109 protein-coding genes and 1 pseudogene (1 of these 110 cut by a window edge) are annotated in these 114,901 nt (G+C 59.5%); 50 read left to right on the forward strand and 60 right to left on the reverse strand.

Annotated elements, in window-relative coordinates:
• Positions 1–429 precede the first annotated feature (429 nt).
• The gene (locus WA225_RS03200) at positions 430–1,404 is read left to right on the forward strand and encodes a 2-hydroxyacid dehydrogenase (protein WP_422606845.1); all 975 of its coding nucleotides are present in this window, start codon (positions 430–432) and stop codon (positions 1,402–1,404) included.
• A gap of 147 nt (positions 1,405–1,551) precedes the next feature.
• A complete protein-coding gene (locus WA225_RS03205; RefSeq protein WP_422606846.1) occupies positions 1,552–2,061 on the forward strand; it encodes a DUF2165 family protein in 510 nt (169 codons plus the stop codon).
• Between the two features lie 19 nt (positions 2,062–2,080).
• Here WA225_RS03205 and WA225_RS03210 read toward each other — a convergent pair whose 3' ends face one another.
• The gene (locus tag WA225_RS03210) at positions 2,081–2,983 is read right to left on the reverse strand and encodes a DMT family transporter (RefSeq protein WP_422606847.1); all 903 of its coding nucleotides are present in this window, start codon (positions 2,981–2,983) and stop codon (positions 2,081–2,083) included.
• A gap of 139 nt (positions 2,984–3,122) precedes the next feature.
• Between WA225_RS03210 and WA225_RS03215 the strand changes: the two genes are divergently transcribed.
• Positions 3,123–3,998, forward strand: coding sequence for a helix-turn-helix domain-containing protein (locus tag WA225_RS03215; protein ID WP_422606848.1), 876 nt, complete (start codon positions 3,123–3,125; stop codon positions 3,996–3,998).
• Between the two features lie 200 nt (positions 3,999–4,198).
• Here WA225_RS03215 and WA225_RS03220 read toward each other — a convergent pair whose 3' ends face one another.
• The 6 genes from WA225_RS03220 to WA225_RS03245 all read right to left on the reverse strand — a co-directional run bounded on the left by WA225_RS03220 (position 4,199) and on the right by WA225_RS03245 (position 10,609).
• Positions 4,199–6,628 carry a TonB-dependent siderophore receptor gene (locus WA225_RS03220; RefSeq protein WP_422606849.1) on the reverse strand — a complete coding sequence of 810 codons (2,430 nt, stop codon included), beginning with the start codon at positions 6,626–6,628 and terminating at the stop codon, positions 4,199–4,201.
• Positions 6,629–6,840: 212 nt separating this feature from the next.
• On the reverse strand, positions 6,841–7,830 hold the full coding sequence (locus WA225_RS03225) for a FecR family protein (RefSeq protein WP_422606850.1): 990 nt from the start codon (positions 7,828–7,830) through the stop codon (positions 6,841–6,843).
• Positions 7,827–8,393 carry an RNA polymerase sigma factor gene (locus tag WA225_RS03230; protein ID WP_422606851.1) on the reverse strand — a complete coding sequence of 189 codons (567 nt, stop codon included), beginning with the start codon at positions 8,391–8,393 and terminating at the stop codon, positions 7,827–7,829. Before WA225_RS03230 ends, WA225_RS03225 begins: the two co-directional genes overlap by 4 nt.
• 1 nt (position 8,394) lies before the next feature.
• On the reverse strand, positions 8,395–8,721 hold the full coding sequence (locus WA225_RS03235) for a DUF3325 domain-containing protein (RefSeq protein ID WP_422606852.1): 327 nt from the start codon (positions 8,719–8,721) through the stop codon (positions 8,395–8,397).
• Positions 8,721–10,307 (reverse strand): PepSY-associated TM helix domain-containing protein, encoded by a 1,587-nt coding sequence (locus WA225_RS03240; protein WP_422606853.1) that lies wholly within the window; start codon positions 10,305–10,307, stop codon positions 8,721–8,723. Before WA225_RS03240 ends, WA225_RS03235 begins: the two co-directional genes overlap by 1 nt.
• Positions 10,304–10,609: a DUF3649 domain-containing protein gene (locus tag WA225_RS03245; RefSeq protein ID WP_016986986.1), complete on the reverse strand. Its 306-nt coding sequence runs from the start codon at positions 10,607–10,609 to the stop codon at positions 10,304–10,306. Before WA225_RS03245 ends, WA225_RS03240 begins: the two co-directional genes overlap by 4 nt.
• 190 nt (positions 10,610–10,799) lie before the next feature.
• Here WA225_RS03245 and WA225_RS03250 point away from each other — a divergent pair, with 190 nt between their 5' ends.
• The 4 genes from WA225_RS03250 to WA225_RS03265 all read left to right on the forward strand — a co-directional run bounded on the left by WA225_RS03250 (position 10,800) and on the right by WA225_RS03265 (position 15,311).
• Positions 10,800–11,288 carry a sigma-70 family RNA polymerase sigma factor gene (locus WA225_RS03250; protein ID WP_422606854.1) on the forward strand — a complete coding sequence of 163 codons (489 nt, stop codon included), beginning with the start codon at positions 10,800–10,802 and terminating at the stop codon, positions 11,286–11,288.
• A complete protein-coding gene (locus tag WA225_RS03255; RefSeq protein ID WP_422606855.1) occupies positions 11,285–12,217 on the forward strand; it encodes a FecR domain-containing protein in 933 nt (310 codons plus the stop codon). The genes WA225_RS03250 and WA225_RS03255 overlap by 4 nt, the downstream gene beginning before the upstream one ends.
• A 90-nt stretch (positions 12,218–12,307) precedes the next feature.
• Complete coding sequence (gene fecA, locus WA225_RS03260) at positions 12,308–14,641, forward strand: TonB-dependent Fe(3+) dicitrate receptor FecA (RefSeq protein ID WP_422606856.1); 2,334 nt, start codon at positions 12,308–12,310, stop codon at positions 14,639–14,641.
• A gap of 301 nt (positions 14,642–14,942) precedes the next feature.
• Entirely contained in the window at positions 14,943–15,311 is a 369-nt protein-coding gene (locus WA225_RS03265) for an endonuclease domain-containing protein (protein WP_422606857.1), read from the forward strand.
• A 616-nt stretch (positions 15,312–15,927) separates the two neighbouring features.
• Here WA225_RS03265 and WA225_RS03270 read toward each other — a convergent pair.
• A complete protein-coding gene (locus WA225_RS03270) occupies positions 15,928–16,332 on the reverse strand; it encodes an HPF/RaiA family ribosome-associated protein (protein WP_422606858.1) in 405 nt (134 codons plus the stop codon).
• 200 nt (positions 16,333–16,532) lie between these two features.
• Positions 16,533–17,480: a LysR substrate-binding domain-containing protein gene (locus tag WA225_RS03275; protein ID WP_422606859.1), complete on the reverse strand. Its 948-nt coding sequence runs from the start codon at positions 17,478–17,480 to the stop codon at positions 16,533–16,535.
• 135 nt (positions 17,481–17,615) lie between these two features.
• On the opposite strand from WA225_RS03275, the gene WA225_RS03280 reads away from it, so the two are divergent.
• The 3 genes from WA225_RS03280 to WA225_RS03290 all read left to right on the forward strand — a co-directional run bounded on the left by WA225_RS03280 (position 17,616) and on the right by WA225_RS03290 (position 20,913).
• Positions 17,616–18,992, forward strand: coding sequence for an L-serine ammonia-lyase (locus tag WA225_RS03280; protein ID WP_422606860.1), 1,377 nt, complete (start codon positions 17,616–17,618; stop codon positions 18,990–18,992).
• A gap of 86 nt (positions 18,993–19,078) precedes the next feature.
• On the forward strand, positions 19,079–20,380 hold the full coding sequence (locus WA225_RS03285; RefSeq protein WP_422606861.1) for a serine/threonine transporter: 1,302 nt from the start codon (positions 19,079–19,081) through the stop codon (positions 20,378–20,380).
• A gap of 215 nt (positions 20,381–20,595) precedes the next feature.
• Positions 20,596–20,913, forward strand: coding sequence for a DUF3509 domain-containing protein (locus WA225_RS03290; RefSeq protein WP_422606862.1), 318 nt, complete (start codon positions 20,596–20,598; stop codon positions 20,911–20,913).
• Here WA225_RS03290 and WA225_RS03295 read toward each other — a convergent pair.
• Entirely contained in the window at positions 20,910–21,410 is a 501-nt protein-coding gene (locus WA225_RS03295) for a phosphate-starvation-inducible protein PsiE (protein ID WP_026000737.1), read from the reverse strand. The two genes, WA225_RS03290 and WA225_RS03295, sit on opposite strands and share 4 nt — an antisense overlap.
• A 338-nt stretch (positions 21,411–21,748) precedes the next feature.
• Between WA225_RS03295 and WA225_RS03300 the strand changes: the two are divergent.
• Positions 21,749–22,003, forward strand: a pseudogene (locus tag WA225_RS03300) (YebG family protein); the annotation flags it as partial.
• 144 nt (positions 22,004–22,147) lie between these two features.
• On the opposite strand, the gene WA225_RS03305 reads toward WA225_RS03300, so the two are convergent.
• Positions 22,148–23,167 (reverse strand): Glu/Leu/Phe/Val dehydrogenase dimerization domain-containing protein, encoded by a 1,020-nt coding sequence (locus tag WA225_RS03305; protein WP_422606863.1) that lies wholly within the window; start codon positions 23,165–23,167, stop codon positions 22,148–22,150.
• 185 nt (positions 23,168–23,352) lie between these two features.
• Here WA225_RS03305 and WA225_RS03310 point away from each other — a divergent pair, with 185 nt between their 5' ends.
• On the forward strand, positions 23,353–24,156 hold the full coding sequence (locus WA225_RS03310) for a SirB1 family protein (protein ID WP_422606864.1): 804 nt from the start codon (positions 23,353–23,355) through the stop codon (positions 24,154–24,156).
• Positions 24,157–24,207: 51 nt separating this feature from the next.
• On the opposite strand, the gene WA225_RS03315 is transcribed toward WA225_RS03310, so the two are convergent.
• The 4 genes from WA225_RS03315 to hmgA all read right to left on the reverse strand — a co-directional run bounded on the left by WA225_RS03315 (position 24,208) and on the right by hmgA (position 28,984).
• The gene (locus WA225_RS03315) at positions 24,208–25,578 is read right to left on the reverse strand and encodes an MFS transporter (RefSeq protein ID WP_422606865.1); all 1,371 of its coding nucleotides are present in this window, start codon (positions 25,576–25,578) and stop codon (positions 24,208–24,210) included.
• Between the two features lie 145 nt (positions 25,579–25,723).
• Positions 25,724–26,359 carry a maleylacetoacetate isomerase gene (gene maiA, locus WA225_RS03320; protein ID WP_422606866.1) on the reverse strand — a complete coding sequence of 212 codons (636 nt, stop codon included), beginning with the start codon at positions 26,357–26,359 and terminating at the stop codon, positions 25,724–25,726.
• A gap of 12 nt (positions 26,360–26,371) precedes the next feature.
• Complete coding sequence (gene fahA / locus WA225_RS03325; RefSeq protein ID WP_422606867.1) at positions 26,372–27,676, reverse strand: fumarylacetoacetase; 1,305 nt, start codon at positions 27,674–27,676, stop codon at positions 26,372–26,374.
• A gap of 3 nt (positions 27,677–27,679) precedes the next feature.
• Entirely contained in the window at positions 27,680–28,984 is a 1,305-nt protein-coding gene (gene hmgA, locus WA225_RS03330) for a homogentisate 1,2-dioxygenase (RefSeq protein ID WP_422606868.1), read from the reverse strand.
• A 165-nt stretch (positions 28,985–29,149) separates the two neighbouring features.
• On the opposite strand from hmgA, the gene WA225_RS03335 reads away from it, so the two are divergent.
• Complete coding sequence (locus tag WA225_RS03335) at positions 29,150–29,938, forward strand: IclR family transcriptional regulator (RefSeq protein ID WP_422606869.1); 789 nt, start codon at positions 29,150–29,152, stop codon at positions 29,936–29,938.
• Positions 29,939–29,969: 31 nt separating this feature from the next.
• Here WA225_RS03335 and WA225_RS03340 read toward each other — a convergent pair whose 3' ends face one another.
• The 4 genes from WA225_RS03340 to WA225_RS03355 form a co-directional block, all read right to left on the reverse strand.
• Positions 29,970–33,422, reverse strand: a complete 3,453-nt coding sequence (locus WA225_RS03340; protein WP_422606870.1) for a hypothetical protein — start codon at positions 33,420–33,422, stop codon at positions 29,970–29,972.
• A 159-nt stretch (positions 33,423–33,581) separates the two neighbouring features.
• Positions 33,582–36,134, reverse strand: coding sequence for a LuxR C-terminal-related transcriptional regulator (locus tag WA225_RS03345; RefSeq protein WP_422606871.1), 2,553 nt, complete (start codon positions 36,132–36,134; stop codon positions 33,582–33,584).
• A 139-nt stretch (positions 36,135–36,273) separates the two neighbouring features.
• Positions 36,274–37,641: a DUF1329 domain-containing protein gene (locus WA225_RS03350; RefSeq protein ID WP_422606872.1), complete on the reverse strand. Its 1,368-nt coding sequence runs from the start codon at positions 37,639–37,641 to the stop codon at positions 36,274–36,276.
• Positions 37,642–37,664: 23 nt separating this feature from the next.
• Positions 37,665–39,458, reverse strand: a complete 1,794-nt coding sequence (locus WA225_RS03355) for a DUF1302 domain-containing protein (protein WP_422606873.1) — start codon at positions 39,456–39,458, stop codon at positions 37,665–37,667.
• A gap of 721 nt (positions 39,459–40,179) precedes the next feature.
• Between WA225_RS03355 and WA225_RS03360 the strand changes: the two genes are divergently transcribed.
• Positions 40,180–42,621, forward strand: a complete 2,442-nt coding sequence (locus WA225_RS03360) for an S-type pyocin domain-containing protein (RefSeq protein ID WP_422606874.1) — start codon at positions 40,180–40,182, stop codon at positions 42,619–42,621.
• Entirely contained in the window at positions 42,618–42,875 is a 258-nt protein-coding gene (locus WA225_RS03365; RefSeq protein ID WP_422606875.1) for an immunity protein, read from the forward strand. Before WA225_RS03360 ends, WA225_RS03365 begins: the two co-directional genes overlap by 4 nt.
• Positions 42,876–42,918: 43 nt before the next feature.
• Here the strand turns inward: WA225_RS03365 and WA225_RS03370 are convergent, their stop codons facing one another.
• The 5 genes from WA225_RS03370 to WA225_RS03390 all read right to left on the reverse strand — a co-directional run bounded on the left by WA225_RS03370 (position 42,919) and on the right by WA225_RS03390 (position 46,865).
• Entirely contained in the window at positions 42,919–43,830 is a 912-nt protein-coding gene (locus WA225_RS03370) for an SDR family oxidoreductase (protein WP_422606876.1), read from the reverse strand.
• Between the two features lie 156 nt (positions 43,831–43,986).
• Entirely contained in the window at positions 43,987–44,889 is a 903-nt protein-coding gene (locus WA225_RS03375) for an alpha/beta fold hydrolase (protein WP_422606877.1), read from the reverse strand.
• A complete protein-coding gene (locus tag WA225_RS03380; protein ID WP_422606878.1) occupies positions 44,889–45,671 on the reverse strand; it encodes a class II aldolase/adducin family protein in 783 nt (260 codons plus the stop codon). Before WA225_RS03380 ends, WA225_RS03375 begins: the two co-directional genes overlap by 1 nt.
• A gap of 131 nt (positions 45,672–45,802) precedes the next feature.
• The gene (locus WA225_RS03385) at positions 45,803–46,489 is read right to left on the reverse strand and encodes an LrgB family protein (protein WP_422606879.1); all 687 of its coding nucleotides are present in this window, start codon (positions 46,487–46,489) and stop codon (positions 45,803–45,805) included.
• The gene (locus tag WA225_RS03390) at positions 46,479–46,865 is read right to left on the reverse strand and encodes a CidA/LrgA family protein (RefSeq protein ID WP_422606880.1); all 387 of its coding nucleotides are present in this window, start codon (positions 46,863–46,865) and stop codon (positions 46,479–46,481) included. The genes WA225_RS03385 and WA225_RS03390 overlap by 11 nt, the downstream gene beginning before the upstream one ends.
• 97 nt (positions 46,866–46,962) lie before the next feature.
• Between WA225_RS03390 and WA225_RS03395 the strand changes: the two genes are divergently transcribed.
• The gene (locus tag WA225_RS03395) at positions 46,963–47,850 is read left to right on the forward strand and encodes a LysR family transcriptional regulator (protein ID WP_422606881.1); all 888 of its coding nucleotides are present in this window, start codon (positions 46,963–46,965) and stop codon (positions 47,848–47,850) included.
• On the opposite strand, the gene WA225_RS03400 is transcribed toward WA225_RS03395, so the two are convergent.
• Positions 47,840–48,295: a flavodoxin gene (locus WA225_RS03400; protein WP_422606882.1), complete on the reverse strand. Its 456-nt coding sequence runs from the start codon at positions 48,293–48,295 to the stop codon at positions 47,840–47,842. The two genes, WA225_RS03395 and WA225_RS03400, sit on opposite strands and share 11 nt — an antisense overlap.
• Positions 48,296–48,448: 153 nt before the next feature.
• Between WA225_RS03400 and WA225_RS03405 the strand changes: the two genes are divergently transcribed.
• On the forward strand, positions 48,449–48,925 hold the full coding sequence (locus tag WA225_RS03405) for a PAS domain-containing protein (RefSeq protein WP_422606883.1): 477 nt from the start codon (positions 48,449–48,451) through the stop codon (positions 48,923–48,925).
• 54 nt (positions 48,926–48,979) lie between these two features.
• A complete protein-coding gene (locus WA225_RS03410) occupies positions 48,980–49,585 on the forward strand; it encodes a hypothetical protein (RefSeq protein WP_422606884.1) in 606 nt (201 codons plus the stop codon).
• Between the two features lie 2 nt (positions 49,586–49,587).
• On the opposite strand, the gene WA225_RS03415 is transcribed toward WA225_RS03410, so the two are convergent.
• A complete protein-coding gene (locus WA225_RS03415; RefSeq protein ID WP_422606885.1) occupies positions 49,588–50,547 on the reverse strand; it encodes a MerR family transcriptional regulator in 960 nt (319 codons plus the stop codon).
• Between the two features lie 212 nt (positions 50,548–50,759).
• Between WA225_RS03415 and WA225_RS03420 the strand changes: the two genes are divergently transcribed.
• From WA225_RS03420 to WA225_RS03445, 6 genes are all read left to right on the forward strand, one after another.
• Positions 50,760–51,326, forward strand: coding sequence for an antibiotic biosynthesis monooxygenase (locus tag WA225_RS03420; RefSeq protein ID WP_422606886.1), 567 nt, complete (start codon positions 50,760–50,762; stop codon positions 51,324–51,326).
• 133 nt (positions 51,327–51,459) lie between these two features.
• Positions 51,460–52,170, forward strand: a complete 711-nt coding sequence (gene folM, locus WA225_RS03425) for a dihydromonapterin reductase (protein WP_422606887.1) — start codon at positions 51,460–51,462, stop codon at positions 52,168–52,170.
• Between the two features lie 20 nt (positions 52,171–52,190).
• Positions 52,191–52,751 carry a GTP cyclohydrolase I FolE gene (gene folE / locus WA225_RS03430; protein ID WP_422606888.1) on the forward strand — a complete coding sequence of 187 codons (561 nt, stop codon included), beginning with the start codon at positions 52,191–52,193 and terminating at the stop codon, positions 52,749–52,751.
• Positions 52,752–53,123 (forward strand): dihydroneopterin triphosphate 2'-epimerase, encoded by a 372-nt coding sequence (folX, locus tag WA225_RS03435; RefSeq protein WP_007914273.1) that lies wholly within the window; start codon positions 52,752–52,754, stop codon positions 53,121–53,123.
• Positions 53,124–53,191: 68 nt separating this feature from the next.
• On the forward strand, positions 53,192–53,488 hold the full coding sequence (locus WA225_RS03440; protein WP_422606889.1) for a DUF1244 domain-containing protein: 297 nt from the start codon (positions 53,192–53,194) through the stop codon (positions 53,486–53,488).
• Positions 53,481–53,819: a HopJ type III effector protein gene (locus tag WA225_RS03445; RefSeq protein WP_422606890.1), complete on the forward strand. Its 339-nt coding sequence runs from the start codon at positions 53,481–53,483 to the stop codon at positions 53,817–53,819. The genes WA225_RS03440 and WA225_RS03445 overlap by 8 nt, the downstream gene beginning before the upstream one ends.
• A gap of 186 nt (positions 53,820–54,005) precedes the next feature.
• On the opposite strand, the gene trxB is transcribed toward WA225_RS03445, so the two are convergent.
• Positions 54,006–54,968, reverse strand: a complete 963-nt coding sequence (gene trxB, locus WA225_RS03450) for a thioredoxin-disulfide reductase (protein WP_129389238.1) — start codon at positions 54,966–54,968, stop codon at positions 54,006–54,008.
• A 311-nt stretch (positions 54,969–55,279) separates the two neighbouring features.
• Between trxB and cysZ the strand changes: the two genes are divergently transcribed.
• From cysZ to WA225_RS03465, 3 genes are all read left to right on the forward strand, one after another.
• On the forward strand, positions 55,280–56,038 hold the full coding sequence (cysZ, locus tag WA225_RS03455) for a sulfate transporter CysZ (protein WP_422606891.1): 759 nt from the start codon (positions 55,280–55,282) through the stop codon (positions 56,036–56,038).
• Between the two features lie 153 nt (positions 56,039–56,191).
• Positions 56,192–57,784, forward strand: a complete 1,593-nt coding sequence (locus WA225_RS03460) for a family 20 glycosylhydrolase (protein ID WP_422606892.1) — start codon at positions 56,192–56,194, stop codon at positions 57,782–57,784.
• An 83-nt stretch (positions 57,785–57,867) separates the two neighbouring features.
• Complete coding sequence (locus WA225_RS03465) at positions 57,868–59,067, forward strand: glycosyltransferase family 4 protein (RefSeq protein ID WP_422606893.1); 1,200 nt, start codon at positions 57,868–57,870, stop codon at positions 59,065–59,067.
• A gap of 135 nt (positions 59,068–59,202) precedes the next feature.
• Here the strand turns inward: WA225_RS03465 and WA225_RS03470 are convergent, their stop codons facing one another.
• The 3 genes from WA225_RS03470 to WA225_RS03480 all read right to left on the reverse strand — a co-directional run bounded on the left by WA225_RS03470 (position 59,203) and on the right by WA225_RS03480 (position 61,556).
• Positions 59,203–60,306, reverse strand: coding sequence for an NADH:flavin oxidoreductase (locus WA225_RS03470; RefSeq protein ID WP_422606894.1), 1,104 nt, complete (start codon positions 60,304–60,306; stop codon positions 59,203–59,205).
• Between the two features lie 158 nt (positions 60,307–60,464).
• Positions 60,465–60,947, reverse strand: coding sequence for a glutathione peroxidase (locus WA225_RS03475; protein WP_422606895.1), 483 nt, complete (start codon positions 60,945–60,947; stop codon positions 60,465–60,467).
• A 123-nt stretch (positions 60,948–61,070) separates the two neighbouring features.
• Positions 61,071–61,556: an FKBP-type peptidyl-prolyl cis-trans isomerase gene (locus WA225_RS03480; protein ID WP_422606896.1), complete on the reverse strand. Its 486-nt coding sequence runs from the start codon at positions 61,554–61,556 to the stop codon at positions 61,071–61,073.
• Here WA225_RS03480 and WA225_RS03485 point away from each other — a divergent pair.
• The 3 genes from WA225_RS03485 to WA225_RS03495 are packed head-to-tail and all read left to right on the forward strand — an operon-like array spanning position 61,525 to position 64,917.
• Positions 61,525–61,851: a DUF3565 domain-containing protein gene (locus WA225_RS03485; protein ID WP_081265220.1), complete on the forward strand. Its 327-nt coding sequence runs from the start codon at positions 61,525–61,527 to the stop codon at positions 61,849–61,851. The two genes, WA225_RS03480 and WA225_RS03485, sit on opposite strands and share 32 nt — an antisense overlap.
• A gap of 60 nt (positions 61,852–61,911) precedes the next feature.
• Positions 61,912–64,011 carry a phosphate acetyltransferase gene (gene pta, locus WA225_RS03490; protein ID WP_150730088.1) on the forward strand — a complete coding sequence of 700 codons (2,100 nt, stop codon included), beginning with the start codon at positions 61,912–61,914 and terminating at the stop codon, positions 64,009–64,011.
• Positions 64,012–64,917, forward strand: a complete 906-nt coding sequence (locus WA225_RS03495) for an acyltransferase (protein ID WP_422606897.1) — start codon at positions 64,012–64,014, stop codon at positions 64,915–64,917.
• A 179-nt stretch (positions 64,918–65,096) separates the two neighbouring features.
• On the opposite strand, the gene cysN is transcribed toward WA225_RS03495, so the two are convergent.
• From cysN to WA225_RS03510, 3 genes are all read right to left on the reverse strand, one after another.
• The gene (gene cysN, locus WA225_RS03500; protein ID WP_422606898.1) at positions 65,097–66,995 is read right to left on the reverse strand and encodes a sulfate adenylyltransferase subunit CysN; all 1,899 of its coding nucleotides are present in this window, start codon (positions 66,993–66,995) and stop codon (positions 65,097–65,099) included.
• A gap of 9 nt (positions 66,996–67,004) precedes the next feature.
• Positions 67,005–67,922 carry a sulfate adenylyltransferase subunit CysD gene (gene cysD, locus WA225_RS03505; protein WP_008085033.1) on the reverse strand — a complete coding sequence of 306 codons (918 nt, stop codon included), beginning with the start codon at positions 67,920–67,922 and terminating at the stop codon, positions 67,005–67,007.
• Between the two features lie 249 nt (positions 67,923–68,171).
• Positions 68,172–68,930, reverse strand: a complete 759-nt coding sequence (locus tag WA225_RS03510; protein ID WP_422606899.1) for a Nif3-like dinuclear metal center hexameric protein — start codon at positions 68,928–68,930, stop codon at positions 68,172–68,174.
• Between the two features lie 103 nt (positions 68,931–69,033).
• Here WA225_RS03510 and algW point away from each other — a divergent pair, with 103 nt between their 5' ends.
• The 3 genes from algW to WA225_RS03525 all read left to right on the forward strand — a co-directional run bounded on the left by algW (position 69,034) and on the right by WA225_RS03525 (position 73,117).
• Positions 69,034–70,191, forward strand: a complete 1,158-nt coding sequence (algW, locus tag WA225_RS03515; protein ID WP_064119375.1) for a Do family serine endopeptidase AlgW — start codon at positions 69,034–69,036, stop codon at positions 70,189–70,191.
• An 88-nt stretch (positions 70,192–70,279) separates the two neighbouring features.
• Complete coding sequence (locus tag WA225_RS03520; protein WP_422606900.1) at positions 70,280–72,385, forward strand: TonB-dependent siderophore receptor; 2,106 nt, start codon at positions 70,280–70,282, stop codon at positions 72,383–72,385.
• A 12-nt stretch (positions 72,386–72,397) separates the two neighbouring features.
• Positions 72,398–73,117, forward strand: a complete 720-nt coding sequence (locus WA225_RS03525) for a DUF4198 domain-containing protein (RefSeq protein ID WP_422606901.1) — start codon at positions 72,398–72,400, stop codon at positions 73,115–73,117.
• Between the two features lie 193 nt (positions 73,118–73,310).
• Here WA225_RS03525 and hisC read toward each other — a convergent pair whose 3' ends face one another.
• From hisC to WA225_RS03575, 10 genes are all read right to left on the reverse strand, one after another.
• A complete protein-coding gene (gene hisC / locus WA225_RS03530) occupies positions 73,311–74,363 on the reverse strand; it encodes a histidinol-phosphate transaminase (protein WP_422606902.1) in 1,053 nt (350 codons plus the stop codon).
• A gap of 3 nt (positions 74,364–74,366) precedes the next feature.
• Positions 74,367–75,704, reverse strand: coding sequence for a histidinol dehydrogenase (hisD, locus tag WA225_RS03535; RefSeq protein ID WP_422606903.1), 1,338 nt, complete (start codon positions 75,702–75,704; stop codon positions 74,367–74,369).
• A 124-nt stretch (positions 75,705–75,828) separates the two neighbouring features.
• Positions 75,829–76,464, reverse strand: a complete 636-nt coding sequence (hisG, locus tag WA225_RS03540) for an ATP phosphoribosyltransferase (protein WP_007912384.1) — start codon at positions 76,462–76,464, stop codon at positions 75,829–75,831.
• 127 nt (positions 76,465–76,591) lie between these two features.
• Positions 76,592–77,857, reverse strand: coding sequence for a UDP-N-acetylglucosamine 1-carboxyvinyltransferase (gene murA, locus WA225_RS03545; RefSeq protein ID WP_016984147.1), 1,266 nt, complete (start codon positions 77,855–77,857; stop codon positions 76,592–76,594).
• A 22-nt stretch (positions 77,858–77,879) separates the two neighbouring features.
• The gene (locus WA225_RS03550) at positions 77,880–78,119 is read right to left on the reverse strand and encodes a BolA family protein (RefSeq protein ID WP_007912386.1); all 240 of its coding nucleotides are present in this window, start codon (positions 78,117–78,119) and stop codon (positions 77,880–77,882) included.
• Between the two features lie 115 nt (positions 78,120–78,234).
• Positions 78,235–78,540 carry an STAS domain-containing protein gene (locus WA225_RS03555; RefSeq protein ID WP_422606904.1) on the reverse strand — a complete coding sequence of 102 codons (306 nt, stop codon included), beginning with the start codon at positions 78,538–78,540 and terminating at the stop codon, positions 78,235–78,237.
• Positions 78,537–79,190: an MlaC/ttg2D family ABC transporter substrate-binding protein gene (locus tag WA225_RS03560; protein WP_422606905.1), complete on the reverse strand. Its 654-nt coding sequence runs from the start codon at positions 79,188–79,190 to the stop codon at positions 78,537–78,539. Before WA225_RS03560 ends, WA225_RS03555 begins: the two co-directional genes overlap by 4 nt.
• An 11-nt stretch (positions 79,191–79,201) precedes the next feature.
• Entirely contained in the window at positions 79,202–79,669 is a 468-nt protein-coding gene (mlaD, locus tag WA225_RS03565) for an outer membrane lipid asymmetry maintenance protein MlaD (RefSeq protein WP_007912400.1), read from the reverse strand.
• Positions 79,669–80,466, reverse strand: a complete 798-nt coding sequence (mlaE, locus tag WA225_RS03570; RefSeq protein WP_064119368.1) for a lipid asymmetry maintenance ABC transporter permease subunit MlaE — start codon at positions 80,464–80,466, stop codon at positions 79,669–79,671. Before mlaE ends, mlaD begins: the two co-directional genes overlap by 1 nt.
• Complete coding sequence (locus WA225_RS03575; protein ID WP_064119367.1) at positions 80,466–81,275, reverse strand: ATP-binding cassette domain-containing protein; 810 nt, start codon at positions 81,273–81,275, stop codon at positions 80,466–80,468. Before WA225_RS03575 ends, mlaE begins: the two co-directional genes overlap by 1 nt.
• Positions 81,276–81,550: 275 nt before the next feature.
• Here WA225_RS03575 and WA225_RS03580 point away from each other — a divergent pair, with 275 nt between their 5' ends.
• The 10 genes from WA225_RS03580 to WA225_RS03625 all read left to right on the forward strand — a co-directional run bounded on the left by WA225_RS03580 (position 81,551) and on the right by WA225_RS03625 (position 88,578).
• Positions 81,551–82,525 (forward strand): KpsF/GutQ family sugar-phosphate isomerase, encoded by a 975-nt coding sequence (locus tag WA225_RS03580; protein ID WP_007912405.1) that lies wholly within the window; start codon positions 81,551–81,553, stop codon positions 82,523–82,525.
• Positions 82,525–83,049: a KdsC family phosphatase gene (locus tag WA225_RS03585; protein ID WP_007912407.1), complete on the forward strand. Its 525-nt coding sequence runs from the start codon at positions 82,525–82,527 to the stop codon at positions 83,047–83,049. The genes WA225_RS03580 and WA225_RS03585 overlap by 1 nt, the downstream gene beginning before the upstream one ends.
• A gap of 8 nt (positions 83,050–83,057) precedes the next feature.
• Entirely contained in the window at positions 83,058–83,630 is a 573-nt protein-coding gene (gene lptC / locus WA225_RS03590; protein WP_422606906.1) for an LPS export ABC transporter periplasmic protein LptC, read from the forward strand.
• On the forward strand, positions 83,617–84,162 hold the full coding sequence (lptA, locus tag WA225_RS03595) for a lipopolysaccharide transport periplasmic protein LptA (RefSeq protein ID WP_422606907.1): 546 nt from the start codon (positions 83,617–83,619) through the stop codon (positions 84,160–84,162). Before lptC ends, lptA begins: the two co-directional genes overlap by 14 nt.
• Positions 84,162–84,887: an LPS export ABC transporter ATP-binding protein gene (gene lptB / locus WA225_RS03600; RefSeq protein ID WP_008085069.1), complete on the forward strand. Its 726-nt coding sequence runs from the start codon at positions 84,162–84,164 to the stop codon at positions 84,885–84,887. Before lptA ends, lptB begins: the two co-directional genes overlap by 1 nt.
• A gap of 187 nt (positions 84,888–85,074) precedes the next feature.
• Positions 85,075–86,568 (forward strand): RNA polymerase factor sigma-54, encoded by a 1,494-nt coding sequence (locus WA225_RS03605; protein WP_422606908.1) that lies wholly within the window; start codon positions 85,075–85,077, stop codon positions 86,566–86,568.
• A gap of 73 nt (positions 86,569–86,641) precedes the next feature.
• Positions 86,642–86,950, forward strand: a complete 309-nt coding sequence (gene hpf, locus WA225_RS03610) for a ribosome hibernation-promoting factor, HPF/YfiA family (RefSeq protein WP_007912419.1) — start codon at positions 86,642–86,644, stop codon at positions 86,948–86,950.
• Between the two features lie 12 nt (positions 86,951–86,962).
• Positions 86,963–87,427, forward strand: a complete 465-nt coding sequence (gene ptsN / locus WA225_RS03615; protein ID WP_422606909.1) for a PTS IIA-like nitrogen regulatory protein PtsN — start codon at positions 86,963–86,965, stop codon at positions 87,425–87,427.
• 2 nt (positions 87,428–87,429) lie between these two features.
• Positions 87,430–88,287, forward strand: coding sequence for an RNase adapter RapZ (rapZ, locus tag WA225_RS03620; protein WP_422606910.1), 858 nt, complete (start codon positions 87,430–87,432; stop codon positions 88,285–88,287).
• 15 nt (positions 88,288–88,302) lie between these two features.
• Positions 88,303–88,578, forward strand: coding sequence for an HPr family phosphocarrier protein (locus tag WA225_RS03625; RefSeq protein WP_008085079.1), 276 nt, complete (start codon positions 88,303–88,305; stop codon positions 88,576–88,578).
• A 33-nt stretch (positions 88,579–88,611) separates the two neighbouring features.
• Here WA225_RS03625 and WA225_RS03630 read toward each other — a convergent pair whose 3' ends face one another.
• From WA225_RS03630 to pmbA, 6 genes are all read right to left on the reverse strand, one after another.
• Positions 88,612–89,505: a ZIP family metal transporter gene (locus WA225_RS03630; RefSeq protein WP_422606911.1), complete on the reverse strand. Its 894-nt coding sequence runs from the start codon at positions 89,503–89,505 to the stop codon at positions 88,612–88,614.
• Positions 89,506–89,535: 30 nt separating this feature from the next.
• Complete coding sequence (locus WA225_RS03635) at positions 89,536–90,147, reverse strand: superoxide dismutase (RefSeq protein WP_422606912.1); 612 nt, start codon at positions 90,145–90,147, stop codon at positions 89,536–89,538.
• 1 nt (position 90,148) lies between these two features.
• Positions 90,149–90,589 carry a hypothetical protein gene (locus WA225_RS03640; RefSeq protein ID WP_008085084.1) on the reverse strand — a complete coding sequence of 147 codons (441 nt, stop codon included), beginning with the start codon at positions 90,587–90,589 and terminating at the stop codon, positions 90,149–90,151.
• Between the two features lie 27 nt (positions 90,590–90,616).
• Positions 90,617–91,993, reverse strand: a complete 1,377-nt coding sequence (locus WA225_RS03645; RefSeq protein WP_422606913.1) for a class II fumarate hydratase — start codon at positions 91,991–91,993, stop codon at positions 90,617–90,619.
• Positions 91,974–92,381, reverse strand: a complete 408-nt coding sequence (locus tag WA225_RS03650) for a FagA protein (protein ID WP_422606914.1) — start codon at positions 92,379–92,381, stop codon at positions 91,974–91,976. The genes WA225_RS03645 and WA225_RS03650 overlap by 20 nt, the downstream gene beginning before the upstream one ends.
• Positions 92,382–92,624: 243 nt before the next feature.
• Positions 92,625–93,971 (reverse strand): metalloprotease PmbA, encoded by a 1,347-nt coding sequence (gene pmbA, locus WA225_RS03655; RefSeq protein ID WP_034154475.1) that lies wholly within the window; start codon positions 93,969–93,971, stop codon positions 92,625–92,627.
• A gap of 108 nt (positions 93,972–94,079) precedes the next feature.
• Here pmbA and yjgA point away from each other — a divergent pair, with 108 nt between their 5' ends.
• Positions 94,080–94,604, forward strand: coding sequence for a ribosome biogenesis factor YjgA (gene yjgA, locus WA225_RS03660; protein ID WP_025109468.1), 525 nt, complete (start codon positions 94,080–94,082; stop codon positions 94,602–94,604).
• 51 nt (positions 94,605–94,655) lie between these two features.
• On the opposite strand, the gene tldD is transcribed toward yjgA, so the two are convergent.
• The 8 genes from tldD to mreB all read right to left on the reverse strand — a co-directional run bounded on the left by tldD (position 94,656) and on the right by mreB (position 105,871).
• A complete protein-coding gene (gene tldD, locus WA225_RS03665) occupies positions 94,656–96,098 on the reverse strand; it encodes a metalloprotease TldD (protein ID WP_016771693.1) in 1,443 nt (480 codons plus the stop codon).
• 4 nt (positions 96,099–96,102) lie between these two features.
• A complete protein-coding gene (locus WA225_RS03670) occupies positions 96,103–96,963 on the reverse strand; it encodes a carbon-nitrogen hydrolase family protein (RefSeq protein WP_422606915.1) in 861 nt (286 codons plus the stop codon).
• Positions 96,964–97,021: 58 nt separating this feature from the next.
• On the reverse strand, positions 97,022–100,828 hold the full coding sequence (locus tag WA225_RS03675; protein WP_422606916.1) for a YhdP family protein: 3,807 nt from the start codon (positions 100,826–100,828) through the stop codon (positions 97,022–97,024).
• Between the two features lie 75 nt (positions 100,829–100,903).
• Complete coding sequence (gene rng / locus WA225_RS03680; RefSeq protein WP_422606917.1) at positions 100,904–102,361, reverse strand: ribonuclease G; 1,458 nt, start codon at positions 102,359–102,361, stop codon at positions 100,904–100,906.
• Between the two features lie 57 nt (positions 102,362–102,418).
• On the reverse strand, positions 102,419–103,015 hold the full coding sequence (locus WA225_RS03685) for a Maf family protein (protein WP_422606918.1): 597 nt from the start codon (positions 103,013–103,015) through the stop codon (positions 102,419–102,421).
• Positions 103,016–103,052: 37 nt separating this feature from the next.
• Positions 103,053–103,544: a rod shape-determining protein MreD gene (gene mreD / locus WA225_RS03690; RefSeq protein ID WP_422606919.1), complete on the reverse strand. Its 492-nt coding sequence runs from the start codon at positions 103,542–103,544 to the stop codon at positions 103,053–103,055.
• On the reverse strand, positions 103,544–104,692 hold the full coding sequence (mreC, locus tag WA225_RS03695; RefSeq protein WP_422606944.1) for a rod shape-determining protein MreC: 1,149 nt from the start codon (positions 104,690–104,692) through the stop codon (positions 103,544–103,546). The genes mreD and mreC overlap by 1 nt, the downstream gene beginning before the upstream one ends.
• A 141-nt stretch (positions 104,693–104,833) precedes the next feature.
• A complete protein-coding gene (gene mreB / locus WA225_RS03700; RefSeq protein ID WP_002555108.1) occupies positions 104,834–105,871 on the reverse strand; it encodes a rod shape-determining protein MreB in 1,038 nt (345 codons plus the stop codon).
• Between the two features lie 211 nt (positions 105,872–106,082).
• Here mreB and gatC point away from each other — a divergent pair, with 211 nt between their 5' ends.
• The 6 genes from gatC to WA225_RS03730 all read left to right on the forward strand — a co-directional run bounded on the left by gatC (position 106,083) and on the right by WA225_RS03730 (position 111,299).
• A complete protein-coding gene (gene gatC, locus WA225_RS03705) occupies positions 106,083–106,370 on the forward strand; it encodes an Asp-tRNA(Asn)/Glu-tRNA(Gln) amidotransferase subunit GatC (protein ID WP_007901429.1) in 288 nt (95 codons plus the stop codon).
• A gap of 16 nt (positions 106,371–106,386) precedes the next feature.
• Positions 106,387–107,838 (forward strand): Asp-tRNA(Asn)/Glu-tRNA(Gln) amidotransferase subunit GatA, encoded by a 1,452-nt coding sequence (gatA, locus tag WA225_RS03710; RefSeq protein WP_422606920.1) that lies wholly within the window; start codon positions 106,387–106,389, stop codon positions 107,836–107,838.
• Between the two features lie 10 nt (positions 107,839–107,848).
• Positions 107,849–109,294 carry an Asp-tRNA(Asn)/Glu-tRNA(Gln) amidotransferase subunit GatB gene (gene gatB, locus WA225_RS03715; RefSeq protein ID WP_150774071.1) on the forward strand — a complete coding sequence of 482 codons (1,446 nt, stop codon included), beginning with the start codon at positions 107,849–107,851 and terminating at the stop codon, positions 109,292–109,294.
• A 145-nt stretch (positions 109,295–109,439) separates the two neighbouring features.
• Positions 109,440–109,814, forward strand: coding sequence for a septal ring lytic transglycosylase RlpA family protein (locus WA225_RS03720; protein WP_242205301.1), 375 nt, complete (start codon positions 109,440–109,442; stop codon positions 109,812–109,814).
• 46 nt (positions 109,815–109,860) lie between these two features.
• On the forward strand, positions 109,861–110,922 hold the full coding sequence (locus WA225_RS03725) for a calcium/sodium antiporter (RefSeq protein WP_422606921.1): 1,062 nt from the start codon (positions 109,861–109,863) through the stop codon (positions 110,920–110,922).
• Positions 110,919–111,299, forward strand: a complete 381-nt coding sequence (locus WA225_RS03730; protein ID WP_422606922.1) for a carboxymuconolactone decarboxylase family protein — start codon at positions 110,919–110,921, stop codon at positions 111,297–111,299. The genes WA225_RS03725 and WA225_RS03730 overlap by 4 nt, the downstream gene beginning before the upstream one ends.
• 108 nt (positions 111,300–111,407) lie before the next feature.
• Here the strand turns inward: WA225_RS03730 and WA225_RS03735 are convergent, their stop codons facing one another.
• From WA225_RS03735 to WA225_RS03745, 3 genes are all read right to left on the reverse strand, one after another.
• A complete protein-coding gene (locus tag WA225_RS03735) occupies positions 111,408–112,349 on the reverse strand; it encodes an AEC family transporter (protein ID WP_422606923.1) in 942 nt (313 codons plus the stop codon).
• 414 nt (positions 112,350–112,763) lie between these two features.
• Positions 112,764–114,317: a galactarate dehydratase gene (garD, locus tag WA225_RS03740; RefSeq protein WP_322845897.1), complete on the reverse strand. Its 1,554-nt coding sequence runs from the start codon at positions 114,315–114,317 to the stop codon at positions 112,764–112,766.
• 11 nt (positions 114,318–114,328) lie between these two features.
• Positions 114,329–114,901 carry the 3' portion of an MFS transporter gene (locus WA225_RS03745; RefSeq protein ID WP_123594943.1) on the reverse strand. Its footprint extends 792 nt past the window's final position, so only the last 573 of its 1,365 coding nucleotides appear in the window; the start codon falls outside the window, past its right edge; it ends in the stop codon at positions 114,329–114,331.

Genomic DNA, 114,901 nt, shown 5'->3' on the forward strand with positions numbered 1-114,901 from the left:
CACCACTCAATAGGCCGAGTGTCAGCTCGCCTGCTCTTGATCTTGATCCACGGGCGACATCGGAAGGCTGAGCGCAGGGATTGATCCGGGCGTGGGAGCGCAGCGACCGTTTGGCGCAGCCAAACACAGCGAGAGGAGGTGCAGCGCAGCAAACCGTAGGCGCTGCGCCCGGATCGATCCCGCAGCGAAAGAACCCCGAGCCCCAGCGAGCGGGCCGCACGTAGGAGCAAGCGTTTTTTTGCTTACTTTTTTTAGGCGTTTGTAAAAAAAGTGAGTCGCCGTCAGGGCGAAACCCTAAGCCGCCGTTACCGAAGAAACGGATATACACACCGAACAACCACAACATGGTCGGCCCAGAGGCCGCCAAGACAACCCCAAGCCAGAAATGTTAGCGTGCTTAGCATCAAGCCCGAACAAGAGCCAAAACCAATGAAAAAAACCGTCCTGGCCTTCAGCCGCATCACCCCGCCCATGATCGAACGCCTGCAACAAGAGTTCGACGTCATCGTCCCCAACCCAAAAGCCGGCGACATCAACGCCCAATTCAACGAAGCCCTGCCCCACGCCCACGGCCTCATTGGCGTCGGCCGCAAACTCGGCCAGGCCCAACTCGAAACCGCAACCAAACTCGAAGTGGTCTCCAGCGTCTCCGTCGGCTACGACAACTACGACCTCGACTACTTCAACCAACGCGGGATCATGCTCACCAACACCCCGGACGTGCTCACCGAAAGCACTGCTGATCTGGCCTTCGCGTTGATCATGAGCAGCGCCCGCCGCGTCGCCGAACTCGACGCCTGGACCAAGGCCGGCCAATGGCAAGCCAGCGTCGGCGCCCCGCTGTTCGGCTGCGACGTCCACGGCAAAACCCTCGGCATCGTCGGCATGGGCAACATCGGCGCCGCCATCGCCCGCCGTGGCCACCTCGGCTTCAACATGCCGATTCTCTACAGCGGCAACAGCCGCAAGCCCGAACTCGAACAACAACTCGGCGCACAATTTCGCAGCCTCGACCAACTGCTCGCCGAAGCCGATTTTGTCTGCCTGGTGGTGCCGCTCAGCGACAAGACCCGCCACCTGATCAGCCATCGCGAATTGGCCCTGATGAAACCGAGCGCGATCCTGGTCAACATCTCGCGTGGCCCGGTGGTCGATGAACCGGCCCTGATCGATGCCCTGCAAAACCAGCGCATCCGTGGCGCCGGCCTCGACGTCTACGAAAAAGAACCGCTGGCCGAATCGCCTTTGTTCCAGCTGAAAAACGCCGTGACCTTGCCGCACATCGGCTCGGCCACTCACGAAACCCGCGAGGCCATGGCCAATCGCGCACTCGCCAACCTGCGCAGCGCCTTGCTCGGTGAACGCCCGCAGGATCTGGTCAACCCGCAAGTCTGGCGCGGTTGATAAAACGGGTAAGTGCCACTTCGCACTTACCCGTTAGTTAGACCCATACATAAATTGAAACCCAACCAGACGCAAAGCTCAACAGCAGCACTATATGCTCTGCCTATCTGCCGATTTAACGGTAACTAATGATAGAGAGAGCCCACCTTGAACACCTTGAGCACTGACAAACTTATTCGTTACAGCAAAGTTATATTAATGGCTTACATCAGTTTCTTTGGCCTGCTGGTGATGATCCATAACTTCACTGACTATGAATCGAACTACACCTATGTCGCGCACATCCTGAGCATGGACACCACCACGGCCAATCAAAACATCCTGTACCGGGCGATCGAGTCGCCGCTGCTGCACCACCGGATCTACTGGTTCATTATCACCATGGAGGTTATTTACACGGTGCTGTGCATGATGGGCACTTATCAGCTCTATCGCCAGGTGCACGCATCAGCCGACGAGTTCCATGAGGCAAAAAAACTGTCGATCATGGGCATCATGGTCGCGATATTTATCTATTACGTGTGCCTGCAAACCGTGGGGGTTGAATGGTTCGACATGGACACTTCGCAAACATGGAACGCCAAAGACTGGGCGCGACATATCGTTGATTTCATATTTCCGGTGATGATCTACATTACATTGAAAGTCGAGCGCTGATATTCAGCGCCCGTAAATTTCAAGCCAACTTACCTTGTGGTGGCAGTAGCACTGCCTTGGGTTTGCGAAACACCAGCACGTTACCCAGCATCACCAAGACCAGACCAAAGAGTGCTGGCGCGGTCCACTGGTAACCTTCGGCAAACGCCGAGACGTTCAAGGCCACCACCGGGAACAACACGGTGCAGTAAGCCGCGCGTTCCGGGCCCATGCGCCCGACCAGCGTCAGGTACGCGGTGAAACCGATCACCGAACCGGGAATCACCAGATACAGCAGCGCACCGACGTAACGCGGCGACCAGTCCATGTCGAACGTAATGCCTTTGACCAGGCACCACACCGACAACATCGCCGCGCCGTAGGCCATGCCCCAGGCATTGGTGGTCAGCGGCTTGAGGCCGGCCTTCTGCTGCAGGCTCGACAGCATGTTGCCTGCCGAGAAACACAGCGTGCCGCACAGCGCCAGACCCAAGCCGAGCAGGGTTTGCGGGCTGGCGTGATGCCCCGCCAGTTCCGGCCAGAACAACATACCCAGACCGAACAGACCGAGCGCACCGCCCATCAGCACATTGCGCGCGATGCGCTGGCCGAAGAACACCCGCGCGTTCAGCGCGTTCCACAACGTTGCGGTGGAAAACACCACTGCCACCAGACCGCTGGGAATCCACTGACTGGCCGTCAGGAAGCACATGAAGTTGACGCAGAACAAACACAAACCCTGCGCCACACAGATCAGATGGCCGCGCCGATTCATCGGCTGCAACCGACGGCTGAGCAACAACAACGCAAACAGCACCAGCGCAGCGAGGCCGAAGCGATAGACGATCGACACCGGTATCGCCACCACGCCCAGTTGCCATTTCAAGGCAATCCAGGTGGTGCCCCAGATCAGCACGGTCAGCAAATACAACGACAGGTTCATGGCACACACTCCTCGATAGGCCTTGAGTGTCTGCCCGGAGCTGGTGAGTGCGCTTGCAGATTCTTGCGCTTTTGTCTGGCGACAGGCTGGCAGCGCGACGGCTACGGAGTAGGATGCAAGGCGTTGAAGAGAACCGATCATGGCCGCCATCGATACCCTGCAAGTCTTTCAAGCACTCAACAGCTCGCCGAACGCACGCCTGGTGCACAGCGCCGAGCTCGGTGACGGCTTGTCTGCCGCTTTGTGGACCAATCACCACGATGCGCAGGAGTACGAAGCGCCGAGTCACCACACCCTCTCCTGCTACATCGCCGGCGGCACCGGTACGTTCCGACGCGATCAACCCGGCCAAAAGGGCGGGCCGGACAAGCTCTGCATCCTGCCGGCCGATCATGAATCGGGCTGGGTGATCAATGGCGATATCCGTCTGGCGCACCTGTATTTCAGCGCCGAACAATTCGCCCTCGGTTGCGTCACGTTGCTGGATCGCGAACCGCGGGAAATGCAGCTGCGCGAGCAGACCTTTCTCGAAGACCCGCAACAGGCGCAGCGCTTCCGGCAGTTGCTGACCCTGAACTGGGACGAACCCGCCGAACGCTTGCTGACCAGCAGTCTGGCCCATGAACTGATCAGCCATACCTTGCTCAGCCAGGTCGGCGCGCGTCAGGGCTTGCGTTTGAAGGGCGGGCTGGCGCCGCATCAGCGTCGGCAACTGGTGGAATTCATCGACAGTCAGTTGGCCGAGCCGATCAGCCTCGGTCAGTTGGCCGGATTGTGTGCGCTGTCGGAGTACCACTTTGCGCGGATGTTCCGTACGAGCTTCGGCCTGCCGCCGCATCAATACGTGCTGGCGCGGCGCTTGAGCCGGGCACGGGAGTTGTTGCGCGGGACGGCGTTGCCGTTGGGTGAGATTGCGCTGGCGTGCGGGTTTGCCAGCGCGAGTCATTTCACCAATCGGTTCAAGCAGGTTTTGGGCGGGACGCCGGGGGAGTATCGGCAGGCGTTTTTGCGTTGAACCCTTCTCCCCTCACCCCAGCCCTCTCCCGGAGGGAGAGGGGGCCGACTGAGTTATCTGGCGCTATACGTCGACCTGAAACACCGAATCGATTATGGATTCAAAGCATCACGTTCAAGTCGGTGTACATCTGAAATATCCCACGGTCAGTCCCCTCTCCCTCAGGGAGAGGGTTAGGGTGAGGGGCTTTTGACTTTGCCTTAAAATTCCAGCGTGCTGGACAACGATACCTGCCGCGCATCCCCCATCGACACAAAGAACCGGCTCGCCGCCGAGGTGTAATACGTGCGGTCAAACAGGTTCTTCACATTCAGCTGAAACTTGACCTTCTGCCCCTCGACTTTGGTGTCGTAAGTGGCAAACGCATCAGCCACGGTATAACTCGGCAGATCAAAATCATTCACCGCGTTACCGGCACGCTCACCGACATAACGCGCCCCGGCACCGACACGCAGCTGGTCGCCACCGATCACGCTGCCAAAGTCATACACCGCCGACAACGAAGCGGAATTCTTCGCCACGTTTTGCAGACGCTTGCCTTTGTAGTCCGGGTCTTCAGTCACTTCGGCATCGGTGTAGGCGTAGCTGCCGATCATGCTCCAGCGGTCACTCAACTGACCGGTCAGGTCCATCTCCAGACCGCGCGAGCGCACCTCACCGGCGGCGCTGTAAATCGTCGTCGGGCCTTCAGAGTTGGCCACCAGCACGTTGCGTTTCTTGATGTCGAACAACGCGATGTTGCCGGTGACACGCCCCGGCATGTCGAGGCGCGCACCCAGTTCCCACGACTTGGCTTCTTCCGGGGCGATGCTGCCGTCGAGCACGGTGCTGCTGCCACTCAGCGGGGCGATCGTCGAGTTGGGTTTGAACGATTCGGTGTAGCTGCCGTAGAACGACAAGGCGTCGGTGTAGCGATACACCAGACCGGCGCGCGGGACGAACTTCTGCCCATTGCTGTCGGTGTTGGCCTTGAACGGCACGCCTTTGCCGGCGTACTGGTCGTATTCCTGAAAGCGTCCGCCAGCGACCAGAATCCACTGGTCGTTGAGGTGAATCGAGTCCTGCATGAACACCGAATCGCTGCGCAGCTCATCGGTCTGTGCGCTGTCGGGAGCGCTGACCGTGGTGCCGGCGACTTCACGGCCATACACCGGATTGAGGTAGCTGAAGGTGGTCAGGCTTTTCTGCCGGATCAGGTCGGCGCGGTAGATCTTGCGGTACTCGTCATCGACGCCGAACACCAGGTCATGCTGCATGCCCAGCACGTTGACCTTGCCTTCGAGGCTGGCGGTGGTGAAACGGTCGGTGCTGATCGCATTCTGCGTACCGTCCATGCTGCGGGTCAGCGTGCCTTTTTTGGTGTCGATGGCGGTTACGCGGACTTGGCTGGCGTCGTAGGTTTCGCGGTTCCAGCTGTAGCCGAAGTGCGCTTTCCAGTCGTCGTTGAGCTCGTGATCGGCTTCGAAGTGATACAGATCCGAGCGGCCTTCCATGTTGTTGAACGGCTCATCGAGACGCTCTTTGCGCGAGATGTCCAGCGGATGATTGGTGCGCGGATCGATCAGCGTGCCACGGTCGAACGGTGTGAGAAATTCGCGGTGCTCGTAGGCGAACAACAGTTTGGTGCTTTCACCGAACCAGGCCAGCGACGGCGCGATCAGGGTTTCGCGGTGTGTGCCGAAGTTGCGCCAGTAATCTTCGTCTTCGTGATCAAGCACCATGCGATAGGCCAGCCCGGAATCGCCCAACGGACCGGTGCTGTCGAGCGTACCGCCGCTGCCGTTCTTGCCGTCGCCGTAGCTCGAGCCGCGCAAGGTAAGGGCGTTGTACTGCGTCAGTTCAGGCTTCTTGCTGACCATGTTGACCACGCCGCCCGGGTCTTGAATGCCATACAGCAACGAGGCCGGGCCTTTGAGCACTTCGACGCGATCAACCGTGGCGTTCATGCCACGGCCCTGCACGATCGGCATGCCGTCACGCATGATCGAGCCGTTGCGGTTGTCACCGAAACCGCGGGTCATCACCGAATCCTGCGTGCTGCCCAAGGTGTTGCCCTGGGTGATACCGCTGACGTTGGCCAGAGCATCATCAAGATTGCGCGGTGCCTGATCGCGGATGACCTGCGCCGGGATGACGTTGACGGTCTGCGGGGTTTCCTGCAGCGAGGCCGAAGAGCGCATCACCGAACTGGTTTGCGGCGGCTGGTAGCTCATCGATTCGTCACGCATCGAGGTGATGGTGGTGGCGCCGAGGTTCAGTGCGCCAGCGCTAGGCTGCGGTTCCAGCGCCAGGGTATGGCTGTCGGTGCGACGAAAGCTCAAACCGGAACCGGTGAGCAAGCGTTGCAATGCTTGTTCAGCGCTCATCTGGCCGGTCACGGCGGGGGCGGTGAGCCCGTAGGGCGCTTCATCGGTGTAGACCACGCTTTGCCCGGTGACGCGACTGAAGTCACTCAAGGCTTGCGGCAGCGGTTTGGCGACCAAGGCGAAATTGAACTGCTTTTGTGCCGGGCTGCTGACGGTTTCAGCGCCGAGCGCGACGCTCATCGGCAACAGCGCCAACGCCGAAATACTCAATGCCGAAACGCCTAACCACTGTTTGACCGAACCCGATTTTGCCCTGGACTTCATTGCTCAATGACCTGTGTAGAACCGCAACGGATGCGAATGACTCGCAGTTTCAGTCACTACACGGATGGGGCTCGGGTTTACCTCACCACAAATCTGAAAATATTTTTGCAAGTGTGTGGTCCGGGCCGACGCCTTCGCGAGCAAGCTCGCTCCCACAGGAGACCGCATTTCAAAATGTGGGAGCGAGCTTGCTCGCGAAGAGGCCTGTGGCATCAACGCAAAATAATCAGATGCCCCAACACCTGATGCTGCTCAAACCCCAACACCCCTTGCAGGGAACTCAACACCGCTTGCGGATCCTTGCTCGGAAAACTGCCACTGACCTTGCGCGCCGCCAGCTCTTCGTTGAGCAACACGATCCGCCCCGGGTAATAGCGCCGCAGATCCTGCACCACATCTCCCAGTGTCGACTTGTAATACGTCAGCCAGCCCTGCCGCCAGGCCAACTGCGCCTCAGCGTCCGCCACATGCAGTGTTTCTGCCGAGCCTTGCGCGTAAGCAACCTGCTGGCCGGCGGTGAGAATCTGCTGCACGGCGCCACGCTCTGCCGTCACCCCGACGCGGCCGGACAACACCGTCACCTGCGCGCCATGCGGTTGCAGACGCACTTCGAATTGCGTGCCGAGCACCCGCGCCTCGCCCTTCTCGGCCGCGACCACAAACGGATCACCGGTATGGGTGACGCTGAAAAATCCGGCGCCGCGACGCAATTGCACGTGTCGTTCGCCCTGACTGAAATCCACGGCAATCGCGCTGTCAGCATCCAGCGTGACTTGCGATTGATCGGCCAGGGTCACGCTGCGAATTTCACCGGGCGCGGAAACGTAATCGGCGCCCAGATCATCGATCCAGCGCTGCGGCTGCCAACCGCTGCCGAGGCTGACCATCAGCAACAGGCACGCGGCCATCGCCAGCGCACCCGACCAACGCACGAGCGGCGAACGTCGCGGACGATCCATTGCATCGAGATACCCCTGCAATGCCAAAGCCTCTTCAGCGGCCAGTGTTCGCGCCGGGCTTTCGCTCAATTCCCAGATCACCTGAGCCTGTGCATAAGCTTCGGCGTGCGCCGGATCGGCGTGCAGCCATTGACTGAACGTCAGTTGATCGCCCGCGCTTGGGCGATCATGCAACAGGCTCAGCCAAGCAAAAGCCTCCTGCTCCTGAGCAAGCGTCGGGGTGACGGAATCGAAAGGGTTCACGGTGCTTTCCCTGGCAGGCGTGGCGCGGGTTCGCGCAGGCTGGCCTTGCAGGCCTCGAGGGCGCGCATCATATGTTTTTCCACGGCACTTTGGGACAAGCCCATGGCCTTGGCGATGTCCGCGTATTTGCGGCCGTGGATGCGATTGAGCAAAAAAATCTGCCGGGTACGCTCGGGCAAGGCGCGCAACGCCGCTTCGACATGGCGCAAATCATTCCCCGCCTCCAGCGCCGCTTGCGGCTCGCTGCCGTGGCTGTCCGGTGCGTCCGGTTGCCAGCCTTCGTTGACGCGCGTGCGGGTACCTTCGCTGCGCAAATGGTCGATGGCGATGTTGCCGGCGCAACGCAACAGATAGGTACTGAGTTCTTCGACCTGCACCAATGGCCGGCGCCAGAAACGCAAAAACAGATCCTGCACCAGATCGGCCGCTGTCGCCCGGCAGCCGACGCGCCGGTTCACCAGCGCTTCCATTTGCGAACGCTGGGACAGGAACACCTGAAGAAAATGCGCACGGGCGCCACGCGGCTCGTCGTCGCGCGATTCCGGTGGCACGCCGATCAGCACTTCAGCACTGCGCCCAGGCGGCGACCGGGCTGGCCAACAGGCTGACCCCGGCCAGCGCCAACGCGAAACGCGGGCGATACGGCAGCAATAACACCAAGGCCAACGCACTGAGCATCAGCACGGCGAACCAGTCGACCAGGCCGAAGCTCCAGCCGTTGGCCTTCACCGCCGCCCACAGCGACAAACACAGCAATAACCATCCGCTGACTTTCAGGCCCTCACGGCGACGCGTAGATGGTTTGTGACCGAGCAATTCATCGTGGTGGCGAGGCATCGACAGGCACAACGCGGTGAATCCGGCGTAAGTGAGCAGCAAAGGCAAAAGCATCAGTTCGCCCCTTGCTCAAGGGTAATCGGCCGGGTCTTTTCGCGAGGGGGTCTTTTAACGCTGACGGTGCTGCCGGCACGCTGCATTTTCCACGCGGCCCACGCCAGAAACACCCCGGTTGCAAGGCACGTCAGATCAAAACCGGCCAACGCCCAGGCACCCTGCATCAGGCTGACGGCGAGATTCCAAGGGGTGGTCAGTGCATTGATCAGCGGCACCGCAACAAACAATGCGGCGCTCAGGGTGAGTTGCTCAACCCAGGCCTTTCGTCCCGGACGCAGCAGCGCGTGCAGCACACTCAACCCCCAAGCGATAAAGAACGCATTCACTTCCCAATCTGCGCGACCGGCGAGATTCACCGGCAACAGACGATTGGCCAGGAAGAAGACAGCCACCGCCGCTACCAACCCGGCCATGCTGGCGATGTTCAGTACTTCAACCAGACGCAACTCAAACGGCATCACGCCGCTTTTGGCATGTTTGAGCTGACGCTTGCCGAGCCAGATCACCAGCCCGGTGCCGATCATCGCCGTACCCGCAAGCCCGCAAATGAAGTACAACCAGCGCAACAGCGGCCCGGCAAAGTGGCCCATGTGCAAACCATAGAACGCGCCACCCACCGCCATCGCCAGCGGTTGCTCCGGTGTGCTGCCGAGCATCTGCCCGGTCACCCCGTTGAAGGTCACAGCCCTACCGAAATCGTGCACCACACGATCACCCGCCCGCGACAGCACCACCGTGGCATTGGCATCCCCCGGATTGCTCACCGACAGACGCGCGGTGTGGCCGCCCGACCATTGTTCGCTGGCCTTGCTCAACAGCGGCGCCATGGCCGCCATCGGCGCTGCGATATTGGCGCGCTCCGGGGTTTTCGAGGCTGGAAATACTTCGTCATAGAACGTGCGCACGTCACTGCCATACGACGCGACGATACTCGCCGGCATGACCATCGACATGAAAATCACCAGGCTGCTGTAGGTGATCATCAAGTGAAACGGCAGCACCAATACGCCCACCGCGTTATGCCCGTCGAGCCAGGAACGCTGGCCCTTGCGCGGGCGAAAGGTGAAGAAGTCCTTGAAGATTTTCTTGTGGGTGATGATCCCGCTGATCAGCGCGACGAACATCACCATCGCGGCAATGGTCGCCAGCCAGCGCCCCCACGGATAAGGCATTTGCAACTGGAAGTGGAAGCGGTAAAAGAACTCGCCGCCCATGCTTTCACGGCCCTGCACTTCGGCGCCGGTTTGCGCATCGAGGGTTTTCGATTCGAAGCGCCCACGTTCGCCGGGATTGGCCGGCGCTGGCTGCCAGCGCACGGTCAGGCCGGGATCTCGGGCATCAGGCAAATCGATCAGCCAGCGTGAGGCGCCAGCGGCGTGTTGCTGCAGATAATCCTGAGCCAGCGTCAGGCTCGCCTCGGCACTCACCGAACGCGCGGGGATTTCCGGCTGCATCCAGTGGCTGATCTCATCCTTGAAATACGCCAGCGTCCCGGTCAGAAAAATCGCGAACAACAGCCAGCCGAACACCAGTCCAGCCCACGTGTGCAGCCACGCCATCGCCTGACGAAAACCCTCTTTCATGCCAGGCCCAAGCCGCGCGCTGCGCCGGAGATGGTTGCCAGAATCACACTCGGCACCAGCAAACCGACCCAGGCCGACCACGCCGTACGGCAGGCAAAGCACCAGAGCACGGCCACCAGATAGACCAGAAAGGAAATGGTCATGCCGGTCACCACCGCTTCGGCGCGGCTCAGCGGCAGCCACAGCGTCAGCGTGACACTGGCCAGCGCCGCGACCAGATAGCCGCCAAACACCGCAGCCAGCACCCGCGAGGTGACAGCCAGACGATAGGACATGGGAAGTGTGGCGAGTTTGCCTTTCATGTTTCGACCCTGAAACGAAAAACGTCCGGCCGATCAGCCGAACCTACAGGCGAGCAATATTAATGATAAATATTCTCATACGCAAAAGCATCTGATTGCCGGCTGAGGTCTTCGCCCCCTACAATGCGAACAGTTCTTGTTCTCTAACGCATACTCTCTACCGCGCCATCTAGCGCCCGGAGTAATCCCGTTGTCCTCCGCCCATCCCGTCGAATCGCTCTATCAGGCTCATCACAGCTGGCTGACTGGCTGGCTGCGGCGCAAACTCGGCTGCCCGGACAGCGCGGCGGATCTGGCCCAGGACACCTTCATCAAGGTGCTGACCGCCCGCGAACCACCGATCATCATTGAGCCGCGTGCCTTTCTGACGACGTTGGCCAAGCGTGTTCTGTTCAATCATTACCGCCGTCAGGATCTGGAGCGCGCTTACCTCGACACCTTGGCGCAGATGCCGGAAATGGTCGCGCCGTCGGAAGAACACAAAGCGATCATCCTGCAAACCCTGATGGAGCTGGACGAGTTGCTCGATGGCTTGCCGCGCCCGGTCAAACGCGCCTTTCTGCTGGCGCAGGTCGATGGCCTGACGTATCCACAGATCGCCGCTGAACTCGACATCTCCGTGGCCACGGTCAAACGTCATTTGAACAAAGCGGCGATGCGCTGCTATTTCGCCCTATGAACCGCGTCGCGGATTTTTCCTCGCAGGTCGCCGAACAGGCGGTGCACTGGTTGCTGGAAATGCAACAAGGCCCGCTCAATCCGCGTCAGCAACAGGCCTGGCAACAATGGCTGGACGCGCACAGCGAGCATCGGCGTGCGTGGGAGCATATTCAGCGGGTCAACCAACGTTTGCGCGGTGTGTCTTCGCCACTGGCGCATGCGGCGTTGAACGGGCCGAAGTCCGGCAGTCGTCGTCAGGCATTGAAACTGTTGTTGATGCTTGGCGCCGGTTCGGCGGTGACCTGGGGCATGCGCGAACACACACCGCTGCCGTCGCTGTTCGCCGATTACCGCAGCCCGATCGGACAACGGCGCAAGGTGGCGCTCGGTGCCGGCGATCAGTTGCAACTCAACACCGCCAGCGCAGCGGATGTCGACACCTCGGCGCGACTGATCCGTCTGCTCGAAGGCGAAATGCTCCTGACCGCGGCGCAATCGTTCGAAGTGCGCACGGCCCAAGGCACCCTGAAAACCCAAGGCGCACGCTTCAATGTGCGCCAGTTTGCCGACCGCACGCAGGTTGCGCTGTTTGAGGGTCGGGTCGAACTGAGCAGCACTGGACGCGCGCCGATACTGCTGCCGGTCGCTCGTCAACTGAGTTTCAGTTCGACATCCGTCGGTGAAGCCAAGCCGCTGGACGCCAACAGCGGCGCCTGGGCCGACGGCATGCTGGTGGCTGCGCACATGCGCCTCGGTGACTTCCTCGATGAACTTGGCCGCTACCGTCGCGGCCAACTCAATTGCGCCAAGAACGCCGCCGATCTGCTGATCTCCGGGACCTATCCACTGGACGACAGCGAGCGGATTCTCGATCTGCTGGAAATCAGTTTGCCGGTGAGAGTGAAGCGCTTTACCCGCTACTGGGTGACCGTCGAAGCGCGGGTTTGAAAAAACTCAACAATAAATGAGCCGTTTTTCAGATCTGGCGTGACAGAGAAGGAAAGCCCCCTTGATTCAACCTTCTCAGGATCATCCACCATGCACCCCACCCGCCTCACGCCACTGGCCCGCAGCCTGCGCAATCTCATCCTCGGCGCCAGCCTGAGTCTCAGCGCCCTGCCCGCCGCCGTGGCTGCCGATGCCAAGGCTTACCACATCGCGCCGTCGTCACTGGAAAACGCCCTCAATCAGTTTGGCCGTGAGGCGGGTGTGTTGATCTCCTTCGGTTCGCAAGTCACCCGCGGTGTGCAAAGTCGTGGCCTGGAAGGCAGCTACACACCAGAGCAAGGATTGAATGCATTGCTCGAAGGCAGCGGCCTGCAAGCACGCGCCGAGGGCAACAACGCCTTCAGCCTGCAACCGGCGGCTGACACCGCGCTGGAACTGGACACCTCGAAAGTCGTCGGCGACTGGCTGGGCGATGCGGCGCAGATCAACGTCTTCGAACATCCCGGTGCGCGTGATGTGATCCGCCGCGAAGAGTTCGAGCGCCAAGGCGCAACGCAAGCGCGTGATGTGCTCAACCGCATCCCCGGCGTCAACGCCCCGGAAAACAACGGCACCGGCAGCCACGACATGGCGCTGAACTTCGGCATTCGTGGTTTGAATCCACGCCTGGCCGCGCGCTCGACCGTGTTGATGGACGGCATTCCGGTGCCGTTCGCACCTTATGGCCAACCCCAGTTGTCGTTCGCGCCGATCAGCATGGGCAACATGGATGCCGTGGACGTCGTGCGCGGCGGCGGCGCCGTGCGTTACGGCCCGCAAAACGTCGGTGGTGTGGTCAACTTCGTGACCCGGGCGATTCCCGACGAGCCAACGGTCAAGGGCGGCTTCCAGACTGAAACCAGCCCATCGTCCAGCCACGACGGCTTCAAGACCAGCGCCAACCTGCTGGCCGGCGGCACCAACGCCAATGGCCTCGGCGGCGCGCTGCTCTACTCCGGCACGCGCGGCGGCGACTGGCGCGAGCACAGCGACACTGAAATCGACGACCTGATCCTCAAGGGCAAATACCAACTCGACGAGGCCAACAGCTTCAACGCCATGGCCCAGTATTACGAAGGCAAGGCCGACATGCCCGGCGGTTTGAACGTCGCCGATTACGACGCCGATCCGTATCAGTCGACGCGGCCGAAAGACCAGTTCTGGGGCCGTCGCACGATGTTCAACTTCGGCTATCGCTATCAGGAAGATCGCCGCGAATTCACCGCCAACACGTTCTTCACCAAGACCTTGCGCAGCGGTTATCTGGATCAGGGCACCTTCCTCTCGCTGTCACCGCGCGAGTATTGGGTACGCGGCCTGGAAACCCGTTTCGCCCAAGGCTTCGACCTCGGCCCGACCAGCCATGAGGTCGGCGTCGGCTACCGCTACATCAACGAAGCCGGCCACGAACTGCGCTATCGCACACCGATCAGCAGCAACGAATACCCGACCACCGCCAGCCGCAACGACCGCGACACCCGTGGCGGCACCGAAGCCAATGCGTTCTTCGTCGACGACCGCATCGACATCGGCAAATGGACGATCACCCCGGGCGTGCGTTACGAGATGATCGAATCGCAGCAGACCAACAACCTGACCAACGTCAAATACAAGGGCGACTACAACACCGCACTGCCGGCGTTGAACGTGCTCTATCACCTGACCGACAGCTGGAACCTGTACGCCAACACCGAAGGCTCGTTCGGCAGCGTGCAATACAGCCAGATGCCTAACCGCGTGAGCAGCGGCGAAGTGAAACCGGAGAAGGCCCGCACCTGGGAGCTCGGCACGCGCTATGACAACGGCGCGTTGCGCGCGGAGATCGGCGCGTTCCTGATCAACTTCGACAACCAGTACGAAAGCAACCAGACCAACGACTCGGTCATCGCCCGTGGCGAAACCCGTCATCAAGGCATCGAAACCAGCGTCAACTACGCGCTGGATGACTTGAGCCCGGCATTGGCCGGTTTTGATGTCTACGCCACTTACGCCTATGTTGACGCGACCATCCGCGAAGACGGGCCGAACAAAGGCAATCGCGTGCCGTTCTCCTCGAAACACAAAGGCACGATTGGCGTCGGTTACACCGAAGGGCCTTGGAAATTGAATCTGGACAGCAGCTTCCAGAGCGACCAGTTCGCCGACAACGCCAACACCTCGAAGGAAAGTGCCGATGGCAGCACCGGCAAGATCCCCGGCTACATGCTGTTCAGCAGCCGCGCGGGGTATGACTTCGGGCCGCAGTTGTCGGACTTGAATGTGGCGGTGGGGGTGAAGAACATCTTCAACACGCAGTACTTCACGCGCTCGTTTGATGACAACAACAAGGGCAAGTATGTCGGGGAGCCGCGGACGGTTTATGTGCAGACATCCGTTGCGTTCTGAGGATTGAGAAGCCCTCATCGGAACGCCGCCCGCCTAGCCCTCCCGAAACGTCGGACCGCCCTGAGGTAGAGGGGACTGATTGGGGGATGCTTGCGAGGTACGCCGACCTGAACGTGTGGTGCCGAATCCATAATCGACTCGATTTGAAACCGCTTTGCCGAATCCATAATCGACTCGGTTTTTCAGGTCGATATAGCTCACCAGACACCTCGGTCGGCCCCCTCTCCCTCTGGGAGAGGGCTGGGGTGAGGGTTCTCAGCTACAGTGAAATATCAAACCAACTTCACAAGGATCGTGAAGCATGCAAACTCGCCCCACCCTCGCCCAATTCGCCCGCCAGTTACGCGTCAATCAAACCGACTGCGAACACCTGCTCTGGCAAAAACTCCGCTCCCGCCAGATCGCCAATCTGAAATTTCGCCGGCAATTTCCGTGTCTGCCTTACGTGCTGGATTTTTACTGCGCCGAGCTGAAATTGGCGATTGAGCTGGATGGCGGTCAGCACTTTGAAACGTCGGGAGTGATTCATGACCAACGTCGGACACGCTATCTGCATCAAAAGGGCATTGAAGTCGTGCGTTTCAGTAATCTTGAGGTGATCCAGCAGATGGACGATGTGCTGGAGCAGATCATAAGAATGGCGGTGATTCGAAAAATGCCCTCACCCTAACCCTCTCCCGGAGGGAGAGGGGACTGATTGTGGGATGCTTCAGAAATACATCGACCTGAAATTATTGGGCTGAATCCATAACCGACTCGGTCAGCGCTCTCCTGGATAGAGGAGGAACTGATTGGCAGATGCTTGCGAGGCACGCCGACCTGATTCTGCTTTGCCGAATCCATAATCGACTCGGTTTTTCAGGTCGATGTAGCTCACCAGACACCTCGGTCGGCCCCCTCTCCCGGAGGGAGGGAGACTGATTGGGGATGCTTGCGAGCTACACCGACCTGATTCTGCTTTGCCGAATCCATAATCGACCCGGTCTTTCAGATCGATGTACCTCACCAGACACCTCGGTCTACCCTCTCTCCCGGAGGGAAGGAGACTGATTGGGGATGCTTGCGAGGTACGCCGACGACCTGATTCTGTTTTGCCGAATCCATAATCGACCCGGTTTTTCAGGTCGATGTAGCTCACCAGACACCTCGGTCGGCCCCCTCTCCCGGAGGGAGAGGGCTGGGGTGAGGGGCCGCGCTCTTGTGCCTTGCGCAAAATTCCGCCACAAACAAAAACGGGCCTGCTTTCGCAGGCCCGTTCTCATTGGTTGGCTTATCAAATCAGCGCATCAACTGTTGATCGCTGCCTGTTCGTTCTCCAGAAATTCTTCCTCCAGCAGAGCGTCATTCGCCTTGCTAAATGGCACCACAGCGGCACGTGGCTTACCTCGCAGTTTGCCGAAAAGGTGCTCCAGTGCGTGCTCGAGTTTTTCGGCAGCGCCGTCGATTGCCTGTTCCAGCGAATCGGCTTTATGGGTCACGGAAATCGGTTGATGGCCTTTTGGCCGCGCTTCCAGTTGGCAGCGCAAGTCATGGGGACCTGGTTTGTCACCGTTCTCGTCGCTCAGGTGGACTTCGACACGGGTCAGGTCTTCTTCATAACGGTCGAGCGTGCTCTCAATGGTTGTACGTACCCACTCCTCCAGTCGTTTACTGCTTTGAATATGGTTATCACTGTTGACTTGGATTTGCATAGTTCATCCCTTATTTCAGCTAGCTCGCGAGGGGCCTTGAATTGAATTTCCTGACCCCTTGGTTACAACAATCGGCCCGAGCGCCGAACATTTCAACCCCTGAAAAAAGATAAATATTCATTCGCAAAAAAAGCCGGACAACCGAGCAAAGCACTGGTAAGGTCGGGAGTTGGGTCGCCTCGCAACCCTGCAAAATTTGCTCACAATTGCCCGTCGTTCAACGGGTGCAAACCGCGAAAAATCCCCGCCTCCTCCACCAGCCAATCATGCACCGCACGCACGCCCGGATGGCTCAACGCCCCCGGCGCATAGAGCAACACGTAGCGTTTGTGATTGGGCACCGACAGGCCGAATGGCACGATCAACGTGCCCCGCTCCAGCTCATCGTTGAGCAAGGTGCGCCGGGCAATCGCCACACCCATGCCGGCAATCGCCGCTTCGATGGTCAGGTGATTGCGATTGAAGGTATGCCCGCGCCGCACGTCGGCGCCGTGGAAGCCGATTGCGTTTAAATAGAATTCCCACTCCGCGTATTCATAACTGCCACGCCAGGCGGTGATGTCGTGCAACAGCGGAAAATGCACCAGATCCGCCGGCCCATGCAATGGCGGGCGCCCACGCAACAGGCTCGGCGCGCACACCGGGAAAATCTGCTCGTCGAGCAAGGCTGTGGATAACAAGCCCGGGTAACTGCCGTCATTCAAATCGATTGCCAAGTCAAAATCGCCTTCGTGCAACGGCACGCTGCTGTCCTCGGCAACCAGCCTCAGTTGAATGTCCGGATAGCGCTGCTGCAGGCGCGGCAGACGCGGCGTCAGCCACTTGCTGAGGAACGACGGAATCGAGCGTAGGCGCAAAATCCCGCTGATCATTCCGGCGTCGAGCCGACGTAATTCGGCATCGATGCTGCCGTATGCCTCGTTGACGGTAATCGCCAGGCGCTGCCCTTCGGCGCTCAGTTCAACACCGCGCGCGCGCCGATGAAACAGACGGAAACCGAGGCGTTCTTCCAGTTGGCGAATCTGCTGACTGACCGCCCCCGGGGTGATGTGCAGTTCTTCGGCACAACGGGTGAACGACAGGTGCCGTGCGGCACAGGAAAACACCTGCAGCCAGACATAGGTCTGGGCATGCAATTGACGACTCATCGTTTAGTCCTGCTAAAGGCTTACTTAGGAAATTTCGTTAGTCACGTAGGACCGAGGTAGGCAGTATCGCCGACATTGCGCTTGTCCTACAAAAAATGGCAGCGATTCCTACTCCATTGCTTGTAAGGGTTTAGCATGGCTATCAGTGTTTTCGATCTATTCAAAGTCGGCATCGGTCCGTCCAGCTCCCACACCGTCGGCCCGATGCGCGCCGCCGCGACCTTCGCTCAGGCGCTGATTGATCAGCATCTGTTGAACGATGTGCGGCGTGTGGAAATCCGTTTATACGGTTCGCTGTCGGCCACCGGCGTCGGTCATGCCACGGACCGTGCAACGGTCATGGGCCTGATGGGTGAATGGCCGGACAGCATTGATCCGTCGACCATCGATCCACGTATCCAGCAATTGCGCGAGACAGGCCAACTGTCGCTCGCCGGGCAAAGAGACATTGCCTTCGACTGGCAGCGCGATCTCCTGCTGCTGGACGAGAGCCTGCCTTACCACCCCAACGCCATGTCGCTGACAGCCTTTGGCGAAACCGCCGAGCTGTTTGAGCAAACGTACTACTCGGTCGGCGGCGGTTTCATCATCGAAGCGGCAGAAGCCGAATCCGGTGTGGCCCCGGCCGGCGACGTGGTGTTGCCGTACGATTTCTCCAGCGCCGGCCAATTGCTGGCGCTGTGCAAGAAGCACAACTTGCGCGTGTCCGAACTGATGATGGCCAATGAGCGCGCGTGGCGCACCGACGCGGAAATCCGTCAGGGCTTGCTGCACATCTGGTCGGTGATGCGTGAATGCGTCGAGCAGGGTTTGCGCCATGAAGGCATTCTGCCCGGTGGTTTGAATGTGCCGCGCCGCGCGGCGAAACTGCACCGCAGCCTGTTGGAAATCGGCAAGCCGAATGTCATCAGTTCAACGCTGTCAGCGATGGAATGGGTCAACCTGTTCGCCCTCGCCGTCAACGAAGAGAACGCCGCCGGCGGGCGTATGGTCACCGCGCCGACCAACGGGGCCGCGGGGATCATTCCGGCGGTGCTGCACTACTACATGAAATTCAACCCGGATGCGTCTGACGATGATGTGGTCGCTTTCTTTTTGGGCGCAGCCGCCGTCGGCATTCTCTGTAAGAAAAATGCCTCGATCTCCGGCGCCGAAGTCGGCTGCCAAGGTGAAGTCGGATCGGCCTGCGCGATGGCTGCCGCCGGCCTGGCCGACGTGCTCGGCGCCACCCCGGAGCAATTGGAAAACGCCGCCGAAATTGGCCTGGAACACAACCTCGGCCTGACCTGCGATCCGGTCGGTGGCCTGGTGCAAGTGCCGTGCATCGAGCGCAACGCGATCGCCGCCGTGAAGGCGATCAACGCCACGCAAATGGCCCTGCGCGGTGACGGCAACCACTTCATTTCCCTCGACCGGGTCATCCGCACCATGCGCGATACCGGCGCCGACATGCACGACAAATACAAAGAGACTTCACGGGGCGGCCTGGCTGTGAACTGGGTGGAGTGCTGACGCGCATTCCCTGACTGCCCCGGCAGACCGCCTTCGACGGTCTGCCAACCGTGAGCCCGAGCAAAAATAATAACGAGGCGATACCGATGACTGATGTACGTACACCTGCTGCCGAAAATCCCGCTGTAGATCGCACACGCAATACAGAAACGGCCCACACGGGTTGGAGCAAATTCGACACCACCTGGATGCTTGGCCTTTACGGCACGGCCATCGGTGCCGGGACCTTGTTCCTGCCGATCAACGCCGGTGTCGGTGGTTTCTGGCCGTTGCTGATTCTGGCTGTACTGGCTTTCCCGATGACGTTTTTTGCCCACCGCGGCCTGACCCGTTTCGTCTTGTCCGGACGTTCCGGGGACATCACCGAAGTGGTTGAAGAACACTTCGGTATCGGTGCCGGCAAGCTGATCACGCTGCTGTATTTCTTCGCGATCTTCCCGATCCTGCTGGTGTACAGCGTGGCGCTGACCAACACCTTGAGCAGTTTTCTCGAACATCAATTGCACATTGCCCCGCCGCCACGGGCGATCCTTTCGCTGGGCCTGATTCTCGGTTTGATGGCGATAGTTCGCTGCGGTCAGAGCGTGATCGTCAAAGCCATGAGCGTGCTGGTTTATCCGTTTGTTGCCGCGTTGCTGCTGCTCGCGCTCAGCCTGATTCCAAACTGGAACGGCGCGTTTTTCGCCAGCGCCAAAGACGCCATGCCGATGTCTGATTTTCTCAAGACGCTGTGGCTGGCAATCCCGGTGATGGTGTTCTCGTTTAACCATTCGCCGATCATCTCCGCGTTTGCCGTTGATCAAAAACAGCGTTACGGCGATCAGGCCGAACGCAAGAGCAGCGGCATCCTCGCCATGGCGCACGGCATGATGGTCGTCACGGTGATGTTCTTCTGCTTCAGCTGCGTGCTGGCGTTGTCGCCGGCGGATCTGGCGGCCGCCAAGGCGCAGAACATTTCGATCCTGTCGTACCTGGCCAACCACTTCCAGACGCCGGTCATCGCCTACGCAGCACCGCTGATCGCGCTGGTGGCAATCACCAAATCCTTCCTCGGCCACTACATCGGCGCCAGCGAAGGTTTTCAGGGCATGATCGTGAAAAGCCTACGCAGTCGTGGCCGGGTGATGTCGGCGAGCTGGTTGAACCGCGCAACCGCCGTGTTCATGATTCTCAGCTGTTGGGCCGTGGCAACGTTCAATCCAAGCATCCTCGGGATGATCGAGGCGTTCGGTGGGCCGGTGATTGCCTGCCTGCTGTTCTTGATGCCGATGTACGCCATCCGCCGCGTGCCAGCCTTGCGCCAGTATTCGGGGCAGGCGTCCAACGTATTTGTAGTGTTGATTGGCCTGATTGCACTGTCAGCGATCATCTACCTGGTTCTGCCCTGAAAACGGGCCATTAAAAAAGGCGAGCCCCGTGGCTCGCCTTGTTTATCCCCGTGTTCATTGTTCGACAATTTTCCCGGCATGGCCCTTGCTACATGCCTGATGAGGCAAACGGAAATTGCATACCTCAGCGAACGAGATGCCAGTGATCCGGTTGGGCGAACCAACCCGATTAAGGCCGGTCAACAACTGCACGTTCAATCAGGCGGTGACGCATCATGGACAATCCTTTTCAGATCATTACCGATGCCTTCGCGCCGGACTATCAGATCAACCTGAGCATCCAGGGCCTGGACGGCAGCATCATGCTGACCCTGTCCAACAGCGGCCACATCGTGGCCAAACGCATGATCAGCGCCGAACAGCGCAATGACCCCGCGCGTCTCAAGCGCCTGGTGCAAAGTATTCAATTCGGCATCGCCATCGAACAAGGCCACAGCGCCATGGCGATCCTCGAAGCGATGACCAGCGGCAACGGGATCACCCCGCCACCGCCGCGCGTCAGCGGCCAGTCACGACCCGCGGCCGGACTTTAAAGCTCGCCCTTCTCGACCTCGGGATGCTCGCTGGAACCCGCACCAAGTTTGCGCTGCGGTTTCTCGATCTTCACCGAAGGAAATTGTGACGAGGCGTAACGCACCACCAGAATCGAGAACGCCAGCAGCAGAATCCCGCCGCACAGGTAGATGATGCCCATGTCCGGCGGGTTGTGGTGCGAGACGTTGGAGATCAGCAAGCGGGTCAGCGCGGTGATCGCCACGTAGATCAGGAAGCGCACCGGCATGTGGTTGGTCTTGAAGTAAATCCCGACCATCGCCCCCAGTTCGAGATAGATGAACAGCAACAAAATGTCATCGATCTTGATGTGGCCTTCCTCGAGCATCCCGAGAAACTCCATCACCGCCGCCCACGCCGTCACCGCACCGATGGCGAACAGCGCCAGATAGTGGAAGGTTTCGACGAACAGGTTGCCCAAGGACTCGGCCAGTTGATGCACGTTTTGCCGCAGTTTCTCGGCCCAGTTGATTTTCACGATGATGTTCCTTAGCCCGAATGCGAGCGGATGATGCGTGTTGGACGTGACGGTTTTCTGCACGTAACGGTTTTCATGCAGAAAAGAGGCCACGCCATCATGGCGAACCGCCGCCAGACCCGCGCCGTGGCGTTTGGTCGCATGCCCAGGGTTTACACCATCGCTGTGGGAGCGAGCTTGCTCGCGAATGGCCTTCACACGATCCAACTGACAAACCGAAAATCCGGTCTACATTAAAAAGCCACTACCCATGGCGCAGGGATTCGCTTATCCTTTTCGCTGTATATGGATACAGTAGTCGTCAAGACAACTTAATGTGAAGGCATGTGAGGTGGTGAATGGCCGTCGAAGTGGTATACCGCAGCAGCCGAGATCTGGAGCGCTTGTTCATGGATAAAGCCGAAGCTGACCGTCATGACAAAATGCTCGAACTGGCCGAATATCTGGCCGATGTGCTGCAAAAAGCCGTTCCGTCCCTGACTGAACAGCAAGTGGAAGAAGCCGGGATCTACATGGCGAAGAATCGCGATGTGTTCGCCCGGGCGTTCAAGAGCCAGCCTGATGCACTGTCAGAGCTGCTCAATGCACCGGCCGAGCCAGTCGAAAAAGCTGAAGCCGAGGAAGCGGTTGACACGCCGGCGAAACCGGCCAAAGCGGCAAAGGCTGCAAAGTAATCTCGCCCGAATTGAATAGGCCCTGAGTCGAATGGCTCAGGGCCTTTTTCATGCCTGCGAAACTCAGCGATACAAAACTTTCTCCGCCAACTCATCCGCGACCCGCGCCGGTGATCGTTTTTCTGCCTGTGCGTGGGCGAAGACTTCGGTCAAGCGCGAACTGATCTTCGACAGATGCGCGGTAATCGTCGGCAACGCTTCACCGCGATGTTTCAGCGAAACGTAGATCAAACCACCGGCATTGATCACATAATCCGGCGCATACAGAATCCCGCGCCGTTCCAGTTGATCGGCGACGTCCAGATGGCTCAGTTGATTGTTCGCCGAGCCCGCCACCGCCGAGCAACGCAATTGCGTGACGGTGTGACTGTTGAGCACTCCGCCCAGGCCACACGGCGCCAGGATGTCGCACGGTGTGCTGAGCAATGCGTCGTTGGCAATCGGATGCGCGTTGAGTTGTTCCATCGCCAGTTGCACCTTGCCGTGGTCGATGTCACTGACCAGCAGTTCCGCTCCGGCCGCGTGCAGTTGCTCGGCCAAGGCAAAACCGACATTGCCCAAGCCCTGAATCGCGATGCGCAAACCCTCGAGGTTGTCGCTGCCCAGCCGCGCCATCGCGGTCGCGCGAATGCCGGTGAACACGCCCATTGCCGCGTGCGGCGCAGGGTCGCCGGCCGAGGTGGTACTGGTGACATGCTGGGTCTGCTGGGCGATGCAATCCATGTCGGCCACCGAGGTGCCGCTGTCGATCGCGGTGATGTAGCGGCCATCGAGCTGATCGATGCAACGGCCAAAGGCCTCGAACAGTGCCCCGCGATTTTCCACATGCGCGGGGCGCACGATCACTGCAACGCCGCCGCCCTGCGCCAGACCCGCCAGCGCGGCTTTGTAGCTCATGCCCTGGGCGAGGCGTATGGCGTCTTCGACTGCGGTTTCGTCGTTGGGATAGGCAAGGTAACGACATCCGCCCAAGGCCGGCCCCAGGCGACTGTTATGAATGGCAATGACCGCCTTCAACCCGGTGACCGGGTCAACGCTAAGGTGCAGCGATTCCAGGCGAGTGCTTTGCATGAGAGCAAACATCGTTGGGCTCCCGAATCACTTCTTGTAGAACGCCAGTATAGGCTTGCGCGCGAAAATTGCTGGAGCGCACCGGAATAAGCGCCCGCGCCGACAGCGGCTTTGCGGCATAACCGCGGCAGTGCTCAGTCAGGCACTGGACGAATGGCACGGACGGGGCTAAAACGAGGCATTCCCCGGAGATATCGATGAGTCCGCGCCAACGTTTTTTCGAGTGTCTGCACCGTTCACCGCCCGCGCTGTTGGAAGCCGCGCTGTGGATGGCGGCCGAACACGAAAAAGAAGTGGACCCGGCGGCGCTCCTGCAAGACTTCAAAGAGCTGCAGCAACGCGTCAGCTACGGTTTGCCGATGCTGCCGGTCAACGAACTGGCGCAACCGTTGTTGCGGCGCATGATCGAGTTGGGATTCGCCCAGGATGACTTCTTGCCGCTACGCCCTCAGGCGGCGTTGCTGCACAAGGTTTTGCAGACCCGGCGCGGTCAGCCTTTGGCACTGGCGCTGATTGCCCTGGAGCTGGCACGCGGGCTGGAGATTCCGCTGGTCGGCGTCAATTTCCCCGGGCATTTCCTGTTACGCGTGCCTGGCGCCGATCACTTGCTTGATCCGTGTGGTGGTCGACGTTTGTACCCGAATGATTGTCGCGAGTTGTTGCAGCGTCAGTACGGACCAAACATGAAACTCAACGCCGAGCACCTGTTGACCGCCTCGCCGGTGCAGATGCTGCAGCGCCTGTCGCGCAACCTGCGGCAGTTGTACCTGACGCACGATGACTTCATTGCCTCGCTGATCGACGCCGAGCGCGTGCTCGAACTGGGCGACGCCGGGGCCGCCGATTACCTGGCGCGGGCGAGTTTGTATCAGCGGCTGGATTGCCCGAACGCTGAGCGCTTCGATCTGGAACGTGCGCTGTTGCTGAGTGACGACCCGATCCAGCGCCTGCGCCTGACCGAACGACTCAGCCATCTGCCGCCCAACGCCGTCGTCCACTGAGTTCCCTGTGGGAGCGAGCTTGCTCGCGAAGCAGACGGCGCGATCTTTCAGTTAAACCGCATTATCGTTCTTCGCGAGCCGGCTCTCTCCCGCATTGGATAGGCGTGTGTCATTGGGTGAGCGCACCTGGATGATCAGCAACGCAGCGATGACCGCGGGTATCGCGCAGAAGAAGAAAATCTGCTCCACCGGAATGTGCATCGCCAGCAGCAGACTGCCGAACAGCGGCCCGAGAATCGAACCGAATCGGCCCACGCCCAATGCCCAGCCAGTGCCCGTAGCGCGCACGTGTGCCGGGTAGAAATTACTGGCGAAGGCATTCAGCGTCAGTTGCCCGCCGATGATGCAGAACCCGGCAGCGAATACGCAGGCCACCAGATAGCGCGGGTTGTCGTGGTTGAGCCCGAGCAGAATCGTGCACAACGCCGCGCCCGCCAGCACGCCGGACAGCAAGCGCACTTTGCGCTTCAAGCGGTCGGCGAACCAGGCCATGCAGATCGCGCCCAACGTGCCGGCAAACAGGAACATCGACGTCACGAGGTTGGCCTCGTTGAGTTTCAGCCCACTTTCCAGCAGCAATGACGGCAACCAACTGATCATGAAGTACAACAAAATCAGGCTGACGAAAAACGTTGCCCAGAGTAGTAACGTTGGCCGTGCGTAGCCATTGCGAAACAACTCGACCACGGTCAGTTTGCTGCCCTGCTCGCGCTCGTTCTGCTCGACGCTGGCAACGGGTGGCTGCCAGTCCGGCAGCATCCGCGCCGTGACTTTGCGCAAACGCGCATAGGGCGGTTCATCACGCAACAGGCGCGGCAGCGATTCCGGCAACATCCACCACAGAAACGGAAACAGCAGCAACGGCGTCACACCGCCGGCGAGAAACACCGCTTGCCAGCCGAACTGGTCAATGAACCCGGCGGCGACAAAACCACCGGCCGCGCCACCGAACGAGAAACCGCACGCGGCCAGCGTCACCATCAACGTGCGCAGACGCGGCGGCGAATATTCCGACATCAGCGCCATGGCACTGGGCATCGCACCGCCCATGCCGATGCCGCAGATGAAGCGCGCGATCATCAGCGTATTGAGCGAATCGGCGAACACCATCAACACCGTCAGGCTGGCGTAGATCAGTACGCAGGCGAGCAAAATCCGCCGCACACCGAAACGGTCAGCCAGTGGCGTGACCGCCAGCGAGCCGAGGGTCAGGCCCAGCAGGTTGGCGCTGAACACCGGGCCGAACGCAGATTTTTCCAGCCCCCAATCCTGCGCCAGCGCGGGGACCACATAACCGAGCACCTGGGCGTCGTAACCGTCGGTGACCAGCAGCAAGGCGAGCAGGATCAAGAGCAACCACTGATAGCGGGACACAGGACGGGCGTCGAGTGCCGCGCGAAAGCTGGCAATCTGGTTATGCATCGCAAGGTACCTGTTTTGTTTTTATGATTTTTCGGTAGTTCAACGCCGAACCTTGTGGGAGCGAGCTTGCTCGCGAAAGCGGTGTATCAGTTACATAAATGCTGACTGACAGACCGTCTTCGCGAGCAAGCTCGCTCCCACAGGGTTATGGGGTATCTGGCTGGTTGGCCGGATGCGCCTTGATGAACGCCGGATGTTCAGCTGCCAGCGCCGCAACCCGGCGGATTTTCGGATACGCCTCAAGACTGACGTTAAACCGCTCAGCCGCATACAACTGCGGAATCAGGTAAACATCCGCCACACACGGCCACTCGCCGAAACAGAAACCGCTGTCGCCGATCAACTGCTCCACCGTCGCCAGCCCCTGGCTGATCCAGTGGCTGATCCACTCGACCACCTGCGGCTCGTCATGCCCCGACTGCCGCAGGCGGTTGAGCACGCTGACGTTGTGCAGCGGATGCACATCGCAACCGATCACCGCCGCCACGCCGCGCACATGGGCGCGGGCAGCGAGATCGGCGGGCAACAGCGGCGGCTGTGGATAACGTTCTTCGAGGTACTCGATGATCGCCGGTGACTGAATCAGCAACTCATCCTGATCGGTGCGCAGGGCCGGCACGCGCCCCTGCGGATTGATCGCCAGATACGCCGCTTGCCGATGCTCGCCACCGGGCGGTGCGATCAGATTGACCGGCAACGCCTGATAGTCGAGACCCTTCAACGCCAGCGCGATTCGCACCCGATACGACGAGGTCGAACGGTAGTAGGTATAGAGATCCATGAGCCGCTCCTGTCAGCGCGCCGGCAGCACTTTGCCGCGGCATTCGCCGAAGCCGATCGAGGCAAAACCGTCGCGGGCGCAACGTGCGCGCAGGATGATTTCGTCACCGTCCTCAAGGAATTTACGCACTTCGCCGGAGGCCAGTTCGATCGGCTTTTTGCCGCCCTCGGTGATTTCCAGCAGACTGCCGAACTGACCGCTTTGCGGACCGGACAAGGTGCCCGAACCGAACAGGTCGCCGGCCTGCAACTGGCAACCGTTGACGCTGTGATGCGCAACCATTTGCGCGACGGTCCAGTACATGTAGCGCGTGTTGCTCAGGGTCAGGCGATGGGCCGGCAGGTTCTGCTCGCGCATGGCTTCGGTGAGCAGCAGCACCTCCAGCTCGATGTCGAAGGCTCCACCGTCCTGATCACGTTTATCGAACAGGTACGGCAGCGGTTGCGGATCACCTTCAGGACGCGCCGGTTGCGCGGTGCGGAATGGCTCCAGCGCTTCCGCCGTGACCACCCACGGCGAGACGCTGGTGATGAAGCTCTTCGACAGGAACGGACCCAGCGGCTGGTATTCCCAAGCCTGAATATCGCGCGCCGACCAGTCGTTGAGCAGGCAGAAACCAGCGATGTGCTCGGCGGCGTCAGCGATAGCGATCGAGTCGCCCATCTCGTTGCCCTGGCCGATCCAGATGCCCAGTTCCAGCTCATAGTCCAGGCGCGCGCATGGGCCGAACGTCGGCTCGGTCTGACCGGCCGGCAAGGTCTGACCTTTCGGACGGCGCACATCAGTGCCGGAGGCGCGCACGGTGGAAGCGCGACCGTGATAACCGATCGGCACGTGCTTGTAGTTCGGCAGCAGCGGATTATCCGGACGGAACAGTTTGCCGACGTTTTGCGCATGCTCGATGCCGACGTAGAAGTCGGTGTAATCGCTGATGCGCGCCGGCAGGTGCAGTTGGCAATCGGCGGCCAGTGGCAGCAGTTTCGCGCCCTGGGCTTCGATGTTGCCGCGCAGGGTGCTGCCCTCGCTGAACAGTTCCAGCAGACGCGTGCGCAGTGCCACACGGGCCTCACGACCGAGGTCGAAGAACGCGTTCAATTGGCCACCGTGCATGGCTTCAACGGCACTGCGCGCGACGCCGTCGAACAGTCCGGCTTCCAGCGCCACTTGCAGATCAAAGATGTGTTCGCCAATCGCCACGCCTGCGCGCGGCGTCGAACCGTTGGTGCTGAATACACCCAACGGCAGGTTCTGCAACGGGAAATCGGTGTGGCCGTTGGCCGAAGCGACCCAACTGCGGGTGATGGAATTCTGCGTCATGGGTTATCTCCGGGTCGGATCGAACGTGGCGGGCAACGTGGCCCAGCAGGCGTCGTAACTAGGTTGCAATTGTGGGCAGTCGAGGGCGAAACGGCTTGGGCGCAACACCTGGCTGGTCTCGAACATGAAGGCCATGGTGTTGTCGATTTTCGACGGTTTGAGCTCGGCGTTGATCGCTTTGGTGCAAGTCTCGCCATCCGGGCCATGAGCGCTCATGCAGCTGTGCAGCGAGGCACCGCCGGGCACGAAGCCTTCAGCCTTGGCGTCATATTCGCCCTGGATCAAACCCATGAATTCGTTCATCAGGTTGCGGTGGAACCACGGCGGACGGAAGGTGTTTTCGGCAACCATCCAGCGTGGCGGGAAGATCACGAAGTCGAGGTTGGCCAAGCCGTGCACGCTGGTCGGCGAAGTCAGCACGGTGAAGATCGACGGATCCGGGTGATCAAAACTCACCGTGCCGATGGTGTTGAAGCGGCGCAGATCATATTTGTACGGCACGTTATTACCGTGCCAGGCGACCACGTTCAGCGGCGAGTGATTGAGTTCGCAAGCCCACAACTGACCGAGGAATTTCTGCACCAGCGTGGTCGGCTGCTGGAGGTTTTCATAAGCGGCGACCGGCGTCAGGAAATCGCGCGGATTGGCCAGACCGTTGCTGCCAATCGGCCCCAGATCCGGCAGACGCAGCGGCGCACCGTGGTTCTCGGCGATGTAACCGCGCGCTTGCGGGTCGAGCAGTTCAACGCGAAATTTCAGCCCGCGTGGCAGTACGACGATTTCCAGCGGCGCCACTTCCAGCACACCCAGTTCGGTGGCGATGCGCAGACGCCCGAGTTGTGGCACCAGCAGCAATTCGCCGTCGGCGTTGAAGAATACGCGCTCCATCGAACGGTTGGCGGCGTAGTTGTAGATGCTGATGCCGGCCGGTTTTTCCGCGCCGGCGTTAGCGGCCATGCTCACCAGTCCATCGATGAAATCGGTTGGTTCGGCCGGGATCTCCAGCGGGTTCCAGCGCAGGCGATTGGGCGTCACTTCGCCCAGCGGCCCACCGGCCAGCTGCCGTTCCAGTTTGACGAAGGCCGGGTGATTGGCCGACGGCTGAATGCGGTACATCCAGGTGCGCCGCGCTTCACTGCGGGCCATGGTGAACGCGGTCCCGGAGAACAATTCGGTGTAGAGGCCGTAGGGGGCTTTTTGCGGGGAGTTCTGGCCGACGGGCAGCGCGCCGGGCAACGCTTCAGAGCTGAATTCGTTGCCGAAACCGGACTGATACGCCAGCGCCTGAGCGGTTGAATCGAGGTTCATGGAGCCTCCTGAACAGGGAGTCGGCAGTGGCCCATCGCTCTGGCTCAGAGGTTTCGGCACGCCGGGGTTGTTATTGTCGTAATTCGATTACGCATAACGTAATTTGCTCGCTATCCAGCGTCAAGTTATAAAGACGCCCATTCGTTTTCGGATCCCGGCCGCACCATGGAAAAAACCAGCGACAGTAACGGCAAACAGAAAGTCCGCTCCGCCGAAGTCGGCACCGACATCCTCAAGGCTTTGGCCGAGTTGTCGCCCTCCACTTCGCTGTCGCGCCTGGCCGAACACGTGCAGATGCCGGCGAGCAAGGTCCATCGCTATTTGCAGGCGTTGATCGCCTCGGGGTTTGCCGAGCAAAACACCGCCACCAACCATTACGGCCTCGGCCGTGAAGCGCTGCGCGTGGGCTTGGCTGCACTGAACAGTATGGACGTGCTGAAAGTTGCCGCCCTGCCGTTGGCGGAACTGCGCGACGAACTCAACGAAACCTGCTTTCTGGCGGTGTGGGGCAATCAGGGCGCAACCGTGGTGCACATCGAACCGGCGGTGCGCGCGGTGACGGTGGTGACGCAATTGGGTTCGGTTTTGCCGCTGCTCAGTTCATCGACCGGACTGGTGTTCAGCGCCTATCTGCCGCATCGGGAAACCGATGAGTTGCGCGATCAGGAAATCGCCACAGCCGATCATCCACTGAAAGATCAAAAGACTTATACGACGCTGTGTGAACAGATCCGCGCACGCGGTCTGCATCATGTGCATGGTTTGCTGATGCCGGGCGTGGATGCCCTGTCTGCGCCAGTGTTCAACGCCGTCGGCCAGGTCGCAGCCGTACTGACCATCGTCGGCCCGACCTCGCTGTTCCACGCCGACGAAAACGGCCCGGCGGCGCAGCGGTTGTTGGCTGCGACGCGGGCCGTGAGTTGGCGCATGGGCTATGAAAAGCCAGCCTATTGAGTCACTGAAAAAGCATCTGACGGCTCGAAGATCAATGAACCGTTGTTTTACTCAGTGCCGAATCGGCGTTTTCCATCAATGTCTTGAAATATCCGACCAGGGTTTCTATCGGCGTTTCCTGATCCGTGTAATAAGTTACCAGCTCCGCGACCGTCCGCGCATCCTTGAATAAACTCAGGAACGACCGTTGCGCATGAGTGATTTCCTTGGTGGGGGCGCCCGCCGCTGCGGCTTTGCCCAACGTCAGCAGCCCGGTCACTGTGTCTTTTATGTGCCCCAGCGCGGCGGAGTAGTCACCACTCTTGTGAGCCTGCGAGCCGTCATAAATGCTTTTCATCATCTGGACGGCCACGACCACGGTCCCGACCGGAGGTACCAGCAGACTCACGATGTTCGCGGCTTTCAAAAAGTTATCGTAGATGAGATTGGCGATCACCTCATTCAAACTGGTGGTGCGTGCGTCGATATCACTGAGTACACGCCGAATTCGCTCATCATGAAAAGTGTAAAGATCAGGCAATTTGGCGCGCTGCTGTGTGCCGATCACCGCTTTGGAAACAGTAGTCGCGACAAGTTTGTCAAAGTAATCGTTGATCACCTTTTGATCAACGAGCAATACCCGCTTGCTGTAATACTCGCGGAACGGCCCCTGGCGAAAACGAATCGAGTGAATAAACTCGTCAATGGGTCGAAAGCTGACAAGATCGGGGGCATCAGGTGTATAAAGCATGTCGAAGAATCCCGACAATAACTTCAGGCGGAATATATAGACACCGCCCACCGCACGGTCCCAAGACCCCGTCAAACTCAAGTCTCCAATATTGAATTTATATAACCCCTGATCCCCTGGATTGATACTGTCCGGAATCGACGAATAACGCCCACCTTCTTTAAGACTATCAATAACTGCCTGAATACCCGCAAAAACTTCACTTGACAGTCTGCCACTGGTGAAATCGGATAGCGCATTGCAATACATTTCACAACGAACTTTTCGGGCGTGTACAGCACGCTTGAATGCGTAGTCTGGATTCGCCTTATTCTGGAATTTTTCTTTCAGCAACGTGGTATATCGATCGCCGGGACGAAACGTTTTCGACAACGATGAAAGATGGCGAATATCCAGTTTATCAATGGCCGGGTGGCCATTCAGCAAATAATACTTCGGGCTGAATTTGGTTTCATAGCCGGGATGCACCGCGTCAAACTTGAGCCCTTCAAGAAGCAATTCAGTAACGCTCTTGCGAAAATCTTCGGTCTGCACAATGATCCGGTCAGGATCAACTGCGACCTTGCTTCCGCTGGCGTGCAAGATGCCTTCAATTTCACTTTTTACCGAGTCATAGGTGAATTGCTCGAATGAAGGAAAGCCATTGTCTCGCGTATCAACGGTTGAGAGTGCTTTCAACTCGGTCTGTAAGCGGGTATAGCGCTTGCGGCCCTCGACGCCCAGTGCTCGATAGCCTGTCGGCGCAATTGCCTTGTGCAGGGCAACCTCGGCACGGTAAGCGACATGGACATAATCAGCCAGTGGCGCTTTGGCATTCAGGTTCAAATCGGCCTGTGCCGGGTCCAGTTCGTAACGATATCCAGCACCGCTTAGCGAGACACCCGCCTCATGCAGATAGTCGGGATGGATCAACAGTGCCGCATATTCACGGTTAGCAGCCAGAGCGGACTCAAACCAGCTTTTCATGGCGAAGCCATCGGTAAACTTGCGGAAACTGAACGCACCTTCAGGGTTTCGCAAAAACACCAGATGGCCTGAATATCCTGGCGCAGTAAAAACCAGAACATCTTTCAAGGCTGGCGCTTGTCGCCAGATTTTCAAGCCGCGAATCGTAACCGAGGCATCGTTCGCCATCGCGCGGGTAATGACATTCGCATCCGTGTCGTTAAACACACCTGACTGACGAGCAGCAAACAATTCAAACTCTATCTGACTGAAAAGATGGTCACGATAGGCCGCCTGATAAGCATCCGAAGGATTACCTGGAACATCGTCGACAAACTGCATGCGCAAGTTTCGATGCTCTAACCACTGCTCAAGCTTATCGACCGTAAGACGGCTGCCGCCTGGCGTGCCGATGATACTGAGTTTGGCTTTATGGGCGGAGTCATGCAGACCGACCACGAGGAATTCGGTGAGCGTTCGGAGTTCTTCCTGTTCAATGGTGCGACCTGCAATTTGCAGGGTGTACGCGCTATGTACGCTAATTGCTTGCGGATCAATCTGCTCGCCAAGCACCCGGTCTGCCCACTCGGTGAACGTACGCAGTACATAATCCCTGAACGAGAAGCACGCGTTGAAGGCTTTTTGATAATCGCCCCGGTATTGATCCCTCGAGTCCTCGAGCACGCTGTAGCGTTCCTGAATGGCGTTGCTCGCTTTCTTCAGCCAAAGCGGCCACTCGGTACGTTTCAAGGCGGCCCGTAACAGTTTGAAGCGGGTGTTCAAGCCATCACGCAGCGCGTGCATGCGCTGATTATCCTGCAGCAGCGATGTCAGCGCAGGTTTCATCTGATCACGGTTTACAAGAAGGGACGATACATTGTCCAGCTGCCCCTTGAGGTGCACCTCAACGCAATAGACATACGAACTGCGCATGCCTTTCAGATACTTTATCTGGCTGCTGCTCAGGGACAATCGAGCTTGTAACTTGCTATGCAGATCGGTGTTTTTTTCAAAGAACTCAAAACCTTTTTCGGGTGTATGCAGCAGGTAAGAGGTTGATTCATTGACCAGCTTCATTTCTGCATCCGGACGCTCGGCATTGTCCAGGATGAAACATGGCTGAAGCGATCCGAGATTACCCTGACCTGCCTGCAGGTTGACTTCAATCGCTCCTTGGCCATTTTCCAGATCGAGCAGATGAGCGAATCGTTCGCCCCAATAGATATCAAAATTGTTGGCCATGACCGACAACGACAACTCTGCACTTGTGACCAACGCGTAAGCCTGAATGAACGCCTGTTTATTGGACAACGAGGCATTTTCAGAACGGCGGGATTGCACCGGCGCCGCCCAGAACTTTGCAAGTTCGGCCCGCAGTCTTTTTTCCAGTCCGGCAGAGACAACTTCAATCAGATCCGTAACAATCAAAACATTCAGTGCATTGACTTTGAATTGGTTACTCAGCGTGTCCGGCAACAAGAACACTCCGTCACCGCCGAGAATGTAGCCAGGGCTTACATTGTTATCAATGCAATAAAAAACCACCTCACTCAGCGTGCCTGTCGGGCGGTCTTTGCTGGCAGGAAAAGCATTGTCCGTATTGACGTAGACCTTATCGATGTCAACGTTTTTCCCTAAACGCTTCAATTCGCTTTCAATCATATTCCGCAGAATATCCCGAACAGTCGGCACGGCATCGATTATTGAAAAAAGCTCGTCTTTTGCAAGAGTCGCCTTGTTCCACTCTTCTATCCAGGAGACGGGCTCAGCAGATGAATTGCGCATCAAACTTTTGAATAGCTTACTCACATTATATCCTTGCTTTATGATCCAGAGCTGCCTGCCGCAGCCACTGTAGACACTTGCAAGGTAGATCTTTTCTCAAATAACAAAAAGCGCCAATACTTTACAAAGCATGCACAACAAAAAGAAATAACAGCCCGCAACCCTCATATAAACCAAACATTCCTAGTCCAATATACCCATTGTTTTGGCCTTTGCTACAGCCTGGGTCCTGCGCTCTACACCCAACTTACCGTTAATTCGTCGAGCATGCGTCTTTACCGTATGTAACGAAATAAAAAGCTTCTCGGCAACTTGCTGATTTGAGGCACCTTGTGCAATTAGCAGAAGTACTTCGCACTCACGACGACTAAGGCCTGGCGAATGGCCGGCGCTCTCAGGCTGCGAGGCAGGGATTGCCAAGAGTGGGCCGGTATCGACATCGCCCCGGCGTAACTTCCACTCCCGCATGGCTTGATGCAGAAAACAGCGTTCCACCAGCATCCGCGCCCGCCGCAAGGCTTGTTGCGCCAGTGCACTGCTGCCACGGGTTTCCGCCAGTTGCGCGACCACCAGCAGTAATTCCGTCTCCATCGTCAGCATGCCTGCGGCCTGGGCCCGGTCTAATAATCTTTCTACCGTCACCAGGCCGTTATCATCTGGATTCAATTGCGCGTTCGCGCAGGCCAGCAGGTATTCGATACGGGTAATCAGCTCGAAGGTCGCGGGAGGCGCTTGCAGAGCAGACGGCCCGCGGTAATGCCGTAGCAGCCGGCCCAACGTTTCTTGCACCCGTTGCGGTCGGCCCTGTTGCAACCACAATTGGCTGCTGATCTGCAGCACCACGCCGCGATAGACCGTTTCGGGAATCTGCCGCTGCTGCATGACCCTCTCGGCCTCGCGCAAGCGTTCAAACGCGCACGCGTAATCTCGACGATTGCCGGCCAGCTGGGCCTGCCCCAGATAACCGTACAACACACGTTTGTCTTCACTGCGCAGGCAATCTTCAAGACCTTGCCTGAACAGATCCGCCGCCTGTTCTTCACGCCCCATGCACAGCGCCAGCCGTCCTCGGCGCAATGCAATTCGACCCAGCAGCGGCGTCGGCGCCACTGTGCGCTGGCGCAGTAAATGCTCGATATTCACGAGCAGGTTTTCAGCACGCGCTGGCGCTCCTCGCTGCTCGAGCCATTGCGCATGGTCAAGTTCAAGCAACCCCTCGAACAGCAACGAGTCATGAGCGCGCGCCAGGCATAGCGCCTCACGATTGATGGCATGGGCCTGATCAAGCTCACCGCACAGTAATGCTTGCTGAGTCAGCCCCGACAAGCACATCAAACGGGCTTGCCAGGCATCGGCAGCCAGCGTCGCTAACGCCTCTTGAAAGCACTCGCGCGCCAATTCCATGCGCCCTTGCAGATGTGCAAGCCAACCCTGTTGCACCTGCCAGTGCGCGAGCAGTTGCTGCATCTGTTGCGCGCAAGGCGGCATGAAGCGGGAGAGATGGGCCATGCATTGCTCAGCCTGTTCGAATCGTCCCGCAAACAGCAAGGCACCCGTGACCAGCCCGATCATCTGCGGGGTCAACAGGGTCAGCTCCTGGCTCTGTTGTTCATGCAATCGCAACAACAGGACAACCGTCTGGTCCTCGAACAAGTCTTCGAAGCTCAAATGTCGCAACAGGCTCACGGCGGTCTCGTAGAGTTCGGCCAACAAGGCCTGCTCGAATGCCGCTCGCCATTGCTGCGCCGCGGTAAACCACTGACAGGCTCGCCGATGCCACGAGCGCGCGGCCGGCCAAGGTGATTCACGAATGATTCGCGACAATGGCGGGAATACCCGCAGCCAATCAGCGGACGAGTGCCACGGTTCGATAAAGCAACCCAGCACTTGCAGCTCAAGCAGAAGCTGCGCGCCCTCTCTCGCGCCAAATAAATGCTCACAGAGTTGCACGTTGAATCGCGGCAGATGAGCCAGCACGCGCCATGTCTCGGCTTGCTCAGGCGTCAGATTGCTGAAAAGTTCGTGCTGCAGATAATCCAACACTGTGTCGGCATGCTGCTGTGGCTGAAGGTTTTGCGACCAGTCGCACTTTTGCAAGAGCACCATACGCGCACCGGCGCACCAGCCACCGGTGCGCTGGATAATGCGGGCAGCGACAGAGTCAGCCTGGTCCGGCGGCAAATGGCGCAACCCCGAGGCCACTTCATCGCAGGTCAGCGCAAGACTGGCGCGCTCACATTCGAACAGTTCGTCATCCAGCAACAGACGCGGCCAGTTGCACTGCGGCCGACGGCGAGTGTTGATCCACCAACCGAGCGCGGGACTACTGATCGCCAGCAAACGATCGAGCAAAGCATCCAGTGCCGGATCCGGCAAACGACTGTAATCATCGATAAACAGCCAAGTGGGCCTGGACCAACTCGCCAGTGCCGCCATCAGCCCGGTGTCGCCGAGGCCTTCGACCAGTCCAAGCGCCCGGCTCACGCGCAGACAGAATTCTTCACGGCTGAGCGTTGCGCCCACCAGCGCAAGCCAGACCGTTTCGCACTCTGTGGGTGCCCGCAGCAGACATTCGGTGAATAGCGCGGTTTTGCCGCTGCCAGCCGGTGCGCACACCAGTCGGATCCGTGCAGTCGACGTCAGCAGTGGTTCGCTCAGCCGCGCACGCGGCTGGTGATGGGAAGACAATCTGGGCAAAAATCCAGGGCGCTCCAGACACGGCGTCATGACAGTCATCGGGTGGGCCTTTTTATTGTTGTACGCTCACCCTAGCCCTCTCCCGGCACCTTGTTGACGAGTATTCAGCACGCTGATTGGCGGCCATAAAAAAGGCGACCGAGCGGTCGCCTTTTGGCCTGCCAATGTATCCGCTCGCTTACCGTACGCCCTCTGCACGCAGGGCCGAGGGTGTGTAGTCGGCAGCCTTGGCCTGGAAGCCGAATTCGAAGCTGTGCTTCTCTTCGTTTTTCATCCCCAGTGCAATGTAGCGGCCGGCGATGATGTCGTAGAGCGCTTCCAGGGTATAGGCCTGAGCCTGGTGATCGTAGTAGTACTGCGCGTGGCCTTCGGCGACACGCCACAGTTGCCCACGCCCGTCATAGTGATCGGCCAGTGCCACCTGCCAGCTGTCCTCGTCGATGTACATGTGGCGCTTGGCGTAGATGTGCCGCTCACTCGGCTTGACCGTGCCGATCACTTCCCAGACGCGGTGCAGTTCATATCGGGTCAGGTCCTGATTGATATGGCCAGCCTTGACGATGTCGTCGTACTTGAGGCTCGGTGAGTCGAGTTTGTAGCTGTTGTACGGAATGTACATTTCCTTTTTGCCGACCAGTTTCCAGTCGTAACGATCCGGTGCGCCGGAGAACATGTCGAAGTTGTCCGAAGTGCGCAAACCATCGGCCGCCGTGCCCGGACCGTCATAGGCCACTTGCGGCGCGCGACGAACCCGACGCTGACCGGCGTTATAGATCCAGGCCAGACGCGGCTCCTTCACCTGATCGAGGGTTTCATGCACCAGCAGCACGTTACCGGCCAGGCGCGCCGGCGCGGTCACCGACTGTTTGAAGAAGGTCAGCACGTTGGCGGCTTTTTCCGGATCGAGATCCTTCATCAGTTGCGGCACGGCAATCTCTTCTTCGAAACGGATCGGCGTGTAGCTGCCGTTGGTCTGCGGGGTGACCTGGGTGATGATGCGTTTGACGTTGCCGCCGTGATAACGGGTGATGTGGTTCCACAGCACTTCAACGCCGTTCTTCGGAATCGGGAACGCGTAGTAGCGGTTGCCGGTGAAATTGGCCAGACCGTTACCGTCGTTGATGGTGGTCACGTTGAGCGCGCTGCGCTTGGCCGATTCGTAGATTTGCGCCGGTGCGGCGACGGTGCGGTGGGTCGGATAGACCGGGATCTTGTAGGTTTGCGGGTAGCGTTTGAACATCGCCACCTGGCCTTCGGAAAGTTTGTCCTTGTACTTGTCGACGTTGGCTGCGGTGATGGTGAACAACGGCTTTTCGTTGGCGAACGGGTCGGCGAGGAAGCCTTTGCTGTCCACCGCGCCGGCGTTTTTCGGGATGCCGCCGGTCCATGGCGGAATCGAACCGTCAGCGTTGCCAGCCTTCTCGGCACCCAGCGGCGTCAGGCTGGTGCCGAGCTTGTTGGCCTCATCCGGCGACACCGCCGCCATCACGTTGGCCGCCAGCAGACTCAGGGCCAGCACACCACATTGCAGAATCATTTTGCGCATTGCAGTCATCCTTCTCGGGCAGATCAGAAGTTCACGCCGAAGCTCAGGGCCACGAAGTCACGGTCTTCGAGGACGTTGTAATCGCCACCGAAAAAGTCGGTGTAACTGAGGCTCGCGGTATAGGTGTTGCGGTAGTCGGCATCGACGCCGACGCTGATCGCTTTCGCGCCTTCGTTGAACAGGCCGTTGGGACCGTAACCGGCGACGTCGTGCGACCACGACAGGTTGGGTTTGAGGTTGATCCCGGCGATCACGTTGGCGTAATCGAGGATCGCCCGGGTGCGGTAACCCCACGAGGTCGAGGTGACAAAACCGTCGGTATCGCCACCGAAACCGTACTGCCCATACACCGAGTCGCGGCCATAACGCAGTTTGCTGCGCGGCTCCAGACCGCCGACATGCACGATGCCGGCTTCACCGACCACGGTCAGGCGTTCAGCGCCCAGCACCTGATCGAAGAAGTGCGTGAGGGTGCTCTGGATTTGCGTGACTTCTTTACGGCGGTAGCCTTTGTTGTCCGCGCCCGGCGAGGTCGACAGCGGCGAGGCCGTGCCACCGGCAATCGGGTTGAGCAGCGCCAGCGTCAGGTCGTTGGTGTTGACCTGCACCGGCGCATTCGGCCGGTAACTGATCTCGCCGGTCCACGCGGTGCCGGTCGGCAAGGTGGTGGAGAAACTGGCGCCGTAGAGGCGAATGTCTTCCGGGTATTCGAGGTAGTACTGGCCGCGTCCGAGCATCACGCTCTGCGCCAGACCGGAACCGCTGCCGGGTGCCAGGCCGTTGGCAATACCGACCATGCCCGGCAATGCCGCCAAGGTCGAAAGCCCGGCCGTGGTGGTGCCAACGGCTGGCGTACGGCTGTGGTAATTCATGAAGTAGAGACCGTACTCAGTGTCATCACCGAGCCAGCGCAACGCCATGCCCCATTGCCCGGAATCCCGCGCATCACGGTCGCCGCCACGCGGGATAACCACGCCTTCGCGGGTGACTTGAATGCCTTGGCCGAAAGCCTGGGTCAGCGGCACAAACGGCGCAATCGCCGGGTTGCCGACGGTGTAGCCGTTGTTGCAACCATCCGCCGCCACGTCGACACCGAAGAAGGTGCCGCAGTTGTCGAGAACGGTCTGGTCCCATTCCAGTTGATAGAAACCTTCGACGGTCAGTTGGTCGGTCAGGCCTTGCGAACCGAACAGCATGTTCACCGGAATCAGGCCTTCCTTGATCTCCGCACCGGGGCGCCGAAATGCCGAAACGTCGATCGGGTTGATGCTGTTGATCGAGTTGCCGATGAACGTACTTTCGCCCCAGCTCACCACTTGCTTGCCGGCGCGCACAGTGCCCGGCAGGTCGGCGATGGAATAGTTGTGATAAACGAACGCATCGAGAATCTGCGCGCCGGAGGACTTGGCGCCTTCCTTGCGACCGCTGTCGCTGATCGGTTTGAACTCGCGGTCTTCGTCCTTCAGTTCGAAGTCGTACCAGTATTTGCCGCGCACGAAGACGCCGGTATCACCGTACTTGAGTTCGAGGTCGTGAATGCCTTTGAAGATTTTCGAGAAGGTCTCGCCTTTCTTGAAGTTCAGGCGTCCGTCATCACCCGTGGAAGATTGCCCGGTACCGCCGTTGACCGTGCCGACCAGCGACTTGTCGGCATCGCGCAGGCCCCAACTCGCACCGACCGACAGCGACGAGTCGAACGTGCCTTCGATTTCCCCGATGTTGAACGAAACCGCGTGCGCCTGGGCACAGCAACCCAAAGCCACCGCGGCTGCCAGCGCCTGCGGTGTGAAGATGGCGCGCATTGTTTTTGTTGTCATGCGTCTTCCCCGGTGAGTGACAGAAGGCCCCACCCTACTGCCGGGTGATCGGGTCGATAAGCGCACCAAGGAGGTATTCGTGTTGTCGCCCGAAAGGATGAATGCCCTTACCGGGCGGGGCTCTGCGCCGCTCATGGGCCAGCTGGATGGAGGATCATCAATGCCGCGCATGGCGCACATCGGGTCACGCGACTGTTGCATGCCCCGTAACAGTGCATGTCCGGAATCGGTATTTTTCCTACGCATTCAAGACCTTATTCTGAACGGGCTTTCACGGGATACGCCGCAAAGCACGTAGCATCAGCCTTCGAGCAACTCAGGTGATTGCTGACAGATTTCAGATGAATCGAAGGTTCGATTTGTCGCCCCGGTGTTCACTGACGTTGATTTGTAGCTCCTTGATCCAACGTCTTACCTTGGCCGCTGCGTTTGCAGCGGCCTTTTTTATGGCTGTTGAAAAGTCCAGACCTTCGTCCTGCTGAAACTTCCGAGAACAACGTCGGATACTTCCTAGTGCTCAGAAGAATTTCACGCCCGCGGTTCTTAATCCGCGAAAACCCCTTCAATACAACGCCCTGTTACTGACGGGCTTCTCAGACTTTGTAACCACAACTCTGTTGTAACTTGAAACACCTCAACCCTTCGCTGGTGACACGGACGTTACCAACCGGCCGTGCCGACTTGCCAGCGATTTATCACGCACATTCAAAAGGACATGAATATGCAAAAACCTCCGACATGGGAGTTGACCGAAGCTGTTCATACGACAGCAATTGCGCCCATCCATATTCCGGTCGCCTCAGGGACTTCAACGACGATTCCCAATAGCGGCATGTTTGGCCCGCACAATTTCGGCCCGCACAATCTGGTTATCATCAACTCAAGAACGATAGATGCCACCAAGGCAGCACTTGCACAGGAGTATCAGAACCGTACCCAGCAACTACCGCAGACCTTGGAGCACGAACTGGCTGCAACGAGGCTGGAAGGGACAACGCACCCACTTCCCCCGGCTGACTCGATCATTCGTGAATTGGGTGTACGCGCCACACTGTTGCAACGAAAAACCGCTGAGCTCCATCAAAAAACGGCGTTGGCCAATCAGTTCTATGGAAGTGACCCGCGAAGCAAAAACCTGATCGAGTTCTATCAAAAAGCGGTGACCCTGCAAAACCCTGTCATGCCTGGAGGTATTGCGATACAGGCCTGGAGCGCATCGTTTAGAGCGGCCTATGACTCCCAACTGCTTGCGCAATCCATTGCAATTTTGAACCAGCAGCAAGTCAACGTGCAAAACTGGCTGGCCACGGTACAGGGTAATGATCGGGCGCAAGCGGCTGCGGCAGAAGCTCAGCGATTGGCAGCAGAACGCGCGCGAATCGCGGCTGAACAGCAACGTCAAAGAGCACTCGCCGAAGCGGCACGTGTGGAGCAAGCAAGACTTGCGGCTCTGGCAGAGACTCAGCGCTTGGCTAAAGAACATGCCCGCATCGCAGCCGAGCAACAACGCCAGAGTGACATTGCCGAGGCCGCCCGTCTTGAACAGGAACAGGTCCGCGCACGGGAACAAGCGCGAATCGCCGCGCTAGCTGCGAAACAGCGTCAGGACGCCTATCTGGCGCGCCTGGCTAACGAAGTGGCTCGCATCAACGCTGAAGCTGAAGCTCAGGAAAAAAAACGCGTCGCGACATTGAACGCAGCATTGGCAGAAGCGCAATTCAACATGGAAGCGGCTGCACAGGCGTTCGCTGCGGATCAGGCTCGTCTTAACGCTGAAATGGAACAGCGTATCGAGGCTATTCAAAGTCAGCTTCTAGCAGAGGAGCAAAGCCTGGAAATTCGTCGCAAGGTGATCGAGACCGCGACTAACGTTGCCAAAAGACAAGCGCAACTGGCGACGCTGAAAATCCAGCAACAACACGAAAACCAACGACATCTGCATGAGCTTCAACCGGTTTCCAAACAAGAGGAGGATGCCCTAAAGCAGCAACGTCAACCGCCAGAAGTTCAACAGGTTTACCCTGCCTCAGGCGTTGTGGCTTCCACCAGCCCGCACCTCTCCTTCTCTTCGACAGCCATTGCTCTTCCTTCCTCAACAGCATCGGCAATTCTCAATTCACTGAGGGCGGGATTACTGACCGTGCAGGCGGCAGCCACTGCTCTGATCAGCGGTCCGGTATTGGTCGGTTTCGCGGCGCTGCTGATGCCTTCACGCCTGGGCAACGGCGAACGCTTTGCCATGAGCGTGCCGCTTGCCGAGTTGTCGTCGGAGCCTGCGCAGACACTGCGTGAAATAGCCGATCGGCAAGGCACGCTCGAAATGCCCGTGGGCTTGGGCGTAAGGCGGGTCGGGGCTGGCGCGGAAATCTTCGTCGCCACAAGCGATGACTTCCATATCCGCTCGAGTGTGCTGGTTCTGAATGCGGCCTATGACTTGCTGAATGATGTTTATGAAGTAGCGCTACCAGATTCGCCGACGGACTTTCTGACCTGGACACCCGCTATCTCGCCGGGTAACAGCTCGACTGCATCGCCCATTGCCGAGACTGATTCGCCAGCCTATTCAGGCGCTCCAATTGTTCCGATTGAAGGACGACTGGATCTACATCCCGTGCTGATTGAGGGTTGGGAACGATTCATCATCGTGTTTCCAGATGACTCGGGGATTGCGCCGCTTTATGTGGTGTTCAGCATTCCGTATGCGGGGGCAACTACCAAGGGAAAATACAGTGGCCGCGATTTCAATCCAGAGCAGGCTGGTGGACCAATACTTGATCTGGATTGGCGAGCGGCGGTTATCACTCAAGCCGGCATTGATGCTGTGAAATTACATATCGCGAGGCTTGACCAATCAGATGCCAACGAAATCATGATTCAACGTCTGGAAAAAATTCTCAGCGGGCACTGGATGCTCACCGATACGGATTTACGCTATTACACCCATGAGATTCGAGAGTTGGAACGATTTCGAGCAATGGGGCTTAGCGATGAATTCAAACCTGAAAGCGGATCTCCTGCCTGGAATGATGCTCATACCGCAACTCTGGAGGACTACAGACTTAGCAGTGATGACAATGTGCTTTACTCACCAGATGCAGTTCGGGCAGGAAATAGCCAGATAGATCGAATATACGAACAGTTGCTCAAAGGAAAAAACCAATGACCCCGATCGAACAAATTGTGACGAACGAACCCATCGCGGACGTTCTGACAGCCTTTGGAATCGGACTGGCATATCCATCGCTGGATCGAATGATTGGTCGCTATAAATTTGAACTCATTGCCAGCGGCGAACTGTTGAAAACCTATGCACAGCTTTTCGAACAGGGCGTGCTGGCTAATGGAGAAGGCCCTGTCGCAGTCAAAGGTCCAAACTGGAAACCACCAAAATTCATTACAGAAAATAGGTACTCGTAAAACGCAATTCGGCCACCAAGCCCAAGCTTGGTGGCCTCACCCCTTAAAGCGAATACTTCTGCAAATTCGCCATCATCTCTTTCAGCGCCTCAATATTGTCCTTCGGATGCGCCGCCCCGTCGAAATCGCAAATCTGCTGCCAGTGCGCCGCGACATCTTCCGGCGAGAAGCCTGCGCGCGGGTCGAACCCGGCGCCGAGGCTGCGCTCCCAGCGCACCTTGCCCATCCAGCCGCCACCGACTTCGAACAGTCCCGACGTTTCCTGGCATTGCTCACTGGCCAGGTACACCACCAACGGGCTGACCAGTTCCGGTTTCAGTTGCTCAAACACTTGCGGCGGGATCAGGCCTTCGGTCATGCGCGTGCCGCCGGTTGGCGCGATGGCGTTGACGAGGATGTTGTTTTTGCGGCCTTCGATGGCCAGGGTGCGGGTCAGGCCGTAGAGGCCGAGTTTGGCCATGCCGTAGTTGGACTGGCCGAAGTTGCCGTAAATGCCTGAGGTCGAGGCGGTGAAGATCACCCGGCCATAGTTTTGCTCACGCAGGTGCGGCCAGGCGGCGCGGGTGACTTTGTAGGCGCCTTCGACGTGGACGCGGTAAACCAGATCCCAGTCGGCATCGTCCATTTTGTGGAAGGTCTTGTCGCGCAGGATGCCGGCGTTGTTGACCACAACGTCGACGCGGCCGAAGGCATCGAGGGCGTTTTGCACCAGTTTGTCGCCGTCGGTGACTGAGTCGTGGTTGGCTTCGGCAATGCCGCCGGCCTCGCGGATTTCGGCGACGACGCGGTCGGCGGCGGACGCATTGGCGCCCTCGCCCTGGGTCGAGCCGCCGAGGTCGTTGACCAACACTTTGGCGCCCTGTTTGGCGAACAACAGCGCATGAGCCCGTCCGAGGCCACCACCGGCTCCGGTGACGATGACGACTTTATCTTCGAAACGCACAGACTCATTCATCGCAGCAACTCCAGCAGGCCAGTATTGACCCAGAGTGTCAGGCACGCGGCTTTTGGTCACAATGAATACGGCTGAGGCTGAATGGTGCGCGATAAGGCTGGGGGATGATGAGGCGCAAAAAAATCAAAAGATCGCAGGCTGCGATCTTTTGATCTGTCAGGAGCAGGCCACTTTGCGTGGCGGCAGCACAAAACGCTCACGAAACGCCAGGTAGTGCTTGAGCACCTGCACCGGCGCCTCGGTCTGTGGGTAATGGCCGATACCCGGCAACAGCACCGTGTCGGCGTCAGGGATCAGTTCGCGGTAACGCTCGACCATGTGCGCACCGGAAATCGGATCGACTTCGCCGTCGATCACGCGCAACGGCACGTCACCGCGCTGCATGGCGGCCACCCAACGATCACGTTGCACCCGACGCTCGGGAATGTAACCGATCAACTTGTGCATGATTCGCGGGCCGCGATTGCTCTCGACCAGGCTCCAGAAGTCATCCAGTTCACTTTCCGTCGGACGGGTCTGCGGGCCGAAGATCTGCCGAAAACTTTTCACCAGAGCGTCTCGGGTGAACGCACGGCCGATCATCCACCCGAGCGGGCTGAGCAGCAGTTTCTGCATCAATACCGGGCGATGGGTTTCCGGGAACAGACCACCGTTGAGGAACACGCAACTGGCGACTGCGATGTTGTCTTCGTAGTGCCGTGCCAGTAATTCCTGAGCGACGCTGTCACCGTAGTCATGCGCAAACACATGCACCGGTTGCTCGACCTGCAGATGCGCGAGCAACGCCTGTTGCAGATCCGCTTGCTCGAGCAGGCTGTAAGTATGATTGGCCGGTTTGGCCGAATCGCCAAAACCGAGCATGTCGCAGGCAATCACTCGATATCGCTGGGCCAGCGGCTGCCACAGGTAATGCCAATCCCAACTGGCGGTCGGGAAGCCGTGGATCAGCAGCAGCGGCTCACCCTGCCCGGCCGTCCAGTAGCGGATCGGCTGGCCACGAAAGACAAACGTCTGGCTGCGTTTACGCCAGACACACAGAGGAATCTCGGCAAGAGGCATTAGAGTTTATATCCGGGGTCTTGTTTATCGAGTTTGCGCAGCAGCGCCGGCCAGGCCAGCGCGCCACCCATGCCTTGAGCACTTTTGGTGACGCCGGCGATCATCGCCTTGGCGCCTGCCAGAATGTGCGGGTCGATGGTGATGAGTTCAGCACCGCCGGTTTGCGCCATGACTTGAATGTCGCAAGCGCGCTGGAAGGTAAACATCATCAGAAAGGTATCGGCGATGGTGCCGCCACAGGTCAGCAGACCGTGGTTGTGCAGCATCAGGAAATTGTTCCCGCCCAGATCGGCCTGCAAGCGCGCCTTCTCTTCGTGATTCAGCGCCACGCCTTCATAGGCGTGATAGGCCAGGCTCGACAGCACGAACAGCGACTGTTGACTGATCGGCAATACGCCCTGCTTTTGCGCCGACACTGCGACACCGGACGCGGTGTGGGTGTGCAGCACGCAAACCACATCGTGCCGCACTTCGTGCACGGCGCTGTGGATGGTGTAGCCGGCGGGGTTGATCTCGTAAGGACTGTCCATGAGTTTGTGGCCGGCCTGATCGACTTTCACCAGACTCGACGCGGTGATCTCATGGAACATCAGCCCGAACGGATTGATCAGGAAATCTTCGGTGCCCGGCACCTTGGCGGAGATGTGCGTGAAGATCAGATCGTCCCAGCCATGCAGCGCGACCAGACGATAACAAGCGGCAAGATCGACGCGGGTCTGCCACTCTGCAGCGCTGACCTGGTCTTTGACATTAAGGGACGATTGGACGGGGGCTACGCTCACTGTATGCACCTCTGCGTTCTTATTGTTCTGCACGTGTGAGCAGTCTAGTCAGCCATAGAGGATCGCGTAGTTGCATTGCCAGCCAGCTTGATGACTGAGCGGGTCAGCCATGCAAACACCTTGGATCCATGTCAGAGCATCGACGCCAACAAAGGCGCTGCGAACAGATTGAGCAGGCCGGTGAGCACCATCACCAGTCCCGCCACCGAGCCCTCCTCACCACCTACTTCGTGAGCCCGGCTGACACCGGCACCGTGTGCGCCGACACCGAACAAAGCACCGCGCGCCAGGGCACTGCGCAGCGGCAGCCACTTGAGCAGGACACCGCCCAGCATCGCCCCGAACACGCCGGTGAACATCACGAACACTGCGGTCAATTCCGGCACGCCACCGAGGTCGTGCGCCAGCGGCATGGCAAACGGAGTGGTGATCGAACGGGGCACCAGCGACATCGTCACTGAACTGTCGAGTGCCAATGCTTTGGCCAGGCCGAACGAAGTGCCGATCGACGCCGCGCTGCCGGCGACCATGCCCAGCAACAACGCCGACCAGTGCTGCATCAACAGGCGCCGCTGCTGCCAGATAGGCACCGCGAAGGCGACCGTCACCGGCCCCAGCACCGACATTAACCAATGGGTGTTGCTGGAGTATTCGGCATACGCGGTGTGCAGCGGCACGGCGAGCGCGAGCAACAGCGCCGGCACCAGAATCAGTGGCGATAACAGATAGCGCCCGGTGCGGCAATAGATCCAGCGGCTGAACAGGTACGCCAATAAGGTGAAGGCCAGCCAGAACATCGGCATCCATTCAAGCGTCATGGGACTGCCTCATGCGCACGGCCAGTTCCACGGTGAACGCCGTGACCAGCATCACCATCAATGTGCTGGCGGCGATCACCAGCAAAATGCGCCAACCGTCATTGCGCAGCAGCGCGCCGTAGTCGAGCAGGCTCATCAGCGCCGGAACAAAGAACAACAGCATCTCGGCCATCAGCAAACCTGCGCCCAATTGCAGCGCCGCCGGTTTCACCCAGCCGAACGCGAATGCCAGCAGCAACAGCGCCATGCCGATCACACCACCGGGAATGGGCATGGCCAGCCAGGCGGCGAGTCGGCAACCGAGCAGGTAGAGGCCGAGCAACACGGCGAGTTCGCTGAATAAACGGGAAAGATGCTTGAGGGTTGCAGCGTTCATGATGGTTGGCTCCTTACAGAAGCCTATTTTACGAAGCGCCCTGCCATCCCCGAAGCGAATTGTTAGACTCAAGGCCATTCCAAAATGGAATCAGGTCATGGAATTCAAACAGCTGCGCAGTTTTGTCGAAGTCATGCATCAGGGCGGGTTCACCCAAGCGGCGAAAACCCTGCATATCAGCCAGTCAGCGGTGAGCAAACAAATCGCGCAACTGGAGCAGAGCCTCGGCACGCCGTTGCTCGAACGACTCGGTTCGCAGTTGCGCCTGACTGCCGCCGGCAGCGTGGTTTTGCAACGCGCCGAAGCCATGCTGCGCTTGCGCCAGGAATTGCTCAGTGAGCTCGATGACATGAGCCATTTGGCGCGCGGGGAATTGCGCCTCGGCTTACCGTTACTGGGCAGTGATGCGTTGTTTGCCGGGCTGTTTGCCGAATACCGGCGGCGTTATCCCAATATCAACATCCAGTTGCTTGAGGGCGGCAGCCGCAATATCGAGCAAGCCGTACTCAGTGGAGAACTGGAACTGGGCGGAAGTTTGCTGCCAAAGGATCCGCAGTTCGCCTGCCAGCCTTTTTGCGACGAGAAACTCGACGCGCTGTTGCCAGTGGACCATCCGTTGGCGGATCGCGGCGAAATTGGCTTGGAGGAATTGGCCGAGACACCTTTTCTGCTTTATCAGCGCAGCTTCGTGCTCAACGACCGCTTATTGCAGGCGTGCCAGCAAATGGGCTTCACGCCCAAAGAAGGTGGCCGCAGCGGGCAGGCGGATTTTCTCGCAGCGCTGGTGGCCGCCGGGCAAGGCGTGGTGTTGCTGCCCAGCGTGGTCGCACGTGGGCTGGTGCGGCCAGGCGTGGTACGCCTGACCTTGCGAGCGCCGGATTATCTGCGGTGGGATATCGCGTTCATCTGGCGTCACGGCGCCTATCTGTCGAAAGCCGCTCAGGCGTGGCTGGCGCTGTTGCGCGAGCGTGCAATCAGCCCTTGAGCGCGTCTATCAACTGCGCCAGCCATGGCTCGGCGTCGGTTTCCGGGGTGACGCTTTCGCTGGCGTCGATGCGCAACATCTCTTGCACTTCGCGCACACCCAACTCAGCAAACAATTCGCGCATCTGCTCGCCACCGCCACAGAAGGTGTCGCCATAACTGGCATCGCCCAAGGCAATCACCGCGCCTGGCAAACCGCGCCACGCGGCGGGCAACTGATCGCGAATGGTCGAGTACAGCGGTTGCAGGTTGTCCGGCAACTCGCCCATGCCGGTGGTCGACGTCACTGCGAGGAAGGCTTCAGGGCCGAACGCTTGAATGTCCGCGAGGCTGGCGCGCGAGTTGTAGAAGGTCTCAAAACCAGCGGCTTTCAACAGGTTCTGGGCGTGACGGGCGACTTCTTCGGCGGTGCCATAGACCGAACCGGAGAGGATGGCGACTTTCATCAATCTGATCCTGCAACTGAAAAAAAGAGCGGCGATAGTAACAGTCTCAGGCGCAAAGCTGCGATTGGATCTCAACTGGCGGTAATGGCCAGTAGACAGCGCCCATGGTTCTTCTAGAATGCGAGCCAATGACAGTTATGAAAAGGTTCAAGGATGATCAATGCCAGTCTGTTGAAATTGGTGATCAATGCATCGAACGAGGGAATCGTCGTCGCCGAAAAGGAAGGTGAGCAGGACAATATCCTGATCTATGTGAACCCCTCTTTTGAACGCATGACCGGCTACTCCAGCGAGGAAATACTCTACCAGGATTGCCGCTTTCTGCAGTCGGGAGACCGCGATCAACCAGGACTGGCGTCGATTCGCGAGGCATTGCGCAACGGCGGTTCGTGCCGGGAAATTCTGCGTAACTATCGCAAGGACGGCACGCCGTTCTGGAATGAGCTGTCGGTTTCGACGGTGAAAAACGCCGAAGACGGGCAGACTTATTTCGTCGGCGTACAAAAGGATGTGACGGTTCAGGTCAAGGCTCAGCAGCGTGTTGCACAGCTCGAAGCGCAGGTGATTGCTCTGCAGGCAGAGCTGGCATTATTGAAAGCGACGAACGGCGCAAACAAATCAGCGAACTAATTGTCATTAACTACAATCACCAATGACTTTGTAACTATATCTTTCGAGTTAGCCATGCAACGCGACGCCCTCCTCACTCAGGATGAGCTGGATTTCATCCAGACCATGCAGCACAACCCGCAACTGAATGTGCGGGATGCGACGTCGAGTCTGTTGGTTAACGGCGGCTCTCAGATCCGTGACTTGCTCACGCGCCTGGCGGCTCACGAGCAAGTGACGATTCAGGCCAACTTCGAAAACCAGCAGATGACCTTCCCGCTGCACCTGGTCGAAGACGAGTTTCACGCGCTGCATCTGCGCCTCGGGGTTCCAAGCATCTACGAAGATGGACCGATGGTGCGCCCGTGGCGACTCACGCTTGAGGAACCGGTCGCACTGGAAAACGCCAAGGGCCAACCGGGCATGTTGTGGGTGCATGAGGTTTCGCACAAAGGCGTGCTGCTGGAAATGCGCAACAAGACCAAACCGCCCAAGCATTTCGCCCTGTGGTTCAGTCCTTCGGGGTATGAGCGGATTTCACTGCGCGGTAATTTCGAAAGAGAAACCGAGAGTGGTTTCTACGCCTACGAGCTGAGTCAGACCGATGCCGATGAAACCGAGCGTCTGCGTCAGTTCATCCTGCAACAACATCGTTTGACCCATCCGGCCCTGCACACCTGATTTCAGGTATCGAGTTTCCCCGCGAGAAACTGCAGCATGCGCTGACGCATGTTCGCCCCTTCATTACCCAGACACGCAACAGAGGATCCGGCCAGGCTGTCCTGCGCCAGATCTGAAGCATCGCCCGCCAGCATCAACTGACAATCGAGGCTTAACGCCAAGCGGTTCAGACGCCGAGGCAACTCAGCGCCAGGCGCGTGATTGGAAAACAGCACCAATGCCTCAGGTCTGACCTTTTCGCAAACCAGGGTCAGTTCATCGAAGGGCTGACCTGTGGTCAGCACCCGCACACCGCAATTGCTATCGCTGAGAAACAGCGCCGCCACCAGCAACTCCAGCTCTCGGCACTGCCCGGCCAGCGCGCTGACGACCACCCGCCGTGGTTGCGTGCCACGCAGCATGACAATCCGCTGCAGTACCCGCGCCCGCAGGAACCCATCGAAGAACAGCCACTCGCTGGTTTGCCCGAAAGCCTCCTGGCGCTGCAACAATTGCAGCCACAAGGGCATCAGGATGTCCTGGAACACCACGGCTAATGTGTAGGAAGAAAATATCTGCCCATAGACGCGATCCAGTTGCTGATCGTCGAATGAGCTGACGGCCTGCTGTATCTGCACCTGCCATTGCAGGTAATCAGCCTGCACCAAGTCATCTGGAATAATGTGCGCCAGCACTTTCAGCGGCTCGGTCTTGGCGAGGATCTTGCCGACCTTGCTCACCGCGACGCCACGATCAATCCAGTCGACGATGCTGCGCACGCGCTCGATTTCGGTCATCGAATACAGCCGATGCCCACTTTCGGTGCGTGTTGGCTGAAGCAAACCGTAGCGTCGCTCCCACGCACGCAACGTCACCGGGTTGACGCCCGTCAGACGCGAAACTTCTCGTATGGGGAACAGGTCTTCGCGTTCAAGCGCAACAGATGCCTGCGAAGCGGGGCTTTCGTCCGTGATGACGGGCATAGGGCGTTCAACTTCAAGTTGGTTCAATTGGATCCCATTCTACCTCCTATGCCCCAATTGCGATCAAGTAGTGAAATGCGACGAAAGTCGCTGGTTTAATCAGGAAAAACAGGAATAATCCTTGCTTGTTGAAAAACGCAGGCCTCTACCCCGGCCCTGCGTCAGGCGAAATTCCTACCCGGAACGACGCAATCGAAATACGGAGATACAAAATGTCTACTTCCCCCGTCACGCTGATGGTTGCGCGTCGTGTCGCCGATGGCCGCTATCAGGATCTGATCGCCTGGCTACGCGAAGGCGAACAACTGGCCACTGATTTTCCCGGTTATCTCGGCTCTGGCGTGCTCGCTCCGCCGCCCGGTGATAACGAGTTTCAAATCATTTTCCGTTTCGTCGATGAACAGACGCTGCATGCGTGGGAGCATTCGGCTTCGCGCACGGCGTGGCTGGATCGTGGCAGCGACCTGTTCGCCCACCCCAAGGAGCACCGGGTCAGCGGTATCGAAGGCTGGTTCGGCGCGGCTGGTCAGCGTCCACCGCGCTGGAAGCAGGCTGTGGCAATCTGGCTGGCGTTCTTTCCGGTGTCGTTGCTGTTCAACTTTGTCCTCGGCCCGTTGCTCGCTGACATAAGCCTGTTGCCGCGCGTATTGATCAGCACCGCGTGCCTGACGCCGTTGATGGTTTATTTCTTTATTCCGCTGTCGACCCGATTGCTGGCGAACTGGCTGAACAGCACGCCAGTGCGCCTGCCTGTTTCAGCGACACCTCAGAAACATTAAAGATCGCAGCCTCGTTGCACTCGACAGCTCCTACAAGGCTGAACACAGACCAGAGTAGGAGCTGCCGCAGGCTGCGATCTTTTCAGGCTCGTCGCTGTTATAGTTTTTGCTCCCACCGCGATGCGAGCCGTTCATGCCTGATTCCTCCGCCCCGATCCTCATCACCGGTGCCGGCCAGCGTGTCGGTCTGCATTGCGCGCAGCGGTTACTCGAAGAAGGCTATCGCGTCATCTTCACCTACCGTAGCGAACGCCCCGGCGTGCAGACACTGCGCGATCTGGGCGCCACGGGCCTGTTCGCCGACTTTTCCAGCGAAGCCGGAATTCTCGCTTTCATTTCTGAACTGAAAAACCATACCGACAGCCTGCGCGCCATCGTGCACAACGCTTCTGAATGGCTGGCCGAAACCCCGAACAGCGAGGCCGAAGCCTTCACGCGAATGTTCAACCTGCACATGCTCGCGCCCTACCTGATCAATCTGCACTGCGCCGATCTGCTGCAGCGCTCGACGCCGGCCGACATCATTCACATCAGCGACGACGTCACCCGCAAGGGCAGCGGCAAGCACATCGGCTATTGCGCCAGCAAAGCCGGGCTCGACAGCCTGACCCTGTCGTTCGCCGCCCGTTATGCGCCAGCCATCAAGGTCAACGGCATCGCCCCGGCCCTGCTATTGTTCAATCCCGACGACGACGCGGCGTACCGCGCCAAGGCGCTGGCGAAATCCGCGCTGGGCATCGAACCCGGCAGCGAAGTGATCTACCAGAGCCTGCGCTATCTGCTCGACAACCCTTATGTCACCGGTACGACCCTGACCGTCAACGGCGGACGGCACGTCAAATAAGCCGATTCGCGAGGATTTCCATGACCCGCTCCCTGCCCGAGAATTACCGCGAAATCCTCATTGGCCTCGGTGAAGATCCCGACCGCGAAGGGTTGCTCGACACGCCGGTGCGCGCGGCCAAGGCCATGCAATACCTGTGTCACGGTTACGAGCAGCGTGTCGACGAGATCGTCAATGGCGCGCTGTTTGCCTCCGACAGCGACGAAATGATCATCGTCGCCGACATCGAGTTGTACTCGTTGTGCGAACATCACCTGCTGCCCTTCATCGGCAAGGCCCATGTGGCTTATATTCCGACGGGCAAGGTACTGGGTCTGTCGAAGATCGCGCGACTGGTGGACATGTTCGCCCGGCGCCTGCAGATTCAGGAAAACCTCACCCGGCAAATCGCCGATGCGGTGCAACAGGTTACCGACGCCGCCGGCGTCGCCGTGGTCATCGAAGCCAAACACATGTGCATGATGATGCGCGGTGTCGAGAAACAGAATTCGACCATGAACACCTCGGTCATGCTCGGCGCGTTCCGCGAGTCGAGCAACACCCGCCAGGAGTTCCTGCAATTGATTGGACGGAGCAAGTAAATGCCACAACTTCAACCGGGAATGGCGCGCATCCGGGTCAAGGATCTGCGCTTGCGCACCTTCATCGGGATCAACGAGGACGAAATCCTCAACAAGCAGGATGTGCTGATCAACCTGACCATTCTGTATGCCGCGCAAGAAGCGGTGCGTGACAACGACATTGACCACGCGCTGAATTACCGCACCATCACCAAGGCGATCATCGCCCACGTCGAGGGCAACCGTTTTGCGCTGCTCGAACGCCTGACGCAGGAACTGCTCGATCTGGTGATGAGCAACGGTTCGGTGCTGTATGCCGAAGTCGAAGTCGACAAGCCGCACGCGCTGCGGTTTGCCGAGTCGGTATCGATCACGCTCGCGGCGAGCCGCTGAGTGCGTCTGGCGCATTGGCCGCCAGACTTTTATCATCCGCGCCACGAATTGACTGCACTGAGCCCATCATGACCGAGCAACAACGCCTCGAACTCGAAGCCGCCGCCTTCCGCCGGCTGGTCGCCCACCTGGACAGCCGCAAGGACGTGCAGAACATCGACCTGATGAACCTCGCCGGTTTCTGCCGCAACTGCCTGTCGAAGTGGTACAAGGCCGAAGCTGACGAGCGCCAGATCGAGGTCAGCCTCGACGACGCCCGTGAAGTGGTTTACGGCATGCCGTACGCCGAGTGGAAAGCCCAATTTCAGCAAGAAGCCAACGCCGAACAACAAGCGGCGTTCGCCAAAGGAAAAACCCATGAGTGATCTGAACAGCCTGCGCAGCAGCCTGAAAAGCGGCGAACACGCTTTCGCCGACACCCTGGCGTTCATCGCCGCCGGTTATGACTACCAGCCGCAAGCGTTCAACAACGGTGGCGTGGAAAACGCCGCCGGGCAGAACGAAGGCTCGTGCAAGACCTTGGGTCTGGCGCTGCTGGAAGGTCTGAGCGATGAAGAAGCGCTGCTGGCGTTTGGCGAGCATTACCGTTCGGTGGTAGCGACGCCTGAAGGTAGCGATCACGGCAATATCCGCGCGTTGATCAAGCACGGTCTGGCTGGCGTGAAGTTCACCGCCCCGCCCCTGACTCGCCGCTGATCCCTCATCCACACCCTAACCTGTGGGAGCGAGCTTGCTCGCGAATACGGACTGACATTCAACACTGATGTCGACTGATAAGCCGCTTTCGCGAGCAAGCTCGCTCCCACAGGGTTATGCGGCGTAGCTGAAACTTCGAGCACAAAAAAACCGGCCAATCTGGCCGGTTTTTTTATGCCTGCGATCTTAGAACGAAGCGTTCTGCAGACCGTCCAGGTAACGCTCGGTGTCCAGAGCCGCCATGCAGCCGGCGCCGGCCGAGGTGATCGCCTGACGGTAAACGTGGTCAGCCACGTCACCGGCGGCGAAGATGCCTTCGACGCTGGTCGCAGTCGCGTTGCCGTCACGGCCGCCCTGCACCACCAGATAACCGTCTTTCAGGGTCAACTGGCCTTCGAACAGCGAAGTGTTCGGAGTGTGGCCGATGGCGATGAACACGCCGTCGACGGTGATTTCGTCGAAGCTGCCGTCATTGTTCTTCAGACGCGCACCGGTCACGCCCATGTTGTCGCCGAGCACTTCGTCGAGAGTGGCGTTCAACTTGAGGATGATCTTGCCTTCTGCGACGCGAGCATTGAGCTTGTCGATCAGGATCTTCTCGGCGCGGAAGGTTTCGCGACGGTGGATCAGGGTCACAGTGCTGGCGATGTTGGCCAGGTACAGCGCTTCTTCAACAGCGGTGTTGCCGCCGCCAACCACAGCAACCGGCTTGTTGCGGTAGAAGAAACCGTCGCAGGTCGCGCAGGCCGAAACGCCTTTGCCCATGAACGCTTCTTCCGACGGCAGGCCCAGGTAACGCGCGCTGGCACCGGTGGCGATGATCAGGGCGTCGCAGGTGTAGGTCGCGCTGTCGCCAGTCAGGGTGTAAGGCTTGGCAGCGAAATCCACCGCGTTGATGTGATCGAAAACGATCTCGGTTTCAAAACGCTCGGCGTGCTCGCGCATACGCTCCATCAACACCGGGCCAGTCAGACCGTGTACGTCGCCGGGCCAGTTGTCGACTTCAGTGGTGGTGGTCAGCTGACCACCAGCCTGCATGCCGGTGATCAGCAGTGGCTTGAGGTTGGCACGGGCCGCGTATACCGCAGCGCTGTAACCGGCAGGGCCGGAACCGAGAATAATCACTCGCGAATGACGGACTTCAGACATGACCTGCTCCTGTTGACCGGGCCGAAAAAAAGGCGCGGATCGCCGGACTGCCGGCGGGAATAAAAAAGGACTGTGGAAAACCTTGGGGAAGGCTTGAGCTCGACAGTCCTGTAAAAAGTTGGGTGCAGCGTATCGAGGGGGGCAAGATTAAGGAAATACGGTTTAACAATCCAGCTCATAGGTGGTCTCTATGCCGACACACTGACGAGATGGACGTCTTTGTTACAGTGAATGTCGATCGCTCTGCCGCGCTTTCGCAGCCGTTGCAAAGCCGGTAAGGTCGGCGCGTTTTCCCTTGCTCGGAGCACCTTATGCCCGCCCCTGTTCTGTCAGGCCCGCAATACCTGCGCGAAGGCCTGAAACTGGTTCTCAGTCCTGGCTTGCGCCTGTTCGTTTTGCTGCCGCTGGCGATCAACCTGGTGCTGTTCGTCGGATTGATCTATCTGGCCGGCCACCAGTTCAGCCTGTGGGTCGATACGCTGATGCCCTCGCTGCCCGAATGGCTGAGTTTCCTCAGCTACATCCTCTGGCCCTTGTTCGTGGTGCTGGTGGCGTTGATGGTGTTCTTCACCTTCACCATGCTCGCCAACGTGATCGCCGCACCGTTCAATGGTTTCCTCGCGGAAAAGGTCGAAGTGGTGGTGCGCGGCACTGATGATTTCCCGGCGTTCAGCTGGGGCGAGTTGATCGCCATGGTGCCACGCACCCTGGCCCGGGAAATGCGCAAGCTCGGCTACTTCCTGCCCCGCGCCATCGGCCTGTTCATCCTGTCGTTCATCCCGGTGGTGAACATCATCGCCGCCCCACTGTGGCTGCTGTTCGGCGTGTGGATGATGGCGATCCAGTACATCGACTACCCGGCGGACAACCACAAACTGGGCTGGAACGAGATGCTCGCCTGGCTGCGGCAGAAGCGCTGGCAGAGCATGAGTTTTGGCGGGATTGTTTATCTGGTGCTGCTGATTCCGGTGGTGAACATCCTGATGATGCCGGCTGCGGTGGCCGGGGCGACGTTGTTCTGGGTGCGTGAGCAAGGTGATTTGTCGCTGAGGAAGCAGCCAGTCTCTTGAGCGATTCCGGCGCAGGGGCCTCCTATCACCGAGGCTTCTGCGCTGCAACCTGTTACTTCTGACAGTTGGCAGCTGCCAATTTCAAGCGTCAACTACACCTTCGGCTGATCCGTCATCGAGGGTGTTCCAGTTGTCCGGTCAAGTGAAGCCTTCATGCATTTGGAGATTGCACTTATGACCAGAATTTCAGACGCTGAAACCCAAGAACTCATCAGCAGGCAGTATCCCTGGTTCGAAATGAGCCCGTCCGTACTGTCTGCCAACGGCCACACTGGCGTCCCTTACAACGTTCTCGCGACCACACGTATCTTCATCACCCACGAGAGCCTGCGCCCGTTGGCTACCCGCCTGGCACAAGGCTTGGTCGGCGCTGCCGAGCTGACCACACCGCCAGCAATCTTGCTGATGTCGGGCTCACCGGGACAAGCAGGCCCCGGTGACGTGGAACTGAGGCTTGAGGCTCCCGACACCACCGGCGTGGTGATCCCCGTCCATGGAGAGCCAGAGAAATGCCGAATCGATATCACAGCGTTCATTCGCGTCGCAGCGTCCAGTCTGACCGCCATGGCGCGAGCGCTCACCACTTTGCATAAAGCCGTCAGGATCTCTACCGAGCTGACGCGATGCACAGTCATCGATGCCCCGGCTTTTGCTGAACGTTCAGTGATGATCGATATGGGGCGTCGGCAATTCACTCCAGACTGGGTGATTTGCCTGATTCAGGAAATGGCCTGGAACCAGCTCAACACCTTGCATTTGCACCTCACCGACAATGAGGGTGTCCGCATCATCTTTCCGTCCCATCCGGGCTTGTCCAGCAGCGATGCCTGGAGCGCCGCGGATCTCAAGCGCGTGCTCGACACGGCCGCCAGTTATTACGTTCAGGTCATTCCCGAACTGGACATGCCCGGCCATATGGACTGGATTCTGCGCAACCGATCAGAATTACAGCTGAGACTGAGCACCGGCACAGTGGTCTCCAAGGCACTCGACTTCAGCCTTGCAGCAGCGCGGGAGTTCATGAAAACGCTGTTCAGTGACCTGATGAACCTGTTCCCTGACAGTCGCTACATCCACCTCGGCGCCGATGAATATTTCCTGAGCCCGATCACACCGGCAAATACCCCGCAACTGGCTACCTACGCCCGCGCGGCATCAGGCAATCCGAACGCAACCTCTGAAGACGCCGTCCGGTATTTCGTCAACGACGTCGCAAACCTGATAAAGGAAAAAGGCAAAATCGCGCGCGTCTGGAACGATGGCGCCGTGCAAAAAGTTCAACAGATTACGCTGGATAAACAGGTGCAAATCGAATGCTGGAGCATCTGGGGCAGCGTTCGTGGGAATTTGAACGTGGAGGATCTGGTCGACTCCGGGTACAGCGTCATCAACGCTCACGGTGACTTTTACTTTATCGTCAACCTGACGTGGGACAACCTCTTTCACGCCCAGCACTCACCGCACGGTATTCACGATGTGTGGCGCCCAAACCGATTCATGGACGAGGCGGGCAGCAAATACACCGAGATTGCCATGGGGCATCCGGCAATGGTCGGGGGCGGCATTCAGCTATGGATCGAGCGGCCGACCTTCAGCTCTCCCGAGGAAATGTGGACTCAACTGAAATCCTGGCTGCTGCCGTTGGGCCAGCGTACGTGGGGTTCCCCGCATGCTGTCGAGCGCTTCAAAGAGCTGCCGGTTCTGTCACGCGTCGTGCAAAGTCCACCGCCAATCCCTTGGTGGTAATGCCTGGCTGAAACCTGCGCGAGCGCTTCAACGGCCACAGGGCAGCGGTCACAATTCCGTCATCGCAACGACACAACGTCGACATGGCCTCAGCCGAGACTGAGACCATGACGACAGCCCTGCATATCACCCTGATCAGCGAAACCTTCCCTCCCGAAATCAATGGCGTGGCCAACACTCTCGGCCGCTTGTGCGATGGATTGCGCGCGCGCGGGCATCAGGTGGAACTGGTGCGCCCACGCCAGGGCGGCGACCCGCATCGTTGCGAGGACGACGCGTTGCTGTTGTGTCGCGGCTGGCCCTTGCCGGGTTATCCGGGGCTGCAATGGGGGCAGTCGTCGATGCATAAACTGCTGCGGCGCTGGAAGCGTCATCGTCCGGATGTGCTCTACATTGCTACCGAAGGCCCGCTCGGGTTGTCAGCATTGCGTGCGGCGCGGCGTCTGGGGATTTCGGTGGTGAGTGGTTTTCACACCAACTTTCAGCAATACACCAGCCAGTACGGTCTGGGCTTGCTGACGCGTTTGCTCACGCATTATTTGCGCTGGTTCCACAATCGTTCGAGCATGACTTTGGTGCCGAGTGTCAGCCAGCGCCTGGAGCTGGAGCGGCGGCATTTCGAACGATTGGCATTGTTGTCGCGGGGTGTGGACAGTCAGTTGTTTCATCCGAGCAAACGGCTGAATGCATTGCGTGAGCAATGGGGAGTGAGTGAGCGCGACGTTGCTGTGATTCACGTAGGACGCTTGGCTCCGGAGAAAAACCTGGGCCTGCTCAAGCGCAGCTTTGCAGCTCTGCGCGAAACTTATCCACAGCGCAATCTGAAGCTGATCGTGGTCGGTGACGGGCCGCAACGGCTGGCGCTGGAAAAGGATTTGCCCGAGGCGATCTTCTGCGGTGCACAGCGCGGTGAGGCTTTGGCGGCGCACTACGCGTCCGGCGATGTATTTCTGTTTCCGAGCTTGACCGAAACCTTCGGCAATGTGGTGCTGGAGGCGTTGGCTTCCGGGCTCGGAGTGGTGGCTTACGATCAGGCTGCGGCGGCGCAGCATATTCGCCATGGCTACAACGGCGTGTTGGCGATGCCCGGGGATGAGCAGGCGTTCTGCGAAGCGGCGGCGTGGTTGCTGGAGGAGGATGAGACGTTGCGTTGCGTGCGTTTGAATGCGCGGCAGCATGCAAGTCGCCAGGGCTGGCCGGCGGTTATCGAGCAGTTTGAACAGCATTTGCGCGGGGCTTGTGTCGGGGAGCAGGTTGTCCCGAATGCGCAGACACTTCCCTGAATTATTGTTGCGTTTGAAACCGCCATCGCTGGCAAGCCAGCTCCCACAGGGATTTCCAGTGACCACAGGTCGTGTGAGCACCCATGAAACCTGTGGGAGCTGGCTTGCCAGCGATAGCGTCAGTAAGGGCGCCGGTTAAACCAGCGTCATCAACGCCTCACGGCTGAACGGCAAGATGTCCTGCTCACGCCCTTCGCGGACTTTCTGCGCCCAATCCGGATCGACCAGCAGCGCACGCCCCACCGCGACCAGATCGAACTCCTCTTTGTTGAGGCGCTCCAGCAAATTCTCCAGACTGGCCGGTTGCGCGACCTTGTCGGTGTTGACCATGAATTGCAGGAACTCGCCATCGAGGCCGACACTGCCGACGGTGATGGTCGGCTTGCCGGTCAGTTTGCGGGTCCAGCCCGCCAGGTTCAGTTCGGAGCCGTCGAATTCCGGCTCCCAGAAGCGCCGCGTCGAGCAATGGAAGATGTCCACGCCAGCGTCGGACAACGGTTTGAGGAATTCGCCCAGCGCCTCCGGGGTTTGCACCAGACGCGCGGTGTAATCCTGCTGCTTCCACTGCGAAAAACGGAAGATGATCGGGAAGCCTTCACCGACCGCCGCACGCACGGCTTGAATCAGTTCGATGGCGAAACGCGAACGCTTGGCCAGGCTGCCACCGTATTCGTCGCTGCGCTGATTACTGCCTTCCCAGAAGAACTGGTCGATCAGGTAACCGTGCGCGCCGTGGATTTCCACGCCGTCCATGCCGATGCTTTGCGCATCCTTGGCCGCTTGGGCAAAAGCTGCAATCACATCCTGAATGTCTTGCTGGGTCATGCCGTGCACCACGACCTGACCGTCCTTGAGTTTTTCCGACGGGCCATAAGCCGGCACGCTGGCGTCCGGCTCGGTGCCGATGCGGCGCACGCTGCCCACATGCCACAGTTGCGGAACGATCTTGCCGCCTTCGGCGTGAACGGCGTCGACGACTTTTTTCCAGCCGGCCAATGGCGCGTCACCAAAGAACTGCGGCACGTTCGGATAGCCGTTGGAGGCAATGTGGCCGACGGTGGTGCCTTCAGTGATGATCAGGCCGACACCGGCCGCAGCGCGACGGCGGTAGTACTCGATGACTTTCGAATTAGGCACACCGCCCGGGGAAAACGAACGGGTCATTGGTGCCATGACCACGCGGGTCGGCAATTCGAGGGCACCGAGTTGGAACGGTTTGAACAAGGCTTGAACGGGCATCGAAAGGCTCCACGAAAACGTTATCGACAGGGCATAAAACCATATGACGGCGATAATATGTGTGAAGACGTCCTCGCGATAGCACTATTGATTTGAATGATTAGGGCTCAAAAGGCAGGCAAAAAAAATCGCCGCCCACAGGCGACGATTTTTGTCTTTCAGCTCAATGCTTTTTCAATCGCATGAACAATGGTCGGATCATCCGGCGCCGTGCGCGGTGAGAACCGGGCCAGCACGCGGCCGTCCTTGCCGAGCAGAAACTTCTCGAAATTCCAGGTGATGTCGCCGGGAAATTCCGCGCCCTCGCCCGCCAGCAGACGGTAGAGCTGATGGCGGTCATGACCATTGACTTCGAGCTTGCTCGACAATGGAAACGTCACGCCATAGTTGAGGCTGCAGAAATCCTGAATTTCCTTTTCAGTACCGGGTTCCTGGCCGGCAAACTGGTTGCACGGCAGGCCCAGCACGGTGAAGCCTTTACCCTTGAATTGCTGATAGAGGTTTTCCAGCGCCGCGTACTGTGGGGTCAAGCCGCATTTGGAGGCGACGTTGACCACCAGCACGACTTGGCCCTTGAACGGCGCCAGCGGTAGCGCCTGACCATCCAGGGCTGTCAACTTAAGGTCGTGAAAAGCACTCATGGCGAACTCCAAGATTCCCGTGTTCTACTCGAAACAGCCACTTGGCGAGGTCACCAAGGACAGCCGCGGACTAAAAAGGCGCCCGCAGGCGCCTCTCCAGTACTCGAAGCTTAGCGCAGAAAATCAGTGGTGATGGCCACCTTCGCCATGGACGTGACCATGAGCGATTTCTTCCTGGCTGGCATCACGGATGTCAACGATCTTCACTTTGAAGTTCAGGCGCTGACCGGCCAACGGGTGGTTGCCGTCGACGGTCACGTCGTCGCCGTCGAGGTCACGGATGGTGACGATTTGCATCTGGCCGTCCGGCGCCGACGCGTGGAACTGCATGCCGACTTCCAGCTCGTCAACGCCTTCGAACATGCTGCGGCTCAGGGTGCTGACCAGCTCGGCGGCGTATTCGCCGTAAGCGTCTTCCGGCTCAACGGCAACGTCCAGCTCGTCACCAACAGTTTTGCCTTCCAGAGCTTTTTCCAGGCCCGGGATGATGTTGCCTGCGCCTTGCAGGTAGACCAGCGGAGCGCCGCCGGCGGAGCTGTCGATGACCTCACCAGCGTCGTTGGTCAGGGTATAGTCGATGGAGACAGCCTTATTGGCGGCGATCAGCATGGGGCGAGACCTTTTGCAGAAGAATATAGAAAGGCCAAGTTTAGCGAAGCAATCGCGCGAAAGCGAACACAACCCGGACAAACGGGTTTCGACGATTGCAGGCTTCCATCAGGACGAAGACGGTCATTGGGTGGTCGAGCTTTCCTGTGGCCACACGCAACACCTGCGCCATCAGCCACCGTGGCAATCACGCGCGTGGGTGCTCGACCCGGCGCAACGTATTGAAAAAATAGGCCAACCCTTTGCCTGCGGTTGGTGCGCTCAAGGCTCGGTTAGCGCTAACCTTGGCGACTGAATTTCGGTAGTCAGCCAGATATAGACTGACGCCATTGCCATGCACCCTTAGAGAATTCGCATGCAAACTTTTTTTATCGCACCCACCGATTTTGGCGTGGGTCTGACCTCCATCAGCCTCGGGCTGGTGCGCACGCTTGAGCGCGCCGGGCTGAAAGTCGGCTTCTTCAAACCGATTGCCCAGCCGCACCCGGGCGACACCGGCCCTGAGCGGTCGACCGAACTGGTCGCGCGCACCCACGGCCTGAAACCGCCGCAACCGCTGGGTCTGGCCCACGTTGAGCGGATGCTCGGCGACGGTCAGCTCGATGAACTGCTCGAAGAAATCATCACGCTCTATCAGCAAGCGGCCATCGGCAAAGACGTGCTGGTCGTCGAAGGCATGGTGCCGACCCGCAGCGCCAGTTACGCCGCGCGGGTCAACCTGCACTTGGCCAAAAGCCTCGATGCCGAGGTGATTCTGGTCTCGGCGCCGGAAAACGAAGTGCTCGCTGAGCTCTCCGGTCGCGTCGAATTGCAGGCGCAATTGTTCGGTGGGCCAAAAGACCCGAAAGTCCTCGGCGTGATCCTCAACAAGGTCAAGACCGACGAGAGCATGGACGCCTTCGCTACTCGCCTGAAGGAGCATTCGCCGTTGCTGCGCAGCGGTGATTTCCGCCTGCTCGGCTGCATTCCCTATCAGCCGGAACTCAATGCGCCACGCACCCGCGACGTCGCCGACCTGATGGGCGCACAAGTGCTCAACGCCGGAGATTACGAAACCCGGCGGATGACCAAAATCATTATCTGCGCGCGGACCATGCGCAACACTGTCGAGCTGCTCAAGCCCGGTGTGCTGGTGGTGACGCCGGGCGATCGCGACGACATCATCCTCGCCGTCAGCCTCGCCGCGATCAACGGTGTGCCGCTGGCCGGGCTGTTGCTGACCAGCGACACCCTGCCCGATCCGCGCATCATGGATCTGTGCCGTGGCGCGTTGCAGGCCGGTTTGCCGGTGTTGTCGGTGAGCACCGGCTCGTATGACACGGCCAACCTGCTCAACGGTCTGAACAAGGAAATCCCGATCGACGACCGCGAGCGCGCGGAGATCATCACTGATTTCGTCGCCAGCCACCTCGACGCCAAATGGCTGCACCAACGCTGCGGCACGCCACGGGAAATGCGTCTGTCGCCGGCGGTGTTCCGCTATCAGTTGATTCAGCGTGCGCAAGCGGCGAACAAACGCATCGTTCTGCCTGAAGGTAGCGAACCGTTCACCGTGCAAGCGGCGGCGATCTGTCAGGAGCGCGGGATCGCCCGTTGCGTGTTGCTGGCCAAACCGGAAGACGTCGAAGCGGTCGCTCGCGCCCAAGGCATCGTCTTGCCGCCGGGCCTTGAGATTCTTGATCCGGACCTGATCCGTGAGCGCTATGTGGAGCCGATGGTTGCCCTGCGCAAAACCAAAAGCCTCAACGCGCCGATGGCCGAGCAGCAGTTGGAAGACACTGTGGTGATCGGCACCATGATGTTGGCGCTGGATGAAGTCGACGGGCTGGTCTCGGGCGTGATCAACACCACCGCCAACACCATCCGCCCGGCCCTGCAATTGATCAAGACCGCGCCGGGCTGCACGCTGGTGTCGTCGGTGTTCTTCATGCTGTTTCCGGAAGAAGTGCTGGTCTACGGCGACTGCGTGATGAACCCGCACCCGAGTGCCACCGAACTGGCCGAAATCGCCCTGCAAAGCGCCGACTCGGCAGCAGCGTTCGGCATCACCCCGCGCGTGGCGATGATCAGTTATTCCAGCGGCGAATCGGCCACCGGCGAAGAAGTCGAAAAAGTCCGTGAGGCCACCCTGCTCGCCCACGAGCAACAGCACTCGCTGCTGATCGATGGCCCGCTGCAATACGACGCCGCCGCCAACGCAGAAGTCGCCCGGCAACTGGCGCCGAACAGTCAGGTCGCCGGTCGCGCCACGGTGTTCGTGTTCCCGGATCTGAACACCGGCAACACCACGCACAAAGCCGTACAACGCAGCGCCGATTGCGTCAGCCTCGGGCCGATGCTGCAAGGCCTGCGCAAACCGGTGAACGACTTGCCGCGCGGCGCGCAGGTCGATGACATCGTCTACACCATCGCCCTCACCGCGATTCAAGCCGCCAACCGACCTATGGATGTGTAAATGCTGGATTTTCTACCTGCACCCGTGCGCGGCGTGATCGCCTCGCTGCTGTTGGCACTCAACACGATTCTGCTGTGCTCGTTTCTGTTCTGCGTGGCGCTGATCAAAGTGCTGCCATTCGACCTTGCCCGACGTGCCTCACTGTGGCTGATGAGCCACACCCATGAAGCGTGGATCAGCAACAACAAGGGCTGGATGAACCTGGTACGGCGCACGCGCTGGCACGTCAGTGGTCTGCAAGGGCTCGACTATCAGCACTCGTATCTGATCACCAGCAATCACCAGAGCTGGGTCGATATTCTGGTGCTGCAATACGTGCTCAACCGTCGGATTCAGCCGTTGAAATTCTTCCTCAAGCAGGAGCTGATCTGGGTGCCGGTGATTGGGCTGGCCTGGTGGGCGCTGGGCTTTCCGTTCATGAAGCGTTACTCCAAGGCGTACCTGGCCAAGCACCCGGAGAAGAAAGGCAAAGACCTCGAAACCACGCGCAAGACCTGCGCGAAGTTTCGCAATAACCCGGTGGGGATTTTCAACTTCGTCGAAGGCACGCGCTTCACTGAAGGCAAGCATGTGCAGCAGCAGTCGCCGTTCAAATACTTGCTCAAACCGAAGGCCGGCGGGATCGCCTTTGTGCTGGATGCGATGGGTGAGCAACTGGAGTCGATCGTCAATGTGACGATCCACTATCCGGCCGGACGTCCGGGGTTTTGGGACTTGCTCTGCGGCAATGTGCGCGATGTGGTGGTGCATTTTGAAGAGCTGAAGATACCGCAGCAGTTCATTGGCAAGAATTACGATCAGGACGGCGAGTATCGTCTGCAGTTTCAGGGCTGGATCAATCAGCTGTGGCTGGACAAGGATGCGCTGCTGGAACAGATGCACCGCGAATTCCCAGCGAAGTCTTGAGGCGTCTGTTCCGGCCTCATCGCTGGCAAGCCAGCTCCCACAGGTTTCTCTGCGTTACACAATATTTGTGTGCGCTGAAAACCCCTGTGGGAGCTGGCTTGCCAGCGATAGCAATCTTAAGGCAACAAAAAACCCGCCGATGATTCCTCATCAGCGGGTTTTGTTTTTCAGGCTAACGCTTAAATCGCGCCACGCTTGCGCAGCAGATCCAGCACTTGCTTGACGCTTTCTTCCAGACTCAGCGTTTGCGTGTCGATCACCAGATCGGCGTTCAGCGGCACGTCGTACGGGAAGGATTCGCCCGGGATGTTGTCGCCAGCGGCGGCATACAGACCTTGCGGATCACGCTCGGCGCACACGGCCGGCGAGGCCTGTACGTAGACCGTCAGCAGACGATCCTTGCCGATCAGCTCCTTGGCTTGCTCACGCCCTTCGGCACTTGGCGCGACGAACGCGGCCAGGGTCAGCAGGCCGGCTTCGTTGAACTGACGCGCCACGTGCGCGGCACGGCGCCAATTTTCAGTGCGACCGGCGCGATCCTGTGGCAGACCTTTGTTGAGGTCATGACGCAGGTTCTGGCCATCCAGCACAAACACCGCACGGCCCATGTCGAACAGTTTGCGCTCAACCGCATAAGCCAGCGTGCTCTTGCCCGCGCCCGACAGGCCGCTGAACAGCACGGTCGCCGGTTGCTGGCCGAAACGCTGCGCGCGTTCTTCAGTGGCCACGTGCGCCAGTTTGCCGTGGTGCGTGGCAGTGCCATGGGTCACTGGCTGCGCGACGATCATGCCGGCGCCGACGGTGCCGTTGGTCAAACGGTCGATGATGATGAACGCGCCGGTGGTGCGGTTGCTTTCGTAACCGTCGAGGGCGATCGGCGCGTCGAGCGCGATCTTCACCTTGCCGATTTCGTTGAGCTGCAACGCGCTCGCCGGGCCTTCTTCCAGCGTGTTGACGTCGACCTTGTTGACGATGCTGGCAATCGAGCCCGGCACGTAACTGGTGGCGCGTTTGATGTCGTATTTCTTGCCCGGCAGCATCGGCTCTTCAGCCATCCACACCAGCATCGCTTCGAAGCTGTCGGTGACCGGCGGCACGTTGTCGGCATGCACCAGCAGGTCGCCACGGGAGATGTCGATTTCGTCTTCCATGGTCAGCGTGACTGCCTGACCAGGACCTGCATGCTCCAGCTCACCTTCGAAAGTGACGATGGATTTCACCCGGCTGCTTTTGCCCGACGGCAACACCACGACTTCGTCGCCCTTCTTGACGATGCCGCTGGCCAGGGTGCCGGCGAAACCACGGAAGTTCAGGTTCGGACGGTTGACGTACTGCACCGGGAAACGCAGATCGGTGAAGTTGCGATCACCGGCGACTTCCACGGTCTCGAGGATTTCCATCAGCGACTGGCCTTTGTACCAAGGCGAGCGCTCGGACTTGTTCACCACGTTGTCGCCTTTGAGGGCAGACATCGGCACGAAGTGCATGCTGGTCGGCTTCATCTTCAAGCCTTCGGCGAACTTCAGGTAGTCGGCCTTGATCGACTCGAACACGCCTTCATCGAAGTCCTTGAGGTCCATCTTGTTGATGGCGACAACGATGTGTTTGATCCCCAGCAGGGACGCGATGAAGCTGTGGCGACGGGTCTGGGTCTGCACGCCGTAACGCGCGTCGACCAGAATGATCGCCAGGTCACAGGTGGACGCGCCGGTGGCCATGTTGCGGGTGTACTGCTCATGGCCGGGGGTGTCGGCGATGATGAATTTGCGCTTGGCGGTGGAGAAATAGCGGTAGGCGACATCGATGGTGATGCCCTGCTCGCGCTCGGCCTGCAGGCCGTCGACCAGCAATGCCAGGTCGATGTCGTCACCGGTGGTGCCGACTTTCTTCGAGTCGCGGGTAATCGCTTCGAGGTGATCTTCGTAGATCATTTTCGAGTCGTGCAGCAGGCGCCCGATCAGGGTGCTCTTGCCGTCATCGACGTTACCGCAGGTCAAAAAGCGCAGCAGTTCTTTACGTTCGTGCTGGCCCAGGTAGGCGAGGATGTCCTCGCTGATCAAATCAGAAACATGCGACATGACAGCCCCTTAGAAATAGCCTTGACGTTTTTTATCTTCCATCGAGCCGGCGCCATCGTGGTCGATGACACGGCCCTGGCGCTCGGAAGTTCGCGTCAGGAGCATTTCCTGGATGATGTCCGTCAGCGTTTCGGCTTCGGACTCCACCGCGCCCGTCAACGGGTAGCAGCCAAGGGTGCGGAAACGCACTTTCTTTTTGACGATGCGCGCTTTGTCTTCGTCGGACAGGTGTTCGAGGATGCGCTCGTCGTCGATCATGATCAGCGTGCCGTTCTTCTCGATCACTTCGCGTTCAGCGGCGAAGTACAGCGGCACAATCGGGATGCCTTCGAGGTAGATGTATTGCCAGATGTCCAGTTCGGTCCAGTTCGACAGAGGGAATACGCGAATGGATTCGCCCTTGTTGACCTTGCCGTTGTAGACGTTCCACAGCTCCGGGCGCTGGTTTTTCGGGTCCCAACGGTGCTTGCTGTCGCGGAACGAGTACACGCGCTCCTTGGCGCGGGATTTCTCTTCATCGCGACGGGCGCCGCCGAATGCTGCGTCGAAACCATGCTTGTCGAGCGCCTGCTTCAGGCCCTCGGTTTTCATGATGTCGGTGTGCTTGGCGCTGCCGTGGGTGAACGGGTTGATGTTCTGCGCCACGCCGTCCGGGTTGATGTGAGTGATGAGGTCCAGGCCCAGTTCTTCGACCATCTTGTCGCGGAACTTGTACATCTCCTGGAATTTCCAGCGGGTGTCGACGTGCATCACCGGAAACGGCAGTTTGCCCGGGAAGAACGCCTTGCGTGCCAGGTGCAGCATCACGGCGGAGTCTTTACCGATGGAGTACAGCATCACCGGATTATCGAACTCGGCGGCCACCTCGCGGATGATGTGGATGCTTTCCGCCTCCAGCTGTTTCAGATGCGTCAGTTTGTCGACCATGGCTACTCACGAAAACTTTCTTATGAACGGCCAGCGGGCCGTGTTCGAGCGAGAAATCCTAGCACAGCGGCCTCTTCTAATCAGGACGCCAACTAGATCGAAAGGGTATATGAATATGCCCGCCAGTTCGGCCGATGGGGATCAATGTGGGAGCGAGCTTGCTCGCGAAAGCGGTCTGGCATTCAACAATGATGTTGACTGATATGGCCTCTTCGCGAGCAAGCTCGCTCCCACAGGGTTTGGGTGAATTCAGATCGGGTTCGGGCAATCGATGAAGATGTGTTCGACGGCGAAGCGTTTCGCCAGGTAGTCGCCCAGTGCTTGCACGCCGTAGCGTTCGGTGGCGTGGTGGCCGGCGGCGATGAAGCTGATGTCGTTCTCGCGGGCGCTGTGGTAGGTCTGCTCGGACGCCTCACCGCTCAGGTACAGATCGACGCCCGCCGCGACGGCTTGATCGATATAGCCCTGACCGCCACCGGTGCACCAGCCAACCCGACGAATCATCGGATTGCCTTCAATCAGCAACGGTTCGCGGCCCATGACTTCTTGCACCTTGCGGGCGAAATCGCGCGCTGTCATCGGTTCCTTCAACGAACCGACCAGACCGACGATTTTCAGATTATCCGGATCCAGCGGGCCTTCGACAGTGATGTCGAGTTGGCGGGCAAGCTGCACGTTGTTGCCGACATCCGGATGCAGATCCAGCGGCAAGTGGTACGCGAGCAGGCTGATGTCGTGCTTGAGCAAGGTCTTCAGTCGACGCTGTTTCATGCCGGTGATGCACGGATTCTCGCCCTTCCAGAAGTAACCGTGATGCACCAGCACCAGATCGGCCCCGGCCTCGACGGCGGCGTCCAGCAAAGCCTGACTGGCGGTGACGCCGCTGACGATGCGCATCACTTGCGGGCGGCCTTCGACCTGCAAACCGTTGGGGCAATAATCGGCAATTTTCGCACTGCCAAGGTAACGGTCGGCTTCTTCGACGAGGGTGCTGAGGGCAACGGCCATGAAAGACTCCTAAATATCCCGTTCAGAGGCGCGCGCGGCCTCGTATAATGCGCGACATTATGGGCGGTCTGACCCCGCCTGCAACTCTTCCAGGACGTGCTTAATGTTCAAGGCGCTGCGTTTTATGGGCTGGCCGTTGTTGGCCGGCGTGCTTATCGCTCTGTTGATTATTCAGCGTTACCCGCAGTGGGTCGGGCTGCCGAGCCTCGACGTCAACCTGCAACAGGCCCCGCAGACCACCAGCGTGCAGCAGGGGCCGGTGTCCTATGCGGATGCGGTGACCATTGCCGCACCGTCGGTGGTCAACCTGTACACCACCAAAGTCATCAACAAACCGGCGCATCCGCTGTTCGAAGATCCACAGTTCCGGCGTTTCTTCGGTGATAACTCGCCGAAGCAGAAACGCATGGAATCGAGCCTTGGTTCCGGCGTGATCATGAGCCCGGAAGGCTACATTCTGACCAACAACCACGTGACCAGCGGCGCCGATCAGATTGTCGTGGCCCTGAAGGACGGTCGTGAAACCCTCGCCCGGGTGATCGGCAGTGACCCGGAAACCGATCTCGCGGTGTTGAAAATCGATCTGAAAACCCTGCCGGCGATCACCGTCGGCCGCTCTGACAACATCCGCATCGGCGACGTCGCCCTGGCTATCGGCAACCCGTTTGGTGTCGGCCAAACCGTGACCATGGGCATCATCAGCGCCACTGGGCGTAATCAGTTGGGCCTGAACAACTACGAAGACTTCATCCAGACCGACGCGGCGATCAACCCGGGCAACTCCGGCGGCGCGCTGGTCGATGCCAACGGCAACCTGACCGGCATCAACACGGCGATCTTCTCCAAGTCCGGCGGCTCGCAAGGCATCGGCTTTGCGATCCCGGTGAAGCTGGCGATGGAAGTGATGAAGTCGATCATCGAGCACGGTCAGGTGATTCGCGGCTGGCTGGGCATTGAAGTACAACCGCTGACCCAGGAACTGGCCGAGTCGTTTGGCCTGTCCGGACGGCCGGGGATTGTTGTGGCGGGGATCTTCCGCGATGGCCCGGCGCAGAAGGCCGGCCTGCAATTGGGCGACGTGATTCTGAGCATCGATGGCGAGCCGGCCGGTGATGGTCGCCGTTCGATGAACCAGGTTGCGCGGATCAAACCGACTGACAAGGTGACGATTCAGGTGATGCGCAACGGCAAAGAGCTGAAGCTCACGGCTGAAATCGGCCTGCGTCCACCGCCGGCGCCAGTGCAGGAAAAAGAAGAGTAAAACTTTTTTCGCGCCAGACGCGCGAATAAAAGACATTCTCAACAGGCATGTTATATTGTTTCAATTCTAAGAATTGGAACAATATAACATGTCGTCTCGAACAAAGGCCTCCCTGCTGGGTTTGAGCCTCGGCCTGCTGGTCGATCCAGCCTTCGCCGAAGAACCCAAACCCCTCGAACTCGACGCCATCAGCGTCATCTCCGACTACGAATCGCCGACCGGCCCGGTCAAGGGCTATCGCGCCACACGCTCGGCCAGCGCGACCAAAACCGACACCGCGATCCGCGATATCCCACAGGCGATCAGCGTGGTGCCGGCCAGCGTGCTCAAGGATCTGGGCAGCACCAGCGTCGAGCGCGCGCTGGATTTTGCCGGCGGCGTGTCGAAGCAAAACAACTTCGGCGGCCTGACCCTTTACGAATACAGCGTGCGCGGTTTCACCACTTCCGAGTTCTACAAAGACGGCTTCAGTGCCAACCGGGGTTATCCGAGCACACCGGATACGGCCAACATCGAGCGCATCGAAGTGCTCAAAGGCCCGGCGGCCAGCCTCTATGGTCGAGGCGATCCCGGCGGCACGGTGAACATCGTCACCAAGAAACCGCAGCCCGAAGCGTTTACCACCCTGCAAACCAGCGCCGGCAGTTGGGACCGCTACCGCACTGCGCTGGACGTCAACACGCCACTTGATGAACAAGGTGATGTGCTTTCGCGGATCAACCTCGCAGTCGAAAATAACAACAGCTTTCGCGATCACGTCGACAGCCAGCGTGTGTTCGTCGCGCCTTCGATCAGTTGGCAATTGAACCCGGACACCTCGCTATTGGTGGAAAGCGAAATCGTCCGCCACAGCTCAACGTTTGATCGCGGCATCGTCGCGCCGAACAACACATGGAGCGGCGTTTCGCGCTCGACCTTCCTTGGCGAACCCAACGACGGCAACATCGACAACCACAACAACCTGCTTCAAGCCACGCTGGAACATCACCTCAACGACAACTGGAAACTGCGCCTGGCCAGCCACTACAAGGAAGGCAAACTCTGGGGCGACGCCTCCGAATCCCGCCCGTTGAACGCCGACGGGCACACCGTCAACCGCCGCTATCGCGAGCGCGATACCAACTGGCACGACAGCATTACCCAACTGGAGCTGCGTGGTCTGTTCGACCTCGGCCCCTGGCAACATGAACTGCTGATCGGCAGCGAATACGAAAACTTCCGCAAGAACGAGCGCGTCACCACCATCGCCGGTGGCCCCTACGCGATCGATATCTATAAGCCGATTTACGGCCAGCCAAAACCCAACGGCGCACGCTCGGGCAGCGACTTCTTCGAACAGGTCGAAAGTCATGCGCTGAACCTGCAGGATCAGATCGTCTTCACCGACAAACTGCGCGGGATGGTCGGCGCGCGTTTCGAGCATTTCGATCAGCACATCGATGATCACAGTCGTAACGCCACGAGCGACCAACGCCACGACGCGCTCACCCAACGTGCCGGTCTGCTCTATCAACTGACGCCGAACACTGGCCTGTTTGCCAACGCCTCGACCTCGTTCAAACCGAACAACGGCCTCGACGCCTCCGGCAAATCCTTCGACCCGGAACAAGGCGTCGGCTACGAAATCGGGATCAAGAACGAGCTGTTCGACGAACGCTTGAGCAGCACCCTCGCCTTCTTCCACATCGACAAGGAAAACGTCCTCGCCCTCGACCCGGCCACCGACACCAGCCGCGCGATGGGCAAGGCGCGCAGTCGCGGCTTTGACCTGCAAGTCACCGGGCAAGTGACTGACGCAGTGCGGCTGATAGGCGCCTTCGCTTACATCGACGCCGAAGTCACCCAGGGCGACGCGGTGATTCCCACTGGTAGCCGCATCCTCGGCGTGGCCAAACGCAGCGGCAGCGTGCTTGGGGTTTATGAGTTTCAGGATGGCCATTTGCGCGGCTCGGACGTCGGCGCTGCGTTCACCTATGTCGGCGACCGCTCGGGAGAATCTGGCAGCGACTTCGAATTGCCGGCTTACCGGACCGTCGACCTGCTGGCGCATTACAAAGCCAGCGACAACGTTACTGTCGGCCTGAACCTCAACAACCTCTTCGACGAAAAGTATTACGAACGCGCCTACAGCAACTACTGGGTCAACCCCGGCGAGCCGCGCAATTTCACTGTCAGCCTGACACTTAATCTGTAAAAGGACGTCACCATGCAATACGGCAAAACCCTTGTGCTCATCGCCGCGCTGTTCGCCGGCCAAGTCTCGGCTCATGGTCTGTGGACCGAACAACGCCGTGGCAATATCGAAGTGGTCTACGGCCATGGCGCTGAAGACAATGCGTTCAAGGCGCAGAAAATCAGCGGCGCCTGGGCCTACGATGCAGCCGGCAAGATGATTCCGGTCAGCGTTGAACGTTTAGCAGATCACGCACGTTTGAAACCGCTGAAGTCGCCTGCGGTGATGGCGGTAGCGCTGAACAACGGCATGTGGTCGCAGACCGCCGACAAGAAGTGGATCAACCAAGGCCGCAGCAAAGTGCCGGGCGCCATTGAGGCAACCGAGACGTTCAAGTACAGCCTGGCGATTTATCAGCCGGGGGCGAAGTTGCCCAAGCTCGATCAGATCAAACTGCTGATTCTGCCGGAGGTTGATCCACTGACCGTTGGGCCGGGCAAATCATTGCCGGTGCGGGTGTTGCTCGATGGCAAACCGGCGGCGGGGGTGAAGTTGATTGGCGACTATCGCAGTGCGCCGAACACGTTGAGCACCGAGACGGATAAGGACGGCCGTGCGCAGGTACTGGTGAGGAATGAAGGGTTGAATGTGATTGCCGCGCAGGTTGAAGTGCCGGTGAAGGACAGTGCGGATGTGGATAGTCGTGGGTTGTTTACCTCACTGACGTTCCTTGGCGAGCCGCATCACGAATAAAAGCACACCCTCACCCCAGCCCTCTCCCGGAGGGAGAGGGAGCCGACCGAGTTGTCTTGTGAGGTACATCGACCTGAAAGACCGAGTCGATTATGGATTCGGTAAAGCACTTTAACGTCGGCGTTACTCTGCAATATCCCCCAATCAGTCCCCTCTCCCTCCGGGAGAGGGCTAGGGTGAGGGGCTTTTGCTTTTAGAGGTCGCCCAGACCGTCGATCAGCGCCTGATTCTGCTCCGGCGTGCCAATCGAAATCCGCAGGAACTGCGCAATCCGCTCCTGCTTGAAGTGCCGTACGATCACGCCCTGCTCACGCAGTTTCGCCGCCAGCCCCGCCGCATCATGCTGCGGATGCCGGGCGAAGATGAAGTTGGCCGCCGACGGCAGCACTTCAAAACCCTTGGCCTGCAACTGCGCAATCACCCATTCACGGCTCTCGATGACCAGACGGCAAGTCTTGTCGAAATACTCGCGATCTTCGAACGCCGCCGCTGCGCCGACAATCGCCAGACGATCCAGTGGATAAGAGTTGAAGCTGTTCTTGATCCGCTCCAGCGCCTCGATCAGATCCGGGTGCCCGACCGCCAGACCCACCCGCAGTCCAGCCAGCGAGCGCGACTTGGACAGCGTCTGCGTCACCAGCAGGTTCGGATAACGGTCCACCAGACTGATCGCCGTTTCGCCGCCGAAGTCGATGTACGCCTCGTCTACGACCACCACCGAATCCGGGCTGGCCTTGAGGATCTGCTCGACCGCTTCCAGCGCCAGCAGGCAACCGGTCGGTGCGTTCGGGTTGGGGAAAATGATCCCGCCGTTCGGCTTGGCGTAGTCGGCCGGATCAATCTGGAACTGTGCGTCCAGTGGCACCGCATCGTATTTGATGCCGTACAAACCACAGTAAACCGGATAGAAGCTGTAGCTGATGTCCGGGAACAGCAGCGGCTGATCATGCTGCAGCAAACCGTGGAAAATGTGCGCGAGCACTTCGTCCGAACCGTTGCCGAGGAACACCTGATTGCTTTGCACGCCGTAGTAGTTGGCGACAGCAGTTTTCAGCAGATCGCTGTTCGGGTCCGGGTACAGGCGCAGGTTGTCATTCAACTCAACCTGCATTGCCGCCAGCGCTTTTGGCGAGGGGCCGTAGGGGTTTTCGTTGGTGTTGAGCTTGACCAGTTTGGTCAGCTTCGGCTGTTCACCCGGCACGTACGGCACCAGATCTTTAACGAACGGGCTCCAGAATTTGCTCATCGCTCAGTTCCCCTGCCCTTTTAGAAAGTCTTCGTCTTTGATGCGGTATTCGGCGCTGCGCGCGTGGGCGCTCAGCGATTCGCCACGGGCTAGCACCGATGCAGTCTTGCCCAGTTCGGAAGCACCGGCTTCAGAGCAGAAGATGATCGACGAACGCTTCTGGAAGTCATACACACCCAGCGGCGAGGAGAAGCGTGCGGTACCGGAAGTCGGCAATACGTGGTTCGGACCTGCGCAGTAATCGCCCAGTGCTTCGGAGGTGTGACGGCCCATGAAGATCGCGCCGGCGTGGCGGATCTGCGGCAGCCAGGCTTGCGGGTCAGCGACCGACAGCTCCAAGTGTTCCGGGGCGATGCGGTTGGCGACTTCGATGGCTTGCGCCATGTCCTTCACGTGAATCAGTGCACCACGGCCGTTGATCGAGGTTTCGATGATGGTCGCGCGGTCCATGGTCGGCAGCAGTTTATCGATGCTGGCGGCGACCTTGTCGAGGAACTCCGCGTCCGGGCTGACCAGAATCGCCTGCGCGTCTTCGTCGTGTTCGGCTTGCGAGAACAGGTCCATGGCGATCCAGTCCGGATCGGTCTGGCCGTCGCACACCACGAGAATTTCCGAAGGGCCGGCGATCATGTCGATACCAACCTGACCGAAGACGTGACGCTTGGCGGTGGCGACGTAGATGTTGCCCGGGCCAACCACCTTATCGACTTTCGGCACGCTTTCGGTGCCGTAGGCCAAAGCCGCGACGGCTTGCGCACCACCGATGGTGAACACGCGGTCAACGCCGGCGATACACGCGGCGGCCAAGACCAGCTCATTGATTTCACCGCGCGGAGTTGGCACAACCATGACCACTTCGGTTACGCCGGCGACCTTGGCCGGAATCGCGTTCATCAACACCGACGACGGGTACGACGCCTTGCCGCCCGGTACGTAAAGGCCGGCGCGATCCAGCGGCGTGACCTTCTGGCCCAGCACCGTACCGTCGGCTTCGGTGTAGCTCCAGGAATCCTGCTTCTGTTTTTCGTGGTAGCTGCGCACGCGGGCGGCGGCTTTTTCCAGTGCTTCGCGCTGTGCCACGGTGATGCGCGTCAGCGCCAGTTCCAGACGCTCGCGCGGCAGGATCAGGTCGGCCATCGAAGCGACTTCGAGGCCGTCGAATTTCTGGGTGAACTCGACCAGCGCCGCGTCACCGCGTTCGCGCACAGCCTTGATGATGTCCAGCACGCGCTGATTGACCGAGTCGTCAGACACACTTTCCCAGCTCAGCAGATGATCCAGATGATGCGCGAAATCCGGGTCAGCAGCGTTGAGTCGGCGAATTGCAGTCGTTGCGGTCATAGCGAGAGCCTCATAGGAATGGCAAAAACTCAGGCGCCCGAAACTATCATTCGATCCGCTTAGGCACCTGAGAATTCTGGCTATGAGGCGGATAGACGGCGCGACCTGGGGTCGCGCAGGTAAATCAGCCGCGGTGTCGCGATTCCACTGCGTTGCGCAGGGTATCGATCAACGCCTGGATTCGGGCGTGTTGCATTTTCATCGAAGCCTTGTTGACCACCAGGCGCGAGCTGATCGTGGCGATCAGTTCCTGAGGTTCCAGGCCGTTGGCGCGCAGGGTGTTGCCGGTGTCGACCACGTCGATGATCTTGTCGGCCAGACCGATCAGCGGTGCCAGTTCCATCGAGCCGTACAGCTTGATGATGTCGACCTGACGGCCCTGCTCGGCGTAGTAACGCTTGGCGACGTTGACGAATTTGGTCGCCACGCGCAGACGGCCCTTGGGCTCAGGCGCGCCGATCTTGCCGGCGGTCATCAGCTTGCACTGGGCGATTTGCAGGTCCAGTGGCTCGTACAGGCCCTGGCCGGTGTATTCCATCAGCACGTCTTTACCGGCAACGCCGAGGTCAGCCGCGCCATGTTCGACATAGGTCGGCACATCGGTGGCGCGCACGATCAGCAGACGAACGTCGTCCTGGGTCGTGGGAATGATCAGCTTGCGGCTCTTGTCCGGATTCTCGGTCGGCACGATGCCCGCTTCGGCGAGAAGCGGCAGGGTGTCGTCAAGGATGCGGCCCTTGGACAGTGCGATGGTCAACATGGGAAACGTCAGTCCTTATCAAGGTACTCATGTCCGGTCGCAATCGGCGCCGGACACACATCGAGCCGGAAACCGGCTCGACTCAAAACAAATTCAGTGGACACGTCCCTGTGTCCCGATGCAGCAATCAGCCCGGAACGCGACGGATCTTGGCGCCCAGCATCTGCAGTTTTTCTTCGATGCACTCGTAACCACGGTCGATGTGGTAGATGCGGTCGATCAGGGTATCGCCTTCGGCAACCAGAGCCGAGATCACCAGGCTGGCCGAAGCACGCAGGTCGGTGGCCATGACTGGCGCGCCCTTGAGGACTTCGGTCCCGGTGACGATGGCGGTGTTGCCTTCGACCTGGATCTTGGCGCCCATGCGGTGCAGTTCGTACACGTGCATGAAACGGTTTTCGAAGATCGTCTCGATCACCGCACCGGTGCCTTCGGCAATGGCATTGAGCGAGATGAACTGCGCTTGCATGTCAGTCGGGAAAGCCGGGTACGGCGCAGTGCGCACGTTGACCGCTTTCGGACGCTTGCCGTGCATGTTCAGCTCGATCCAGTCTTCACCACAGGTGATTTCTGCGCCGGCTTCACGGAGCTTTTCCAGAACCGCTTCGAGGATGGTCGGATCGGTGTCCTTGACCTTGACGCGGCCACCGGTCACGGCAGCAGCGACCAGGTAGGTGCCGGTTTCGATACGGTCAGGCATGACCTTATAGAAAGCCGAACCCAGACGCTCGACGCCATCGATGGTGATGGTGTCGGTACCGGCGCCGGAAACCTTGGCGCCCATGGCGTTGAGGAAGTTCGCCAGGTCAACCACTTCAGGCTCGCGGGCGGCGTTCTGCAGCACGCTGCGGCCCTTGGCCAGAGCAGCGGCCATCATGATGTTTTCGGTACCGGTCACACTGACGGTATCGAAGAAGAAGCTTGCACCGCGAAGGCCACCTTCAGGCGCCTTGGCCTTGATGTAACCGCCTTCGACGTCAATCACCGCACCCATGGCTTCGAGACCACGGATGTGCAGGTCAACCGGACGCGAACCAATGGCGCAACCGCCAGGCAGCGCCACTTCGGCTTCACCGAAACGGGCAACCATCGGGCCCAGCACCAGGATCGACGCACGCATGGTTTTCACCAGTTCGTACGGGGCGATCAGGGTCTTGATGGTGCGTGGGTCGATTTCGACGCTGAGTTTTTCGTCGATCACAGGCTCAATGCCCATGCGACCGAACAGCTCGATCATGGTGGTGATGTCGTGCAGGTGCGGCAGGTTGCCAACGGTCACCGGGCCATCGCACAGCAGCGTGGCCGCCAGGATCGGCAGGGCGGAGTTTTTTGCGCCGGAAATGCGGATCTCGCCATCAAGACGAGCGCCACCGGTAATAATCAATTTATCCATAAGAATCTCGACGCCCTTAGGCTCAGGTGCGCTCGGCCCAGGCCGCGCTGCTGAAAAATTTCATAGTGACCGCATGGATGCTGCCATCGGTGATCCATGGGTTCAAATGGGCATAGATCTGCTGCTGACGCTTCACCGGGCTCAACGCCGCCAGTTCATCGCTAATCACGTTCAGCTGGAAATTGCAGCCTTCGCCCTCAACTTCTACCAACGTTCCGGGCAGCTTTCCTTCAAGGAAGCTCTTCACTTCTACGGCCTGCATGCTCAACCTCAATCGGCGCCCTGTGCGCACGGGTCGGACATCATACAAAAAAGCCCCGCGCCTGCGAACCCCGCATGGCAGGACTCTGACGGGGGGCTTCTTTATTGATGCGGGTTCAGGGTTGCGCCAACAGTTCGGTCAGTTCACTGACCTGAGCGATTTCGCGCATATCTTCGGGCATCGCACGGATGCTTACGGCCTTGCCGGCCGCATTGGCATCGCGCATGAAGCACAGCAGCAACGACAAACCGACGCTGCTGGACTTCTTCACCGCCGAGCAATCAATCACCAGCGACGCAGCCTTGCTGGATTTGATCAGCGTCTGACCTTCCTTGCGCAGGTCAGCACCGGTGCGATAGTCCAGCACTCCGCTGAGCAAGAGCTCGTCGACATCACTCATACGAACTGCGGCCTCACTCATTGCGCTGGCTTCGCGGCAGCTTTGTCGGTTTCTTCTTTGGCCTTGGCGACTTCACCAGCCCAATTGTTGATGGTCTTGTCCAGGTCATTGCCATTGCGCTGCATGGCGTCGGCGAACTGATCACGGAACAGCTTGCCGATGTTGATGCCGTTGATGATCACGTTGCGCAGCTTCCACTCGCCGTTGATCTTCTCAAGCGTGTACTGCACAGGGTAGATCGCGCCGTTGCTGCCTTTTACGGTCATGCCGACGCTGGTGCGATCGCCCGACTCGTCCTTGGCCGGATCAACGGTGATGCCCTGGTTGTTGTACTCGAGCAAGGCGTTACCGTAGAACTGGAACAGGCCTTTCTTGAAGTTTTCCTGGAAGGTCTGCATCTGCGCCGGCGTAGCCTTGCGCGAATACTTGACCGTCATGATGCTCTTGGAAATGCCTTCGGCATCCACCACCGGACCGACGATGGTGTTCAGCGCGGTGTAGAAATCCTGCGGGTCCTGCTTGTACTTCTCTTTGTTGGCCGACAGGTCGGCAAGCATCCGGTTCGTGGTGTCCTGAACCAGATCATGCGCAGACTGTGCCGCCACAGCGTTACCCATCAGTGGCAATGCCGCGAGCAACACCAACAGGCCACGTCGCAAGGTAGAGATCATTCAAAAGCTCCTCATTTGGCGTCTTTGCTAACGGTATTGAGCAGGAATTTACCGATCAGGTCTTCCAGTACCAGTGACGACTGCGTGTCGTGAATGGTTCCACCATCCTTCAGCGGCTTGTCTTCACCGCCGACGCTGATACCGATGTACTTCTCGCCCAGCAGACCAGCGGTCAGGATAGACGCTGTGGAGTCAGTCGGCAGATTGTCGACTTTTTTATCCACTTGCAGGGTCACCCGACCGGTGAAGCTGTCGCGGTCCAGATCGATCGCCGTGACCTTGCCGATGGTCACACCGGCCATGGTCACTTTGGCTCTGACCGTCAAACCGGCGATATTATCGAAGTAGGCATACAATTTATAAGTGTCGGTGGTCGACGTCGGAGACAGGCCACTGACCCGCAACGCAAGCAGTAACAAAGCCAGGATCCCTGCCAGCAGGAACAGGCCGACACCGATTTCCAGGGTGCGGTTTTGCATCAGAAATCTCCAAACATCAAAGCGGTCAGAATAAAGTCCAGGCCGAGCACTGCCAGCGAGGCAAACACTACAGTCTTGGTGGTGGCTCGGCTGATGCCCTCGGAAGTGGGCTCACAGTCATAGCCTTGGAATACGGCGATCCAGGTCACGACAAAGGCGAAAACGATGCTTTTGATGACACCGTTGAGTACATCACTGGTGAAGTTCACGCTGTTCTGCATGTTCGCCCAGTAGGAACCTTCATACACGCCCAGCCAGTCGACAGCCACCCACGAACCGCCCCAGATGCCCACCACGCTGAAAATCATCGCCAGCACCGGCAGGGAAATGAAACCGGCCCACAGGCGCGGAGCAATGATGTACTTGAGCGGATCGACGCCGATCATTTCCAGGCTGGACAGCTGTTCGGTGGATTTCATGTTGCCGATTTCAGCGGTCAGCGCCGAACCGGCACGCCCGGCGAACAACAGTGCGGTCACCACCGGCCCCAGCTCTCGCAGCAAGGTCAGCGCAACCATCTGCCCCACCGCCTGCTCCGAACCGTAGCTCGACAGAATGCTGAAGCCCTGCAGCGCCAGCACCATGCCGATGAAGATCCCGGAAACGACGATGATCACCAGCGACATCACGCCGACCGAATGCAGTTGCTTGACCAACAGGCCAAAACCGCCACTGATACCACCGCGCCCGAGCAAGGCGTGAAACAGGAACAGCGTCGCACGACCGAACACCGCCACGGCGTCGATCGCCGATTCGCCGAACCGGCGTACGCGTTCTATTAATGAAATTCTGCGCATCAGCGCTTCCCCAGAAGATCTGCGCGGTAATCCGTCGCTGGAAAATGGTACGGCACCGGGCCATCGGGGTTACCGGTCATGAACTGACGGATACGTGGTTCGTCCGAATTCATCAGCTCATCCGGCGTGCCCTGCCCCAGCACCTGACCATCACCCACTACATAGATGTAGTCGGCAATGCTCGCGGTTTCGGCGAGGTCGTGGGACACCACGATGCTGGTAATGCCCAGCGCATCGTTGAGCAGACGGATCAGACGCACCAGGACGCCCATGGCGATCGGGTCCTGACCGACGAACGGTTCGTCGTACATGAGGATCTGCGGATCGAGGGCAATGGCCCGGGCCAGGGCCACGCGACGCTTCATGCCACCGGACAGTTCATCAGGCATCAGCTCGATGGCACCGCGCAAACCCACGGCCTGCAATTTGAGCAGGACGATGTCGCGGATCATCTCTTCCGGCAGATCGGTATGAACGCGCAGGGGAAAAGCAACGTTCTCGAAGACATCGAGATCGGTGAACAGCGCGCCGCTCTGAAACAGCACGCCCATGTGCTTGCGCGCATCGAACAGATCACTGCGTGACAGCTTCGGCAGGTTCTGACCGTTGACCCAGACTTCGCCGCTGGAGGGACGCAACTGTGCGCCCATCAACCTCAGCAGTGTGGTCTTGCCACACCCGGAAGGCCCCATGATGCCGGTGACCTTGCCGCGCGGGATGCGGATATCGACGTTATTGAAAATGCTGCGCGCACCGCGCTTGAAGGAGACTCCCTTCAGCTCGACCGCGTAGGCGTTATCGGCACTCATCTAAACTCCTTGCGATGCAGCCTCTCACTCGGACGCCTGGCTTTCCTTGGAAAGCACATACCTCGGAGGCAGGCCGAACTGGCGGCGAACTATATCACTGCAAAGGCCAAGCGCCCAAGGCCTGTACCGGGCTGTGTTCAGCGAGTTGACTGGGTTGCAGGGAGTTTTTCAGGGTTTTGGTTACGAGTAATGACAAAGCACGACGAACTTGCGTGAGGCTTTGCCACATAACCGCTATAATCGCCGCCTTTTCATCGGGCTATACGATTTCTGACATGAGCCAATCCAGCGACCTGATTCAATCGGCACAACGCACCATCCAACTCGAAGTGGAAGCCGTCCAAGGCTTGTTGCCCCATATCGACGCCGATTTCGTACGCGCTTGCGAGATGATTCTGGCCAGCAAGGGCCGTGTGGTCGTAGTCGGCATGGGGAAGTCCGGGCACATTGGCAACAAGATTGCCGCGACCCTGGCCAGCACCGGCACCCCGGCCTTTTTCGTCCATCCGGCCGAGGCCAGCCATGGCGACATGGGCATGATCACCCGCGATGACGTGATTCTGGCCCTGTCGAACTCCGGCTCGACCAACGAAATCGTCACCCTGCTGCCCCTGATCAAGCGTCTGGGCATCCAGCTGATCAGCGTCACCGGCAATCCGCAATCGCCGCTGGCCAAGGCCGCCGAGGTCAATCTCAACGTTCACGTCGAGCACGAGGCCTGCCCATTGAACCTGGCGCCGACCTCCTCGACCACGGCGGCGCTGGTCATGGGCGACGCTCTCGCGGTCGCCCTGCTGGAGGCGCGCGGCTTTACCGCTGAAGACTTCGCGTTCTCGCACCCCGGCGGTGCCCTGGGCCGTCGCCTGCTGCTGAAAGTGGAAAATGTCATGCACGCCGGGCAAGAGTTGCCGCAAGTACAACGCGGCACGTTGCTCAAGGACGCGCTGATGGAAATGACCCGTAAAGGTCTGGGCATGACCGTCATTCTTGAAACTGACGGTAAACTGGCCGGGATCTTCACCGACGGCGACTTGCGCCGCACGCTGGATCGCAGCATCGACATCCGCAGCGCCACCATCGATCAGGTGATGACCGCGCACGGCAAAACCGCCCGGCCCGAGATGCTCGCCGCCGAAGCGCTGAAAATCATGGAAGACCACCGAATCAACGCACTGGTCGTTGTGGATGAAGAAGATCGCCCGGTCGGCGCCTTCAACCTCTCCGATCTGCTGCGCGCAGGAGTGATGTAATGAGCAACGATCTGCTGCAACGCGGCAAAGCGATCAAACTGGCGGTTTTCGACGTCGACGGCGTTCTCACCGACGGTCGCCTGTACTTCCTTGAAGACGGCAGTGAATTCAAGACCTTCAACACGCTCGACGGCCAAGGCATCAAAATGCTGATGAACGCTGGCGTGCAGACCGCTATCATCAGCGGTCGAAAAACACCGGTGGTCGAACGTCGCGCGAAAAACCTGGGGATTCCCCACCTGTTCCAGGGTCGTGAAGACAAATTGGTCGTTCTCGACGGTCTACTTGAGCAACTGGGCCTAAGCTACGAAGAAGTCGCCTACCTCGGTGACGACTTGCCAGACCTGCCGGTGATTCGCCGCGTCGGCCTGGGCATGGCGGTGGCCAATGCGGCTGACTTCGTACGCGAACATGCCCATGGCGTTACCCGCGCCCGTGGCGGCGAAGGTGCCGCCCGCGAATTCTGCGAATTGATCCTGCGCGCCCAGGGCCGCCTCGATGCGGCCAATGCCGCTTACCTTTGAGCGAAACCATGTTTAGCAAAAAATTTCGCAACTTCCTGCTGTTCGGCTGCATCGCGGCGATATTCGCCGCGGTGGGCTACTGGAACATCAGCCCGGAACGCTTCCTCGACAAGCCTCCGGTTTCGTCCGTTGACACCCCTATCGACTGGTATGCGACCAACACGCACACCCTGCAATACCTGCCGGACGGCAAAGTGCAATATGAAATGACCTCCGACAAGGCCGAGCACGTCAAGGCAACCGATATCACCCTGGTGACCAAACCCGACCTGAACATGTACCGCGGAACCGATTTCCCGTGGCACGTGACCAGCGAGCACGGCGAAGTGAACTCCGGTGGTACCCAAGTCGAATTGATCGATTCGGTACGCATCAAGCGCACCGATGAGAAGAACCGCGATCTGCTGGTCACCTCCACGCGCATGACAGTGTTCCCGCAGGAGCAATATGCGCAGACCGAGCAACCCGTTAGAATCGACGGCGCTGGCGGTGTATCGACTGGCGTTGGCATGAAAGCCTACCTGAAGGAAAGCAGGATACACCTGCTATCGAACGTAAGAGGACAGTATGAGGCTCGTTAAAACCCTCCCTATTTTGCTCAGTCTGGGCGCAGCACTGGGAAGCGTGAGCGCCTGGGCTCTGCCGAACGATCAGCAGCAACCTATCCGCATTCAAGCCGACGACGCCCAACTGGACGACAAGAACGGCATCGCCACCTATAAAGGTGATGTGATCATCACCCAGGGTTCGATGATCGTTAAAGGCAACACGGTGACCATCACCCGCACCCCGGCCGGCGATATCGACGTGGTGACGTCGGTAGGCAACCTTGCCTATTTCGAGCAACTGCAAACTCAAGGTGACACCAAGCCTGTACAGGGCTGGGGCGTGACGATCCAGTACCACGCCGCGCAAAACCGCGTTGTGCTGATCGACAAGGCCAAGGTAGTCGACAAGGACAACAACACGACTCAAGGCGAGAAAATCGTCTATGACACCGTGAAGAAACTCGCCAGCGCCGGTCGCGCTACCGGCAGCAAGGTCACCGAGGCGCGTCCGCGCATCGACATGGTGATCCAGCCGAAGAAGAAAACCGAAGAGAAAACCCAGTAATGGCAACTCTGAAAGCTCAGCACCTGGCCAAGGCCTATAAAAGCCGCCAGGTCGTGCGTGACGTCAGCCTGTCGATCGACAGCGGCCAGATCGTCGGCCTGCTTGGCCCGAACGGTGCCGGCAAGACCACGTGCTTCTACATGATCGTCGGCCTGGTACAGGCCGATCAGGGCCGCGTGCTGATCGACGATCTGGACGTCAGCCACCAGCCGATGCACGGTCGTGCCAAGGCCGGTATCGGCTATCTGCCGCAAGAAGCGTCGATCTTCCGCAAACTGTCGGTGGCCGACAACATCATGGCCATCCTCGAGACCCGTCAGGAACTCGACAAGGCTGGCCGTCGCAAGGAGCTGGAAAGCCTGCTGCAGGAATTCCACATCAGCCACATCCGCGACAACCTCGGCATGAGCCTGTCCGGTGGTGAACGCCGCCGGGTGGAAATCGCTCGCGCTCTGGCGACTGCACCGAAATTCATCCTGCTCGACGAACCATTCGCCGGTGTCGACCCGATCTCGGTCGGCGACATCAAGCAGATCATCCACCACCTCAAGGCCAAAGGCATCGGTGTGCTGATCACCGACCACAACGTCCGCGAGACGCTGGATATCTGCGAAACCGCTTACATCGTCAACGACGGTCAGTTGATTGCCGAGGGCGATGCAGAGACCATCCTGGCCAACGATCTGGTCAAGGAAGTGTATCTGGGCCACGAATTCCGCCTGTAAGCGCGACAGTGCCCGGTGCGCCGCCAGGGCGCTGTATCGATTCAAGCAGGATTTAATACGCTTTAATTGTTACAGCGCTCTAGGCAAACACTTCAGTTTCAGGCATATAATTTGCTTAAGTTTGGCGCTTCGGCGCCCTGTAGTGGATGGCGCATAGCGCCGGCGAATAAGGTGTTAAGCCCCTGCCATGAAACCATCGCTAGTCTTGAGAATGGGCCAGCAGCTGACGATGACACCGCAGCTGCAACAGGCCATCCGCCTGCTCCAATTGTCGACCCTGGATCTGCAACAGGAAATCCAGGAGGCTCTGGAATCCAATCCGATGCTCGAACGCCAGGAAGAAGGCGAAGACTTCGACAATTCCGACCCTTTGGCCGACAACGCCGAGCAGAAGCCCAACACCGAAATCCAGGAACCCTCGTATCAGGAAACCGCGCCGACGGTGGACAACCTCGAGGAAGGTGACTGGAGCGAGCGTATCCCCAACGAACTTCCAGTCGATACCGCGTGGGAAGACGTCTACCAGACCAGCGCCAGCAGCCTGCCCAGCAGCGATGACGACGAATGGGACTTCACCACCCGCACCTCCGCTGGCGAAAGCCTGCAAAGCCATTTGCTCTGGCAACTGAACCTCGCACCGATGTCCGACACCGATCGCCTGATCGCCGTGACCCTGATCGATTGCATCAACAATCAGGGCTACCTGGACGAAAGCCTCGAAGAAATCCTCGAAGCGTTCGACCCGGAACTGGACATCGAACTGGACGAAATCGAAGCCGTCCTGCACCGCATCCAGCAATTTGAACCAGCCGGCATCGGCGCACGCAATCTTAGCGAATGCCTGTTGCTGCAATTACGCCAGCTGTCGGCCAAGACGCCTTGGCTGGCGGAAGCCAAACGTCTGGTCAGCGATTACATCGACCTGCTCGGCAGCCGTGACTACAGCCAGTTGATGCGCCGCATGAAGCTCAAGGAAGATGAGCTGCGTCAGGTCATCGAACTGGTGCAGAGCCTCAATCCGCGCCCGGGTTCGCAGATCGAATCCACTGAAGCCGAGTACGTCGTCCCCGACGTCATCGTGCGCAAGGACAACGAACGCTGGCTGGTCGAGCTCAATCAGGAATCGGTGCCGCGCCTGCGCGTCAACGCCCAGTACGCCGGTTTCGTCCGTCGCGCCGATACCAGCGCCGACAACACCTTCATGCGCAATCAATTGCAGGAAGCCCGCTGGTTCATCAAGAGCCTGCAGAGCCGCAACGAAACCCTGATGAAAGTTGCCACCCAGATCGTCGAGCATCAGCGCGGTTTTTTGGAGTACGGCGACGAAGCAATGAAACCGCTGGTCCTGCACGACATCGCCGAAGCGGTCGGCATGCACGAATCGACGATTTCGCGGGTGACCACGCAGAAGTTCATGCATACCCCGCGCGGTATTTATGAGCTGAAATACTTTTTCTCCAGCCACGTCAGCACCTCCGAAGGCGGCGAATGCTCGTCCACGGCGATCCGCGCGATCATCAAAAAACTGGTTGCCGCGGAAAATCAGAAAAAGCCGTTGAGTGACAGCAAGATCGCTGGTTTACTGGAGGCACAAGGCATTCAGGTGGCTCGCCGCACCGTCGCCAAGTACCGCGAATCCCTCGGGATCGCGCCTTCGAGCGAACGCAAGCGGTTGATGTAAGCCACGTTACAGCGTTCCAGTGGCAGGCTATCCAGCCTGCCGCTTTATGCACTGGCAACGAAGGAGAAGCTGTATGCAAGTCAACATCAGTGGACACCAACTGGAAGTGACCCAACCTCTGCGTTCCTATATCGAGGAAAAACTCCAACGACTGGAGCGACATTTCGACAAGATCACCAACGTGCAAGTCACGATGTGCGTCGAAAAGCTGAAGCAGAAAATCGAAGCCACCTTGCATATTCCCGGCAGCGAAGTGGTCGCCAACGCAGAAGATACTGATATGTACGCTGCGATCGACTCACTCACCGACAAGCTGGATCGCCAACTCAAAAAGCATAAGGAAAAGACCCAGAGCCTCCTCCAGGGCGCTACCGGTCGTTAACACCCCTAACCCATGATCCGACTTGAAACCATCCTGACCCCCGGCCGTTCCCTGGTGAACGTGCCGGGCGGCAGTAAAAAGAAAGCCCTCGAACAAATTGCCAACCTGATCGCCCGCGAAGTGCCGGATCTGGAGATGCAAGATGTCTTCGAGGCATTGATTGCCCGTGAAAAACTCGGTTCCACCGGTTTTGGCAACGGCATCGCCATTCCTCACTGCCGCCTCAAGGGTTGCGAAGCCCCTATCAGCGCGCTGATGCACCTTGAAGCCCCCATCGATTTCGACGCCATCGACGGCGCACCTGTTGACCTGCTGTTTGTACTGCTGGTCCCGGAAGCCGCCACCGATGCGCACCTGGAGTTGCTGCGTCAGATCGCGAGCATGCTCGACCGCAAGGAGGTGCGTGAAAAACTGCGCAGCGCTGCGAGCAACGAAGCCTTGTATCAGGTTGTCCTGGACGAGCAGAACGGGCACTAATCATGCGCTTGATCATCGTCAGCGGCCGTTCCGGCTCAGGTAAAAGTACGGCTCTGGATGTCCTTGAGGACAACGGTTACTACTGCATCGACAACCTGCCGGCCGGCTTGCTGCCGGAACTGGCCGAACGCGCGCTGATTCACACGGAACTGGCGCAGCCGCTGGTGGCCGTGTCTATCGATGCGCGCAACCTGCCAAGCCATCTGACCCGGTTTCCCGAACTGCTTGAAGACGTCCGCAGCAAGCACATCCAGTGCGATGTGCTGTATCTGGATGCCGACGAGGAAACCCTGCTCAAGCGTTTCTCCGAAACCCGCCGTCGTCACCCGCTGAGCAACGCCAATCGCTCGCTGGCCGAGGCGATCGAGGATGAAACCGCCCTGCTCGGCCCGATCGCCGACCTCGCCGACCTGAAGATCAACACCACCAATCTGAACCTGTACCAGTTGCGCGATACCATCAAGCTGCGCCTGCTGAATCAGCCAGAGCCGGGCACGGCGTTTCTGGTCGAATCATTCGGCTTCAAGCGTGGTATGCCGGTGGATGCGGACCTGGTGTTCGACGTGCGCTGCCTGCCCAATCCGTACTGGAAACCGGAGCTGCGCGCGCAATCGGGTCTTGATGCGCCAGTGGCCGAATACCTGGCCGCACAGCCGGAAGTTGAAGAAATGTTCCAGGACATCTTCACCTACCTGCACAAGTGGCTGCCACGTTTCGCCGCCAGCAACCGTGCCTACGTCACCATTGCCATTGGCTGCACCGGCGGGCATCACCGCTCCGTCTACCTGACCGAACGTCTGGGTCAGGCCCTGCAGAAAACCCTGAAGAACGTCCAGGTTCGCCACCGCGACCTCACTTAAAGGATTCACACCGCGATGCCTGCTCTGGAAATCGAAATCATCAACAAACTGGGCCTGCATGCCCGTGCGTCGGCCAAGTTCGTTGGCGTGGCCGGGCAGTATCCGGATTGCACGATCAGAGTGGGTCGCACGCCGGAAACTACCGTCGATGGCAAAAGCATCATGGCGATGATGATGCTCGCGGCAGGCAAGGGCACCAAGATCTATCTGAGCACTGAAGGGCATCAGGAACAGGAAGCGCTGGATGCGCTGGTGGCGTTGATCAACAACTATTTCGACGAGGGCGGTTGATCCGCCGGTGAGGGAGCTTGCTCCCTCCCCCCTTTAACCCAACGCTGTATCCATCACCATCATCAGACAAAACCCGATCAACAGGCCAAGGCTGGCCAGCTTGTCGTGACCGTGACGTCGTGATTCCGGGATGACCTCGTGAGTCACCACCAGCAACATCGCCCCCGCCGCCAGTGCCAGTCCCAATGGCAACAATACCTGCGCCAGACTGACCAGCCAGGCACACACCAGCGCAAACACCGGCTCGACCAGACCTGATGCCGCACCGATCAGGAACGCCTTGACCCGCGACATCCCTGCCCCGGCCAATACCAAGGCAATCACCAGACCTTCCGGCACATCCTGCAGTGCGATGCCCATGGCCAGACTGTCCGCATCCGGCATGCCACCGCCGGCAGACACGCCGACAGCCATGCCTTCCGGGATGTTATGGGCAATGATGGCAAAGACGAACAGCCAGATTCGCGGCGCAATCACCGGATGCTCGGGCGTGCCCACGAGCATTTCCGGCGTGGCTGCGGACAACTGACGATCGACCAGATACAGCCCGAATGCTCCGAGCATGATGCCGAAGCAAATCAGGCCACTGGATGCCCACGCTGTCAGGCCCAGGCTTTCGGCGGCAGCGATGCCCGGCACGATCAGCGAAAACGCCGTCGCCGCCAGCATCACCCCCGCGCCAAACCCCAGCAACGTATCGCTGAGCGCTTGCGGCATGTGCCGAATCACCAACACCGGGACAGCGCCAAGCGCCGTGCCGAGGGCGCAGATCGCGCCGCCCTGCAACGCCCGCGACATTCTCGGTTGCAGATTCAGCCATTCCAGTCCGTGGGCAACCAGCAACGTCATGCCCGCCAACAGCAATAGCGATCCCACTGCGTAACGAAACATACGCCCACTTCCGATCGCCAGTGTTTCAGTGCCCATAGTCAGCCTTGGATTGTTTTTATAGAAGACTTAAACCAGTGCGGCCTGATAGCGCGCAGCAACTTCAGGCCAATTGATCACGTTGTAGAACGCGTTGATGTATTCCGGGCGGCGGTTCTGATAGCGCAGGTAGTAGGCGTGCTCCCAGACGTCGAGACCGAGAATCGGCGTATTGCCGTTCATCAACGGGCTGTCCTGGTTGCCGCTGCTTTCCACGATCAGCTTCTTCTGCGGGGTCACGCTGAGCCAGGCCCAGCCGCTGCCGAAGCGAGTCAGTGCGGCTTTGGTGAAGGCTTCCTTGAAACTGTCGAGGCCGCCCAGTTGCTCATCAATTGCCTTGGCCAGCGCGCCATCCGGTTTGCCGCCACCGCCTGGCACCATCACTTCCCAGAACAGCGAGTGGTTGGCGTGACCGCCACCCTGATTGATCACCGCCGCGCGGAGCTTTTCCGGCAGCGCCTTGACGCTGGCGACGAGTTTTTCCACCGGCCATTCAGCGTACTCAGTGCCTTCTACGGCGGCGTTGAGGTTGTTGATGTAGGTCTGGTGATGTTTGGTGTAGTGAATCTCCATGGTCTGCGCATCGATGTGCGGTTCCAGGGCATCGTAGGCGTAAGGCAAGGCAGGCAGGGTAAAAGCCATTTCAATGGACTCCATGGTGATGTGGGGCAGGCGCGCGGCGCGCATTGCCGGTATCGGGGTGCAGCAGACGCTGAGTGCGCGGGTATTCGCCGTGTTCGCTGATGAAATTCAGCAGCTCGACGTAGGTCTTGCTGCTCTGGCGCAGCGCCGCTTCCCGCAGCGCCGGGCGCAGGCGCTCGTCCTGCATGGTCTGCAACAGCCGCTGGTGGATCGCGCAAAGGTATTCGGCGCTCTCCTCCGGCTGATTCAGGCGCAGGTGCAAATCCGCGAGGTTGTGGTGGGAGATGACGCAGGCCGCCACCGCTTCGTCAGCATCTGCCCAGCGCTCGTACAACACTTGCGCCAAGGCCAGGGCTTGCAGGTAAGCCTCACGGGCGTCGATCAATTCGCCGAGCATGAAGCAGCGATTGGCCCGTTCGATCGTGCGTTTCCAGTGCTCCATGGTGAGCCTCCAAAGCGGTTGCGGGGTTTACACGCCGCCGGCGGTGAGTTTCTCGGGATTGAGTAACTCTTCCAGTTGGCTGCGCGACAGCTCGGTGTGTTCCAGGGCGACGTCGATCACCGCACGGCCTTCCTTGTAGGCCTGCTTGGCGATTTCGGCGGCTTTCTGGTAACCGATGATCGGGTTGAGTGCGGTGACCAGAATCGGGTTGCGCGACAACGCTTCTTTCAGGCGCGACTCGTTGACCTTGAAGCTGGCGATGGCTTTGTCGCCGAGCAGGCGGCTGGAATTGGCCAGCAACTCGATGCTGCTCAGCAGGTTCTGCGCGATGATCGGCAGCATCACGTTCAGTTCGAAGTTGCCCGACTGGCCGGCAATGGTGATCACCGAGTCGTTGCCGATCACTTGCGCGGCCACCATGGCGGTGGCTTCCGGGATCACCGGGTTGACCTTGCCCGGCATGATCGACGAGCCCGGTTGCAAGGCTTCCAGTTCGATTTCGCCGAGGCCGGCGAGCGGACCGGAGTTCATCCAGCGCAAGTCGTTGGCGATTTTCATCAGCGACACAGCGGTGGCTTTGAGCTGGCCAGAGACGGCGACGGCCGTGTCCTGCGAGCCGATCAGCGCGAACAGATCCTTGCCCGGCGTGAACTGCACGTCGGTCAGTTGGCTCAACTGGCGGCTGAATCGTGCGGCGAACTCAGGGTGCGCGTTGATCCCGGTACCGACCGCCGTGCCGCCCTGCGCGAGGGCTTGCAGGCTCGGCAGCAAGTCCTGCAGATGACTGATGTTGGCCTTGAGCTGCTGCGCCCAGCCATTGAGCACCTGGCTCATGCGCACCGGCATCGCGTCCATCAAATGCGTGCGACCGGTTTTGACGTGGTGATGCACGTGCGCAGCTTTTTGCTCGATCACTTGCACCAGGTGCAACAGCGCCGGCAACAGGTGCTCGTGCAAGGCCAGCGCGGCGCTGACGTGAATGGTGGTCGGGATGATGTCGTTGCTGCTCTGGCCGCAGTTGACGTGATCGTTGGCGTTGACCGCTTCGCCGAGCAGACGGCTGGCCAAAGTGGCAATCACTTCATTGGCGTTCATGTTGGAACTGGTGCCGGAACCGGTCTGGAAGATATCCACCGGAAAATGCTGCATGAAGTCGCCTTCGAGCAGCCCTTGTGCGGCGTCGCTGATGGCTTTGCCCTGCGCAGCGCTGATCTGGTTGAGTTCGACGTTGGCGCGAGCCGCCGCCGCTTTGGCGAGGATCAGGGCGCGAATGAATTGCGTTGGCATCGGTTTGCCACTGATCGGGAAGTTATCCACTGCGCGCTGGGTTTGCGCGCCGTAGAGAGCGTCCACCGGCACCTGCAGTTCGCCCATGCTGTCGCGCTCAATACGTGTCTTGGTCATCTGAAAATCCTTGCACCAGTTCAATAAGAGGAATCGAGGGAAGCAGGTCGCAGGTGGCGAGCTGCCAGGTGTAGCGCTGCCAGCGTTTGAGCCGACAATTACACAGAGAGAGGCGCTCCATTTCACGCAGCGGGCGCCAGGCTTGATCGAGACACAAGCTGCGCCAGTGCCACGGCAGCGCGATGTCGGTGGCCGTGTCGAGCAGCAGACGGAAGGAGGTTTCGGCGATCGTCCAGGGAGAGGTTGCCGTACAACAGGCCAGATACCGGCCTTCGGCCAGGTAATGTTCGATCAGGCGCGGTTCGTCAGGATCCATCGCGCAACGGATCTGACGACTCATCCAGCGCCAGCTTTCGAGGTAGGGCTGCTCGTGCAAGGCAGAACTCATGATCCGGGGCTCATCCGATAATGAGATTTATTATTAGATGATAATGAGAACTAAAACAAGCCCAGGGTATGCACACGCCCTGTGGGAGCGAGCTTGCTCGCGAATACGGACTTTCAGTAACAACATCTCTGACTGACGCAACGCATTCGCGAGCAAGCTCGCTCCCACAGGAAATTTTTGCCAGACATGAAAAAGGCGCGCCATCCGGGAGGATGGCGCGCCTTTTTCTGTGACGACCGGGCCTTAGCTGCCTGCGACGGTCATTCGCTCGATCAACACCGAACCGGTGCGAATGTTGCTGCGCAGTTCCAGATCGTTACCCACGGCAACGATCTGCTTGAACATGTCGCGCATGTTGCCGGCGATGGTCACTTCCTGCACCGCGAACTGGATTTCACCGTTCTCGACCCAGAAGCCTGCCGCCCCGCGCGAATAGTCGCCAGTGACCATGTTCAAGCCGTGCCCCATCAATTCGGTGACCAACAAGCCACGGCCCATGCGCTTCAACAGTGCCGCCTGGTCTTCATCGCCATGGGTGACGAAAAGGTTGTGCACGCCGCCGGCGTTCGCGGTGCTCGGCATACCGAGCTTGCGCCCGGAATACGTGCCAAGGATGTACGACACCAACTCACCCTTTTCGACGAACGGTTTGGCATACGTTGCCAGACCATCACCGTCATACGAAGCACTGCCCATCGCGCGCATCAGGTGTGGGCGCTCATCAATGGTCAACCATTCCGGGAACAGCTTCTGCCCCAAAGTGCCTTCGAGGAACGACGATTTGCGATACAGGCTGCCGCCGGAGACCGCCGAGAGGAAGCTGCCGAACAAGCCGCCGGCCAGTTCCGCCGAAAACAGCACCGGTACTTCGCAGGTCGGTACCGGGCGCGCGCCCAAGCGGCTCGCCGCCCGTTGCGCGGCACGCTGACCGATGCTCACCGGATCGGCCAGCAATTCGCCCTGACGGCTCACGTCGTACCAGTAATCGCGCTGCATCTGGCCATCGGCCTCGGCGATCATCACGCAGCTCAGGCTGTGGCGGGTCGATGCATAGCCACCAATGAAACCGTGGCTGTTGCCGTAAACCCGGCAGCCCTGATGGGTGCTGAGGGTGGTGCCGTCGGCGTTCTTGATCCGCGCATCGGCGTCGAACGCCGCTGCTTCACAGAGCAAGGCCTTCTCGATCGCTTGCTCCGGTGTAATGTCCCACTCGTGGAACAGGTCAAAATCGTGCTGTTCCTTGGCCATCAACGCCGCATCGGCCAGACCCGAGGCCTCGTCTTCTGAAGTGTGCTTAGCGATGGCCAGGGCCGCAGCGACGGTTTCGCGAATTGCATCCGGGCCGGTCGCCGAGGTGCTGGCCGAGCCTTTGCGCTGACCGACGTACAGCGTGATACCAAAACCCTGATCGCGGTTGAATTCGACCGTTTCGACTTCGCGCTGGCGCACCGAAGTCGACAGCCCCTGCTCCAGCGACACCGCAACTTCGCAGGCACTGGCGCCCTGACGCTTGGCTTCGGCGATGATCTGCTCGACTTGTTCCTGCAGTGCCGGCAATGCCTGCGGGCCGACGCTTTGAACTGCACTCATGCTCATCTCCACTCAAATTCTGCTTTCGGCTAAGGTCATCGAGCGACCGGGCCGGACAAGCGGCCCCCGACTGGTTATCATGGCGGCGTTTCTTTGCGGACTGCCACCATGGTTGATTCTTACGACGACTCCCTCGATACGGGAGAAAAAAGCAAATCTCAGGTCAAACGCGAGCTGCATGCTCTGGTTGACCTTGGCGAGCGCCTTACAACACTCAAGCCCGACTTGCAGGCAAAACTGCCGTTGACCGACGCTTTGCGCCGGGCACTGGCCGATGCGCCCAAGCACACCGCGAACATCGCGCGTAAACGGCACCTGCAGTTCATCGGCAAGCTGATGCGCGATCAGGACACTGACGCGATTCTGACGCTGCTCGATCAACTCGATGCCTCGACTCGTCAGTACAACGAGCGCTTCCATAACCTGGAACGCTGGCGTGATCGCCTGATCGCTGGCGATGATGCCGTGCTGGAGAAATTCGTCGTCGAGTACCCGGACGCCGATCGCCAGCAATTGCGTTCCCTGATCCGTCAGGCTCAGCACGAGGTTGCGCAAAACAAACCTCCTGCGTCCAGCCGTAAAATCTTCAAGTACATCCGTGAGCTGGACGATACCCAACGCGGTCTGCGTTGATATTCGCCACCGGGTGGCCGCCATGCGCGCCACCCGAAGCTCCACCTCTTCTTAAGCGCCCGTGCCACCCACGGTGATCGCATCGATTTTCAGCGTCGGCTGACCCACGCCTACCGGCACCGATTGCCCATCCTTGCCGCACGTGCCCACGCCGCTGTCCAGCGCCAGATCGTTACCGACCATCGACACCCGGCTCATCGCCTCAGGGCCGTTGCCGATCAATGTCGCGCCTTTGACCGGCGCGGTGATCTTGCCATCTTCGATCAAGTAGGCTTCGCTGGTGGAGAACACAAACTTGCCGCTGGTGATGTCGACCTGACCGCCACCGAGGTTGGCGCAGTAGATGCCCTTCTTCACCGAGGCGATGATTTCTGCCGGATCGCTTTCGCCACCGAGCATGTAGGTGTTGGTCATGCGTGGCATCGGCAGATGCGCGTAGGATTCACGACGACCGTTACCGGTGCGGGCCACGCCCATCAGACGCGCATTGAGCTTGTCCTGCATGTAGCCTTTGAGTACGCCGTTTTCGATCAGCGTGGTGCACTCGGTCGGCGTGCCTTCATCGTCGACGCTCAGCGAACCGCGACGGCCGCTCAAAGTGCCGTCATCGACGATGGTGCACAGCTTGGAGGCAACCATTTCGCCCATGCGTCCGCTATAGGCCGAACTGCCCTTGCGGTTGAAATCGCCTTCCAGGCCGTGGCCGACCGCTTCGTGCAACAGCACGCCGGACCAACCCGAACCTAACACCACCGGCAACGTACCGGCCGGCGCCGGAATCGCTTCCAGATTCACCAGCGCCTGACGCAGCGCCTCACGGGCATAGCCCATGGCGCGGTCCTCGGCGAGGAAATAACGATAGTCGGTACGCCCGCCGCCGCCATGCCCGCCGCGCTCGCGACGGCCATTCTGCTCGACGATCACACTGACGTTAAAGCGCACCAGCGGACGCACATCCGCCGCCAGCCCGCCGTCGGTCGAAGCCACCAGAATCCGCTCCCAGACGCCAGCCATGCTCACGCTGACCTGCTGAATGCGCGGGTCGAGCGCACGGGTAGCCACATCAATGCGCTTGAGCAGTTCGACTTTCTCGGCACGACTCAGCACTTCCAACGGGTTATCCGGGGCGTACAACTGCGCAACATCCTGAGAGGTGAACGCCTGCACCGTGCCGTTCTGCCCGGCTCGGGAAATCGAACGCGCGGCACGGGCGGCGGCACCGAGGGCTTCGAGGGTGATCGCGTTGCTGTAGGCAAAACCGGTTTTCTCACCGGACTGCGCACGCACGCCAACACCTTGGTCGAGGTTGAAGCTGCCTTCCTTGACGATGCCGTCTTCCAGCGCCCACGACTCGGAGATCTGGCCCTGGAAATACAGGTCGGCCGCATCGATGCCAGGACCGGCCAGATCGCCGAGCACGCCTTGCAGGCTCTCGATCGTCACGCCGCCGGGCGCCAACAGGTGATCACTGACTGAGGACAACAACTCGCTCATAGGTTTACGCCTTAAATTCGTGTTCTGAAGCAGGCCGCTGTGCGCCCTGCGAGAAAAACCGCCGATGGCTCACCACCGGCATCCGCGTCCTGATGGACGCTTGTTCAATACTGTCGCGTTCGGCCAACAACACCGCTTCGCCTTGATCCTGGCTCGCCAGCACGCGGCCCCATGGATCGATAATCGCCGCATGACCGAAGGTTTCTCGCGGTCCCGGGTGGGTTCCACCCTGCGCTGCGGCCAGCACATAACACTGTGTTTCGATGGCCCGTGCCCGAATCAGCACATCCCAATGTGCGGCACCGGTCACCGCGGTAAAGGCCGACGGGGCGCTAATCAACTCGGCACCGGCGGCGCGCAATTCGCTGTACAGCTCCGGAAAGCGCAAGTCGTAACACACGCTCAGACCGAGTTTGCCTACCGGTGTGTCGGCAACCACGACGCCACTGCCATAAGCATAGTCATCGGATTCACGATAACGCCCGCGATTGTCCGCCACATCGACATCGAACAGATGCAACTTGTCATAGCGGGCAACGGTTTCGCCCTGATCATTGACCAGTAGCGAACAGGCATTGGCCTTGGCCGTCGGTTGATCCACCGGCGGCAACGGCAAAGTGCCGGCCACTATCCATAACTTGAGGTCGCGGGCGGTCTGTTTCAACCACGGCAGGATCGGCCCTTCGCCCAGCGCTTCGGCACGGCCGATGTCGGCGATGTCCCGACGGCCCATGGCGGCGAAGTTTTCCGGCAGCACCGCCAGTTTCGCGCCGCCGGTTGCAGCCTGCTCGAGCAGGCGCCGGGCCTGAGCCAGATTGGCCAGCACGTCGCTCTGGCTGACCATTTGAATCACCGCTAAAGACATGGCGAACTCCGCAAGAGGTATGCGGCCATGCTACTCCATCGGCTCAGGGGCTGGCTGGTCAAAAAGGCTTGTCGAAGGTGATTTTCGGCTCTTTCCATGGGCCTTTGACGGTGTATTTGACACTGGCAAAGCGCGCCACACGGTCGCCGATGAGCTTGTCGATCAGGAACAGTGCGCCACCCACTGCCGGCGCACCGACGATCAGCGCGGCGATCGGCAGGTTGTTGGTCACCGGCAACGTCACCAGCAACTTGGCGTCGACCTGATCGCCGACCAGATCCAGCGTGCCATTCAGCTCAAGATTGCTCGAGGGGCCCGTCAACCGGATCGGCTCACGGGTGACGTAGACGCCGTTGGTGGCGACCAGCAAACCTTTGACCCGGTCATAGCTCAAGCCTTTGCCGAACAGGTCGGAGAAATCCAGACGCAAACGCCGGCCAATGGAATTGAAGTTGAGCAGACCAAACACCCGCAGCGCCTGCGCGCCGCCTTCCACTTCAACGAACTGGCCTTTGTTCAGCGACGCATCGAGCGTGCCGGAGAAGCGCTTGGTCGCCAGCCACGCCGGCGAACCCGGCCAGCGGCCATCGACGTCCATATGGAATTCTTCACTGGTCACGCTTGGCGCAAAGCCCCAGCCCTTGAGCACATCCGCGAGGTTCTTGCCGCCAATGCGCCCCTTGAACCAACTGTTGGTCGCGCCCGGCGCGCCTTCCCAACCGCCATTGCCCTGCAACAGGATGCCCTTGAGGCCCATGTCGAGGTTATTCAGGGCGATGCCTTTGGCCGTCGGGCGGACCTTGAGCGACCAGCCGCCGACCAGATCCGGGCCGAGGAACAGTTGATTGATGGTGATATCCAGCGCCGGGATTTTCGTTGGATCAACCGAAACCAATGGATCAGGCGAATTCTCGTCCGCCTGCACCGACGGGTCGGGGGCTGGCAGTTTGACGTATTGCAGATTCACTGCAATGGGTGTGCTTTTGGCGTCCGGCAGGCTGGCGGTGCCTTTGGCCTGTTGGCTGTCGAGTGCCAGATTCCACGCACCCGGTTTGCGATTGACCTGAACCGAGGCCTGATCCAGCGTGGTGCCGAGCGCCGTGAGTTTGCCGACCTTGAAATCAGCACTGTTCAACAGTTGCTTGGCGCTGCCGCCCGGATCCTGCCCTGCGTATTTGCTGACCAGATCCTGCCACGGCGCCACGTCCAGCTCCGAGAGCACCCCGCGAATCCGCAAGCCTTTGGCGCCGGGCAGCACCGCTTCGCCAGCACCGAGGAACAACTCGCCACGGCCATCGGCGAAATTTGTCGGTGGTGCGGCAAAGGTGAAATTCGCCAGTTGATCGTAATTGACCCAGTAGCGCCGCTCCTGCCCTTGCAGGGTCATGCGGAACACCGTATCGCGACCGACATCCGCCGCCATGCCGAACGGCGCCGGCAGATCCACCGCCACGCCTTTCATGTTGGAGCTGACCATCAACTGGCTGTCGGCGCCGTCCAGATTCAACTGCAACTGGTAAGGAATGGTTCCGGATACCGGCAATGGTTGCGTCACGCCCAGCCAGTCGGTGAGTTTCTTCACTTCGACCTGCCCGGATGCCGCCACCCGAGTCTTGAGTTTGTTGGGGCTGCCGTCGGCGAAAATCTGCGCCGTGACCGGTTTGTCGAAGGCGCGCGCCGCGATGTTCTGGCCGCTTAGCCCTTTGGCACTGTCGAAGCGGAAATCACCTTTGAGTTGCGTCAGCTCAAGCTTCGGCTCGGCGAGTTTCAGGCGTGCATTGGCGGTTTTGAAATCGACCAGAATCTTCGGCAGGTCGCCGCCCTTGTCCAGCGGGATGTCCAGTTTGAGCTTGCCCTGCAGGTCGCCCGCACCTTCCCAGCCGGCGAAGGTTTCACCGGTACCGATCGGGGCGTCCTGAAGAATTTTCAGGCCATCGCCGAGACCGCCAGCAAAGCCGCCATCGAGATACATGTGCGTGTGTTGCCCGGCCGGTACGTGGGGAATATTGACGAAGACATCGCTGACCTGCGTGTCGAGCAACTGACCCTTGTCGGCCACGATCCGCACACCACTGTCTTCGATAAACACGTCGCCACTGACCTTGCTCACATGCGGCCAGCCAGGCTGGAACGCGAGCTCAGCGTCATGCACCTTGAAGAACAGACTGATGCTGCGATCGGCCTCACCGGCATTCTTGTTCAGCGAGCCCTGATACTGGAAGAAGCCCTGGTCGACCGCACCTTTGAGAATTGCCGTGCGCAGCCACTCGTCGAGCGCCGGACTCAAGACCTCTGGCAGGTATTTGGCCGTATAACGACCGTCGCCATCGACCAGACCGACCCGAAGGTCCATGTAGTCTTCCTGGCTGTGATCAAAGTGCAGGCGAATCAGGAAGTCGCCGGCAATCTTGCCCTCTTCGCCCAGCACCTTCAGGTAGGGCGCGATCAGGGTGAAGCCGTCCTTATCGAGTTTCCAGGTCAGGCGCGCGTTGGCTTGAATGTATTGCCATGGCTTGGCGAAGATCGGGTCGAGGTGCAGGACGAAATCCTTGCTGTCCATGCGCAGCTCGCCGCCGTCGAGGTTGCCGCTGAGGCTGCCGCTGACATTTCGTGCCGCCGGCGCACCGTGGTAGGCGTCGAAACCGACATTGTCCAGATTGGTCGCGAAACTGAATTTGTTGCCATCGGTGGCGTTGGGGCGAAAATCCAGCAGCACGTTGCGCAGACCACCGGTGACTTTCAAATGATCAACGGCCGTGGCGAATCCTTGCGGCAGCGGCCCCAAGGCATTCAGCAGTGGAGTGATCGGGGTCAGATCGAGACGATCCGCCTGCAAGTGCCAGAGTTCTTCGACCTTGTCGGTCGCGCGCATCTGCTTCAGCTGTATATGTGAATCCCAACGGTTTTCGCCGAAACTCATCGCCAGCGAATCGAGCGTAAGGATCGCCCCCTCGGCGCTGTTCTGGTAGTAGGCGTTAACCGCCAGATTGTTGATCTGGATCGGCTTGCGGTCCGCGTAAGCACCCGTCAGTTGCGGTGCGTTCAAGCGAACAGCGGCACTCTGCAGGGTACCCTCGGCCCAGCTGACCCAAAGTTCGCCGCCCGCCTTGATCTCGGAAAAATTCCATTGTTGGGTCAAGCGTTCCGGCAGCCACTTCGACCAGTCGCTTTGCGGCAGGCTGGCATAACCCTCCACGACACTGTCCTGCCATTGGTCTGGGCGAATACGTGTGCGCAAACTCAGCGCAACAGGCTGGCCATCCGGCAAGGTCAGACGCGCATCGAGGCGCTGACGGCTGGCACCGGTTTTCAGATTGAGGCCAACGTAGGTGAGCGTCAGTGGCGCATGATCCAGCGGTTGCAGGGTCACCTGACTGTCGAGCACCGACAGTTGCTGGATCATTTGCGAGCGGTTGAACAACTGCTGCGCATCGAGCGGCTGATCGTTCTGCACCGGCAAGCCTTCCAGTGCCCAACTGCCGTCGTCGGCCTCTTTCAGGCTGATTTTCAGACCATTGAGTTCCAGATGAGCAATGCGCACTTCGCGGGCCAGCAGGCTGGCCCATAAATCCGGGACGGCGCGGACCCGATCCAGACGCAAGGCGTTGGCACCGCTGCCGACCATCACATCGTGCGCCAGCAGGATCGGTGCAAACCCGCTCCAGTTGCCCTCCAGCTCGCCGATCTGCAAAGGCATACCCAGTGCGGCGCTGGCCTTGTCTTCGATGTCGGTGCGGTATTCCGCGACCAGCGGGGTCAGCTCACGGCCAAGGCTGACGTACAACGCCATCAACACCAGAACCAACGCGCACAGGCCCAGCCCCCAACGGGTGATTGCGGCCAGAATGCGTGTCAGACGCTCCATGTCAGATGGCTCCCATGGCAAAAATACTGCGAAAAGCTGAGGCCAGCCGCGGTGGAATAAATGTGAAGCAGGTGATCAGAGCAGCACCACGTCGTATTGTTCCTGGGAATACATGGTTTCCACCTGGAAGCGTATGGTCCGACCGATGAACCCTTCAAGCTCGGCAACGTTACCGGATTCTTCGTCAAGCAGGCGATCGACCACTTTCTGGTTCGCCAGCACCCGATAACCCTCGGCCTGATAGGCGCGGGCTTCGCGGAGAATCTCGCGGAAGATCTCGTAACAGATGGTTTCTGCTGTCTTCAATTTGCCGCGCCCCTGGCAACTGCTGCACGGCTCGCAGAGCACCTGCTCGAGACTTTCGCGGGTGCGCTTGCGGGTCATCTGCACCAGGCCCAACTCGGTGATGCCGATGATGTTGGTCTTGGCGTGGTCACGCTCCAGCTGTTTCTCCAGAGTACGCAGCACCTGGCGCTGGTGCTCTTCATCTTCCATGTCGATGAAGTCGATGATGATGATCCCGCCGAGATTGCGCAGGCGCATCTGCCGGGCAATCGCGGTGGCGGCTTCCAGATTGGTCTTGAAGATGGTCTCTTCAAGATTACGATGGCCGACGAACGCCCCGGTATTCACATCGATGGTGGTCATGGCTTCCGCCGGATCGACCACCAGATAACCGCCAGATTTCAACGGCACTTTGCGTTCCAGCGCTTTCTGGATTTCGTCTTCGACGCCATACAGATCGAAAATCGGTCGTTCGCCCGGGTAATGTTCCAGACGATCGGCGATTTCCGGCATCAATTCAGCGACGAACTGCGTGGTTTTCTGGAAGGTTTCCCGGGAGTCGATGCGGATTTTCTCGATCTTCGGGTTGACCAGATCGCGCAGGGTGCGCAACGCCAGACCGAGGTCTTCGTAAATCACGCTCGGCGCGCCGATGGTTTTGATTTGTTCGTTGATTTGATCCCACAAGCGGCGCAGGTAACGGATGTCCATGAGGATTTCATCGGCGCCAGCGCCTTCGGCGGCGGTACGCAGGATGAAGCCGCCCGCTTCTTTGATCCCTTCCTTGGCCACGCAATCGCTGACTACTTGCTTGAGGCGCTCGCGCTCGGCCTCGTCTTCGATTTTCAGGGAAATACCGACGTGGGCGGTGCGCGGCATGTACACCAGGTAACGCGAGGGGATCGACAACTGCGTGGTCAATCGCGCGCCCTTGGAGCCGATCGGGTCCTTGGTGACCTGCACCACCAGACTCTGGCCTTCGTGCACCAGCGAACTGATGCTTTCCACCGCTGGCCCTTCACGCAGGGAGATTTCTGCTGCGTGAATGAACGCGGCGCGGTCCAGGCCGATATCGACGAACGCTGCCTGCATGCCCGGCAGTACCCGAACAATCTTGCCTTTATAGATGTTGCCGACGATCCCGCGCTTTTGCGTGCGCTCGACATGGACTTCTTGCAGCACACCGTTTTCGACCACCGCCACGCGCGACTCCATCGGCGTGATGTTGATCAGAATCTCTTCACTCATGGCAGGATCTCGTTCAGGCATGTTCACGATAATGGCCGCATCTGGTTCGTACGACGCTCATTGCGCGTTCAGGTTTTGCCAACAGGGTATGCCGAAATGGCCCAACAGTTCTGCGGTTTCGCAAACAGGCAGCCCGACCACTGCCGAATAACTGCCATTGAGCCCGGCGACAAACACCGCACCAAGGCCTTGAATACCATAACCGCCGGCCTTGTCGCGCGGCTCGCCACTGGCCCAATAGGCAGCAGCTTCTTCAACGCTGATCGGCCGAAACCGCACCAGGCTGCGCACCACCCGCGACTCACAGCGCTTGCCTTCAAGCACGGCGATGGCGGTCAGCACTTCATGCTCCTTGCCGGACAACATCATCAGCATGGCGCATGCATCGGCTTCGTCCACCGGTTTGCCAAGAATTTTGCCGTCAAGCACCACGGCGGTGTCGGCACCCAACACGCACAACGGTTGAGCAGACACCAGCGCGCGCCGACCGGCCTCGGCCTTGCCGCGCGCGAGGCGTTCGACATAGGCCGAAGGTGATTCTTCGGGTAATGGGGTTTCATCGATATCCGCGCTGATGGCGGAGAACGGAACGCCTATCTGCGTGAGCAATTCACGTCGACGTGGCGATCCGGAGGCGAGGTAAAGCGGCTTCATCAAAACATCTCCCTGTTCAGTGCCTTGCTTCACCGGATCAATTGATTTTGTAGCGGCGGCGTAATCCACGCAAAGCGAAGCTGACCCAAGGCCAGAGCAAGGCACTGACCAGTGCCGGAAGTACCAGTGCCAGCGTCGGCTGACGGTTGCCGGTCAAGGCGCTGAGCCACAACTGCACCAGTTGCGCGAGGCCAAAGATCACCAGAATCACCAGGCATTGCTGCCACATCGGAAACATCCGCAGGCGTTGCTGCAATGACAACACCAGGAACGTGATCAGGGTCAGGATCAAGGCGTTCTGGCCGAGCAGATCGCCTTGCAGCACGTCTTCGGCAAGCCCCAGGCAGAACGCCGTGACCATGCCGACCGTGTGCGGCATATACAACGCCCAGAATGTCAGCAGCAGGGCCAGCCAAAGCGGGCGCAGGATTTCCATGAACATTGGCAATGGCGATACGCTGAGGAGTATGCCGAACAGAAACGTCAGCCAGACAATCCAGCCATTTCGCGACGCAGTTGCCCCGACCATTATTCTTGTCTCCCGGTTGTCGCCGGCGCACTGACAGGCGGTTTGGCCGCTGGTCGCGCAGCAGGCTGGGCAGCTGGAGGTTTGCTTGCCGCCGCAGTCGCTGCCGGTGGCTTGGCAGCCGCTGGCGGTTTGCTTGCAGCCGGTTTGGCCGGCGCCGCATTCACCGCGGGTACTGCCGGCGCGGCAGTGGCTGGCGCCGCCGTCGCCGCCGTCGCGGCAGGCGGGGTCACGGTTTTCGGCACAGTGGCCGGAATAATCGGGCCGCCGCCGAAGGCATCAAGATTTTCCTGCGCCTGCGCGGCATCGTTGGCACGTTCTTCGGCGGTGCGATTGTCGCTGAACACCAACAGCAGGTAGCGGCTGCGGTTGAGTGCAGCGGTCGGTACGGCGCGCACGATAGCGAATGGCTGACCGGAATCGTGAATGACTTCCTTGACCGTCGCTACCGGATAGCCCGCCGGGAAGCGCTGGCCCAGGCCGGAGCTGACCAGCAGATCGCCTTCCTTGATGTCTGCCGTGTCGGCGACGTGACGCAGTTCGAGGCGCTCCGGGTTGCCGGTGCCGCTGGCAATCGCCCGCAGACCGTTACGGTTCACCTGTACAGGAATACTGTGCGTGGTGTCGGTCAACAGCAATACACGCGAGGTGTAAGGCATCAACTCGACCACTTGCCCCATCAGTCCGCGCGCATCGAGCACCGGTTGACCAAGCACCACGCCGTCACGCTCACCTTTATTGATGATGATGCGATGCGTGAAAGGATTGGGGTCCATGCCGATCAATTCGGCCACTTCGACCTTTTCATTGACCAGCGCAGAAGAATTGAGCAACTCGCGCAGCCGAACGTTCTGCTCGGTGAGGGCAGCAAGCTTTTGCATGCGCCCCTGCAACAGCAGGTTTTCGGTCTTGAGTTTTTCGTTTTCGGCGACAAGCTCGGTGCGGCTGCCAAACTGGCTGGCAATCCCTTCCCACAGACGTCCGGGCAGGTCAGTGATCCAGTAGGCGTCCATCAACACCAGCGACGCTTGTTTGCGCGCAGGCTTGAGCAGATCAAAGCGGGCATCGACCACCATCAGCGCGACCGACAGCACGGCCAGCACCAACAGGCGCACGCCCAACGAAGGGCCCTTGGCGAAAAGCGGTTTAATAAGCCGCTCCTCCCAGGCAAATGTTCTGTTTATTCATACGGCATCAAACCGGCCTGGATGAAGACTGACAGAAGATAAACGCCAACAGGCAGCACTGCAAAGTGCTGCCTGCGCGCTCACCCACGTATTGCAACCCAGCACTTACTCGCTGGAGAGCAGGTCCATGGTGTGCTTATCCATCATTTCCAATGCACGGCCACCGCCGCGAGCCACACAGGTCAGCGGATCTTCGGCAACGATCACCGGCAGACCGGTTTCCTGCGCCAGCAACTTGTCGAGGTCACGCAGCAGCGCGCCACCACCGGTCAGCACCAGGCCACGCTCGGCGATGTCGGAAGCCAGTTCCGGCGGCGACTGCTCCAGGGCGCTTTTCACAGCCTGAACGATAGTGGCCAGCGACTCTTGCAGAGCTTCCAGCACTTCGTTGGAGTTCAGGGTAAATGCGCGTGGAACGCCTTCGGCCAGGTTGCGACCGCGAACGTCGACTTCGCGAACTTCGCCGCCCGGGTAGGCCGTGCCGATTTCCTGCTTGATGCGCTCAGCGGTGGATTCACCGATCAGGCTGCCGTAGTTACGACGTACATAAGTGATGATCGCTTCATCGAAGCGGTCGCCGCCAACGCGTACGGATTCGGCATAGACCACGCCGTTCAGGGAGATCAGCGCGATTTCAGTGGTACCACCACCGATATCCACGACCATCGAGCCGCGCGCTTCTTCTACCGGCAGACCGGCACCGATCGCAGCAGCCATTGGCTCCTCGATCAGGAACACTTCACGAGCACCGGCACCAAGGGCCGATTCACGGATGGCACGACGCTCAACCTGGGTGGACTTGCATGGAACGCAGATCAGCACACGAGGGCTAGGCTGCAGAAAGCTGTTTTCGTGAACCTTGTTAATAAAGTATTGCAGCATCTTTTCGCAGACGCTGAAGTCGGCGATCACGCCGTCCTTCATCGGACGAATGGCAGCAATGTTGCCCGGCGTACGGCCGAGCATGCGCTTGGCTTCGGTGCCGACAGCAACGACACTTTTCTGGTTACCGTGTGTCCGAATGGCCACAACCGATGGCTCATTCAGGACGATACCGCGCTCGCGCACGTAAATAAGGGTGTTGGCAGTGCCCAGGTCAATGGAAAGATCGCTGGAAAACATGCCACGCAGTTTCTTGAACATGGGAAAGGGACCCTAGGCAACGCGTGGGTAAAAAAGTGCGGCAAACTCTAACAACGACAGGGATTTTGGGCAAGGCGCCAATATGTTAAATTGGCCGCTTTTCTGTGCACCAAGCCCCACAATCGCGGCCTTATGACCGTAGAAGTGCGGTAGTGTTCCGACAATCTAACACACGGACGCCGTCCGTTCTGTTTTCCACAGGAGAATCCCGATGGCGCTAGAACGCTCCGACGTGGAAAAAATCGCTCATCTGGCCTGCCTTGGCCTCAATGATGCCGATCTTCCACACATTACTTCCGCCCTCAACAGCATTCTCGGTCTGGTCGACGAAATGCAGGCTGTTAATACCGACGGAATCGAGCCCCTGGCCCACCCGCTGGAAGCCAGTCAGCGCCTGCGCGCCGACGTTGTGACCGAGACCAATCACCGCGAGGCCTACCAGTCCATCGCACCAGCGGTCGAAAACGGCCTGTATCTGGTTCCGAAAGTCATCGACTAAAGGGAAAGAGCCTGCAATGCATCAAATGACTCTGGCCGAGATCGCCCGCGGTCTCGCCGATAAAAAGTTTTCCTCCGAAGAGCTGACCAAAGTCCTGCTGGCGCGTATCACCCAGCTCGATCCGCAGCTCAACAGTTTCATCAGCCTCACCGAAGAGCTGGCCATCGAACAGGCGAAAGCCGCCGATGCACGCCGCGCCAACGGTGAGAGCGGCGCCCTGCTTGGCGCGCCGATCGCTCATAAAGACCTGTTCTGCACCCAGGGCATACGCACCAGCTGCGGCTCGAAGATGCTCGACAACTTTAAAGCCCCGTACGACGCCACCGTGGTCGCGAAACTGGCCGCTGCCGGCGCCGTGACCCTGGGCAAGACCAACATGGACGAATTCGCCATGGGTTCGGCCAACGAGTCGAGCTGGTACGGCGCGGTGAAAAACCCGTGGAACCTGGAACACGTCCCGGGCGGTTCGTCCGGCGGTTCGGCGGCAGCAGTTGCCGCTCGTCTGTTGCCGGCGGCGACGGCCACCGACACTGGCGGTTCGATCCGTCAGCCGGCGGCGTTCACCAACCTCACCGGCCTGAAACCGACCTACGGTCGCGTTTCGCGCTGGGGCATGATCGCTTACGCCTCCAGCCTCGATCAGGGCGGCCCGTTGGCGCGCACGGCCGAAGACTGCGCGATTTTGTTGCAAGGTATGGCCGGATTCGATCAGAACGACTCGACCAGCATCGATGAGCCGGTTCCGGATTACTCCGCAAGCCTGGGCGATTCGCTGCAAGGCCTGCGCATCGGCGTGCCGAAGGAATACTTCAGCGCCGGCCTCGACCCACGCATCGCCGAGCTGATCCAGAACAGCATCAAAGAGCTGCAGAAGCTCGGTGCCGTAATCAAGGAAATCAGCCTGCCGAACATGCAGCACGCGATTCCGGCGTACTACGTGATCGCGCCGGCAGAAGCCTCTTCGAACCTGTCGCGTTTCGACGGCGTGCGTTTCGGCCACCGCTGCGAGCACCCGAAAGACCTGATCGACCTGTACAAACGCTCCCGTGGCGAAGGCTTCGGCGCGGAAGTACAGCGCCGGATCATGGTCGGTGCCTACGCGCTGTCCGCCGGTTACTACGACGCCTACTACCTGAAAGCGCAGAAGATCCGTCGTCTGGTGAAGAACGATTTCATGGCGGCCTTTAATGAAGTCGACATCATCCTCGGCCCGACCACGCCAAACCCGGCCTGGAAGCTCGGCGCCAAGAACAGCGACCCGGTCGCTGCCTATCTGGAAGACGTCTACACCATCACCGCCAACCTCGCGGGCCTGCCGGGCCTGTCGATGCCGGCCGGTTTTGTCGACGGTCTGCCGGTTGGCGTGCAGTTGCTCGCGCCGTATTTCCAGGAAGGTCGCCTGTTGAACGTTGCCCACCAGTATCAGCTCAACACTGACTGGCACACCCGCACCCCAACCGGCTTCTGAGGAGACACACATGCAATGGGAAGTCGTGATCGGGCTGGAGATTCACACTCAGCTCACTACCCGGTCGAAAATCTTTTCCGGTAGTTCCACCACGTTCGGTTCCGAGCCGAACACCCAGGCCAGCCTGATCGACCTGGGCATGCCTGGCGTTCTGCCGGTGCTGAACCAGGAAGCGGTGCGCATGGCGGTGATGTTCGGTCTGGCGATTGACGCCGAGATCGGTCAGCACAACGTGTTCGCCCGTAAGAACTACTTCTACCCGGACCTGCCGAAGGGCTATCAGATCAGCCAGATGGAATTGCCGATCGTTGGCAAGGGCCATCTGGATATCGCCCTGGAAGACGGTACGGTCAAACGTGTCGGCATCACCCGCGCGCACCTGGAAGAAGACGCCGGCAAGAGCCTGCACGAAGAGTTCAACGGTGCCACCGGCATCGACCTGAACCGTGCCGGCACGCCGCTGCTGGAAATCGTCTCCGAGCCGGACATGCGCAGCGCCAAGGAAGCCGTGGCTTACGTCAAGGCGATCCACGCACTGGTGCGTTACCTGGGCATCTGCGACGGCAACATGGCCGAAGGCTCGCTGCGTTGCGACTGCAACGTGTCGATCCGTCCGAAAGGCCAGGTTGAGTTCGGCACGCGCTGCGAGATCAAGAACGTCAACTCGTTCCGCTTCATCGAGAAGGCGATCAACTCCGAGATCCAGCGTCAGATCGAGCTGATCGAAGACGGCGGCAAAGTGATCCAGCAGACCCGTCTGTACGATCCGAACAAGGACGAGACCCGTCCGATGCGTTCGAAAGAGGAAGCCAACGACTACCGTTACTTCCCCGATCCGGACCTGCTGCCGGTGGTCATCGAAGAGTCGTTCCTCGGCGAGGTGCGCGCCACCCTGCCGGAACTGCCACCGCAGAAACGCGAGCGCTTCCAGGAGCAGTTCGGTTTGTCGGTCTATGACGCCAGCGTGCTGGCCACCAGCCGCGAGCAAGCCGACTACTTCGAGAAAGTTGCAGCCATCGGCGGCGACGCCAAACTGGCGGCGAACTGGGTGATGGTCGAGTTGGGCAGCCTGCTCAACAAGCAAGGCCTGGACATCGACGAGTCGCCGGTTTCCGCTGAACTGTTGGGCGGCATGCTGCAGCGCATCAAGGACAACACCATCTCCGGCAAAATCGCCAAAGTGGTGTTCGAAGCGATGGCCAACGGCGAAGGCAGCGCGGACGAGATCATCGAAAAACGTGGCCTGAAGCAAGTGACCGACAGCGGCGCGATCTCGGCCGTACTGGACGAAATGCTCGCGGCCAACGCCGAGCAGGTTGAACAATACCGTGCGGCTGATGAAGCCAAACGCGGCAAGATGTTCGGCTTCTTTGTGGGTCAGGCGATGAAAGCATCGAAAGGCAAAGCCAACCCGCAGCAAGTGAACGAACTGCTGAAAAGCAAGCTCGAAGGCTGATTCTGGCCCCGCGCTCGGGGATCGTTCCCACGCTCTGCGTGGGAATGCCGCCCCGGACGCTCCGCGTCCATTGCGGTGTGACGCAGAGCGTCACGGGATGCATTCCCACGCTGGAGCGTGGGAACGATCACTTTGGAGTATCTGAATGAAACGTCTGCTCGGCGCCTGCGCCCTGCTCTCCTTGCTGGCCGGTTGCGCCAGCACCGACACCATCGACCCGCACGGTTACGACCAGACTGGCGTCGCCTCTTACTACGGTGCCAGGCACCACGGTAAACGCACCGCCAGTGGCGAGCCGTTCAACCAGAATTCCCTGACCGCCGCCCACCGCCAGCTGCCTTTTGGCACACGGGTGAAGGTCACCAACCTGAAAAACGATGAATCCGTCGTGGTCCGCATCAACGACCGCGGCCCGCACACCCGTGGGCGCCTGATCGACGTGTCCCGCGAAGCCGCCGAACAACTCGGCATGCTGCGCAGCGGCACCGCGCGGGTTCGCGTGCAGGCCCTCGACGACTGATGGAGCGCTGACCATTTTCGGACTGACCGATTTACCGCTGATCAGCGTGATCGAATTGCTCGCCGGCCTGTGCCTGCTGATCTTCGGGGCCGAACTGATGGTGCGCGCGGCGGTGCGTCTGGCGGCGCGCCTGCATGTGCGGCCGTTGATCATCGGCCTGACCATCGTCGCCCTTGGCAGCAGCGCACCGCAAATGGCCGTCAGTCTGCAGGCCGCGTTGGCCCACAACCCTGACATCGCGGTCGGCAGCGTGGTCGGCAGCAGCATTTTCAACATCCTTGTGACCCTCGGCCTGTCGGCGCTGATCATTCCGCTGCGCGTCTCGCGGCAACTGGTGCGGCTCGATATTCCGCTGATGATCGGTGCCAGTCTGCTGGTGTTCGTCCTGGCCTGGAATGAAGAGATCGGGCGCTTCGACGGCATTCTGTTGTTGGGCGCACTGGCGTTGTATCTGGGTTTGCTGTTGCGCCAGTCACGGCACTCGGCGCGCCCCCATTCGGAACAGCCTCAAGCTGCACAGGCCTCGTGGATCACCAGTTTGCTGATGATCATTATCGGGCTGGCGATGCTCGTGTTCGCCGGGCATCTCTTGTTGGGCGCCGCCGTCGTGGTCGCCACGGACCTGGGTTTCTCCGAGCGGGTGATCGGGCTCACAGTCGTTGCCGTCGGCACTTCGCTGCCCGAACTGGCAACCTCATTGATCGCGGCTTTGCGCGGGCAACGCGACATTGCTGTCGGCAACGTGATCGGCGCCAACCTGTTCAACCTGCTCGGGGTGCTCGGCCTGACCGCACTGATCGCGCCGACACCGCTGTCGGTATCGCCCAATGCACTGGATTTCGACCTGCCGGTGATGCTCGGCGTCGCCGCGTTGTGCCTGCCGGTGTTCTATTCCGGCTACCGCGTGACCCGCGCCGAAGGTTTATTGCTGCTCGGTTTGTACCTGGCTTACGGGCTGCACGTGGTGTCGTTCACCACCGGCATGCCGCTGGCCGGTAAGCTGGAGCGGCTGATGCTGTTTTACGTTTTGCCGACGCTGTTGACGTTTCTGCTGGTCACGTCGATCCGCGCCTGGCGCCGCCAACACCACAAGAGTGATACGCCATGACCGAATCGAAGCAGTCCGGGGTAGAAGTCCGTCGCCAGGTAATGGGTGACGCGTTCGTTGATCGTGCCTTGGGCAACGCCACCGAGTTCACTCAACCGTTGCAGGATTTCGTCAATGAACATGCCTGGGGTGGCGTGTGGAATCGTGAGGGTCTGCCGCTGAAGACCCGCAGCCTGATCACCCTCGCGGCGCTGACGGCGTTGAAGTGCCCGCAAGAGTTGAAGGGCCACGTGCGCGGTGCGCTGAACAATGGCTGCACAGTGGACGAGATTCGCGAGGCGCTGCTGCATTGCGCGGTGTATGCCGGCGTACCGGCGGCGATTGATGCGTTTCGTGCGGCGCAGGAAGTGATTGATACCTACCAAAAGCCTGTGTGATTGAACTGACGCCTTCGCGAGCAAGCTCGCTCCCACATTGGAATGCATTTCAAATGTGGGAGCGAGCTTGCTCGCGAAGAGGCCCGGGAGAGCAACCCAAGATTCAGGCTAGATCCACCCACCCCACTGCAAAACAAAGATCCCGACATTGGTGGTAATCGCCGCCATCAACGTGGTCATCACGATAATCGCCGCCGCCAGTTCATGATTGCCCTGCGCCGCCCGGGCCATGACGAAACTCGCCGCTGCCGTCGGGCTGCCGAAGTACAGAAACAGAATCCCCAACTCCGCCCCGCGAAATCCACACAACCATGCGCCGAGCGTCGCCAGCACCGGCAAGCCGACCATCTTCACCAGGCTCGAACTGAGCGCCATGTTGCCGCTCTTGCGTAACGCCGCCAGCGACAGTGTGCCGCCAATGCAGATCAACGCCAGCGGCAAGGTGGTCTGCGCCAGATACTGACCTGAGGTCTCCAGCCAGCCCGGCAAACCGATCTTGAAATAGGCAAACGGCGCCGCTGCGATCACGCTGATGATCAACGGATTGCTGAACACGCTTTTGCAGATGCTCCACGGATCGGACTTGATCACCGGGCTGTACACCGCCAGCACAATGGTCGACAGCGTGTTGTAAAACAGGATCACCAGCGCCGCGAGAATTGCGCCGAGGGAAATTCCGTAATCGCCGTACATGCTCGCCGCCAGCGCCAGACCAATCACCCCGTTGTTGCCGCGAAACGCGCCTTGGGTGTAGATGCCGCGATCTTCACGCGGGCATTTGAAAATCGCCCAGCCCCAGGCCAGGGCAAAACTCACCAGTGTGGCAATCGCGAAATAGATCAGCAGCGCCGGTTGCAGTGCGGCGTGCAGGTCGGCATGCAGAATGCCGAGAAACAGCAGCGCCGGCATGGTGACGTTGAACACCAGCGAGGAGGCTGTGTGGATGAAGTTGTCGTTGATCCAGTCGATGCGCTTGAGCAACACACCAAGAAACAGCATGGCAAACACCGGCGCGGTGATGTTCAGGGTTTCGAGGAAGATTGCCAGCATGCCGGGGAGCCTTGGGTGAGCGTCGTTAGGGGGCAATGATAAAGCAAAAGCCCCTCACCCTAGCCCTCTCCCCGAGGGAGAGGGAACCGATCGGGGGATATTCTAAAAATCCATCGACCTGAAAGGGCACCACTGAATCCAGAACTGCTTGTCGAGTCCATAATCAACTCGGTATTTCAGGTCGATGTATTGCGCAAGACAACTCGGTCGGCCCGTCACCCTAGCCCTCTCCCCGAGGGAGAGGGGACCGATCGAGGGATATTCTAAAAATCCACCGACCTGAAATGACATCGCTGAATCCATAATCGACCCGATTTTTCAGGTCGATGTACAGCGCAAGACAACTCGGTCGGCCCCCTCTCCCTCTGGGAGAGGGCTGGGGTGAGGGTAGCTTTTGCCCCCCCCCAAAAACCATCAGGTAATCGGCGCCGGATTGAACAACGTAATGTCGTTATGCAGCTTGTGCTTCTCCGCCCACGTCTGCTGCTTGCCGCTCGCAACATCCAGATAGTAGTGAAACAACTCCCAGCCCAATTCCTCAATGGTCGCGCGCCCGGTGGCAATCCGCCCGGCATCGATATCGATCAGATCCGGCCAACGCTGCGCCAATTCCGTCCGCGTCGAGACTTTCACCACTGGCGCCATCGCCAAACCATACGGCGTACCCCGCCCGGTGGTGAACACATGCAGGTTCATCCCCGCCGCCAACTGCAACGTCCCGCAGACAAAATCACTGGCCGGCGTCGCACAGAAAATCAAACCCTTCTGCTTGAAGCGCTCGCCTGGGCCGAGCACGCCATTGATCGCGCTGCTGCCGGACTTGACGATCGAGCCCAGCGACTTCTCGACAATGTTCGACAGCCCGCCCTTCTTGTTGCCCGGCGTGGTGTTGGCGCTGCGATCCGCCTCGCCCTTGGCCAGGTAACGGTCGTACCAGTCCATCTCGCGCACCAGTTCCTCGGCGACGGTCTTGGTTTGCGCGCGGGAAGTCAGCAGGTAAATCGCATCACGCACTTCGGTGACTTCGGAAAACATCACCGTCGCCCCGGCACGCAGCAGCAAGTCCGAGGCATAGCCCAGCGCCGGGTTGGCGGTGATCCCGGAAAACGCATCGCTGCCGCCGCACTGCATGCCGAGGATCAGCTCGGACGCCGGCACGGTTTCGCGGCGGCGCTGGTCGAGTTTCTTCAAACGGACTTCGGCCAGCGCCATGATCTGCTCGATCATCTCGGTGAAGCCGTGACTGGAATCCTGCAAGCGATACAGCCACGGATCGCTGAGATCCACCGAGGCATCGTCCTCGTGCATCACCTGCCCGGCCTGCAATTTCTCGCAGCCGAGACTGATCACCAACGCCTCACCGCCGAGGTTCGGGTTGCGCGCCAGATTGCGCACGGTACGAATCGGGATGTAGGCGTCGGTGGCGGTAATCGCCACGCCACAGCCGTAACTGTGAGTCAGCGCCACCACGTCATCGACGTGGGGGTACTTCGGCAGCAGTTCTTCCTTGATGCGTTTCACCGCATGATCGAGCACGCCAGTGACGCACTGCACCGTGGTGGTGATGCCGAGAATATTGCGCGTGCCGACGGTGCCGTCAGCGTTGCGATAACCCTCGAAGGTGAAGCCTTCCAGCGGAGCCTGCGCGTCCGGCACCTCGGTGGACAGCGGCAGGCTGTCCAGCGGCGGCGCGGTCGGCATGCGCAGTTGATCTTCCTTGACCCAACTGCCACGGCGAATCGGCTGCAATGCGTAGCCAATCACCTGACCGTAGCGAATCACCTCGCCGCCCTCGGGAATGTCTTCCAGAGTGACCTTGTGGCTCTGCGGCACAAATTCCAGCGTCACCAGGCCATCGGCAAATTCAGTGCCGGCCGGGGCGCCCTGGTCGTTGACCACGACCACCACATTGTCCCGCTCGTGCAGGCGGATGTGGCGCGGCGAGTCGGAATGTTCAATCAACTGCATGACGCCGCTCCTCAGGAATGCGCTTGAGACAATTTACCGGTGGCTTCAGTACCGCCGTTGGTTGGCGGCTCTTTGAGGACCACACGTTTGATCGGGCCAACGATGACCAGATAGCTGAACACTGCGACCAGTGCGTTGGCACCGACGAACACCAGCGCCCATTTGAACGAACCGGTGGAGCTGATGATGTAGCCAATCACGATCGGCGTGGTGATCGAAGCGATGTTGCCGAAGGTGTTGAACAGGCCACCGCTCAGACCGGCGATCTGTTTTGGCGAGGTGTCGGAAACCACCGCCCAGCCCAGTGCGCCAACGCCTTTGCCGAAGAAGGCCAAAGCCATGAAGCCAACGACCATCCATTCCACATCGACATAGTTGCAGGCGACGATGCTGCTGGAAACCAGCAGACCAGCGATGATCGGTGCTTTACGGGCGAAGGTCAGCGAGTGGCCCTTGCGCAGCAGGTAATCGGAAATCACCCCGCCCAGCACACCGCCGATAAAGCCGCAGATCGCCGGCAACGAGGCTATGAAACCGGCTTTGAGAATGGTCATGCCACGCTCTTGTACCAGGTACACCGGGAA

Origin of the sequence: Pseudomonas sp., assembly GCF_049300855.1 — a bacterium.
Taxonomy (GTDB): Bacteria; Pseudomonadota; Gammaproteobacteria; order Pseudomonadales; family Pseudomonadaceae; genus Aquipseudomonas.

Bases quoted from the DNA above. Each gene is read 5' to 3' on its own strand.
- WA225_RS03405 (WP_422606883.1), top strand. From the start codon at position 48,449: ATGATCAATGCCAGTCTGTTGAAATTGGTGATCAATGCATCGAACGAG.
- WA225_RS03410 (WP_422606884.1), top strand. From the start codon at position 48,980: ATGCAACGCGACGCCCTCCTCACTCAGGATGAGCTGGATTTCATCCAG.
- gatC (WP_007901429.1), top strand. From the start codon at position 106,083: ATGGCGCTAGAACGCTCCGACGTGGAAAAAATCGCTCATCTGGCCTGC.
- WA225_RS03210 (WP_422606847.1), bottom strand. From the start codon at position 2,983: ATGAACCTGTCGTTGTATTTGCTGACCGTGCTGATCTGGGGCACCACC.
- mreD (WP_422606919.1), bottom strand. From the start codon at position 103,544: ATGGTCGGGGCAACTGCGTCGCGAAATGGCTGGATTGTCTGGCTGACG.
- WA225_RS03345 (WP_422606871.1), bottom strand. From the start codon at position 36,134: ATGACTGTCATGACGCCGTGTCTGGAGCGCCCTGGATTTTTGCCCAGA.
- folE (WP_422606888.1), top strand. From the start codon at position 52,191: ATGACCCGCTCCCTGCCCGAGAATTACCGCGAAATCCTCATTGGCCTC.
- hisD (WP_422606903.1), bottom strand. From the start codon at position 75,704: ATGACCGCAACGACTGCAATTCGCCGACTCAACGCTGCTGACCCGGAT.
- WA225_RS03355 (WP_422606873.1), bottom strand. From the start codon at position 39,458: ATGACAACAAAAACAATGCGCGCCATCTTCACACCGCAGGCGCTGGCA.
- ptsN (WP_422606909.1), top strand. From the start codon at position 86,963: ATGATCCGACTTGAAACCATCCTGACCCCCGGCCGTTCCCTGGTGAAC.
- mlaD (WP_007912400.1), bottom strand. From the start codon at position 79,669: ATGCAAAACCGCACCCTGGAAATCGGTGTCGGCCTGTTCCTGCTGGCA.
- WA225_RS03585 (WP_007912407.1), top strand. From the start codon at position 82,525: ATGAGCAACGATCTGCTGCAACGCGGCAAAGCGATCAAACTGGCGGTT.
- WA225_RS03730 (WP_422606922.1), top strand. From the start codon at position 110,919: ATGACCGAATCGAAGCAGTCCGGGGTAGAAGTCCGTCGCCAGGTAATG.
- mreB (WP_002555108.1), bottom strand. From the start codon at position 105,871: ATGTTCAAGAAACTGCGTGGCATGTTTTCCAGCGATCTTTCCATTGAC.
- rapZ (WP_422606910.1), top strand. From the start codon at position 87,430: ATGCGCTTGATCATCGTCAGCGGCCGTTCCGGCTCAGGTAAAAGTACG.
- WA225_RS03685 (WP_422606918.1), bottom strand. From the start codon at position 103,015: ATGAAGCCGCTTTACCTCGCCTCCGGATCGCCACGTCGACGTGAATTG.
- WA225_RS03670 (WP_422606915.1), bottom strand. From the start codon at position 96,963: ATGTCTTTAGCGGTGATTCAAATGGTCAGCCAGAGCGACGTGCTGGCC.
- lptC (WP_422606906.1), top strand. From the start codon at position 83,058: ATGTTTAGCAAAAAATTTCGCAACTTCCTGCTGTTCGGCTGCATCGCG.
- WA225_RS03470 (WP_422606894.1), bottom strand. From the start codon at position 60,306: ATGCCCGTTCAAGCCTTGTTCAAACCGTTCCAACTCGGTGCCCTCGAA.
- WA225_RS03650 (WP_422606914.1), bottom strand. From the start codon at position 92,381: ATGAGTTCTGCCTTGCACGAGCAGCCCTACCTCGAAAGCTGGCGCTGG.
- WA225_RS03360 (WP_422606874.1), top strand. From the start codon at position 40,180: ATGCAAAAACCTCCGACATGGGAGTTGACCGAAGCTGTTCATACGACA.
- WA225_RS03440 (WP_422606889.1), top strand. From the start codon at position 53,192: ATGACCGAGCAACAACGCCTCGAACTCGAAGCCGCCGCCTTCCGCCGG.
- WA225_RS03285 (WP_422606861.1), top strand. From the start codon at position 19,079: ATGACTGATGTACGTACACCTGCTGCCGAAAATCCCGCTGTAGATCGC.
- WA225_RS03640 (WP_008085084.1), bottom strand. From the start codon at position 90,589: ATGGAGCACTGGAAACGCACGATCGAACGGGCCAATCGCTGCTTCATG.
- WA225_RS03315 (WP_422606865.1), bottom strand. From the start codon at position 25,578: ATGCATAACCAGATTGCCAGCTTTCGCGCGGCACTCGACGCCCGTCCT.
- hisG (WP_007912384.1), bottom strand. From the start codon at position 76,464: ATGTTGACCATCGCACTGTCCAAGGGCCGCATCCTTGACGACACCCTG.
- fecA (WP_422606856.1), top strand. From the start codon at position 12,308: ATGCACCCCACCCGCCTCACGCCACTGGCCCGCAGCCTGCGCAATCTC.
- WA225_RS03400 (WP_422606882.1), bottom strand. From the start codon at position 48,295: ATGAAAGTCGCCATCCTCTCCGGTTCGGTCTATGGCACCGCCGAAGAA.
- algW (WP_064119375.1), top strand. From the start codon at position 69,034: ATGTTCAAGGCGCTGCGTTTTATGGGCTGGCCGTTGTTGGCCGGCGTG.
- WA225_RS03735 (WP_422606923.1), bottom strand. From the start codon at position 112,349: ATGCTGGCAATCTTCCTCGAAACCCTGAACATCACCGCGCCGGTGTTT.
- WA225_RS03395 (WP_422606881.1), top strand. From the start codon at position 46,963: ATGGAATTCAAACAGCTGCGCAGTTTTGTCGAAGTCATGCATCAGGGC.
- garD (WP_322845897.1), bottom strand. From the start codon at position 114,317: ATGCAGTTGATTGAACATTCCGACTCGCCGCGCCACATCCGCCTGCAC.
- WA225_RS03200 (WP_422606845.1), top strand. From the start codon at position 430: ATGAAAAAAACCGTCCTGGCCTTCAGCCGCATCACCCCGCCCATGATC.
- cysZ (WP_422606891.1), top strand. From the start codon at position 55,280: ATGCCCGCCCCTGTTCTGTCAGGCCCGCAATACCTGCGCGAAGGCCTG.
- WA225_RS03645 (WP_422606913.1), bottom strand. From the start codon at position 91,993: ATGACCAAGACACGTATTGAGCGCGACAGCATGGGCGAACTGCAGGTG.
- WA225_RS03375 (WP_422606877.1), bottom strand. From the start codon at position 44,889: ATGCCTCTTGCCGAGATTCCTCTGTGTGTCTGGCGTAAACGCAGCCAG.
- WA225_RS03465 (WP_422606893.1), top strand. From the start codon at position 57,868: ATGGCCTCAGCCGAGACTGAGACCATGACGACAGCCCTGCATATCACC.
- WA225_RS03335 (WP_422606869.1), top strand. From the start codon at position 29,150: ATGGAAAAAACCAGCGACAGTAACGGCAAACAGAAAGTCCGCTCCGCC.
- WA225_RS03270 (WP_422606858.1), bottom strand. From the start codon at position 16,332: ATGCAAATCCAAGTCAACAGTGATAACCATATTCAAAGCAGTAAACGA.
- hisC (WP_422606902.1), bottom strand. From the start codon at position 74,363: ATGAGCAAATTCTGGAGCCCGTTCGTTAAAGATCTGGTGCCGTACGTG.
- WA225_RS03560 (WP_422606905.1), bottom strand. From the start codon at position 79,190: ATGATCTCTACCTTGCGACGTGGCCTGTTGGTGTTGCTCGCGGCATTG.
- WA225_RS03385 (WP_422606879.1), bottom strand. From the start codon at position 46,489: ATGACGCTTGAATGGATGCCGATGTTCTGGCTGGCCTTCACCTTATTG.
- folM (WP_422606887.1), top strand. From the start codon at position 51,460: ATGCCTGATTCCTCCGCCCCGATCCTCATCACCGGTGCCGGCCAGCGT.
- tldD (WP_016771693.1), bottom strand. From the start codon at position 96,098: ATGAGCGAGTTGTTGTCCTCAGTCAGTGATCACCTGTTGGCGCCCGGC.
- rng (WP_422606917.1), bottom strand. From the start codon at position 102,361: ATGAGTGAAGAGATTCTGATCAACATCACGCCGATGGAGTCGCGCGTG.
- pmbA (WP_034154475.1), bottom strand. From the start codon at position 93,971: ATGAGTGCAGTTCAAAGCGTCGGCCCGCAGGCATTGCCGGCACTGCAG.
- WA225_RS03580 (WP_007912405.1), top strand. From the start codon at position 81,551: ATGAGCCAATCCAGCGACCTGATTCAATCGGCACAACGCACCATCCAA.
- mlaE (WP_064119368.1), bottom strand. From the start codon at position 80,466: ATGCGCAGAATTTCATTAATAGAACGCGTACGCCGGTTCGGCGAATCG.
- WA225_RS03350 (WP_422606872.1), bottom strand. From the start codon at position 37,641: ATGCGCAAAATGATTCTGCAATGTGGTGTGCTGGCCCTGAGTCTGCTG.
- WA225_RS03675 (WP_422606916.1), bottom strand. From the start codon at position 100,828: ATGGAGCGTCTGACACGCATTCTGGCCGCAATCACCCGTTGGGGGCTG.
- WA225_RS03460 (WP_422606892.1), top strand. From the start codon at position 56,192: ATGCATTTGGAGATTGCACTTATGACCAGAATTTCAGACGCTGAAACC.
- gatA (WP_422606920.1), top strand. From the start codon at position 106,387: ATGCATCAAATGACTCTGGCCGAGATCGCCCGCGGTCTCGCCGATAAA.
- lptB (WP_008085069.1), top strand. From the start codon at position 84,162: ATGGCAACTCTGAAAGCTCAGCACCTGGCCAAGGCCTATAAAAGCCGC.
- WA225_RS03245 (WP_016986986.1), bottom strand. From the start codon at position 10,609: ATGAAAGGCAAACTCGCCACACTTCCCATGTCCTATCGTCTGGCTGTC.
- pta (WP_150730088.1), top strand. From the start codon at position 61,912: ATGCAAACTTTTTTTATCGCACCCACCGATTTTGGCGTGGGTCTGACC.
- hpf (WP_007912419.1), top strand. From the start codon at position 86,642: ATGCAAGTCAACATCAGTGGACACCAACTGGAAGTGACCCAACCTCTG.
- maiA (WP_422606866.1), bottom strand. From the start codon at position 26,359: ATGGATCTCTATACCTACTACCGTTCGACCTCGTCGTATCGGGTGCGA.
- WA225_RS03575 (WP_064119367.1), bottom strand. From the start codon at position 81,275: ATGAGTGCCGATAACGCCTACGCGGTCGAGCTGAAGGGAGTCTCCTTC.
- gatB (WP_150774071.1), top strand. From the start codon at position 107,849: ATGCAATGGGAAGTCGTGATCGGGCTGGAGATTCACACTCAGCTCACT.
- fahA (WP_422606867.1), bottom strand. From the start codon at position 27,676: ATGACGCAGAATTCCATCACCCGCAGTTGGGTCGCTTCGGCCAACGGC.
- WA225_RS03525 (WP_422606901.1), top strand. From the start codon at position 72,398: ATGCAATACGGCAAAACCCTTGTGCTCATCGCCGCGCTGTTCGCCGGC.
- WA225_RS03255 (WP_422606855.1), top strand. From the start codon at position 11,285: ATGAACCGCGTCGCGGATTTTTCCTCGCAGGTCGCCGAACAGGCGGTG.
- WA225_RS03510 (WP_422606899.1), bottom strand. From the start codon at position 68,930: ATGGCCGTTGCCCTCAGCACCCTCGTCGAAGAAGCCGACCGTTACCTT.
- WA225_RS03305 (WP_422606863.1), bottom strand. From the start codon at position 23,167: ATGTTTGCTCTCATGCAAAGCACTCGCCTGGAATCGCTGCACCTTAGC.
- WA225_RS03485 (WP_081265220.1), top strand. From the start codon at position 61,525: ATGGAGACAGCCTTATTGGCGGCGATCAGCATGGGGCGAGACCTTTTG.
- WA225_RS03520 (WP_422606900.1), top strand. From the start codon at position 70,280: ATGTCGTCTCGAACAAAGGCCTCCCTGCTGGGTTTGAGCCTCGGCCTG.
- WA225_RS03240 (WP_422606853.1), bottom strand. From the start codon at position 10,307: ATGAAAGAGGGTTTTCGTCAGGCGATGGCGTGGCTGCACACGTGGGCT.
- trxB (WP_129389238.1), bottom strand. From the start codon at position 54,968: ATGTCTGAAGTCCGTCATTCGCGAGTGATTATTCTCGGTTCCGGCCCT.
- WA225_RS03370 (WP_422606876.1), bottom strand. From the start codon at position 43,830: ATGAATGAGTCTGTGCGTTTCGAAGATAAAGTCGTCATCGTCACCGGA.
- WA225_RS03630 (WP_422606911.1), bottom strand. From the start codon at position 89,505: ATGGGCACTGAAACACTGGCGATCGGAAGTGGGCGTATGTTTCGTTAC.
- WA225_RS03235 (WP_422606852.1), bottom strand. From the start codon at position 8,721: ATGCTTTTGCCTTTGCTGCTCACTTACGCCGGATTCACCGCGTTGTGC.
- WA225_RS03310 (WP_422606864.1), top strand. From the start codon at position 23,353: ATGAGTCCGCGCCAACGTTTTTTCGAGTGTCTGCACCGTTCACCGCCC.
- WA225_RS03480 (WP_422606896.1), bottom strand. From the start codon at position 61,556: ATGCTGATCGCCGCCAATAAGGCTGTCTCCATCGACTATACCCTGACC.
- folX (WP_007914273.1), top strand. From the start codon at position 52,752: ATGCCACAACTTCAACCGGGAATGGCGCGCATCCGGGTCAAGGATCTG.
- WA225_RS03280 (WP_422606860.1), top strand. From the start codon at position 17,616: ATGGCTATCAGTGTTTTCGATCTATTCAAAGTCGGCATCGGTCCGTCC.
- WA225_RS03365 (WP_422606875.1), top strand. From the start codon at position 42,618: ATGACCCCGATCGAACAAATTGTGACGAACGAACCCATCGCGGACGTT.
- lptA (WP_422606907.1), top strand. From the start codon at position 83,617: ATGAGGCTCGTTAAAACCCTCCCTATTTTGCTCAGTCTGGGCGCAGCA.
- WA225_RS03495 (WP_422606897.1), top strand. From the start codon at position 64,012: ATGCTGGATTTTCTACCTGCACCCGTGCGCGGCGTGATCGCCTCGCTG.
- WA225_RS03275 (WP_422606859.1), bottom strand. From the start codon at position 17,480: ATGAGTCGTCAATTGCATGCCCAGACCTATGTCTGGCTGCAGGTGTTT.
- WA225_RS03215 (WP_422606848.1), top strand. From the start codon at position 3,123: ATGGCCGCCATCGATACCCTGCAAGTCTTTCAAGCACTCAACAGCTCG.
- WA225_RS03635 (WP_422606912.1), bottom strand. From the start codon at position 90,147: ATGGCTTTTACCCTGCCTGCCTTGCCTTACGCCTACGATGCCCTGGAA.
- WA225_RS03475 (WP_422606895.1), bottom strand. From the start codon at position 60,947: ATGAGTGCTTTTCACGACCTTAAGTTGACAGCCCTGGATGGTCAGGCG.
- WA225_RS03220 (WP_422606849.1), bottom strand. From the start codon at position 6,628: ATGAAGTCCAGGGCAAAATCGGGTTCGGTCAAACAGTGGTTAGGCGTT.
- WA225_RS03720 (WP_242205301.1), top strand. From the start codon at position 109,440: ATGAAACGTCTGCTCGGCGCCTGCGCCCTGCTCTCCTTGCTGGCCGGT.
- hmgA (WP_422606868.1), bottom strand. From the start codon at position 28,984: ATGAACCTCGATTCAACCGCTCAGGCGCTGGCGTATCAGTCCGGTTTC.
- WA225_RS03445 (WP_422606890.1), top strand. From the start codon at position 53,481: ATGAGTGATCTGAACAGCCTGCGCAGCAGCCTGAAAAGCGGCGAACAC.
- WA225_RS03550 (WP_007912386.1), bottom strand. From the start codon at position 78,119: ATGCAGGCCGTAGAAGTGAAGAGCTTCCTTGAAGGAAAGCTGCCCGGA.
- cysD (WP_008085033.1), bottom strand. From the start codon at position 67,922: ATGGTCGACAAACTGACGCATCTGAAACAGCTGGAGGCGGAAAGCATC.
- WA225_RS03555 (WP_422606904.1), bottom strand. From the start codon at position 78,540: ATGAGTGAGGCCGCAGTTCGTATGAGTGATGTCGACGAGCTCTTGCTC.
- WA225_RS03605 (WP_422606908.1), top strand. From the start codon at position 85,075: ATGAAACCATCGCTAGTCTTGAGAATGGGCCAGCAGCTGACGATGACA.
- WA225_RS03420 (WP_422606886.1), top strand. From the start codon at position 50,760: ATGTCTACTTCCCCCGTCACGCTGATGGTTGCGCGTCGTGTCGCCGAT.
- cysN (WP_422606898.1), bottom strand. From the start codon at position 66,995: ATGTCGCATGTTTCTGATTTGATCAGCGAGGACATCCTCGCCTACCTG.
- murA (WP_016984147.1), bottom strand. From the start codon at position 77,857: ATGGATAAATTGATTATTACCGGTGGCGCTCGTCTTGATGGCGAGATC.
- yjgA (WP_025109468.1), top strand. From the start codon at position 94,080: ATGGTTGATTCTTACGACGACTCCCTCGATACGGGAGAAAAAAGCAAA.
- WA225_RS03625 (WP_008085079.1), top strand. From the start codon at position 88,303: ATGCCTGCTCTGGAAATCGAAATCATCAACAAACTGGGCCTGCATGCC.
- WA225_RS03415 (WP_422606885.1), bottom strand. From the start codon at position 50,547: ATGCCCGTCATCACGGACGAAAGCCCCGCTTCGCAGGCATCTGTTGCG.
- WA225_RS03265 (WP_422606857.1), top strand. From the start codon at position 14,943: ATGCAAACTCGCCCCACCCTCGCCCAATTCGCCCGCCAGTTACGCGTC.
- WA225_RS03390 (WP_422606880.1), bottom strand. From the start codon at position 46,865: ATGAACGCTGCAACCCTCAAGCATCTTTCCCGTTTATTCAGCGAACTC.
- WA225_RS03290 (WP_422606862.1), top strand. From the start codon at position 20,596: ATGGACAATCCTTTTCAGATCATTACCGATGCCTTCGCGCCGGACTAT.